Annotated in this window: 87 protein-coding genes, 1 tRNA gene and 1 pseudogene (1 of these 89 only partly in view); 42 read left to right on the forward strand and 47 right to left on the reverse strand. The window is 69.5% G+C overall.

Annotated features, from left to right (window positions below):
* The 5 genes from CK240_RS08485 to CK240_RS08505 all read right to left on the reverse strand — a co-directional run.
* Window positions 1-212 carry the start of an ABC transporter ATP-binding protein gene (locus CK240_RS08485; RefSeq protein ID WP_095639909.1) on the reverse strand. Its footprint begins 550 nt before the window's first position, so only the first 212 of its 762 coding nucleotides appear in the window; the start codon lies at window positions 210-212; the stop codon falls past the left edge of the window.
* Complete coding sequence (locus CK240_RS08490; RefSeq protein ID WP_095639910.1) at window positions 209-1,093, reverse strand: ABC transporter ATP-binding protein; 885 nt, start codon at window positions 1,091-1,093, stop codon at window positions 209-211. Before CK240_RS08490 ends, CK240_RS08485 begins: the two co-directional genes overlap by 4 nt.
* Window positions 1,090-1,998 (reverse strand): nickel transporter permease, encoded by a 909-nt coding sequence (gene nikC, locus CK240_RS08495; protein ID WP_090753937.1) that lies wholly within the window; start codon window positions 1,996-1,998, stop codon window positions 1,090-1,092. The genes CK240_RS08490 and nikC overlap by 4 nt, the downstream gene beginning before the upstream one ends.
* The gene (locus CK240_RS08500; protein WP_095640001.1) at window positions 1,995-2,987 is read right to left on the reverse strand and encodes an ABC transporter permease; all 993 of its coding nucleotides are present in this window, start codon (window positions 2,985-2,987) and stop codon (window positions 1,995-1,997) included. The genes nikC and CK240_RS08500 overlap by 4 nt, the downstream gene beginning before the upstream one ends.
* Before the next feature lie 79 nt (window positions 2,988-3,066).
* Window positions 3,067-4,665, reverse strand: coding sequence for an ABC transporter substrate-binding protein (locus tag CK240_RS08505; RefSeq protein ID WP_095639911.1), 1,599 nt, complete (start codon window positions 4,663-4,665; stop codon window positions 3,067-3,069).
* Between the two features lie 186 nt (window positions 4,666-4,851).
* On the opposite strand from CK240_RS08505, the gene CK240_RS08510 reads away from it, so the two are divergent.
* The 3 genes from CK240_RS08510 (at window position 4,852) to CK240_RS08520 (ending at window position 8,159) form a co-directional block, all read left to right on the forward strand.
* Window positions 4,852-5,622, forward strand: a complete 771-nt coding sequence (locus CK240_RS08510; protein WP_205957788.1) for a histidine phosphatase family protein — start codon at window positions 4,852-4,854, stop codon at window positions 5,620-5,622.
* On the forward strand, window positions 5,619-6,494 hold the full coding sequence (locus tag CK240_RS08515) for an NAD(P)H-hydrate dehydratase (RefSeq protein ID WP_095639912.1): 876 nt from the start codon (window positions 5,619-5,621) through the stop codon (window positions 6,492-6,494). The genes CK240_RS08510 and CK240_RS08515 overlap by 4 nt, the downstream gene beginning before the upstream one ends.
* Before the next feature lie 144 nt (window positions 6,495-6,638).
* Window positions 6,639-8,159 carry an aldehyde dehydrogenase (NADP(+)) gene (locus CK240_RS08520; protein ID WP_095639913.1) on the forward strand — a complete coding sequence of 507 codons (1,521 nt, stop codon included), beginning with the start codon at window positions 6,639-6,641 and terminating at the stop codon, window positions 8,157-8,159.
* A 45-nt stretch (window positions 8,160-8,204) separates the two neighbouring features.
* On the opposite strand, the gene CK240_RS08525 is transcribed toward CK240_RS08520, so the two are convergent.
* Window positions 8,205-8,942, reverse strand: coding sequence for a peptidoglycan-binding domain-containing protein (locus CK240_RS08525; RefSeq protein WP_095639914.1), 738 nt, complete (start codon window positions 8,940-8,942; stop codon window positions 8,205-8,207).
* A gap of 280 nt (window positions 8,943-9,222) precedes the next feature.
* Here CK240_RS08525 and CK240_RS08530 point away from each other — a divergent pair, with 280 nt between their 5' ends.
* The 7 genes from CK240_RS08530 to CK240_RS08560 all read left to right on the forward strand — a co-directional run bounded on the left by CK240_RS08530 (window position 9,223) and on the right by CK240_RS08560 (window position 15,672).
* Window positions 9,223-10,422 carry an ABC transporter substrate-binding protein gene (locus tag CK240_RS08530; RefSeq protein ID WP_095639915.1) on the forward strand — a complete coding sequence of 400 codons (1,200 nt, stop codon included), beginning with the start codon at window positions 9,223-9,225 and terminating at the stop codon, window positions 10,420-10,422.
* A 170-nt stretch (window positions 10,423-10,592) separates the two neighbouring features.
* Window positions 10,593-11,798: an ABC transporter substrate-binding protein gene (locus CK240_RS08535; RefSeq protein WP_095639916.1), complete on the forward strand. Its 1,206-nt coding sequence runs from the start codon at window positions 10,593-10,595 to the stop codon at window positions 11,796-11,798.
* Entirely contained in the window at window positions 11,795-12,568 is a 774-nt protein-coding gene (locus CK240_RS08540; protein WP_095639917.1) for an ABC transporter ATP-binding protein, read from the forward strand. The genes CK240_RS08535 and CK240_RS08540 overlap by 4 nt, the downstream gene beginning before the upstream one ends.
* A complete protein-coding gene (locus tag CK240_RS08545) occupies window positions 12,565-13,266 on the forward strand; it encodes an ABC transporter ATP-binding protein (RefSeq protein ID WP_095639918.1) in 702 nt (233 codons plus the stop codon). Before CK240_RS08540 ends, CK240_RS08545 begins: the two co-directional genes overlap by 4 nt.
* Window position 13,267: 1 nt before the next feature.
* On the forward strand, window positions 13,268-14,155 hold the full coding sequence (locus CK240_RS08550; RefSeq protein ID WP_095639919.1) for a branched-chain amino acid ABC transporter permease: 888 nt from the start codon (window positions 13,268-13,270) through the stop codon (window positions 14,153-14,155).
* 1 nt (window position 14,156) lies between these two features.
* Entirely contained in the window at window positions 14,157-15,155 is a 999-nt protein-coding gene (locus CK240_RS08555) for a branched-chain amino acid ABC transporter permease (RefSeq protein ID WP_095639920.1), read from the forward strand.
* A 193-nt stretch (window positions 15,156-15,348) separates the two neighbouring features.
* The gene (locus tag CK240_RS08560; protein ID WP_095639921.1) at window positions 15,349-15,672 is read left to right on the forward strand and encodes a hypothetical protein; all 324 of its coding nucleotides are present in this window, start codon (window positions 15,349-15,351) and stop codon (window positions 15,670-15,672) included.
* A 40-nt stretch (window positions 15,673-15,712) separates the two neighbouring features.
* Here CK240_RS08560 and CK240_RS08565 read toward each other — a convergent pair whose 3' ends face one another.
* The 8 genes from CK240_RS08565 to CK240_RS08600 all read right to left on the reverse strand — a co-directional run bounded on the left by CK240_RS08565 (window position 15,713) and on the right by CK240_RS08600 (window position 25,150).
* On the reverse strand, window positions 15,713-18,004 hold the full coding sequence (locus tag CK240_RS08565; RefSeq protein WP_095639922.1) for an FdhF/YdeP family oxidoreductase: 2,292 nt from the start codon (window positions 18,002-18,004) through the stop codon (window positions 15,713-15,715).
* Between the two features lie 86 nt (window positions 18,005-18,090).
* Window positions 18,091-18,897 (reverse strand): Crp/Fnr family transcriptional regulator, encoded by an 807-nt coding sequence (locus CK240_RS08570; RefSeq protein ID WP_167649996.1) that lies wholly within the window; start codon window positions 18,895-18,897, stop codon window positions 18,091-18,093.
* A 207-nt stretch (window positions 18,898-19,104) separates the two neighbouring features.
* Window positions 19,105-20,202, reverse strand: coding sequence for a response regulator (locus CK240_RS08575; RefSeq protein ID WP_167649997.1), 1,098 nt, complete (start codon window positions 20,200-20,202; stop codon window positions 19,105-19,107).
* The gene (locus CK240_RS08580) at window positions 20,189-21,670 is read right to left on the reverse strand and encodes a sensor histidine kinase (RefSeq protein WP_095639925.1); all 1,482 of its coding nucleotides are present in this window, start codon (window positions 21,668-21,670) and stop codon (window positions 20,189-20,191) included. The genes CK240_RS08575 and CK240_RS08580 overlap by 14 nt, the downstream gene beginning before the upstream one ends.
* An 84-nt stretch (window positions 21,671-21,754) precedes the next feature.
* The gene (locus CK240_RS08585; RefSeq protein WP_095639926.1) at window positions 21,755-22,927 is read right to left on the reverse strand and encodes a DegT/DnrJ/EryC1/StrS family aminotransferase; all 1,173 of its coding nucleotides are present in this window, start codon (window positions 22,925-22,927) and stop codon (window positions 21,755-21,757) included.
* A 3-nt stretch (window positions 22,928-22,930) separates the two neighbouring features.
* Window positions 22,931-23,614: a PIG-L deacetylase family protein gene (locus CK240_RS08590; RefSeq protein WP_095639927.1), complete on the reverse strand. Its 684-nt coding sequence runs from the start codon at window positions 23,612-23,614 to the stop codon at window positions 22,931-22,933.
* Window positions 23,601-24,518 (reverse strand): methionyl-tRNA formyltransferase, encoded by a 918-nt coding sequence (locus CK240_RS08595; protein ID WP_095639928.1) that lies wholly within the window; start codon window positions 24,516-24,518, stop codon window positions 23,601-23,603. Before CK240_RS08595 ends, CK240_RS08590 begins: the two co-directional genes overlap by 14 nt.
* The gene (locus tag CK240_RS08600) at window positions 24,515-25,150 is read right to left on the reverse strand and encodes a sugar transferase (protein WP_095639929.1); all 636 of its coding nucleotides are present in this window, start codon (window positions 25,148-25,150) and stop codon (window positions 24,515-24,517) included. Before CK240_RS08600 ends, CK240_RS08595 begins: the two co-directional genes overlap by 4 nt.
* 229 nt (window positions 25,151-25,379) lie before the next feature.
* Between CK240_RS08600 and CK240_RS18230 the strand changes: the two genes are divergently transcribed.
* The 19 genes from CK240_RS18230 (at window position 25,380) to CK240_RS08705 (ending at window position 48,722) form a co-directional block, all read left to right on the forward strand.
* Window positions 25,380-26,552 (forward strand): glycosyltransferase, encoded by a 1,173-nt coding sequence (locus CK240_RS18230; protein ID WP_167649998.1) that lies wholly within the window; start codon window positions 25,380-25,382, stop codon window positions 26,550-26,552.
* Window positions 26,549-28,414 carry a GumC family protein gene (locus CK240_RS08620; RefSeq protein ID WP_095639932.1) on the forward strand — a complete coding sequence of 622 codons (1,866 nt, stop codon included), beginning with the start codon at window positions 26,549-26,551 and terminating at the stop codon, window positions 28,412-28,414. Before CK240_RS18230 ends, CK240_RS08620 begins: the two co-directional genes overlap by 4 nt.
* Entirely contained in the window at window positions 28,401-29,801 is a 1,401-nt protein-coding gene (locus tag CK240_RS08625) for a pectate lyase family protein (RefSeq protein ID WP_135058812.1), read from the forward strand. The genes CK240_RS08620 and CK240_RS08625 overlap by 14 nt, the downstream gene beginning before the upstream one ends.
* Window positions 29,798-31,135, forward strand: coding sequence for a lipopolysaccharide biosynthesis protein (locus CK240_RS08630; protein ID WP_135058813.1), 1,338 nt, complete (start codon window positions 29,798-29,800; stop codon window positions 31,133-31,135). The genes CK240_RS08625 and CK240_RS08630 overlap by 4 nt, the downstream gene beginning before the upstream one ends.
* Window positions 31,132-32,406 carry an O-antigen ligase family protein gene (locus tag CK240_RS08635; protein WP_095639935.1) on the forward strand — a complete coding sequence of 425 codons (1,275 nt, stop codon included), beginning with the start codon at window positions 31,132-31,134 and terminating at the stop codon, window positions 32,404-32,406. Before CK240_RS08630 ends, CK240_RS08635 begins: the two co-directional genes overlap by 4 nt.
* Window positions 32,399-33,676 carry a polysaccharide biosynthesis/export family protein gene (locus CK240_RS08640; protein ID WP_095639936.1) on the forward strand — a complete coding sequence of 426 codons (1,278 nt, stop codon included), beginning with the start codon at window positions 32,399-32,401 and terminating at the stop codon, window positions 33,674-33,676. Before CK240_RS08635 ends, CK240_RS08640 begins: the two co-directional genes overlap by 8 nt.
* Window positions 33,673-34,842, forward strand: a complete 1,170-nt coding sequence (locus tag CK240_RS08645; RefSeq protein ID WP_095639937.1) for a glycosyltransferase — start codon at window positions 33,673-33,675, stop codon at window positions 34,840-34,842. Before CK240_RS08640 ends, CK240_RS08645 begins: the two co-directional genes overlap by 4 nt.
* Window positions 34,839-35,660: a sulfotransferase family protein gene (locus CK240_RS08650; protein ID WP_095639938.1), complete on the forward strand. Its 822-nt coding sequence runs from the start codon at window positions 34,839-34,841 to the stop codon at window positions 35,658-35,660. The genes CK240_RS08645 and CK240_RS08650 overlap by 4 nt, the downstream gene beginning before the upstream one ends.
* Before the next feature lie 363 nt (window positions 35,661-36,023).
* Window positions 36,024-38,009, forward strand: coding sequence for a polysaccharide biosynthesis protein (locus tag CK240_RS08655; RefSeq protein WP_167649999.1), 1,986 nt, complete (start codon window positions 36,024-36,026; stop codon window positions 38,007-38,009).
* Window positions 38,006-39,226, forward strand: coding sequence for a glycosyltransferase family 4 protein (locus tag CK240_RS08660; RefSeq protein ID WP_095639940.1), 1,221 nt, complete (start codon window positions 38,006-38,008; stop codon window positions 39,224-39,226). Before CK240_RS08655 ends, CK240_RS08660 begins: the two co-directional genes overlap by 4 nt.
* On the forward strand, window positions 39,223-39,633 hold the full coding sequence (locus CK240_RS08665; RefSeq protein ID WP_095639941.1) for a GtrA family protein: 411 nt from the start codon (window positions 39,223-39,225) through the stop codon (window positions 39,631-39,633). The genes CK240_RS08660 and CK240_RS08665 overlap by 4 nt, the downstream gene beginning before the upstream one ends.
* The gene (locus CK240_RS08670) at window positions 39,630-41,258 is read left to right on the forward strand and encodes a hypothetical protein (RefSeq protein ID WP_095639942.1); all 1,629 of its coding nucleotides are present in this window, start codon (window positions 39,630-39,632) and stop codon (window positions 41,256-41,258) included. Before CK240_RS08665 ends, CK240_RS08670 begins: the two co-directional genes overlap by 4 nt.
* A complete protein-coding gene (gene rfbF, locus CK240_RS08675; RefSeq protein ID WP_095639943.1) occupies window positions 41,255-42,064 on the forward strand; it encodes a glucose-1-phosphate cytidylyltransferase in 810 nt (269 codons plus the stop codon). The genes CK240_RS08670 and rfbF overlap by 4 nt, the downstream gene beginning before the upstream one ends.
* Window positions 42,061-43,242, forward strand: a complete 1,182-nt coding sequence (gene rfbG / locus CK240_RS08680; RefSeq protein ID WP_095639944.1) for a CDP-glucose 4,6-dehydratase — start codon at window positions 42,061-42,063, stop codon at window positions 43,240-43,242. Before rfbF ends, rfbG begins: the two co-directional genes overlap by 4 nt.
* A gap of 1 nt (window position 43,243) precedes the next feature.
* Window positions 43,244-44,446: a DegT/DnrJ/EryC1/StrS family aminotransferase gene (locus CK240_RS08685; RefSeq protein WP_095639945.1), complete on the forward strand. Its 1,203-nt coding sequence runs from the start codon at window positions 43,244-43,246 to the stop codon at window positions 44,444-44,446.
* Window positions 44,446-45,702 (forward strand): class I SAM-dependent methyltransferase, encoded by a 1,257-nt coding sequence (locus CK240_RS08690; protein ID WP_095639946.1) that lies wholly within the window; start codon window positions 44,446-44,448, stop codon window positions 45,700-45,702. The genes CK240_RS08685 and CK240_RS08690 overlap by 1 nt, the downstream gene beginning before the upstream one ends.
* A gap of 4 nt (window positions 45,703-45,706) precedes the next feature.
* Window positions 45,707-46,666 carry an NAD-dependent epimerase/dehydratase family protein gene (locus tag CK240_RS08695; protein WP_095639947.1) on the forward strand — a complete coding sequence of 320 codons (960 nt, stop codon included), beginning with the start codon at window positions 45,707-45,709 and terminating at the stop codon, window positions 46,664-46,666.
* On the forward strand, window positions 46,663-47,631 hold the full coding sequence (locus CK240_RS08700; protein WP_095639948.1) for a glycosyltransferase family 2 protein: 969 nt from the start codon (window positions 46,663-46,665) through the stop codon (window positions 47,629-47,631). The genes CK240_RS08695 and CK240_RS08700 overlap by 4 nt, the downstream gene beginning before the upstream one ends.
* Window positions 47,628-48,722, forward strand: coding sequence for a glycosyltransferase family 4 protein (locus tag CK240_RS08705; RefSeq protein WP_135058814.1), 1,095 nt, complete (start codon window positions 47,628-47,630; stop codon window positions 48,720-48,722). Before CK240_RS08700 ends, CK240_RS08705 begins: the two co-directional genes overlap by 4 nt.
* Here the strand turns inward: CK240_RS08705 and CK240_RS08710 are convergent.
* Both CK240_RS08710 and CK240_RS08715 read right to left on the reverse strand, forming a co-directional pair.
* The gene (locus tag CK240_RS08710; RefSeq protein WP_167650000.1) at window positions 48,686-49,378 is read right to left on the reverse strand and encodes an HAD family hydrolase; all 693 of its coding nucleotides are present in this window, start codon (window positions 49,376-49,378) and stop codon (window positions 48,686-48,688) included. The two genes, CK240_RS08705 and CK240_RS08710, sit on opposite strands and share 37 nt — an antisense overlap.
* A complete protein-coding gene (locus CK240_RS08715; RefSeq protein WP_167650001.1) occupies window positions 49,353-50,153 on the reverse strand; it encodes an ATP-grasp domain-containing protein in 801 nt (266 codons plus the stop codon). Before CK240_RS08715 ends, CK240_RS08710 begins: the two co-directional genes overlap by 26 nt.
* Before the next feature lie 6 nt (window positions 50,154-50,159).
* Here CK240_RS08715 and CK240_RS18660 point away from each other — a divergent pair.
* The 5 genes from CK240_RS18660 (at window position 50,160) to CK240_RS08735 (ending at window position 53,993) form a co-directional block, all read left to right on the forward strand.
* Window positions 50,160-50,236 (forward strand) — tRNA-OTHER (locus CK240_RS18660).
* 228 nt (window positions 50,237-50,464) lie between these two features.
* The gene (locus CK240_RS08720) at window positions 50,465-51,283 is read left to right on the forward strand and encodes an aldo/keto reductase (protein WP_095639952.1); all 819 of its coding nucleotides are present in this window, start codon (window positions 50,465-50,467) and stop codon (window positions 51,281-51,283) included.
* 39 nt (window positions 51,284-51,322) lie between these two features.
* Window positions 51,323-51,763, forward strand: a complete 441-nt coding sequence (aroQ, locus tag CK240_RS08725; RefSeq protein ID WP_095639953.1) for a type II 3-dehydroquinate dehydratase — start codon at window positions 51,323-51,325, stop codon at window positions 51,761-51,763.
* A gap of 165 nt (window positions 51,764-51,928) precedes the next feature.
* On the forward strand, window positions 51,929-52,870 hold the full coding sequence (locus CK240_RS18950; RefSeq protein ID WP_240517347.1) for a class I SAM-dependent methyltransferase: 942 nt from the start codon (window positions 51,929-51,931) through the stop codon (window positions 52,868-52,870).
* 559 nt (window positions 52,871-53,429) lie between these two features.
* Entirely contained in the window at window positions 53,430-53,993 is a 564-nt protein-coding gene (locus CK240_RS08735) for a DUF202 domain-containing protein (RefSeq protein ID WP_095639955.1), read from the forward strand.
* A 52-nt stretch (window positions 53,994-54,045) separates the two neighbouring features.
* Here the strand turns inward: CK240_RS08735 and CK240_RS08740 are convergent, their stop codons facing one another.
* Window positions 54,046-55,095: an NAD(P)-dependent alcohol dehydrogenase gene (locus tag CK240_RS08740; protein ID WP_095639956.1), complete on the reverse strand. Its 1,050-nt coding sequence runs from the start codon at window positions 55,093-55,095 to the stop codon at window positions 54,046-54,048.
* 366 nt (window positions 55,096-55,461) lie between these two features.
* On the opposite strand from CK240_RS08740, the gene ggt reads away from it, so the two are divergent.
* On the forward strand, window positions 55,462-57,195 hold the full coding sequence (gene ggt, locus CK240_RS08745; protein WP_095639957.1) for a gamma-glutamyltransferase: 1,734 nt from the start codon (window positions 55,462-55,464) through the stop codon (window positions 57,193-57,195).
* Between the two features lie 36 nt (window positions 57,196-57,231).
* Here the strand turns inward: ggt and CK240_RS08750 are convergent, their stop codons facing one another.
* Window positions 57,232-58,632, reverse strand: a complete 1,401-nt coding sequence (locus tag CK240_RS08750) for an FAD/NAD(P)-binding protein (protein WP_095639958.1) — start codon at window positions 58,630-58,632, stop codon at window positions 57,232-57,234.
* Window positions 58,633-59,028: 396 nt separating this feature from the next.
* Here CK240_RS08750 and msuE point away from each other — a divergent pair, with 396 nt between their 5' ends.
* From msuE to CK240_RS08775, 5 genes are all read left to right on the forward strand, one after another.
* The gene (gene msuE / locus CK240_RS08755; protein WP_095639959.1) at window positions 59,029-59,586 is read left to right on the forward strand and encodes an FMN reductase; all 558 of its coding nucleotides are present in this window, start codon (window positions 59,029-59,031) and stop codon (window positions 59,584-59,586) included.
* A 76-nt stretch (window positions 59,587-59,662) separates the two neighbouring features.
* A complete protein-coding gene (locus CK240_RS08760) occupies window positions 59,663-61,015 on the forward strand; it encodes an LLM class flavin-dependent oxidoreductase (protein ID WP_095639960.1) in 1,353 nt (450 codons plus the stop codon).
* A gap of 5 nt (window positions 61,016-61,020) precedes the next feature.
* On the forward strand, window positions 61,021-61,854 hold the full coding sequence (locus tag CK240_RS08765; RefSeq protein WP_095639961.1) for an ABC transporter permease: 834 nt from the start codon (window positions 61,021-61,023) through the stop codon (window positions 61,852-61,854).
* Between the two features lie 30 nt (window positions 61,855-61,884).
* A complete protein-coding gene (locus CK240_RS08770; protein ID WP_095639962.1) occupies window positions 61,885-62,862 on the forward strand; it encodes an ABC transporter substrate-binding protein in 978 nt (325 codons plus the stop codon).
* A complete protein-coding gene (locus CK240_RS08775; protein ID WP_095639963.1) occupies window positions 62,862-63,632 on the forward strand; it encodes an ABC transporter ATP-binding protein in 771 nt (256 codons plus the stop codon). The genes CK240_RS08770 and CK240_RS08775 overlap by 1 nt, the downstream gene beginning before the upstream one ends.
* A gap of 71 nt (window positions 63,633-63,703) precedes the next feature.
* Here the strand turns inward: CK240_RS08775 and CK240_RS08780 are convergent, their stop codons facing one another.
* From CK240_RS08780 to CK240_RS08800, 5 genes are all read right to left on the reverse strand, one after another.
* A complete protein-coding gene (locus tag CK240_RS08780) occupies window positions 63,704-64,741 on the reverse strand; it encodes an HlyD family secretion protein (RefSeq protein ID WP_095639964.1) in 1,038 nt (345 codons plus the stop codon).
* Window positions 64,738-66,372, reverse strand: coding sequence for an MFS transporter (locus CK240_RS08785; protein WP_095639965.1), 1,635 nt, complete (start codon window positions 66,370-66,372; stop codon window positions 64,738-64,740). Before CK240_RS08785 ends, CK240_RS08780 begins: the two co-directional genes overlap by 4 nt.
* Window positions 66,369-66,797 carry a MarR family winged helix-turn-helix transcriptional regulator gene (locus CK240_RS08790; protein ID WP_095640003.1) on the reverse strand — a complete coding sequence of 143 codons (429 nt, stop codon included), beginning with the start codon at window positions 66,795-66,797 and terminating at the stop codon, window positions 66,369-66,371. The genes CK240_RS08785 and CK240_RS08790 overlap by 4 nt, the downstream gene beginning before the upstream one ends.
* Window positions 66,798-66,921: 124 nt before the next feature.
* On the reverse strand, window positions 66,922-67,683 hold the full coding sequence (locus tag CK240_RS08795) for a hydroxypyruvate isomerase family protein (protein ID WP_095639966.1): 762 nt from the start codon (window positions 67,681-67,683) through the stop codon (window positions 66,922-66,924).
* Window positions 67,684-67,726: 43 nt separating this feature from the next.
* Window positions 67,727-68,584 carry an ureidoglycolate lyase gene (locus tag CK240_RS08800; RefSeq protein ID WP_095639967.1) on the reverse strand — a complete coding sequence of 286 codons (858 nt, stop codon included), beginning with the start codon at window positions 68,582-68,584 and terminating at the stop codon, window positions 67,727-67,729.
* Between the two features lie 196 nt (window positions 68,585-68,780).
* Here CK240_RS08800 and CK240_RS08805 point away from each other — a divergent pair, with 196 nt between their 5' ends.
* Entirely contained in the window at window positions 68,781-70,445 is a 1,665-nt protein-coding gene (locus CK240_RS08805; protein ID WP_095640004.1) for a long-chain fatty acid--CoA ligase, read from the forward strand.
* A gap of 52 nt (window positions 70,446-70,497) precedes the next feature.
* Here the strand turns inward: CK240_RS08805 and CK240_RS08810 are convergent, their stop codons facing one another.
* Window positions 70,498-71,940 carry an aldehyde dehydrogenase family protein gene (locus tag CK240_RS08810; protein ID WP_205957797.1) on the reverse strand — a complete coding sequence of 481 codons (1,443 nt, stop codon included), beginning with the start codon at window positions 71,938-71,940 and terminating at the stop codon, window positions 70,498-70,500.
* A gap of 203 nt (window positions 71,941-72,143) precedes the next feature.
* Between CK240_RS08810 and CK240_RS08815 the strand changes: the two genes are divergently transcribed.
* A complete protein-coding gene (locus CK240_RS08815; RefSeq protein WP_095639969.1) occupies window positions 72,144-72,803 on the forward strand; it encodes a peroxiredoxin in 660 nt (219 codons plus the stop codon).
* A 44-nt stretch (window positions 72,804-72,847) separates the two neighbouring features.
* Here the strand turns inward: CK240_RS08815 and CK240_RS08820 are convergent, their stop codons facing one another.
* The 23 genes and pseudogenes from CK240_RS08820 to CK240_RS08930 form a co-directional block, all read right to left on the reverse strand.
* On the reverse strand, window positions 72,848-73,135 hold the full coding sequence (locus CK240_RS08820; RefSeq protein WP_095639970.1) for an I78 family peptidase inhibitor: 288 nt from the start codon (window positions 73,133-73,135) through the stop codon (window positions 72,848-72,850).
* Window positions 73,136-73,267: 132 nt separating this feature from the next.
* Window positions 73,268-73,453: a 50S ribosomal protein L30 gene (gene rpmD, locus CK240_RS08825; protein ID WP_095639971.1), complete on the reverse strand. Its 186-nt coding sequence runs from the start codon at window positions 73,451-73,453 to the stop codon at window positions 73,268-73,270.
* Between the two features lie 11 nt (window positions 73,454-73,464).
* Window positions 73,465-74,070, reverse strand: coding sequence for a 30S ribosomal protein S5 (gene rpsE, locus CK240_RS08830; protein ID WP_095639972.1), 606 nt, complete (start codon window positions 74,068-74,070; stop codon window positions 73,465-73,467).
* A 116-nt stretch (window positions 74,071-74,186) separates the two neighbouring features.
* Window positions 74,187-74,546, reverse strand: coding sequence for a 50S ribosomal protein L18 (rplR, locus tag CK240_RS08835; RefSeq protein WP_095639973.1), 360 nt, complete (start codon window positions 74,544-74,546; stop codon window positions 74,187-74,189).
* A gap of 11 nt (window positions 74,547-74,557) precedes the next feature.
* Window positions 74,558-75,091, reverse strand: a complete 534-nt coding sequence (rplF, locus tag CK240_RS08840) for a 50S ribosomal protein L6 (protein WP_095639974.1) — start codon at window positions 75,089-75,091, stop codon at window positions 74,558-74,560.
* Between the two features lie 10 nt (window positions 75,092-75,101).
* Window positions 75,102-75,500: a 30S ribosomal protein S8 gene (gene rpsH / locus CK240_RS08845; protein ID WP_095639975.1), complete on the reverse strand. Its 399-nt coding sequence runs from the start codon at window positions 75,498-75,500 to the stop codon at window positions 75,102-75,104.
* Window positions 75,501-75,513: 13 nt separating this feature from the next.
* Window positions 75,514-75,819 carry a 30S ribosomal protein S14 gene (gene rpsN / locus CK240_RS08850; protein WP_095639976.1) on the reverse strand — a complete coding sequence of 102 codons (306 nt, stop codon included), beginning with the start codon at window positions 75,817-75,819 and terminating at the stop codon, window positions 75,514-75,516.
* Between the two features lie 21 nt (window positions 75,820-75,840).
* Entirely contained in the window at window positions 75,841-76,401 is a 561-nt protein-coding gene (gene rplE, locus CK240_RS08855) for a 50S ribosomal protein L5 (RefSeq protein WP_095639977.1), read from the reverse strand.
* Window positions 76,401-76,706: a 50S ribosomal protein L24 gene (gene rplX / locus CK240_RS08860; RefSeq protein WP_095639978.1), complete on the reverse strand. Its 306-nt coding sequence runs from the start codon at window positions 76,704-76,706 to the stop codon at window positions 76,401-76,403. The genes rplE and rplX overlap by 1 nt, the downstream gene beginning before the upstream one ends.
* Window positions 76,706-77,074: a 50S ribosomal protein L14 gene (rplN, locus tag CK240_RS08865; RefSeq protein ID WP_036703723.1), complete on the reverse strand. Its 369-nt coding sequence runs from the start codon at window positions 77,072-77,074 to the stop codon at window positions 76,706-76,708. The genes rplX and rplN overlap by 1 nt, the downstream gene beginning before the upstream one ends.
* A gap of 93 nt (window positions 77,075-77,167) precedes the next feature.
* The gene (gene rpsQ / locus CK240_RS08870; protein ID WP_095639979.1) at window positions 77,168-77,425 is read right to left on the reverse strand and encodes a 30S ribosomal protein S17; all 258 of its coding nucleotides are present in this window, start codon (window positions 77,423-77,425) and stop codon (window positions 77,168-77,170) included.
* An 11-nt stretch (window positions 77,426-77,436) separates the two neighbouring features.
* Window positions 77,437-77,643 (reverse strand): 50S ribosomal protein L29, encoded by a 207-nt coding sequence (gene rpmC / locus CK240_RS08875; RefSeq protein ID WP_090757267.1) that lies wholly within the window; start codon window positions 77,641-77,643, stop codon window positions 77,437-77,439.
* Window positions 77,644-77,819: 176 nt separating this feature from the next.
* On the reverse strand, window positions 77,820-78,233 hold the full coding sequence (gene rplP / locus CK240_RS08880) for a 50S ribosomal protein L16 (protein ID WP_090757266.1): 414 nt from the start codon (window positions 78,231-78,233) through the stop codon (window positions 77,820-77,822).
* Window positions 78,234-78,246: 13 nt separating this feature from the next.
* Complete coding sequence (rpsC, locus tag CK240_RS08885; RefSeq protein WP_090757265.1) at window positions 78,247-78,969, reverse strand: 30S ribosomal protein S3; 723 nt, start codon at window positions 78,967-78,969, stop codon at window positions 78,247-78,249.
* Window positions 78,970-79,070: 101 nt separating this feature from the next.
* Window positions 79,071-79,448 (reverse strand): annotated as a pseudogene (gene rplV / locus CK240_RS08890) (50S ribosomal protein L22); the annotation flags it as partial.
* A 5-nt stretch (window positions 79,449-79,453) separates the two neighbouring features.
* The gene (rpsS, locus tag CK240_RS08895; RefSeq protein ID WP_095639981.1) at window positions 79,454-79,732 is read right to left on the reverse strand and encodes a 30S ribosomal protein S19; all 279 of its coding nucleotides are present in this window, start codon (window positions 79,730-79,732) and stop codon (window positions 79,454-79,456) included.
* Between the two features lie 3 nt (window positions 79,733-79,735).
* Window positions 79,736-80,572: a 50S ribosomal protein L2 gene (rplB, locus tag CK240_RS08900; protein WP_095639982.1), complete on the reverse strand. Its 837-nt coding sequence runs from the start codon at window positions 80,570-80,572 to the stop codon at window positions 79,736-79,738.
* Between the two features lie 98 nt (window positions 80,573-80,670).
* Window positions 80,671-80,970, reverse strand: coding sequence for a 50S ribosomal protein L23 (locus CK240_RS08905; protein WP_095639983.1), 300 nt, complete (start codon window positions 80,968-80,970; stop codon window positions 80,671-80,673).
* A complete protein-coding gene (gene rplD, locus CK240_RS08910) occupies window positions 80,970-81,629 on the reverse strand; it encodes a 50S ribosomal protein L4 (protein ID WP_095639984.1) in 660 nt (219 codons plus the stop codon). The genes CK240_RS08905 and rplD overlap by 1 nt, the downstream gene beginning before the upstream one ends.
* Window positions 81,626-82,483: a 50S ribosomal protein L3 gene (gene rplC / locus CK240_RS08915; protein ID WP_095639985.1), complete on the reverse strand. Its 858-nt coding sequence runs from the start codon at window positions 82,481-82,483 to the stop codon at window positions 81,626-81,628. The genes rplD and rplC overlap by 4 nt, the downstream gene beginning before the upstream one ends.
* Before the next feature lie 11 nt (window positions 82,484-82,494).
* The gene (rpsJ, locus tag CK240_RS08920) at window positions 82,495-82,803 is read right to left on the reverse strand and encodes a 30S ribosomal protein S10 (protein ID WP_036717366.1); all 309 of its coding nucleotides are present in this window, start codon (window positions 82,801-82,803) and stop codon (window positions 82,495-82,497) included.
* Between the two features lie 234 nt (window positions 82,804-83,037).
* Complete coding sequence (yghX, locus tag CK240_RS08925; RefSeq protein WP_095639986.1) at window positions 83,038-83,934, reverse strand: YghX family hydrolase; 897 nt, start codon at window positions 83,932-83,934, stop codon at window positions 83,038-83,040.
* Window positions 83,935-84,087: 153 nt separating this feature from the next.
* The coding region (locus tag CK240_RS08930) for an EF-Tu C-terminal domain-related protein (protein ID WP_476704010.1) at window positions 84,088-84,352 on the reverse strand (265 nt) is incomplete at its 5' end.

An 84,352-nucleotide genomic window follows, 5' to 3' on the forward strand; every position in this document is an offset into this window, starting at 1 on the left:
TCGCCCGCGACCTCGATCCGGCCCGACCAGTCGGGGGAAAGGCCCGCGATGGCCCGCAGGACCGTGGACTTGCCCGACCCGGATTCGCCCACCAGCCCGAAGCTTTCGCCGCGGCTCACCCCAAGGTCCACGCCGCGCACGGCGTCCACCCGGTCGGGCGGATGGCCGAACCAGACGCGCAGGTCCGCGACCGACAGGATGGGCGCGGTCATCGCAGGCCCCCGGGCAGGGCCTCGGTCATCGAGGCATCGACCAGCGGACCGTCGCGCCAGGCCTCGGCCCGTTCCAGCACGGGCAGGCGGTCCACGGGCGCGTCCAGCCGCGGCAGGCTGTTCAGCAGGCCCTGCGTATAGGGATGGCGCGCCGAATGCAGGTCGCGGGCGGCCAGCGTTTCCACGATGCGGCCCGCATACATGATCAGCACCCGGTCGCAGAACTGCGCCACAAGATTCAGGTCGTGGCTGATGAAGATCAGCCCCATGCCCCGGTCGCGCACCAGGTCGTCCATGATCCGCAGCACCTCGGCCCGCACCGACACGTCCAGCGCCGAGGTCGGCTCGTCCGCGATCAGGATCTCGGGGCCGGCGGCCAGCATCATGGCGATCATGATGCGCTGGCCCATGCCGCCCGAGACCTCGTGCGGATAGGACTGGAAGACCCGCTCGGGATCGCGGATGCGGACGGCTTCCAGCATCTCCAGCGCCTTCAGGCGCGCGGCGGCGCGGCCCGCGCCGCTGTGCAGGCGGTAGGCCTCGACGATCTGGTCGCCCACGCGCATGACGGGATTCAGGCTGAACTTGGGGTCCTGCATGACCATGGCGATGCGGCGGCCCCTGATGCGCCGGCGCTCGCGTTCCGGCAGGTTCAGGATGTCCTGCCCGCCCAGGGTCAGCGCCTGCGCCGCCACCTGCCCCGGCGGCCGGACAAGGCCCAGGATCGCGCGGCCGGTCATGGACTTGCCCGAGCCGCTTTCGCCCACCACGCCCAGCCTTTCGCGGCCAAGGTCGAAGGACACGCCGCGCACGGCCTCGAACATCCCCTGCCGCGAGGGGAAGCTCACGCGCAGGTCGCGGACGGACAGAAGCGCGCTCATTCCCCCGCCCCCTTGGGATCCAGCACGTCGCGCAAGCCGTCGCCCAGGAAGTTGAAGGCGAGGCTGACGAGGAAGATGGCGATCCCCGGCATCGCCGCCACCCACCAGTGGTCGAGGATGTAGGTCCGCCCGTCCGAGATCATGGCCCCCCATTCCGGCGCCGGCGGCTGCGCGCCAAGGCCAAGGAAGCCAAGCCCCGCCGCCGACAGGATGATCCCCGCCATGTCCAGCGCCACCCGAACGATCAGCGAGCTGAGGCACAAGGGCCAGATGTGCAGGATCAGCAGCCGCGGCGCCGAGGCGCCCTGCATCCGCGCCGCCGCGATGAAATCGGCGTTGCGGATGGTCAGCGTCTCGGCCCGCGCAAGCCGCGCGTATGGGGGCCAGCCGGTCAGGGCCAGCGCAAGGACGGCGTTGGTCACGCTGGGGCCCAGCGCGGCCACGAAGGCCAGCGCGAGGATCAGCTTGGGGAAGGCCAGGAAGATGTCGGTGATCCGCATCAGCACCTGGTCCACCCAGCCGCCCGCGAAGCCCGCGACCGTCCCGATCAGCAGCCCGATCAGGGGCGAGATCAGCGCGACCGTGCCCACGATGAACAGCGTGATGCGCGAGCCCCAGATCAGCCGCGACAGGATGTCCCGGCCCAGCGCGTCGGTGCCCAGCCAATGCTCGGCGGATGGCGGTTGCAGCCGGTCGGCCAGGTCCTGCGCAAAGGGGCTTTGCGGCGCGATCCACGGGGCGAAGATCGCGGTCCCCACCAGCAGGACCAGGATCACCAGCCCCAGCAGGGCCAGGTGGTTCGACCGGAACACCAGCCACCCCTGGTAGAAGGCCCCCAGCCGCGCCTGCCGCCGGGTCTGGGGCGCATCCGTCAGAAGCCAGTCGCGCAGGGAAACGTCGCTCATTTCGACCTCGGGTCGAGGACGCGGTAAAGGATGTCGGACAGAAGGTTCAGCACCACGAAGCAGGTGCCGACAACGACCGTGCCGCCCAGGACCGCGTTCATGTCGCCCGCCAGCAGCGCCTTGGTGATGTAGCTGCCGATGCCGGGCCAGCTGAAGATGATCTCGGTCAGGACGGAGCCTTCCAGAAGCGAGCCGAAGCTCAGCGCGATGACGGTGATCAGGGGAATGGCGATGTTGCGGAAGGCATGGCCCCAGACGACGCGCCATTCCGGCAGGCCCTTGACCCGCGCGGTGGTGATGTATTCCGCCGACAGCTGTTCCAGCATGAAGCTGCGCGTCATGCGGCTGATGTAGGCGAGGCTGAAATAGCCCAGCAGGCTTGCGGGCAGGATGATGTGGCTGAAGGCGTCGCGGAAGGCGGGCCAGTCGCCCGCCAGCGCCGTGTCCAGCAGCATCAGGCCCGTGCGCGTCTCGACCATGCCGTCGAACAGGATGCCCTGCCGTCCCGGCCCGCCGACCCAGCCGAGGATGCCGTAGAAGACCAGCAGGCCCATCAGCCCCAGCCAGAAGATCGGCACCGAATAGCCGACTAGCGCCACCACGCGCGCCACCTGGTCGATCCAGCGCCCGCGGTTCGCGGCGGCGACCACGCCCAGCGGCACGCCGATCACGACGCCGATCAGCGTCCCGAGGCTGGCCAGTTCCAGCGTGGCGGGAAAGACGCGGCGCAAGTCCTCGGCCACCGGATGCCCGGTTGAGATCGAGCGCCCGAAGTCGCCCTGCAGCACGTCCCCGATATAGCGCAGGAACTGGATCACGAGGGGCTGGTCGAGGCCCATCGCCTGACGCGCGGCGTCGTACTGGGCCTGCGTGGCGCGCTCGCCCACGACCTTCAGCACCGGGTCGATCGGCATGACCCGCCCGATGATGAAGGTCACCAGCAGCAGCCCCAGCATCGTCAGGACCAGCGATAAAAGCACGCCGCCCACGCCGCGCAGCCGCCGCCAGGCGGGGCTGCGGGAACGGGACTGCGGCCCCGGCACTTGGGCGGTTTCCAGGCTCACCCGCTCACTCGCCCTTGGTGACCTGCTTGTAGGGCGCGCTGATCACCGAGCCGCCGGTGGACCAGTTCTGGACGTTGGCCTGCATCCCGTCCCGTGCCACGCGCTGGAACAGCGGGATGATTGGCGCCTCGGCCTGATAGCGCTTCTGCAGGTCCACATACATCTGGCGGCGCTTCTCGGTATCCTGCTCGACGGTCGCGGCGTCGACGGCGGCGTTCATGTCGGCGGGCACCGCATAGGCGTTGCGCCAGGCCAGAAGGCCGGTCAGCCCGGCCTCGTCCGAGTTGTCGGGGTTGTAGGCGAAGGTCCCCGCGTTGGTCTGGGGGTCGGCGTAATCCGGGCCCCATTCGCCCAGGAAGATCGGCACCTCGCGGGCGCGATAGGCGTCCAGCACCTGCGCGCCGGTCATCTGCTCGATCTCCAGCGTCAGGCCGACCTGGGCCATGGCGTTCTGCAGGGACTGCGCCACGTCCAGGTATTCGCGGATATCGCGCACCTTTGTCGTGACCGTGCCGCTCGTGATGCCCGCGTCGGTCAGGATCTTGCGGGCCTTTTCCACGTCATAGGTCCAGGGGTCCTCTTCCAGCGCGCCGAGGTAGCCTTCGGGCAGGAAGGCCTGGTGCGTCTTCCACTGGCCCTTGAGGAACGAGGCCTCCATCCCGGCGTAATCGACCAGGTATTTCATGGCCTCGATCACCGGGGGCTGGGACAGCAGCGGGTCCTTCTGGTTCAGCCCCATGTAGAGGATGCGGCCCTTCAGCTCCTCGCTGAACTTGATGGCAGGGTTGCCCGCCAGCGCGTCGACGTCGGTGGGCGTCAGGTTGCGCGCCACGTCGATGTCGCCCGCTTCCAGCTGCAGGCGCTGGGCGCTGGATTCCTGCACGTTGCGCACGATCACCCGCTTCATCGCGGGCGCGCCGCCCCAGTAGCCGTCGTTGGCGACAAGCTGGACGACCTCGTTCGGGCGCCAGGCGGCCAGGCTGTAGGGCCCCGAGCCCGCGCCGTTGGTGGACAGCCAGGCATTGCCCAGGTCGTCGCCCTGGGCGTTGGCCATCACCGTTTCCTTGTCGATCACGGCGGCGTTGCTGGCAGCGAGGCAGTTCAGCACGAAGGACTGCGCATAGGGCTTGTCCAGCCGCAGGGTCAGCGTCCGCCCCTCGGCCGTGATCATCTGGTCCACGTTTTCGGGCGTGAAGCCGAACTGGGTCAGGATGAAGGCCGGGGTCTTGTTCAGCTTGACCATGCGCTGCAGCGACCAGGCGGCGTCTTCGGCGCGGACGGGGTTGCCCGACTGGAAGGTCACGCCTTCGCGCATGGTCAGGGTCAGGGTCAGCCCGTCACTGCTCATCTGCCAGCTTTCGGCAAGGCTGGGCTGATAGCCCTTGGACAGGTCCAGCGCGTCGAAATCGACCAGGCGGTCATACAGGTTCTGGGTGACGTCGTTGCCCGAGAACTCGAAGCTCTGCGCGGGGTCGAGGCTGATGATGTCGTCGATCTGCGCGGCGACCACCAGCGTGTGGGCGGGGGTCTCGGCGTAAGCCGCCGGGGCAAGCGCGAGGGCGGATGCCAGCAGCAGCGCGCGGGCGGAAAACGAAAGCGTCATGGTCCTGTTCCTGTCGGTTCTGGCGCCGGTCCTCGTCGTTCGGCCGCGGGCAAGCGCATGGGAAGACTGGCCGGTTCGTCCGGCTCTGCATCGTTGGTGCGCCATCCTGCCCCGCGACGCAAGCATCACGATGGCGCAACCCGGCCCCCCCCGTCCGTGTTGTCCGTCAGACGAATGCGGGGGACGATGATGACGCCAAGATGGCCCGAGCGGCTGTGGATCGTGCGGCATGGCGAAAGCGCGGGCAACGTGGCGCGCGACTTCGCCTATCAGCAGGGCCTGCCCCGGATCGACCTGACCGGCCGGGACGTGGACGTGCCGCTGTCGCCGCTGGGCGAACAGCAGGCGCGCGCCCTGGGCCGCTGGTTCGCCTCGGGGGCCGAGGACGGGCGGCCGAACGTCGTCCTCGCCTCGCCCTATCTCCGGGCGATGGAAACGGCGCGGCTGTTCCGCGAGGCCGGGGGCTGCCCCGCCGATACCCGCATCCACCTGGACGAGCGGCTGCGGGAAAAGGAATTCGGCATCCTCGACGGCCTGACCGGCCTCGGCATCCGCGCCGAGCATCCCCAGCAGGCGGAACTGCGCGCATCACTGGGCAAGTTCTACCACCGCCCGCCGGGGGGCGAGAGCTGGTGCGACGTGATCTTCCGCCTGCGCGCGCTGATGGACACGGTCGGGCTGCATCACGGCGGCTGCCGGGTGATGATCGTGGCCCACCAGGTCGTCGTCCTTTGCCTGCGCTACCTCATCGAGGGGCTGACCGAGCAGGAGATCCTGGCCATCGACCGCGAAGGGGATGTCGCCAACTGCTCGATCACCGAATACCGCTGGGAGCCGGGCGCCGAGGGCACGGACGGCGGGCTGCAACTGATCCGCTACAACGTCACCGCGCCCATGGAGGCCGAGGCCACCCCCGTCACCCGCGAGCCCGACGCGATCGTGGGGAACCGGGGATGAGCGGCGCCCAGGTTCTGGACTCGGTCTGGCTGCGGCGCCATCCGCTGCCGGTCCACCCCGAGGACACCGACAAGAACAGCCGCGGCCGGCTGATGCTTGTCGGCGGCTCGACCCTGGTGCCGGGCGGGCTGACGCTGACCGCGACCGCGGCCTTCCGGGCAGGCGCGGGCAAGGTGCAGATCGCCCTGCCCGAGCCGCTGGCGATCCCGACCGGCATGGCCATGCCCGAGTCGGGGATCTTCGGCCTGCCCACCGGCCCGGACGGAGAAATCGCCGATTGCAGCCCCGTCGCGGACAAGCTCGCCCCCTGCGATTGCCTGGCGCTGGGCCCCGCCGTGGGGACCACCGAGGCAGGCGGCGTGATCCTCGACAGCCTGCTGCCCCATGCAGGCAGCGCGCCCGTCATCATCGACGCGGCCGCCGTCTGCGCCGGGATCGACCGCCAGGACGCCATCGCCGCCCTGCCCGGCGGCGCGATCCTGACGCCCCATGTGGGCGAGATGGCCCTGCTGACCGGCCTTCCCGCCGCCGAGATCGAGGCCGACCGCGAGGCCGTGGTGCTGGAACAGGCCCGGCGGCTGCGCGCGGTCGTGCTGATCAAGGGCGCGACCACCGTGATCGCCAGTCCCGACGGCGAGATCATCGTTTATGGCGGCGGCGGCGTGGGGCTGGCGACGGGCGGCTCGGGGGACGTGCTGACGGGCATCATCGCGGGCCTCTGCGCGCGCGGGATGCCCGCCTGGGAGGCGACCTGCTGGGGGGTCTGGCTGCACGGAGAGGCCGGGCGGCGGCTGGCCGAGCGGCTGGGGATGATGGGCTTTCTTGCGCGCGAACTGCCCGGCGAGGTGCCGAGCCTGATGCGCGGGATCTAGGCGCGGGCCGCGAGGCCCGGGCCCAAAAACCCCTTCCCCGCCCTTGCAACCGGGGCCCAAGGGGGGGATGTGTCCCTGCATGGGCCAGACGCGGCGCCCCGGCGCGCCTGCATCTGCTGGCGGCACAAGCGAAAGGATCACCGGATGTCAGGCTTCACCCCTCATGGAAAGCATCTGATCGGAGGCGAGTGGGTCGCCGGCGAGGCGACCTTCAAGTCGAGCCCCGCCCATGGCCCCGCGCATGACTTCGCGGTCGGCACGCCGGAACTCGTCGCCCGCGCCTGCGCGGCGGCGGCCGGGGCCTTCGACGCCTATGCCGCCACCACGCGCGAGGAACGCGCCCGCTTCCTCGAAGCCATCGCCGACGAGATCGAGGCCCGCGCCGAGGCGATCACGGAAATCGGCACCCAGGAATCCGGCCTGCCCGAGGCGCGGCTTGGGGGCGAGCGCGGGCGGACCACCGGCCAGTTGCGGCTGTTTGCGGACCACATCCGCAAGGGCGACTATCTCGACCGCCGCCTCGACGCGGCGCTGCCCGACCGCGCGCCGGCCCCGCGCCCCGAACTGCGGATGATCCAGATGCCCATCGGCCCGGTCGCGGTCTTCGGCGCCTCGAACTTCCCGCTGGCCTTCTCGACCGCCGGCGGCGACACCGCCGCCGCGCTGGCGGCGGGCTGCCCGGTCGTGGTCAAGGGCCATTCCGCCCATCCCGGCACCGGCGAGATCGTCGCCGAGGCGATCCTTGCCGCCATCGAGAAGACCGGGATGCCCAAGGGCGTCTTCAGCCTGATCCAGGGCGGCAACCGCAAGGTCGGCGAGGCGCTGGTGACCGATCCGCGCATCAAGGCCGTGGGCTTCACCGGCTCGCTGCAGGGGGGCCGGGCGCTGTTCGACCTTTGCGCCCAGCGTCCCGAGCCGATTCCCTTCTTCGGGGAACTGGGGTCCGTGAACCCGATGTTCGTGCTGCCTCATGCAGCCGCCGCGCGTGGCGAGGAGATCGGCAAGGGCTGGGCCGGGTCGCTGACCATGGGCGCGGGCCAGTTCTGCACCAATCCCGGCATCGCCGTTGTGATGGACGGACCCGACGCCGACCGGCTGGTCGCCGCCGCCAAGGCCGCGCTGGAACAGGTCTCCCCCCAGACCATGCTGACCGACGGCATCGCCCAGGCCTATCGGCAGGGCGTGGACCGGATGGGCAAGTCCAATGCGGTGAAGCCCGTCCTGACCACCGACAGCGCCGAGCGGAACGCCTCGCCCAACCTTTACGAGACCACCGCCGACGCCTTCCTGGGCGAGGACGACCTGGCCGAGGAGGTCTTCGGCCCTCTCGGGCTGGTGGTGCGCGCAAGCTCGCCCGCGGACATGGAGCGGATCGCCCGCGGCTTTCCCGGCCAGCTGACCGCGACGCTGCAAACCGATCCGGGCGATGCGGACCTTGCCCGTCGCCTGCTGCCGATCCTCGCGCAGAAGGCGGGCCGCGTGCTGGCCAACGGCTTCCCGACCGGGGTCGAGGTCGCGGACGCGATGGTCCATGGCGGGCCCTACCCCGCCTCGACCAACTTCGGCGCGACCAGCGTAGGCACGCTGTCCATCCGGCGCTTCCTGCGGCCGGTGTCGTTCCAGAACCTGCCCCCCTACCTGCTGTCGGGCGATCTGGCAGGCTGAAACGGACAGGGCCGCCCCTTCGGGCGGCCCTTCGCTTCCAGAAGGTCAGCGCGAGGTCAGGCGCTCGAACTGGTTGGCGGTCAGGTAGCCGGTGGCCGTCAGGTCATTGGCCTGCTGCCAGGCGGCGATCGCATTGCGGGTGCCGCGTCCGAAGCTGCCATCGACGCCCCGCGTGTCGAAGCCGCGCCGCGTCAGCCCGGCCTGCACGGCCCGGCGCTGCTCCCGGCTGAGGTTCAGCACCGCCTCGGCCTGCGCGGCGCTTCCTCCCGAGCCTGCGCCCGCGTTCGACGAGGAACCGCCTGCCGCGGGCGCGCGGCCCTGCAGGATCTCGGTCGCCTGCGCACGCGTCAGGGCCCCGGTCTGGGGATAGTTGCGGTCGCGCTGCCACAGCGAGATGGCGCGGCGGGTGCCGGGGCCGAAGTTCCCGTCAAGCCCGTTGGTGCTGTAGCCCAGCGCGTTCAGCCGGCGCTGCACGGCGACGCGCTGGTCGGCCGTCAGCGAAGCCGCGCCCGCCTGGGTGTTCGGCGTGGAAACGGTCCCGCCCAGCCGCCGCACGCGTTCGCGCGCCTGTTCGGCATAGGCGCCTTTCGGGAACTGGCGCAGATAGGACTGATAGGCCGACAGCGTGTTCGTCTGCTGCGCCTGCGAGAAGGCGGCGCGGTCCTGTTCCTGCTCCAGGTACTGGCGGGCGATCCCGCCCACGATCTCGCCCACGTCCTGCGCCTGCACGGGCGCGGACAGCAGCGTCGCGGCAAGGGCCGCCGAAATCATCCTCCTGACCATCAAAGGTCCCCTTCTTTTCCTGTGGCGCCCCGGCCGGTGCGCGGGCGCAAAGCTGGTGCCCCATGGCGGGGGCGGCTGAGGGATATAGCGCCACGCGCGCCATCCGGTTCCCGCAACCTTTGGGCTGTCTGTTTCCAAGCGTTTAAACTTGCAACGGGAATCCTGCCCCGACCGCTTGCGGGCGCTTGCCAGCGAAACGCGCTTTGGCCAGTCTGCGCGGCGGAGGAACGGGGCTGCGCGGAACGGACCGCGCATGACACCCAGACAAGGGAGAAAGAACATGGCGAGGTTTTTCGCATCGGTCGCGGTCGCGGCCCTGCTGGGCGTGCCGGCCTGGGCCGAGGTTTCGGACAACAAGGTCAGGATCGGCATCCTGAACGACCAGTCGGGCGTTTACGCCGATTTCGGCGGCATGGGCTCGGTCGAGGCGGCGAAGATGGCGGTCGAGGATTTCGGCGGCACGGTGCTGGACGCGCCCGTCGAGATCGTCTCGGCCGACCACCAGAACAAGGCCGACATCGCCAGCAACATCGCCCGCCAATGGTACGACACCGAACAGGTGGATGCGATCATGGAACTGACGACCTCGTCGGTCGCGCTGGCGGTGCAGGCGCTGAGCGCGGAAAAGAAGAAGATCGACCTCGTGACGGGGGCGGCGACCGCGGACCTGACGGGCAAGGCCTGCTCGCCCTACGGTTTCCACTGGGCCTATGACACCCACGCGCTGGCCGTGGGCACCGGCGGCGCGCTGGTCGAGGACGGAGGCGACAGCTGGTTCTTCCTGACCGCCGACTATGCCTTCGGCTATTCGCTGGAGGAAAACACCTCGGCCATCGTCAAGGAAAAGGGCGGCACGGTGCTGGGCTCGGTCCGCCATCCGCTGGCGGCGACGGACTTCTCGTCCTTCCTGCTGCAGGCGCAAAGCTCGGGCGCCAAGGTCGTGGGGCTGGCGAATGCGGGGCTGGATACCCAGAACGCCATCAAGCAGGCGGCCGAGTTCGGCATCGTGCAGGGCGGCCAGCGCATGGCCGGGCTTCTGTTCACCCTGGCCGAGGTGCACGGGCTGGGGCTGGAAACCGCCCAGGGGCTGACGCTGACCGAAAGCTTCTACTGGGACCGCACCGACGCCAGCCGCGAATTCGCCAACCGCTTCAAGGAACGCACCGGGCGGATGCCCAACATGGTGCAGGCGGGCACCTATTCGGGCGTGCTGCATTACCTCAAGGCCATCAAGGAAGCCGGCACCGACGAAACGGAAGCCGTCGCCGCCAAGATGCGCGAGCTGCCGGTCAGCGACGCCTTTGCCGAGAACGGCCGGGTCGGGCCGAACGGGCGCATGATCTCGGACGTCTACCTTATGCAGGTGAAGTCCCCCGCCGAAAGCAAGGGCGAGTGGGATTACTACGACATCAAGGCCACGATTCCGGGCGATCAGGCCTATCTGGACCCGGCGAAGTCGGGCTGTCCGCTGGTCCGATAGGAAAGGCCGGCGGGGCCGGGGCGCCCGGCTCCGCCATTTGCGCGACTCCTCCTGCTAACGTCTTGCTTCAGGCATGAACTGCGGCAATCATCCGAGGCGCGGAGAGACATAACGGGCGCAAGGAAAGCGCTGCCCCGGGCCCACAACCCGGGCAAAATCGGGAGGACTACATGAAGTTTCTTTACATCACCGCCGCCACGGCGGCGCTGCTGGCTGGCGCGGCCTCGGCGCAGGAAATCTCGGACGGCAAGATCAAGATCGGCATCCTGAACGACCAGTCGGGCGCCTATTCGGCGCTGGGCGGACTGGGCTCGGTCGAGGCCGCGAAGATGGCGGTCGAGGAGGTCGGCGGCACCATCCTGGGCATGCCGGTCGAGATCGTGTCGGCCGACCACCAGAACAAGGCGGACGTGGGCTCGTCCATCGCCCGGGAATGGCTGGACGCCGGGCAGGTGGACGCGATCATGGACCTGACCACCTCGTCGGTGGCGCTGGCCGTGCAGACGCTGGCCGGCGAACGCAACAAGGTCACCATGGTCACCGGCGGCGGCACGACGGAACTGACCGGCAAGGCCTGCACGCCCTACAGCTTCCACTGGGCCTATGACACCCATGCGCTGGCCGTGGGCACCGGCAGCGCCGTCGTGGCGGAGGGCGGCGACAGCTGGTTCTTCCTGACCGCCGACTACGCCTTCGGCTATTCGCTGGAGGAAAACACCACCAAGACCGTCGAGGCAGCCGGCGGCAAGATCCTGGGATCGGTGCGCCATCCGCTGAACAACACCGACTTCTCGGCCTTCCTGCTGCAGGCCCAGGCCTCGGGGTCCAAGGTGGTCGGCCTCGCCAGCGCCGGGACCGACACCCAGAACGCCATCAAGCAGGCGGCCGAGTTCGGGCTGACCCAGGCGGGCCAGAACCTCGCCGGGCTGCTGCTGATGATCTCGGATGTCCATGGCCTCGGGCTGCAGGCGGCCCAGGGGCTGTACCTGACCGAGACCTTCTACTGGGACCGCGACGACCAGTCGCGCGACTTCGGGAACCGCTACAAGGAACGGACCGGCGCGATGCCGACCATGGTCCAGGCGGGGACCTATTCGGCGGTGCTGTCCTATCTCAAGGCGATCGAGGCCGCGAACAGCGACGATGCCGCCGCCGTGTCCAAGCAGCTCAAGAGCATGACCATCAACGACGCCTTCGCCCGCAATGCGACCGTGGCGCCGAACGGCCGGCTCATGAACGACGTCTTCCTGATGCAGGTGAAGACCCCCGAGGAAAGCAAGGGCGAGTGGGACTATTACAACGTCCGCGCCACGATCCCCGGCGCCGAGGCCTACATGAAGCCGGCCGAGGCGGGCTGCCCGCTGGTAACCGGATGAGCGACGTCCACAACGACGAGGAGCCGCGGGTGGTGCTGTCCGCCCGCGGTCTCGGCAAGGACTTCATGGGCTTCACGGCGGTCAACAACGTGAACCTGGATGTCCACCACGCCCGCATCCACGCGCTGATCGGCCCCAACGGGGCCGGCAAGACCACCGTCTTCAACCTGCTGACCAAGTTCCTGCAGCCCACGCGCGGCCAGATCACGCTGCTGGGCACCGACATCACGAAGATGAAGCCCGATGCGGTCGCCCGCATGGGGCTGGTGCGGTCCTTCCAGATCTCGGCCGTCTTCCCGCACCTGACGGTGCTGGAAAACGTCCGCGTGGCGCTGCAGCGCCCGGCCGAGCTGCATGTGCAGTTCTGGCGCTCGCTCGGGGCGCTGGACGTGCTGAACGGACGCGCCGAGGTGCTGATCGACGAACTGGGGCTGACGCCCTGGCGCGACGTGCGCGCCGCCGACCTTTCCTATGGCCGCAAGCGGGTGCTCGAGATCGCGACGACGCTCGCACTCGACCCGCAGGTGCTGCTGCTCGATGAGCCGATGGCCGGGATGGGGCACGAGGACGTGCATACCGTGGCCGAGATCATCCGCGAGGTCGCCCGGCACCGCGCGGTGCTGATGGTGGAACACAACCTCTCGGTCGTGGCCGACATCTGCCACCACGTGACCGTGCTGCAGCGGGGCGAGATCCTGGCCGAGGGCGATTACGCCACCGTCGCCGCCGATCCGCGCGTGCGCACCGCCTACATGGGGACCGAAGCATGAGCACGCTTCTGAACGTGGCCGGGCTGAACGCCTGGTATGGCGAAAGCCACGTCCTGCATGGCGTCAACATGCAGGTGAACGAGGGCGAGACGGTCTGCATCCTGGGCCGCAACGGCATGGGCAAGACCACGACGCTGCGCTCGATCATGGGCATCGTGCGCAAGCGGACGGGCCAGATCACCTTTGCGGGACAGGACGTGCTGGCGATGCCGCTGCACCGGACCGCGCGGGCGGGCCTGGGCTTCGTCCCCGAGGAACGCGGCATCTTCGCCACCCTGTCGGTGGACGAGAACCTGATGCTGCCCCCCGTGGTGGCGCCCGGCGGCATGACGCTGGACGAGATCTACAGCCTGTTCCCCAACCTCAGGGAACGCCGCAACAGCCCCGGCACCAAGCTGTCGGGGGGCGAGCAGCAGATGCTGGCGATGGCGCGCATCCTGCGCACCGGCGCGCGCTGCCTGCTGCTGGACGAGCCGACCGAGGGGCTGGCCCCCGTCATCATCGACGCCATCGGCGCGGTGCTGCGCGAACTGAAGGCCCGCGGCATGACCGTGGTGCTGGTGGAACAGAACTTCCGCTTCGCGTCGCGCGTCGCGGACCGCTTCTATGTCATGGACCACGGCGTGATGACCCACGAATTCCCGGTGGGCGAGCTGAACGCCCGCATGGACATGCTGCACGAAACGCTGGGAGTCTGAGATGACGATGATCTTCGGAATCCCGATCCAGGCCTTCATGGGCCAGATCCTCATCGGGCTGATCAACGGCTCGTTCTACGCGCTGCTGTCGCTGGGGCTGGCCGTGATCTTCGGCCTTCTGCGCGTCATCAACTTCGCCCATGGCGCGCAATACATGCTGGGGGCCTTCGTGGCCCTGCTGGCGCTGAACTGGCTGGGCATCAACTACTGGTTCGCGCTGATCCTGGCGCCGCTGGTGGTGGGCGCCTTCGGGGCGCTGGTCGAACGCACCATGCTGTCGCGGCTGTATCAGCTGGACCACCTTTACGGCCTGCTGTTCACCTTCGGGCTGGCGCTGACGCTGGAAGGCACGATGCGCTGGTATTTCGGCGCCTCGGGCCAGCCCTACGCGGCCCCGGCGGCGCTGACGGGGGCGGTCAACCTGGGCTTCATGGTGCTGCCGATCTACCGCGGCTGGGTGATCCTCGCCTCGCTGATCGTCTGCCTTGCGGTCTGGGCGCTGATCGAGAAGACGCGGCTGGGCGCAACCCTGCGCGCGGCGACCGAGAACCCGACCCTGGTGCAGAGCTTCGGGATCAACGTGCCGATGCTTCTGACGCTGACCTACGCGCTGGGGGCCGGGCTTGCCGCCATCGCGGGCGTGCTGGCGGCGCCGATCTACCAGGTCTCGCCCCTGATGGGCTCGAACATCATCATCGTGGTCTTCGCGGTGGTCGTGGTCGGCGGCATGGGCTCGATCATGGGCGCCATCGTCACGGGCTACCTGCTGGGCGTGGCCGAAGGGCTGACCAAGGTCTTCTACCCCGAGGCCTCCAACATCGTGATCTTCGTCATCATGGCGATCGTGCTGATCCTGCGCCCCGCAGGCCTGTTCGGAAAGGAAGCCTGAGATGGCCAGGACATCCGAAATCCCGACCTCCGAGCCGGGCTCGGTCCCGACCATGGGCCGGGGCGTGCAGCTTCTGCTGCTGGCCCTCGGCGCGGTGGTGCTGATCGGGGCGCCCTTCGTGGTCTATCCCGTCTTCGCGATGACCATGCTGTGCTTTGCGCTGTTCGCGGCGGCCTTCAACCTGCTTCTGGGCTACACGGGCCTGCTGTCCTTCGGCCATGCGGCCTTCTTCGGGGGCGCGGCCTATTTCACGGCCCATGCCGCCAAGGTCTGGGGCTGGAACCCCGAGTTCGCGCTGGCGCTGGGCATCCTGGGCGCGACGGGGCTGGGGCTGGTGATCGGGGCCATCGCCATCCGCAGGCAGGGCATCTACTTTGCCATGATCACCCTCGCGCTGGCGCAGATGTTCTATTTCTTCTGCCTGCAGGTGCCCTTCACCCATGGCGAGGACGGCATCCAGGCCGTTCCCCGCGGACTGCTGTTCGGGTTCATCGACCTCAACGACACGATGACCATGTACTTCTTCGTGCTGGCGGTCTTCGTGCTGGGGCTGCTGCTGATCTGGCGCTTCGTGAACTCGCCCTTCGGCATGATCCTCAAGGCCATCCGGGAAAACGAGAACCGCGCCGTCTCGCTGGGCTATGCGACTGCGCAGTACAAGCTGGGAGCCTTCGTGATGTCGGCGGCGCTGGCGGGCATGGCCGGCGGGCTGAAGGCGCTGGTGATGCAGTTCGCCACCCTGACGGACGTGGACTGGCACATGTCGGGCCAGGTGGTGCTGATGACGCTGATCGGCGGCATCGGGACGCTGCTGGGCCCGGTGCTGGGCGCGGGCATCGTGATCGCGCTGCAGAACCTGCTGGCGACCTCGGCCTTCCCGGTCACGATCATCACCGGCCTGGTCTTCATGGTCTGCGTCATGCTGTTCCGCCGCGGGCTGATCGGGGAACTGGCCCATTCCCGCCTGGGCCGCGCCCTGGGGCTGCGCCCGCCGGGCTGAGGCGCTGCCGACCAAAGAAACCAAGGCCGCCGCGATCCCTTCGCGGCGGCCGCTTCATTTTCGGGCGCGGGCGGGGACCGTTTGCCGGGGCAGAGTCGTTGACTGACACGTGATCGCGCCCGAGCGCGCGGGACTTCATCGGGCTCTCCGGCAGACGGCCGGGCGGCACGGCATCAGGCAACAGCAGCATCGGATGGCTCTCGTGAACGACAATGGCGAACAGCGGGGCGGAAACCCCAGCTTGCTCAAGAAGGACATCGACCAGGGGCTGACGGGGGACAAGGTCAGCTATCCCGACCCCGCGGCCTCGCCCCTGGGCACGGATGACGAGGCGGCGGGCACCCCCAACACGCCCCAGCAGGTGGCCATGGCCCGCAGCATCGAGCGCGAGCAAGGCGCTCAGGCAGGCCAGCGGGCCCCGGACTTCGGCAACGACAAGCGCGGACCGGGCCGGGCCTCCATCGTGATCATCGCGGGGATCGTGGCGGTAGGCCTTCTGCTGCTGGTGGCGATGTGACGACCCGCGCGCCGGGAAAGGTTCCCGGCGCGCCCGGACCTCACTGCATGGCCTCAAGCCGGACGGGCACGCCCTTGTAGGCCGGGGTCTTCGACATCCGGTCGTGCAGGCCCACGGGGATGACCGGGTTCACCTCGGGGTAATAGGCCGCGACGCAGTGGTCTGGCAGGTCATAGGCCGTGACCGTCAGCCCCGCGACGCCGCGCGGGTGCCCGTCCTCCTCGGCGCAGACAAGCCGCACCTTCTGCCCTTCGGCCAGTCCGGCCCGCGCGATCTCGGCCGGGTTCATCAGCACGATCATGCGGTCGCCCGACAGCCCCCGCAGCCGGTCTGAAAAGCCGTAGATCGTGGTGTTGAACTGGTCGTTCGAGCGCAGCGTGACCAGCGTGTATTCCCCCGGCCCCAGCGGCCGGCTCAGCCCCGAGTTGGACTCGGGCACCGAGAACTCGGCCTTGCCGCTTTCGGTTTCCCACCGGCGCTCGCGCGCGGCATTGCCCTTGTAGAAGCCGCCCGGCTCGTGCATCCGCCGCTCGTAGCCCAAGAATTTGTCGGGCCACAGCGCCTCGATGCAGGCGCGGACGCGGGAATAGTCGGCCACCCAGTCGTTCCAGGGAACCTGGGGATTGGGCTCCAGCGTGGCCCTGGCGATCCCCGCCACGATCGCGGGCTCGGACAGCAGCATCCGCGCGGCGGGTTCGTTCCGGCCCAGCGAGGCGTAGATGTGGGACAGCGAATCCTCGATGGACACCACCTGCGGGCCGGACACCTGCTCGTCCTCCTCGGACCGCACCAGACAGGGCAGCAGCCAGGTCTGCCGCCCCGGCAGCAGGTGCGAGCGGTTCAGCTTGGTCGCCACGTTGACGATCAGGTCGAGGCCTTCCCATGCCGGCATGACCCGGCCCGAATCCGGGATCGAGATGGCGAAGTTGCCGCCCATCTGCAGGAATCCCCTGACCGAGCCGTCGAGAATGCCCTGTGCCGCCTCGACGGTGGTGTGGCCCGTCTCGCGCGGGGGCGAGAAGCCGAACATCCGGCCCATTTCGTCCAGGGGCACAAGCTCGGGCTTTTCCGAGATGCCGACCGTGCGCTGACCCTGCACGTTGGAATGTCCCCGAACGGGCGAGATCCCCGCGCCCAGCCGCCCGATGTTGCCGCGCAGCAGCATCAGGTTGACCAGCATCCCCAGCGTCTCGCCGCCCCGGACATGCTGGGTCAGGCCCATGCCATACATGGCGATCACGCGCTTGGACCGGGCATAGGCCGTGCCGACCTCGCGCAGGTGGTCGCGCGACAGGCCCGACAGCGCCTCGATCTCGTCCCAGCCCGTCGCATCCGCATGGGCCTTCAGCGCCTCGAAGCCGGTGGTATGCTCGGTCAGGAAGCGGTGGTCGAGGATGCCGCCTTCGGCCGTTTCCAGTTCCAGCACCCGCTTGATCAGGCCGAGGATCGCGGCCATGTCGCCGCCCGGCCGCACCTGCAGGTAAAGCTGTGAGATCTCGGTCGAGCCGCCCAGCATCTGGGTGATCTGCTGGGGATTGCGGAAGCGCAGCAGCCCCGCCTCGCGCACGGGATTGAAGGTGATGATCCGGCAGCCGCGCTGGCGGGCCTGCTGCAGCGTGTGCAGGAAGCGCGGGCTGTTCGAGCCGGTGTTCTGGCCGAAGAACAGCATCAGGTCGCAATGGTCGAAGTCTTCCAGCACGCAGGTGCCGACGGGCGATCCGATGAACTTCTTCAGTGCCACGCTGGTCGTCTCGTGGCACATGTTCGAGGAATCGGGCAGGTTGTTGTGCCCGTACATCCGCGCGAGAAGCTGCCACATGAACGAGGTTTCAAGGCTCGCGCGGCCCGAGGTGTAGAAGACGACCGACTTCGGGTCCAGGCGGCGCAGGGCGGCGCCGATGCCCGCAAAGGCCTCGTCCCAGGTGGTTTCCACATAGCGACGCGTCTCGGGATCGAAGCGCAAGGGATGGGTCAGGCGGCCCAGCGACTCGAGTTCGTGGTCGGACAGCTTGCGCAGGTCCTCGACCGTGCGGCTGGCGAAGACATCGGGGTCGCAGGTGCGCCGGTCCAGGTCCCAGATCGTGGCCTTGGCGCCGTTCTCGCAGAACTCGGCCAAGTGCGGCTTGGCGGGCTTGGCCCAGGCGCAGGAGGTGCACATGTGGCCGTTGGGCTTGTTCTGGCGCCGCAGCGTGTCCAGCACGGCGGCGGTCGGCGGCTGGCCCACGATGACCTTGCTGATGCCTTCCAGCGATCCCCAGCCACCGGCGGGACCGCCGTAATGGGGCGTGTCGGGATCCTGCTGCGTTTCGGGATCGGTTCGCTTCTGGCTCATGGCGGCCCCCCGGCTACGCAGGCGCGGGCTGTGCCTGCCGGAAGGAAGGCCCGGGCGATCCCCGGGGTTCCAGAAGATGCCAATTATCAGAGCCGCCTGACCCGCCGGGCCGCCGCCTGCCGGGCCCAGCCCTGCGGGACGGGCGCGGCCTCGCCCCGCGCGATTTCCGCCAGCCGCTCGCTGATCTCGGGCGGCAGATAAAGGTAGTCCCAGTCGAACTGCGCCTGCCGGAACAGTCCCGCCAGGTCCATGACCTCGACCCGGCCGTCCAGGAACAGGCAGACCTGTTCCTGGCGCAGTTCGCCCAGCATGCGGTTGGCATGGACCGGGGTCATGCCGCAGGCCTCGGCCAGATCGGTCTGACTGATGGGCAGGGGGCAGCCGTTCAGCCCGCAAAGGCCGCGCGCATATTGCCGGACCAGGGCTTCGGCAAACAGGCTGGCGATCCGCGCCCGGCCCGTCAGCCTTCCGTTGCGAAAGGTCCAGTAGCGTTCGATGGCGGCGTCCAGCAGCGTGACCTGCCACAGCTTGTCGTAAAGGTCGGGCGCATCCTGCCGCAGGTCCGAGATGGCCGCATGCGGCAAGGCGCAGACCCTGGCAGGAGCCAAGGCCACGATCTCGTGGTCGCTGTGGCCCAGCCGCCAGGTCGGCAGGTCGATGAAGTCGCCCGGGATCAGCAGCCCCAGCAGTTGCCGCCGCCCCTGGTGGTCGGCGCGATAGCGGCCCGCGAACCCTTCAAGCAGATACGAGCAGGCGGTCACGGGCACCCCGGCCTGCACCAGCTTGTGCCGGGGCCGGACCGTCGCGGCAGCCCCCTGCAGGGATGTGACCAGATCCGCCTCGGAGCGTGTGAACAGTTGCGGGTAGGCGCGATGAAGGTCGAGTCCCTGCAATCCCCTCTCCTGCCCGGCAGCGTTTCCTGGTGGCGGCATGCTTCAGGAAAGAGGTGAAAATTCCCCCAACTGCCCTCGACTCACCCCTCACTCCCAACGACAGGAAAGGAAATCGGTTCAGCCGGGAAGGCGCGCGTGCCGCAGCGTCACATGGTGGCCGGGCACCGCCACATCGCGGCAGGCCTGGAAAGCGCGGTGCCGCGCGCGTCAGGCCCCCCGGCGGGATGCCGGGATCGCCTGAGCCTTCGGGCTGGCGCAATGGGGGCATTCGGCCAGCGGAACACTTCGCAGAAGCAGCATCAGGTCGGCCTGGCGCGAGGTCAGGGTCTTCTGGAAGATGTTGCGAAGATGGAAGTTCACGGTCGTCAGATTGATCGACAACTCGTCCGCGATGTCCTTCAGCCGCAGCCCCCTGGCCAGAAGCTCGGCCACCGCGGCCTCGCTGGCCGTCAGCCCGGCCGCCTGGGCGATAAGCCGGGCGCCCAGCCGCCGTGCCTCCTCGAAGCCGAGGATCAGCGCCATCATCATGGGATCGCCGGGTCTGAGCGGCAGCGAGCCGAGATCCGACAGGACGACCAGCCTCCAGTTGTCCTGCGGAAGATCCTGGCTGATCACGGCGGCCGAGTGGTGGCAGCCGCCCTGGCGCAGGCTGTCGTAGGCCGCGCCGATGGACTGCATGTAGTCGGCCTCGCCGATGGCATGGCGCAGCCAGTTGCGGGCCGGGGGCGCAAGGCCCTGCGACAGGCGCCGCGCGGCGCGGTTCGAAAAGCAGATGCGCCCGCGCATGTCCAGCAGCACCAGCCCGAAGTCCAGCTGGTTGACCGCCCGCACCAGCCCGGCCACGGCATCATCCTGGTGGGGGTGTCCGTGCACCGAGGCAATCCGCGCCGCCAGCCGAAGCTGGGCGTCGATGGCGGCCACCAGCAGGTCGTAATCCACCGGCTTGACCAGGTAGTCGTCCGCCCCCGCGCGCTTTCCCGCCAGGATGTCCGAGCGGTCCGCAAATCCCGTCAGAAGGATGAAGGGCACGTCGTTCAGGTCCGGCCGCGTCTGGCGCACCCGGCGCAGGAAGGTCATGCCGTCGATGCCCGGCAGGGTGATGTCCGACAGGATCAGGTCGGCGCGAACGCTGTCCAGCCGGATCAGGGCCGCCTCGGCGCTGGTCTCGGCCAGGACCTCGTATCCTGCCTCGGTCAGCACCGCCGCAAGGTCGTCCAGCAGATCGCCCTCGTCCTCGCAGACAAGGATGATGGCGCGCTCCTCCTCGTCCGGTTCCTGGGCGGGGGGACGCTCAGGCGTCGCCACGGCGCACCTCTGCCCGGCGGCCGGGCGTCGCGGAGGGGCCGGGGGCGACGCGCGCGGCCATGGTCCCCGCACCCGCCGCCGGAAGCATCAGGTCGAAGCGCGAGCCGCTTTGCCCGTCGCTGGTGACACGGATCGTCCCGCCCTGGATCTCGGCCAGCCTGCGGGCCAGCCACAGCCCCACGCCGCTGCCCGGCTGGCCCGTCGCGCGCGCGCCCCGCCAGAAGCGCTGAAAGATCGCCTCCTGATCGGCCAGGGGAATCCCCGCGCCGTGGTCGATGACCGAGATGACGGCCATTCCCCGGACCTCGGCCGCGCAAAGTTCGACCGGGTTGCCGGCGGGCGAGTACTTCAGCGCATTCTCGACAAGATTGGCCAGCGCGTGAAAGGCAAGGACGGGATCGCAGAGGATGCGCATCCCCGCCGGACCCTCGGGCAGGACAAGGCGCTGGCGCCCGTCCCCCATTCCCTCATGCGCCATGATCATGCCGACCAGATCCTGCAGCGGGACCGGACGGGGGTGAAGCAGGGGCGTCCCGCCCTCGACCGCGCCGGCCAGCATGGCCTGGTCCATGAACCGCAGCACCTGGCTGACCTGCCGCCTGATCCGCAGCAGGGCCGCGCCGTCCTGCGGCCGCTGGGCAAGGTCGGGACGCGACAGCATCCGCTGCGCGGCGCTGTCGATCACCGTCAGCGGCGCGCGCATCTGATGCGCGATCACGGCGGCGATGTTGCGCAGATAGGCGGCAGAATCGCAGGCGCGCTGAAGATCCAGCTGAAGCTTGCGGTCGTCCTGGACGCGCCGCAGCGTCCACAGCAGGCACGAGACCAGCCATGCCAGCCCCAGAAGCCCCGCCAGCACGGCCGCCGCCCCCAGCACGAGGATGCCGTAAAGCCGCGCCGCCCTTTCGGCCTGCTGGGCCTGGTGGGCGCCCTGGACACGCGCCCCGGCCCGGCTCAGCGTCCGTTCCAGCTCGGTAAGCCTGGCGGCCAGACCGGCGAGGTCGCCCGGGCTGTAGGCAACAACCGCCGGATCGCGGTCGCGCAGCTGGATCAGGGCGTTGGCGATTTCGTCGTCCAGGACGGCCGCCGCCGCAGGACGGTCGCGCAGCACGGGTTCGAGCTGGTCCAGGCGGCGCAGCAGCAGGTGGTAAAGCCGGATGAACTCCTGTCTGGCGGCGGGGTCCCCCGCATGATGCTCGGCGGCCTCGTTCAGCCGCAGGGCCTCGACCGCCGCCTGGGCGTAAAGCCGGGGCATGTCGGCCGTCGGGTCCTGCAGCGGGCGCGCCTCCATCCGCCACAATTGCACCGAGGCGAAGACCGTCACCGCCAGCGCCGCCGCGATCAGCAGAAGCGGCAGCACAAGGCCGGGGTAGGACGCCAGCGCCTGGACGGGCAGATGGCCCCGGACCTCTGCCGGCTCGTCATCCGGCGCCGCAGCCGATGTCCCGTCGATCACCTTGCTTGCCATCGGCAGATTCCCTGCTGAAACCGGGACGGGCCGGATGCCATCATGCACCTGCGCCCCGGATTGACCAAGACCCGATGCGGCCGATCAGGCGGCCGCATCGGCGCAGACTTCGGCCAGGGCCGAGGAAACCGCATCCAGCTCGCCCTCGCTCCAGGTCGGGTCGACGAGCAGGCACAGGCTCGTCTCGCCCAGGGACTGCGCCACGGGCAGGGCCTCGGGCGGATGCAGGCCGGGCGCGGCGAAGATCGCCTCGCGGTAGATTTCCGAGCAGCTGCCCGTCAGGATCGGCTGGCCGCGCGCCGCCATGGCGGCCAGGATGCGGTCGCGGCTCCAGCCGGGGGCCAGCCGCTCGGGGCGGAGAAAGGCGTAGAAGCGGTACCAGGCATGGGTCACGTCCTCGGGCGGCAGGGGGATGCGCAGCAGGTCGCTGTCCGCCAGCGCCGCCGCCAGCCGCAGCGCGTTGCGCGCGCGGGCGGCCTGCCATTCTGGCAGACGCTTCAGCTGGACGCGGCCCAGCGCGGCCGAAGGGCCGGTCATCCGCAGGTTGGTGCCCGGCCCCGCCGCGTGCAGCCAGCGGAATCCGGGCGGCGGGTCCTTCTGGAACACCAGGGCGCGGTCCTTGCCGTGGTCCTTGAAGCTCCAGATCCGGTCGAACAGGGCGTCGTCGTCGGTGACGATCATGCCGCCCTCGCCGCCCGTGGTCATGATCTTGTCCTGGCAGAAGCTGTAGGAGCCGAGCGTTCCGAAGCCCCCCACGGGCCTGCCGCCGATGGCCGCGCCATGGGCCTGGGCGCAGTCCTCGATCACCCAAAGCCCGTGCCGCGCGGCCAGGTCCATGATGCCCGCCATGTCGCAGGGCCAGCCGGCGAGATGGACGGGGATGATGCCGCGCGTGCGGGGCGTGATCAGGGGCGCGATGGTCTCGGGCGTGATGTTCTGGCTGTCCGCGTCCACGTCGGCGAAGACGGGCACGCCGCCCCCCAGCAGCACGCAGGCGGCCGAGGCGACGAAGCTGCGCGGCGTCACGATCACCTCGTCGCCGGGTTGCAGGTCCAGCGCCCGCAGGGCCGCGTCCAGCGTCACCGTGCCGTTCGCCATGGCGATGGCGTGGGCGGTGCCGACGTGATCCGCGAACTCGCGTTCGAAGGCCGCGACGTCGGGGCCGGTCCAGGCGTTGACGCGGCCCGAGCGCAGCACCGCCGCCACGGCCTCGACCTGTTCCTCGTCATACTCGGGCCAGAAACGGGTTCGGTGCATGGCTCACTCCACCAGGCGGATTGCGACAAAGGCCTCGGCCGCGGCGCGGTGGACGGTCGCGCCGCGCAGGGTCGCCAGCGCCCTCAGCGCGGCGACCGAGCGTTCGTGGGGCGGCGCGCGCTGCTGGCTGGCGAACAGGGCGAAGGCGTCGAGCTTGCGGTCGAGCGTGGCCGAGATGTCCACGAACAGGTTCGGCAGGAAGGCCGGGGACAGGTAGGGCGCGTTCCAGTTGGTTTCCGACAGCGTCTCGTAGGCGAGGACCCGGCGGGGATAATGCTGCTGGTGGGGCCGGGCCGCGACCAGCGCCGACAGGAAGCAGAGCTGGTGGTCCAGGTGGATGTCGCCCGGATGGGGGGCGAAGACCGTCACCGGATCGACCGCCCGCACCAGCCCGCCGATGGCGGCGTTCAGGTCGGCATGGGCCATTTCCCCCAACTCGGCCGCAGGGCAGTCGAGGAAATGCGTCTGCGTGATCCCCAGGGCATGATGCGCGGCATCGGCCTCGGCCCGCACGGTGCGGGCCTGCTCCGGCGAAAAGCGGGGCGCGCGGCCGGTGGTGACGATGGCCACGTGGACCTCGGCCCCCGCCTCGGCCAGCCGGGCCATCGTGCCGCCGACGCCCAGCACCTCGTCATCCGGGTGGGGGGCCAGGACCAGCACCGGACCCCCGCCGTCAAGCAGCCCCATCGCGCGCGCCCCCCAGCATCTCGTGCCGCCGCGGCGCCGGGCCGCTCCATTCCGTCAGGTCGAGGCAGCGACCGTCGCCGCACATCACCGTCAGGGCGTTTCCGTCCATGTCCTGCACCTGCCCGGGCAGGCCGATGAAATACCCCTCGCGCGGGTGCAGCCGCGCGGCGGTCACGGCGATGGGACCGCCCGCGCCTGCGGTCAGCGCGCCGGGATAGGGCGGGCCCACGGCGCGGACCAGCCGCTCGATCTCGGCCGCCGGGCGTCGCCAGTCGATGATCCCGTCCTCGGGGCGGCGGCGGGCGCAGACCGTGGCCCGGGCGTGATCCTGCGGCGTGGCAGGACGCTCGCCCCGGGCAAGGCGGTCCATCAGCGGCGGCAGCAGCGCCAGCATGGCACCCACGCTGCGGTCGTAAAGCGCGCGCGCGGTCGTGCGGTCGGGGTCGATAGGAAAGACCGCCTGCGCGGCGACGGGGCCGCTGTCGGTGCCCTCGTCGATCCAGAAGAGCGTGGCGCCCCCCTGACGCTGGCCGGTCAGGATGTGCCAGGGAATCACGGCGCGGCCCCGCATCCGGGGCAGGGCCGCGGGATGGAAGCCCAGCACGCCCAGCCGGGGGATCGCCAGGAACTCGGGGCCGACCAGCTGCGACCAGCCGATGACCAGGATCACGTCGGGCGAAAGGGCACGAATCGCGGCCTGTGTCTCGGGGGCCGAGGTGCGGGTGCTGCGGTGCACCGGCACCCCGTGGCGCGCGGCCAGGGGCCCGAGATCGGCGAAATCCGAATGGTTGCCGGCCCGTTCCAATGGCAGCGTCACCACCAGCGCGGGGGCGTGGCCCGCTTCGCACAGGGCCGCCAGCGCCTGCGCCGAGCCCTCGACCGCGCCCACGAAGACCGAGATCACGACATGGCCCCCGCCATCTCCATCTCGGGGGGCGCCGCAGGCTGCTGGTCGCGCAGCCAGTCCTGGGCGGCCCGCAGCCGCCCTTCATGCCGCCGCTCGCCACGCAGGGCGACGCCCAGCGTGTCCCAAAGGATGCGCAGGTCCAGCCCGAGGCTGCGATGGGCGACATACCACAGGTCCAGCGCCAGCTTCTCGGCGTCGCTCAGCCGGGTGTTGCCGCTGACCTGCGCCCAGCCGGTCAGCCCCGGCCGCACCGAACTGCGAATCACCCCCGGCGCCCCGAAGCCGCGCAGGGTCGATTCGAGCAGCGGGCGCGGCCCGACCAGCGCCATGTCCCCCGCGATGATTCGGTCCAGCTGCGGCAGCTCGTCCAGCCGCAGGCGCCGGACGATGCCGCTGACAGGGGTCTGCCGCTGCGCATCGGGCAGAAGCTGGCCGTCGGGACCCCGGGCCTCGGACATGGTGCGGAACTTGGGAACAAGGATTGCGCGCCCGCCCTGCCCCACGCGCGGCTGGCGAAACATCAGCGGCCGGCCCAGATGGGCCAGCAGCAGCCCGGCCGTCAGCAGCCGGAACGGCAGGGTCAGCACCAGCAGCGCCCAGACCATGAGCAGTTCTTGCCATCTCGCCATTGCGAAACGCCGTCATCCAATTCAATTGCCAGAATTGCCCGAAAGCCGGGAATTCAACTCAGGATTTAATCCCGGATCGAGCGGCTTCCTTTGGACTCGGGGATTGAACATCCGTCGAAATCATCATGGATCAGGGATGGGCATAATTTCAAGAATTGTATTTGGCAGAGAACGACAACGGCGTAATGTGCAGGCACGACTCTGTTGTAGGCCGCACGAGGAACTGCCGATGTCCGAAACCCGGGTCATGCATGTCATCACGGGAACGGCACTTGGCGGGGCCGAAATGATGCTGCTGCGCTATCTGCGCGCGATGGGGGACGCCCGGGCAGGGCATGTGGTCGTGTCGATGATGCCCCTCGGGGCGTTGGCGGCCGAGATCGCGGCGCTGGGGGTGCCTGTGCGGACCATGGGCGTTGCGGGCGCCGCGGGACTGCCGGCGGGCGTGATGCGGCTGGTGCGCCTGATCCGCGCACATGACCCCCAGGTGCTGCATTGCTGGATGTACCATGGCTGCCTTGCCGGCACGCTGGCGGTGCTGGCGGCGCGGCGCGGGGACATCGGGCTTCTGTGGGGGATGCACCATTCGCTGGCCGACCCGCGACGGGAAAAGCGGATGACCCGTGCGGTCTTCGCGGCGCTCAGGCGCCTGGCGGGGCGGGCGGACGTGATCACCTACTGCTCGAGGGTGGCGCGCGACCAGCACCGGAGGCAGGGGCTGTCGGACGCGCGCGACCGGCTGATCCCCAATGCCATCGACTGCGACGAGTTCAGGCCCGACCCGCAGGCGCGGGCGCGGCTGTCCGCGCTGGCCGGAATCCCGCCGGGGCGGCTGATCGTCGGCAGCGTCGGGCGCAACCACCCGATGAAGGACCACGCCGCCTTTGCGCGCTGCATCGCCGCGCTGGTCCGCATGGGCCACGATGTCCATGGCGTCGTCATCGGCGGGGGCCAGCCCGGCGGCCCGGCCGAAAGGCAGGCGGCGGCCGACGGCATCGCCGACCGGCTGTCCGCCATCGGCCCGCGCCAGGACATCCCGGCGCTGGTCCCGGGCTTCGATCTCTACCTCCTGTCCTCGGCCTGGGGCGAATCGATGCCGCTGGCGGTGGCCGAGGCGCTGGCCTCGGGCGTGCCGGCGGTGGTGACGGACGTGGGCGACAGCCAGTGGTTGGTGGGCGAGGCGGGCGCTGTCTGCCCGCCGTGTGACAGTGAGGCGATGGCGCAGGCGGCGTCCCGCATCCTGTCGCTGCCCGCGGCCCGGCGGGCCGGACTGGGCAGCTGCGGGCGCGAGCGCATGATCGCCCTGATGTCCATGCCCCATTACGTCGAACTGCACGAAACCGCCTACCGCGACGCCCTGGTCCGTCGCGCGGCACCGAGCCAGCAAGGGGCCGTTGCATGAACGCACCAATGCGCGAAGGCCCGGTCCCAGGCCACTTCGCCTCGCCGGGCGGCGGCTACCGGGCCGAGGACATCCTGAACCTCGTCCGCCGCAACATCTGGCTGATCCTGGCCATCTGCGCGACAACGCTTGCGGTGACGGCGGGCTACCTGTCGGTCCAGCCCGACATCTACCGCGCCCAGGCCGCGATGGAGCTGACGAACTCGGAGGTCCGGCTGAGCCAGATCGACGCGCAGTTCGAAAGCTACGAGCTGAACAGCGCCCGCATCGCCACGGTGATGGACGTCCTGCGCTCGCGCAACTTCGCCCAGACGGTCGCCACCAACCTGGACCTGTTCGACAACCAGACCTTCCTGCCGCGCCCCCAGGACCAGCCCAAGCCCGACAAGGACACCTGGAAGCGGATGGTGGTGGACTACCTGCTGGCCTCCTACAGCGTGCATCGCGCGGGCGAGAGCCTTGTCATCACCATCCAGACCGAGGCGCAGGACCCCCAGACGGCGGCCCGCCTGGCCAACGGCATCGTGCGCAACTTCGTCGAAACCTCGGTCCGCGATCAGACCAAGGTCATCGACAACTCGGTCGCCTACCTGCGCGGCCAGGTCAACGCCCTGGGCGAGGAGCTGTCCCAGAAGGAGGTCGAGCTGGCCGAGCTGATCCGGACCAGCGCGCTGGACGACGCCGACCTTCCGGTGCAGCTGCGCCGCGAGCTGAACCACCTGACCTCGGTGCTGGCGAACCTGGAAGGCGACGGGCAGGGCAACAGCACCGAAGCCGGGCAGATCCGCGCCCAGATCGCCACACTGGAATCCCGACTGGACGAGCGGACCCGCAACGAACTGGCGAAGAACCGGCTGGAACGCTACATCGACCTGCTTTCGACCCGCTACCAGACGGCGATCGAGCGGCTGAACGAGATCGAGCCGCGCAAGGACATCCTGCAGGCCGACGCGCGCCAGATCTCCAAGGCCGAGATCCCGGTGGCGCCCGCGGCGCCGAACCGCGGCGCGACCCTGGCGGTCGTGCTGGCGGCCTCGCTGGTGCTGGGCTTCCTGCTGGCGCTGCTGCGGGGCGCGCTGAACCGGACGGTCGAGGACGGGGCGCAGGCGACCCAGATCAGCGGCCGGCCCAACCTGGCGACGATCCCCCATGTCCGGCGCCGGGGCGTGCTGGCGCGCCGCCACGACCCGGTGAGCCTGCTGCGCCGCTTCCCGCGCTCGGGCTTCTCGGAATCGCTGCGCTCGTTCTTCACGATCTGGTCCAGCCAGCGGCGCGAATCCGACGCGCCCAAGCTGGTCATGGTGACCTCGGCCTCTCAGCACGAGGGCAAGTCCACCATCTCGTCCGCCTTCGCGGCCTCGGCCGCGCTGGACGGGCTGCGCGTGCTGCTGCTGGACTTCGACAGCCAGCACGCGGGCGCGTCCGACATCCTGCATGTCCAGGCCGAGGGCCTGCCGGTGGCCGCGCTGGCGGACGGCTCAGCGTCCTGGCGCGACGCGGTCCGGCCCGTGCCCGACTTCGAGCGGCTGGATGTCCTGAGCTTTCCGGCCGGCACAAGCTGGACCAGCCGGCTGATCTCGACCTTCGCGGCCCGCGTCGTGCCCGACCTGCGCGAGGAATACGACTTGGTCGTGCTGGACACGCCGCCGGCACTCTCCAGCGCGGACGCCGTCCGCTTCGGCACCATCGCGGACGAGGCGCTGGTCGTCGTCCGCGCGGGCCAGACCACCGAGGGCGCGCTGCAGGCCACCATCCAGAAGCTCGAGCGCGCGGGCATCGTTGTCGGCGGCACCCTGGTCAACGACGTCGAGACGCGCCTTTACCGCCAGCACAGCAACGGCGCAGGCCATGAATACGCGTGAGCGGCGCAAGCCGTGGTTGCGCCGGCCCCTGGCCCTTGCCTGCGCGGCGGCGCTTGCGCTCATGCCCGCGCTGGCGGCGGCCCGGCCGGCCTTTCCCGGTGCGGTCGGCTTTGGCGCGGAAGCGGGCGGCTGGCGCGGCGGGCGGCTGATCGCCGTCACCTCACTGGCCGACAAGGGCGCGGGCACCCTGCGCGCCTGCGCCGAGGCCACGGGCCCCCGCGTCTGCATCTTCCGGGTGGCGGGCACGATCACGCTGAGCAGGCCGATCATGCTGCGCTCGAACGTCTATGTGGCGGGCCAGACCGCGCCGGGCGGCGGCATCCAGTTGCGGCTGGGGCGCTCGGACCATGGGCCGCTGGTCGTCAAGGACGCCGAGGACGTGGTGATCCGCTTTCTCAAGCTGCGCCCCGGCACCGGGGGCATGGTCAGCGCCAACATCGATGCCCTGACGGTGGAAAACGCCCGCCGGGTTTATGCGGGCAACCTGTCGATGGCCTTCGCCAGCGATGAGACCTTCAACATCCATGTGTCGGGCGCGACCGCCAGCGACATCACCCTGGCCGACAGCATCCTGGCCTACAGCCTGGACCGCGCCAACCATCCGGACGGGGCCCATTCCAAGGGGGCGCTGATCTGCTCGGACGAAGGACGGAACCCCCAGTGCGGGCGCATCAGCCTGATCCGCAACCTCTTCGCCCATCACCGGGACCGCAACCCCGACGTCAAGGCGACGGCGGCCGGGCCGGTCGAGATCGCCAACAACATCTTCTACGACCCCATCAGCCAGTTCGGCGAATTCTACGACCTGCTGGGCGAGGCGCGGATCGCCTACGTCGGCAACCTGGCGCTGACGGGCCAGTCCAGCACGCCGCGGGCGGGCACGGCGGTCGAGGTGATCGCCAAGATCGGCGGCAACCCCATCTCGGTCTGGGAAGAGGGCAACCTTGCCTTCCGCCAGAAGGACTGCGGCCCCCGGCACGCGATCCCGATCCTCGACGGGCCTGCGCTGGTGCATCGCGCGCCCCTGCCCCCGCCGATGACGGTGACGCCCGTGGCGGCGAACACGCTGGAACGCGTCCTGCCCGCGCGTCTGGGCGACGTGCTGCCCGGTGGCGGCCACCGCGACGCGCTGGACCGGCGGGTCCTGAACGACCTCGCGCGCTGCGAGGGGCGCGTCATCGACCAGCCCGATCAGGCGGGAGGCTGGCCCCCCATCGCCCCGGCCCCGCCGCCACCCGACCAGGACGGCGACCTCCTGCCCGACGACTTCGAGCGCAGTCACCCCGGCCTGCGCCCCGACCGCGCCGACAACCCCTGGGCCGACCCGGACGGCGACGGGATTCCGGCGGTCGAGGCCTGGCTTGCCGGCCTTGCGGGCGACCGATGAGCGCGGGGGCGGGCACCTCACCCCGGGCCGGGATGCGCCGCCGGCTGCTGCGCAACCTGGCCTGGGTCGGCTCGTCCCAGGCGGTGATCGCGGGACTGGGACTGGTGTCGCTGGCGCTGACGGCGCGCGCCCTGGGCCCGGCGGGTCTGGGCATGCTGGCGGTGATCGAGGCCTATTCCCGCAGCATCGCCCGCCTTCTGCATCCCGAGCCTTGGCAGGTGGTGATCAAGCACGGCGCCGAGGCGCTGGAAGCGGGCGACAACGAGCGGTTCGAGCGGCTGGTCTGGCTGTCCCTGATGACGGACCTCGTGCTGGGGCTTGCGGCGGCGGTGGCGGGGGTGGCGCTGGCGGGACTGGCCACGCGCTGGATGGGCGCGGTCGGCGACCAGACGGCGCTGCTGGCGCTGGGCGCGACCGCCGGGTTGCTGGCCGCGCGCCCGACCGCCATGGGCGTGCTGCGGCTTTACGACCGCTTCGACCTCCTGGCCCGGATCGACATGGGCATCGCCCTGCTGAGGCTGGCGCTGGTCGCGGCGGTCTGGGCGGCAGGAGGCGGGCTTTCCGCCTTTGTGCTGGTGTTCGTCGCCTGGACGGTCGCGGACGGGCTGCTGCCGATGCTCTTCGCCCTGCCGCAGATGCGCCGGCGCGGGCACCGCCTGCGTCCAGCCTCGCCCCGCCGGATCGCGGCCGAGAACCCGGGGCTGCTGCGGCTTTTCGTCAACAGCAACGTCAATGTCACCCTGCGCCAGTTGCGCCAGCGCTTCGACATCGTGCTGCTGGCGGGCGTGCTGCCGCCGGCGGCGCTCGGCCATTACCAGATCGCCCGCCGGATCGGAGAAGCGGCGCTGCGGCTGGGCCGTCCCTTGGGACAGGTGACCTTCCCGGAATTCGCCCGTCTGGCCGCGCGCAACGACCGTTTGCGGCTACGCCGGCTGCTGGTCTGGTCCTCGCTGGGCCTCAGCGCGGCGCTGCTGGTGATCCTGGCGCCCGTGGCGATGCAGATGGACCGGCTGCTGCCGCTGGCCTTCGGCCCCGCCTTCGCGGGCGCGGCGGCCAGCGTCAGCATCATGGCGGCGGCAATGGCGCTGTACATGGCGGGGCTGACCACCGGCCCCGCGCTGATGGCGCTGGGGCATGACCGGGCCATGACCGTGATCACCGGGGCCACGACCGCCCTGTTCTTCGCCGCGCTGATCCCGGCTGCCCGGGTCTGGGGGGCCGAGGGCGCGGCGGCGATGCAGTTGGTGGGCAACGCCCTGTGGCTGGCCGCATGTCTTGTCGTGGCCCTGGGGGCGGTGCGCCCGCAGCCGATACAAAGACAGGCCGCGACATGACCGCCACGGGCGCCCGCGCGGTTCCCTGGGGCGCGCTGCCGCACGGGCAGGCCACGGCCCCTGCCCGTTCCCCCGGCTTCCACCTGGCGGTTCTGGCCGTGTTCCTGTCGCCGATGAACTATCTGCGCACGGACATCATCTACTTCACGGCCTCGGACGTCGCGGTGGTCATGGCGCTGGCCGTCATGCTGTGGCAGGGCGCGCTGCCCCGGCGCCCCTTCGGCGGCGCCACGGGCCTGTGGCTCGCCGGGTTCCTGATGCTCGGAACGGGGCTGATGCTGGGCTCGATCGCCCATGCGGCGGGCGTGGACCTGGGCAAGGTGATGGCCCAGTACGCCTTTTCGCTGCTGCTCGTGCCGCTGGTCGTGGCCGGGCGCAGCCTGGCCGAGACCGTGGTGCTGGCGCGGGCGCTGGTCCTGTCGATCGTCGTGGTCATGCTGTTCGGCATGTGGATGATCCATGTCGTCCCCGACCCGCCCTTGTCCTTCGTGTCCCACAACAACCGCATGCGGTCGCTGGTCGAGCGGGAAAACGAATGCGCGGCCATGGGGGCGGTCGGGCTCGTGTTCCTGCTGGGGCTGTGGCAGGCCGGCCTCGCCCGGCTGTGGGAGCTGCTGGTCGCCCTGCCGATCCTGGCCTACGGGATCATGCTCACCGGATCGAACACCGGGCTGATGTGCGCGGCGCTGGGGGTGGGCATGACCATGGTCTTCGCGCCGTCGGGCCGGCTGATGGTCTTCGTCCTGGCCGCGGCGGCAGCGATCTTGGCCCTGGGCACCGCCTTTCCGGCGCTGGTGCCGGATGTCTTCCGCACCCGCGTGCTGGAAGGGATCACGGCGGGCGATCCCAACTTGTCGGGCACCTTCACCGACCGCCTGCTGCTGATCCAGGAAGCCTTCCGCCTGGCCGACGACCGCCTGCTGATCGGCATGGGGGCGGAGCAGTTCCGCAACATCAGCGTCTTCGACGCGCCGGTCCACAACACCTATCTGCTGCTTCTGAACGAAGGCGGGCTTCTGTCGCTTTGCGGGCTGGTGGTGCTGATGCTGGCGGGGCTGCCCGCGCCGCTGTCGCACCTGACGGACCGCCGCCACCGCGGGGTCGCGGCGACGACGCTGACCATCCTGCTGATCTTCGCCCTGATGCTGAACACGTTTCCCCATTTCTATGCACGGTTCTGGAACGTCCCCCTGATCCTTGCCCTGTCGCTGTCCTGTGCCCTGCCACAACACCACAGGACCCGCCCGACCCGGAGTGCAGCCCATGCGTAATCTCCTTCTTTCCGCCCTGCTGGTCGCCCTGGGGGCCACTTCCGCCCTGGCCGAGCCCTATCGCCTGCACGCGCAGGACCAGCTGCTGGTTCGCGTCGTCGACTGGGATCCCGATGCCAACGGCCTGGCCGAATGGGCGGGCGTCTCGGGCGAATACCTGGTGGCGTCGGACGGGACGCTGCAATTCCCGCTGGCGGGCACCGTCACGGCCGAGGGGCAGACCCTGACCAGCCTGCAGGAACAGTTGGCCGCGGCCCTGGGGCGCAACGCCGGCCTCGACCGCCCGCCCCATGTCACGGTCGAACTGGTCGAAAGCCTGCCCGTCTATGTGCTGGGCGCCGCCCAGACCCAGGGCGCGGTCGCCTATCGCCCGGGCCTGACCGCCCGGCAGGCGCTGGCGCTGGCCGGAGGGGTCTACCGGAACCTGGCCACCGCCGACCCCATGCAGATGGCCCGGATCGCGGGCGAGGCCCGCCTGGCTGCCGAGGAGCTGCGCCAGCACGAGGCCGAGCGCGCCGCGATCGAGGCCGAACTGGCGGAACTGGAAGGCCCCGACACGCCTCCCGGCGGCCAGCTCCCCGCAGACGCCGACCTGCGCAGCCGGCTGCAGGTTGCCGACCGGGTAGCGCGCAATGCCCAGGCGGCCAGCCTCGACAGCCTGCAGCAGCTTCTGCGCGACAAGGCCGACAAGCTGCGCCAGCAGATCGTCCTGCGCGACCAGCAGCTGGCCGACAACCGCCGCGATCTGGAGGGCATTGCCGAGCTGAAGGAAAAGGGGCTGGCCGTGAACGCCCGCGTCACCGCCCTGACCACGGCCATCAACGACATCGAGGCCAAGCGCCTGGACCTCGAGGCGACCCTGCTGATGGCCGAGCAGCAGCTGAACGAGGCCGAGCGCGCCCGCGCCGCCATCATCGACGACGCCCGCAGCGACAACCTGCAGAAGCTGGCCGAGCTCGAGGACGACATGGCCGCAGCGGCGATCCGCCTGGGTACGGCCGACCGGCTGCTGACCCAGGCCATGCTGGCGGGCGAGCTGGCGCCCGAACCGGACGCGGCCGAGCAGCCGGGCTTTGTCGTCACCCGCGCCACCGATGGCACGCCTGAGCGGATCGAAGCCGCGCCGGACATGGCCCTGGAACCCGGCGACGTGCTGGAAATCACCCTGCCCGGCGCTTCTGCTGCGTCCCCCCGGCCGGTCGCGGCGGCACCCCAGCCTGCGCCCCTGGGGCAGGTCGCGGCGGCGGACCCGGGCCTGGCGGCGAGATGACGGCACCGGTGCGCGTGTTGTTCCCCTTTGCCGGGGGGGACCTGGTCGGCGGCAGCCACCAGTCGGCGCTGCGCCTGGCCGCGGGGCTGGACCGCAGCCGCTATGAGCCGGTCGTGCTGGTGCATGGCGAGGGCGGCCGGGTCGCGCGCTTCGCGGCCCAGAACGGGCTGGCGCCGATCCGTCTCGACCGGCCCCCGATCATCGCGCCGCGCTACAGCCGCAGGCCGGGGGACGCCTCGGCCCCGGGTTATCTGCTGACAAGCCTTCCGCGCCTTGCGCACCTGCTGCGGCGCTGGAACATCGCCATTGTCCACACCAACGACGGGCGGATGCATCTGACCTGGGCGCTGCCCGCGCGCCTGGCGGGGTGCCGGCTGATCTGGCATCACCGGGGCGATCCCGAGGCCCTGGGCGTGAACCGCGTGGCGCCGCTTCTGGCGCACCGGGTGGTGTCGGTCTCCGACTTCTCGCGCCCCGTACGGCCGGTGCGGCCGCTGGGCGACCGGCTGCGCGTGATCCGCAGCCCCTTCGACAAGCCTGCCGCCCAACCCGACCGCGCCGCCTGCGCCGAGGCCCTGCGCGCCCGTATCGGCGCGGCGCCCGGCGCGGTCGTGCTGGGCTATTTCGGCGCGCTGAACGGGCGCAAGCGGTCGGACCATTTCGTCCGCGCCGTTGCCGAAATCCGCCGCGCCCTGCCCGGCGAGGACATCCACGGCGCCATCTTCGGCCGCCCCGAACGCGACTGCGATCCGGTCGAGCGCGAGTTGCAGGCGCTGGCCGGGTCGCTGGGGATCGCCGACCGCATCCACCTGATGGGCCATGTCTCGCCGGTGGAACCGTCGCTGGCGGGCGTCTTTGCCCTGCTGGTGACAGCGCGGGGCGAGCCCTTCGGCCGCACCCTGATCGAGGCGATGCACCTGGGCACCCCGGTGATCGCCACCCGCCACGGCGGCAACCCCGAGGCGATCGAGGACGGGCGGAACGGGTTCCTGGTCGATCCCGACGATCCCGCCGCCTTTGCCGCTCCGGTCCGCCGCCTGCTGACCGAACCCGGGCTTGACGACCGCATCGCGGCCGCCGCGCGCACGGACCTCGACCGCTACAGCACGGCCGAGCACCTGCGCCGCGTGCAGGCGCTTTACGACGAGGTTCTGGAACAGGCATGACGCGCAAGCCCGACTTCATCATCGCAGGGGCCGCGAAGTCCGCGACGACCTGGCTTCAGCAGTCGCTGCAGGCCTCGCCCGACATCTGGATGCCCGACCCCGAACTGCATTTCTTTTCCCGCAGCTACGGGTCGGGCTTTCCGTCCTATCTGCGCCACTTCGCGGATGCGCCCCCGGGCGCACTGCTGGGCGAGAAGTCGAACTCCTACCTGACCATGCCCGAGGCTGCCGGCCGCATCCACCGCCACCTGCCCGGCGTCCGGCTGGTCTTCCAGTTGCGCGACCCGGTGGCGCGCGCCTATTCCGATTATTGCATGCTGTTCCGGCGCGGCGAGGTGGACGGCGACGTGGCGCGCCACCTCGGCCCCGACCGCGCCGCGCAGGGCCGCTTCCTGGCAGACGGCTGCTATGCCGACCATCTGGAACGCTTTATCGCGCTTTTCGGGGACGAGCCGATCCTAGTCCTGTTGTACGAGGATGTCCGCCGCGACCCGCGACGCCAGCTGCGCCTGCTGGCGGACCATGTCGGCCATTCGGGCGCCTTGGCCCCGCCCCTGGCCGAGCGCGTGAAAGACGCCCGCGCCGCAGCCGTCCCGCGTCCCTTGCGGCGGCTGGTGGCCCCCTTGCGGCCGGTTCTGGACCCGATCCGTGGCACCGCCCCCCTGCGTGCCCTGAGGGGACTGGTGGCCCGTCCCTATCGTTATCCCCCGCTGGACCCTTTCCTGCGGGATGAAATCGCCGATTTCTACAAACCCCAGATTGCCCGACTGGCCGTTTTGACAGGCATCGATCCCGAGGTGTGGAGCAGCCGCGGCTGAATTCCGCACCCGTTCAGGGCTTCGTCTGGCGCCTTCCCGAACGAACGCATTCATCTTGCCGACCTTTTTCCACGAATCAGTTTGCCGGACGAATTAGGCTAACGATTTGGGGACAAGAGAGTGCGGCTGCCGGAATTATACTTCCGGTTGTTATTTTGCCGGGTCCGAAGGTCATTTCCAACCCGCCTGCCGCCGCCCGGAATAGGCTGGGGAATGTCTTTCCGTTAATATTCATTAACATGCATTAACTACTTCCGGTCCCCCTCCATTCACATGGGGCGGGTGCGCGGCTGCCGGCGCAAGACTGCTGGCAGGGGTCGCTTCCGAACGATCCCGCTTCATCCGGGCAGGACTCGACACACCATGCACGCAGACGTCGGAGACACGGGAGAGGGTTTGAACGCGGCCATTCGCGCCCAGGCCGCCAGCCTGAAGGCGCAGCTGCATGCCAACCACAAGCTGGTCCTTGCCGATGCAGTGGGGGTCGTGCTGGCCTGCGGAACGGCCCTTCTGCTGTCGGCGGGCCCCCATTTCGGCATGACCGAACTGGCTGCCCTGCCCCGGCTGGTGGCGCTGGTGCTGCTGGTGGGAATGCCCGTCTTCACCTGCTTCGGCTTCTACCGGCGGCACGCGCGCTCGTCCTCGCTGCCGGATCTGCCGATCCTTGTGCCGGGAACGGCCACCGCGCTGCTGGTCGCCCTGTGGATCGAGCACGCCACCGACCTTGTTCCCGAGGCGCCGCTGACGACCTGGCCGATCCTGCTTCTGGCGCTGATGCCGCTGCTGGGTGGCGCGCGGCTGGTTGCCCGCCACCGCGAGATCCTGCGCCTGGGGTCGCGCGACACGGCCGACGCCCCGCGCGAGCCGGTGCTGCTGGTGGGCACGGACGCCTCGGCCGACCTGTTCCTGCGGGCAATCCGCCAGGGGCCGGCGCGCTACGACGTCATCGGGATCATCGACAGCTCCAGCACCAGCGCCAGCCTTCTGTTCCACAGCGTGCCGATCCTGGGGGCGGTGCGCGATCCGGGGCCGGTGCTGGCGCGGCTGGCGGCCGCCAACCGCCTGCCCCGGCAGATCTTCCTGACCGGGCCGGTCACGCATTTCGACCGCGACGGCATGGCGGTGCTGCTGAAATGGGCGGAAGGCCGGGGCATCCGCGTGCGCTCGCTGCCCGACCTGACCGACCCCGACCAGCGCCGCATCCCGCCGGGCGGCGCCCTGCGCGACATCGACCCCGAGGACGTCCTGACCCGCCCGCAGGCGCGGGTCGAGCGCCAGCTTCTCGCGCTGACCTACCAGGGGCGGCGGGTGCTGGTGACGGGCGCGGGCGGGTCCATCGGCAGCGAGATGGTGCGCCAGATCGCCTCGCTGCGTCCGGCCGAGATCGTGCTGATCGAGAATTGCGAGTTCAACGCCTACCAGGTCGACCGCTCGCTGGCCCGCCACTTTCCCGACGTCCCGCGCCACCTGCATATCTGCTGCGTGCGCGACCGGGAAAAGCTTCTGGCCCTGTTTCGCCAGCACCGGCCCGAGCTGGTCTTCAACGCCGCCGCCCTGAAGCACGTCCCCTTGGTCGAGCAGAACCCGGCCGAAGGCGTGCTGACCAATGTCATCGGCGCCCGCAACGTCTCGGACGCCGCCCGCGACGTGGGGGCCTTGGCGATGGTCCAGGTCTCGACCGACAAGGCCGTCAACACCACCAACGTCATGGGCGCCACCAAGCGCGTGGCCGAGTTCTATGCCCAGGCGCAGGATCTCATCACCCGCGAGATCGGCTGCGAGACGCGCTTCTTCGCGGTCCGCTTCGGCAACGTGCTGGGCTCGTCGGGCTCGCTGGTGCCGTTGTTCCAGGAACAGATCGCGCGCGGCGGTCCGCTGACCGTGACGGACCCGCGGATGGAGCGGTATTTCATGACCATCCGCGAGGCGGTGGAGCTGACGCTGGTCGCGGCCGCCCAGGGGTTGCGCAATCCGAACGAAAGCGGGCGCATCTTCGTTCTCGACATGGGCAAGCCCATCCGCATCGTGGACCTCGCCGAGCGCATGATCCGCATGGCAGGGAAAGAGCCCGGCCGCGACATCCGCATCGAGTTCGTGGGCATCCGCCCCGGCGAGAAGCTGTTCGAGGAACTGTTCGACCGCAACGAGGTCGTCCGCCCCGCGGGCTTCGCGGGCGTCAACTGCGCCGTGCCGACGCCCGTTCCGATCTCGCGGCTGCGGGCCGCGATGGGCAAGCTGGAACAAGCCGCGCGCGCCGGGGACGAGACCACGCTGCGCAGGCTGCTGGCCGAGCTGGTGCCCGGCTACCGCGCGGGCGGCGCCGAGGAACCGCAGGACAAGGTCGCATGAACCGGATGGTTTCCCCGCCCGGCGGCCACTCGCAGGCAGGCGCGGCGCCGCGCCGGGTCATGGTCATCGGCTCGCTGGGCTGGTCGCTGGTCAACTTCCGGCTGGACCTGATGCGGCGGATGCGGGCTAACGGCCACCATGTGACCGCCGTCACCCCCGACCTGGACGGCGAGATCCGCCAAAGGCTGGAATCCCTGGGCATCCGCACCGCCACGGTGCCGATGCAGCGCACCGGGATCAACCCGCTGGCCGACATGGCGACGATGGAGGCCCTGCGCCGGCTGATGCGGCGCGAGCGGCCGGATGTCGTGATCCCCTACACCATGAAGCCCATCGTCTATGGCGCCATGGCCGCGCGCCTGGCGGGGGTTCCGGCCTGCTATCCCCTGTTCACCGGGCTGGGCTATGCCTTCTCGGACCCGCGCCCGCGCGGCAAGCGGCGCATCGTGCGCGACATCTCGGTCGCGCTGCACCGGCTGGCGACGGGGCGCGTGGACCTCGCCTTCTGCTACAACGACGCGGACCGCGACGACATCCGCCGCCACCGGATGATCCCGCCCGACGCGCGGTTGGTGGGGGTCCCCGGCTCGGGCGTCGATACCGCGCGCTTCGCGCCCGCGCCCCTTCCGCCGGGGCCGCCGGTCTTCCTGTTCGTGGGCCGGATGCTGCGCAGCAAGGGGGTCGAGGACGCCCTCGCCGCCGCCCGCCTGCTGCGGGCGCAGGGGCTGCCCGTCCGGCTGGAACTGCTGGGCCCGACCGACAGCAACCCCGACGCGATCGCGCCCGAGCTGCTGGCGCGCTGGCAGGCCTCGGGCGAGGCGGTGGTGCTGGGCGAAACGCGCGACGTGGTCCCGCACCTGCACCGCGCCCATGTGGTCGTGCTGCCGACCCGCCTGCGCGAGGGCGTGCCGCGCACCATCCTCGAAGCCATGGCCTGCGGCCGCCCCGTCATCACCACCGACGCGCCCGGCTGCCGCGAGACGGTGGCCGACGGGCGCTCGGGTCTCGTGGTGCCGGCGGGCGACGTGCCCGCGCTGGCCCGCGCGATGGGGGCCTTCGTCGAGGACCCCTCGCTGGTCCGGCGCATGGGGGCCGAGGCGCGCCGTCAGGTCTGCGAGCACCATGACGTGGACCTGGTCAACCGCATCATCCTGACCGCGACCGGGCTTGAGGCCGAAGGCGACAGCCGGGCGCTGGAACGGGAGGCTGCGGCATGACCTCGGCGGCCCTGCCCCTTCGCCCCGAGGCGCGCACGGCCTTTCTGCGCTTCCTCGCCGTGGGCGTGCTGAACACCGCCTTCGGGTATGGCGTCTACGCGGCGGGCGTGCTGGCCGGGCTGCCCGCGCAGGCGGCGCTGGCGCTGCAGTTCCTGCTGGGCGCCTTGTGGAACTACCGCCTGCACGCCCGGCTGGTCTTTGCCGTGCGGGGCTGGGGCCGCCTGCCCGCCTATGTCGGCGCTTATCTGCTGATCTGGGCGCTGAACGCGCTGGCGTTGCGCGGGCTGCTGGCGGCGGGCATGGGGCCGCTGGCCGCGCAGGCGCTGGTCCTGCCCGCGACGGTTATTCTGTCCTGGGGGCTGATCGGCCGCGTCATGGGCTTTCACGCAGCAGGGGGCCGGTCATGAGCGTCACCGACCTGCCCGCCCCCCGCAGCCTGTCCCGCCAGGCGCTGCTGGCCATGCTGGCGGTCGGGGGCCTGCTTCTGCTGGGCGCGGCGCTTTACGGGCGCATCATGGGCTTTGACCTGCGCCGCGACGAATGGATGTTCGTCCCGCCCGCCGCCACCCTGGGGGACTGGGCGCTGTATTCCGGGCAGTTCTACAACCACGTGCCCTACTCGGCTTGGGCCTTCCGGGCGGTCCACCTCGCGTTGCCGGGGCTGGATCTGCTGACGTCGGCGCGGCTGACGGTCTTTCTGGCCTGGCTGCTGCTGCTGGGCGGGGCCTTCTGGGCGGGCTGGCGGATCGCAGGCTCGGCACGCGTGGGCCTGTTCGCGGCGGCGATCCCCCTGGGCAGCGAGACGCTTCTGTCGCAGGCCGGCATGGCCGCCACGAACAACCTGCTGCCGCTGCCCTTCATCCTGCTGGGGCTGGCGCTGTTCTCGGCGGCGCACCTGAGCGGGCGCTCGCCCTTCGGCCTCTACTTCGCGGCCGGGCTGTCGCTGTCGGTGGCGGCCGGGATGAAGGCCAGCGCCATCGCCTTCGTCCCCGCGGTCGTGGCGGCCTGCTTCCTGCTGCCGCGCGGCCTTCCCCTGGCCCGGCGTGCGCGGCTGACCGCGCTGCCGGTCGCGCTGGGCGGGCTTGCCGGGGCGCTGCCGCTGTTCTGGCTGGCGCTGACCGAGCCCACCTTCTTCGACCATGTGCTGCGCTATCATTCGGGCCCGCACGTCGCCTTCTGGCAGGCCAATGCCGCCCTTGAGCCGGGGCTGGCCATGGGGCTGCCGGGCAAGGTCCAACTGGCGCAGGGCGCCTGGCTGGCCGGTGGCGCGATCCTGGGACTGTTCGTCGCCGCAATGGCCTGGACGATGCGCCCGCGGCAACCCGCGCGCGGGACGGATGGTGCGCGGGCCGCGCAGGCGGCGGCGGTGGCCGGCGCGGCGATGCTGACCGCGGCGGCGCTGGCCTTTGTCCCGACCCCGGCCTTTCCGCAGTATTTCGTCCAGCCGCTGGCGGGGCTTCCGGTGCTGGCGGCGCTGGCGATCCGCGCCCTGCCGCCGGCGCCCCGGTCCGTCCTGCTGCGCGCCCTGCCCGCCGCCGTCGTCCTGATGGGGGCGGTCGCGCTGCCGCGCCTGGCCACGGGGCTGGCCGACCTGCGCCACCCCGACCGCCTGACGCCCGCGCGCCTGAGCCACGGGGCCGAGGCGCTGGCCCGCCTGGCCGCCCCGGACGGGATCGCCGCCGGGCCGGTCGCCACGCTGTCGCCCCTTTATCCCCTGCAGGCCGGCCTGCCGATCTATCCCGAATTCGCGTCCGGCCCCTTTGCCTGGCGCGTGGCGGGCCACATCGCCCCCGGCCTGCGCGCATCCTACGTCATGGCAGGCCCCGAGGACCTGGCGCGGCTGTTCGATGCCCGGCCTCCGGCGGCCATCCTCACGGGCTTCGATCCCGCGCTGGAAACCCCGCTGGAAGACTATGCCCGTGCCCATGGCTACCAGCCCAGGGCCATCCCCGAAATCAACGACCGATACGGGACCGGAACGCTCTGGCTTCCCGCCGGCGCAATCCCGGACAATCCAGGAGGCACTCCATGAAGACGATCCTGCTCGCGGGCGGCCTCGGCTCTCGCCTTGCCGAGGAAACCGTGGCCATCCCGAAGCCCATGGTCGAGGTCGGCGGCCGCCCCATCATCGCCCGCGTGATGGATATCTACTGCCAGTTCGGCCACACCGACTTCATCGTGGCCGCCGGCTACAAGGCGATGATGCTCAAGCAGTTCTTCGCCAACTACCACCTGATCGCCAATGACATCAGCGTTTCGGTGGACACGGGCGAGGTGCGGCTGTCCCCCATCAGCAAGGGCGGCTGGAACGTCTCGGTCGTGGACACGGGCGCGCATACCATGACCAGCGGGCGCATCGCGCGCCTGCGCGACTGGGTCGGGGACGAGACCTTCATGGTCACCTACTCGGACGGGCTGGGCAACGTGGACATCGGCGCCCTGCTGGATTTCCACCGCAGCCACGGCAAGCTGGCGACCGTCACCGCCGTCCAGCCCCCTGCCCGCTTCGGCGCGATCGAGCTTGCGGGCGACCGGGTGCAGGCCTTCACCGAAAAGGTCCGCCGCCACGACACCTGGATCAACGGCGGCTTCTTCGTCTTCGAGCCCGCCGTCTTCGACTATCTCGTGGACGAGATGGAGCCGCTGGAGCAGACGCCCCTGGCCCAGCTGACGCAGGACGGCGAGCTGATGGCCTATCGCCATTTTGGCTTCTGGCACCCGATGGACACGGTGCGCGACCGCAACACGCTGAACGAGCTCTGCATGGAGGACACGCCGCCCTGGCTGTGCTTCGACGAAAAGACCCGGCGGCGCGAACACCTGGCGCTGGCGATATGAACGACCTCCGTCACCATACCGGCCCCGGTCCCGCCGCCGATCCCTTCGGCGGGGCCTTCACGGGCCGCCGGGTGCTGCTGACCGGGCAGACCGGCTTCAAGGGCGGCTGGCTGGCGATGTGGCTGGACCGGCTGGGGGCCGAGACGCGGGCGGTCGCGCTGCCGCCCGACACCCAGCCGGCGCTGTATCACCTAGCGCGGATCGACACGCTCTGCGACAGCCGCTTCGCCGACATCAACACGCCCCGCGACCTTGCCCGCGCGGTCGCGGGCTTCCGGCCCGACCTCATCATCCACATGGCGGCCCAGGCGATCGTGCGCGACGGCTACGACCGCCCGGCCGAAACCTTCGCCACCAATGTGGTGGGCACGGCCAACGTGCTGGAAATCGCCCGCGCCGCCCGCGACGGGCTGAGCGGCGTGATCGTCGTCACCTCGGACAAGTGCTACGACAACCGCGAATGGGACTGGGGCTACCGCGAGACCGACCGGCTGGGCGGGCGCGACCCCTATTCCGCGTCCAAGGCCTGCACGGAACTGGTGGCCGAGGCCTACCGCCAGTCCTTTTTCGCCGAACCCGCGGGGCCGCAGCTGGCCACCGTGCGCGCGGGCAATGTCATCGGCGGCGGCGACTGGTCGTCCTTCCGGCTGATCCCCGACATCGTGCGCGCGACGCTGGAAGGGCGCGAGACGGTGATCCGCAACCCCGCCAGCCTGCGGCCCTGGCAGCATGTGCTGGAACCGCTGGCGGGCTACCTGTCCATCGGCGCGGCCATGCTGGACGGGCGCGGGACCGAGGTCGCGGGGGCCTGGAACTTCGGCCCCGACAATGACGCGGCGGTCCCGGTCGGCACCCTTTGCGCGATGCTGGCCGAGGCCTGGGGCGAGGGCGGCCCCCGCTTCCGGGTCGAGCCGCCGCCGAACGCGCCGCACGAGGCCGGCATCCTGCGGCTCGACAGCACCAAGGCGCGGCAGCGCCTGGGCTGGCAACCCCGGCTGTCGCTGCGCGAGGCGCTGGCGATGACGGCCGCCTGGTACCGCGCCCAGGCCGCGGGCGCCGACATGCTGCGCCTGTCCCTGACCCAGATCGCCGAATACGCGGCCCGCCTGCGTCCGGCCGTCCTTCCCTTTTCAGTTTCCGCCCCGCAAGCCAGCCAGTTTTCCGTTTCACGAGGGTGATATGCGCGTCAATTACGGCCAGACCGTCCATGGAGAGGAAGAAATCGCCGCCGTCACGGCGGTGCTGCGCAGCTCGACCCAGATGGGCAAGCATGTGCGCGAGATGCAGGAGCGGGTGGCCGCCCTTTTCGCCAAGCGGCACGGGATCATGGTGAACTCGGGCTCGTCCGCGAACTTCCTCGCGGTCGCGCTGCTGGACCTGCCCGCGGGGTCCGAGGTCATCACGCCCGCGCTGACCTTCGCCACCACCGTGGCGCCCCTTCTCCAGCACGGGCTGGTGCCGGCCTTCGTGGACGCGGCCGAGGGCACCTACAACATCGACGCGGACCGGATCGAGGCGATGATCGGCCCCGACACCCGCGCGATCATGGTGCCCTCGCTGATCGGCAACCTGCCCGACTGGCCCCGCATCCGCCGGATCGCCGACGCCCACGGGCTGAAGGTGATCGAGGACAGCGCCGACACCCTGGGCGCCACCATCGGCGGGACCAGCACCGGGACGTGGTCGGACATCTCGACCACCAGCTTCTACGGCAGCCATGTCATCAACTGCGCGGGCAACGGCGGGATGCTGTGCGTCAACGACGAGGCGCTGGCCCGGCGCGCGCTGCTGCTGCGGTCCTGGGGGCGGACCTCGTCGCTGTTCGTGGAAAGCGAGACGATCGAGAACCGCTTCAACGTGGACCTGGACGGCATCCCCTATGACGCCAAGTTCCTGTTCGAGGAACTGGGCTACAACATGGAGCCGTCCGAGATGGGCGCGGCCTTCGGGCTGGTCCAGCTTGGCCGCCTTCAGGCCAACATCGCCGCGCGCGAGGCGAACTTCACCCGCCATCTCGACTTCTTCTCGGCCTACGGGGACTGGTTCATCCTGCCCCGGCAGCTGCCCGAGTCCGTCACCGGCTGGCTGGCCTTCCCGCTGACCGTCCGGCCCGAGGCCCCCTTCACCCGGCGCGACCTGCAGATCTGGATGGAGCGCCGCGACATCCAGACCCGGCCCGTCTTCACCGGCAACATCCTGCGCCAGCCCGCCATGCGCAACCAGCCCCGGCGCGAGGCCCCCGGCGGCTATCCGGTTGCCGACGCGGTGATGCGCGGCGGCATCCTGATGGCCTGCCACCACGGGCTGACGGACGACCAGATCGACTACATGCACGCCTCTTTCCAGGACTTCGCCGATCACGCCAGCAGAAAGGCCGGATGATGAAGGACCAAGCCCGCCGCCCCGACCAGCTCGACCGCTGCCGCGCTTGTGCCTCGGACAACCTCATGCTGTTCCTGCCGATGGGCGACCATCCGCCGGCCAACATGTTCGTCCGCCCCGAGGACCGCGACGCGCCGCAGCCGGCCTTTCCGCTGAACACGCAGGCCTGCCTGGATTGCGGCATGATCCAGGTGGCCGACCAGATCCCGGACGGCTTCTTCACGCATTACCTTTACGTCCCCTCGGGGGCGCGGACCATGCACGGCCATTTCGAGGGCCTGGCCGGCGTCCTGACCGACATCGCCCAGGGCGGCCTGATCGTGGACGTGGGCTGCAACGACGGCCTGATGCTGTCCTTCGCCAACCGCATGGGCGCGCGCACGCTGGGGATCGACCCGGCGGCGAACCTTGTCGCCAATGCCGCCGCGAACGGGGTCGAGGTGCATGTCGCCTATTTCGGCCCCGAAACCGCGGCCGAGGTCCGCGCCCTGCGCGGTCCGGCGCAGGTGATTTCCACCACCAACACGCTGAACCACATCGGCGACCTGCACGGCTTCATGGAGGGCGTGCGCACGCTTCTTTCCGATGACGGCTGGTTCGTGGTCGAGGTCCCCTGGGGCCGCGACATCCTGCTGACCAACCAGTTCGACAACGTGTATCACGAGCACATGTCCGAGATGAGCCTGATGTCGCTGGTGCGGCTGGCCGAGGCGACGGGCATGGCGGTGGTGGACGTGACGCGCCTTCCGGTCCACGGCGGCTCGATGCGGGTCTTCATGCGCAAGGCCGGGGCCGCCCAGGCCCCCTCCGCCGAGGTCACCGCCATGCTGGAGGCCGAGCGCGAGGCCGGAATGCAGAGCGCCGAGGCCTTCGTCAAGTTCGCGCAACGGGTCGAGGACATCCGCGACCGGCTGGTCTGGATGCTGGCCGATCTCAAGGCCGCGGGCGCATCCATCGCGGGCTACGGGGCGGCGGCCAAGGGCAACACCCTGCTGAACTATTTCGGCGTCGGCCCCGAGACGCTGGACTATCTGGTGGACCGCAACCCGCTGAAGCAGGGCACGCTGTCGCCGGGCGTCCTGATCCCGATCCACGGTCCCGAGATCATCGCCGAAACGAAGCCCGACTACCTTCTGGTGCTGGCCTGGAACTTCTTCGACGAGATCCGGGACCAGTTGCACGACTACGAGGCGGCGGGCGGCCGGTTCATCGTGCCGCTTCCCTACCCCCGGATCGTCGGCGGCGCCGAAGGGTAAGGCCATGGCACGGGTGCTGATCACGGGGGGGACGGGCTTCATCGGCTCGCATCTCGTGCGCGACTGCGTGGCGCGAGGAGAGGAGGTCACCGTGCTGGCCCGCCCCGGCAGCGACCCCTGGCGGCTGGCGGATGTCGCGGACCGCATCAGCCTGGTCCGCGCCCATCCGCTGGACGCCCCCGCAGTCGCCGCGGTGGTGGCCCGCGCCGGTCCCCGGCGGGTCTTCCACCTGGCCGCCCGCACGCGGACCCCCGCGCGGGACGACCTGTCGGACCTGGAAGACGCGACCGCCGCCAATGTCGCGCCGCTGCGGGTCCTTCTGGACGCCCTGCGGCAGCTGGACGACCCGCCCGCGATCGTCCGCACCGGATCGCTGGCGGAACTGGGCGAAACGGACCGGGTGCTCGACCCCGACGCGGCCGAGCGCCCGAGGGATGGCTACGGGCTGTCCGCGCTGATGGGCACCCATGTCCTGCGCCTGGCGCGCGCGCGCCTGGGCCTGCCCGCCGTCACGGCGCGGCTGTGCCTGACCTATGGCGGCGACCAGTCCCCGGATTTCCTGGTCCCCGGCCTGATCCGCAAGGCCCTGTCCGGCCTTCCGGCCAGGGTGCTGCGGCCGCAGGCGCAGCGCGACCTGATCCATGTCCGCGACTGCGTGGCGGCCTTGCGGCTTGTGGCCGACCATGCCGCCGCCCTGCCGCCCATCGTCACCGTGGCGACCGGGCGCCCCCTGCTCGCGGGCCATCTCGCCGACGCCGTCGCGGCGCTGGTGGCGCGGCCCGATGCCCTCCTTCCCCCGCCCCCGGCCGTCCCCGCCACGGCCGCGCATGTGGTGTCCAGCCGCCCTTCGCCCGAAATCACCGCCCTTGGCTGGCAGCCGCACGTCGGGCTGGCCGAGGGCCTGCGCGAAACGATCACCTGGGAGCGGGCGCGCATCATGTCCCCGCAGGAGTGCCTCGCATGACCCTGATCTCGATCCTGATCCCCTGCCTCAACGAGGAAGAGAACATCCGCAGGTGCCATGCGCGCGTCGCGGCGGTGCTGGACGGCCTCGAGGATGTCGAGGCCGAGATCATCTTCACCGACAACCATTCCACCGACCTGACCTTTGCCATCCTGCGCGAGATCGCCGAGGAGGACCCGCGCGTCCGCGTGTTCCGCTTTTCGCGCAACGTGGGCTACCAGGCCTCGGTGATGTTCGCCTACAAGGCGGCGCGGGGCGACTGCGCGATCCAGCTGGACAGCGACCTGCAGGACCCGCCCGAGCTGATCCCGACCATGCTGGACCTTTGGCGCCAGGGAAATCAGGTCGTCTACGGGATCCGCCGCAGCCTGCCCGACGGCCCGGTAGTGGCCGCGCTCAGGCGGGGGTTCTACTGGTTCATCGACCGCGTCAGCGCCGACGACCTGCCGCGCAACGCGGGCGAGTTCCGCCTGACCGACCGGGTGATCCTGGACCAGATCCGCCGCTCCGAGGACCGCTCGCCCTACATGCGCGGCATGATCAGCGCCATGGGCTTCCGGCAGGTGGGCTTCGACTACGACCGCGCGGCGCGGGCGGCGGGACAGTCCAAGTTCCCCTTCCGCGCCATGCTGGGGCTGGCGGTGGACGGGCTGGTCAACCATTCGCTGCTGCCGCTGCGGCTGGCCTCGACCGTGTCGCTGCTGGCGGGGCTGTTCACCTTCCTGGTGCTGCTGGGCTATCTGGTGGGCAAGCTGCTGTTCGGGCAGGAATGGCCGCCGGGCTTCGCCACGCTGGTGGTGCTGCTTCTGATGTCGATGACGCTGAACGCGATGTTCCTGGGGATCCTCGGCGAATACATCGGCCGCATCTTCCTGCAGACCAAGAACATCAACGCCCCGATCGTCGAGGCCGCGCTGAACGCCCCCGGCCCCGTCACCCCCCTGCGCATGGAGGCCGCCGAGTGAGGCTGTTGATGATACAAGGCGGCTTCGGCACGGGCGGAGCCGAGAAGATCATGGCCGCGATCGGGGCGCATCGCCACGCGCAAGGGGACGAGGTTCACGTGGCGGGCATGTTCATGCCGCCTGCGGGCCCGTTCTTCCACTATCCGCCCGACGTCCGCCTGCATCTCCTGGCCGACGGCGCGCGGCCCGACAAGCTGCTGCACCTGCGGCGGCTGGCCGCGATCCGGGGGCTGATCCGCCGGGTGCAACCGGACGTGACCCTGTCCTTCCTGACCAAGGTGAACTGCCTGACGATGCTGGCCGCGCGGGGGACGAGCATCCCGGTCGTCATCTCGGAACGCAACAACCCGCTGATGCAGTCGCCCGGCTTCTGGAACCGCGCCCAGCAGGTCCTCGCCCATGGCGCGGCCGGGATCGTGATGCAGACCAGGGGCCAGCATGACGACCTGTCCCCGGCGCTGCAGGAACGCGCGGTGGTGATCCCCAACTTCTGCGACGCGGTTCCCTTTCGCCGCGCCTCGCCCGGCCCCGACTGCCATTTCGTCGCCGCAGGGCGGCTGGACCGGCAAAAGGGCTTCGACCTGCTGATCCGGGCCTTTGCCCGGGTGCCCCATCTCGGCGCACGCCTGACCATCTTCGGAGAGGGACCCGAGCGCGCGCCGCTGGAGAACCTGGTCCGGGCCTCGGGCCTGGAGGGCCGCGTCTCGCTGCCCGGCATCGTCCGTGGGCCGCAGGAATGGCTGGGGGCGGGGCATGTGCTGGTGGTCAGCTCGCGATTCGAGGGGTTTTCCAACGTCGTGGCCGAGGCGACCTGCTCGGGCCTGCCGGTGGTATCCTTCGACTGTCCCTACGGCCCTTCCGAGATGATCGTCGAAGGCCGGAACGGTTTTCTGGTCCCGCCCGGCGACGTGGCGGCGCTGGCGGGCGCAATGACGCGGCTTGCCGCCGATCCCGCCTTGCGCAACCGCCTGGGCCAGGCGGCCCATATCGCCGCCGCCCGGTTCGAGCAGGGCCGGATCATGGCGCAATGGGACGCCGTGCTGGGCGCCGCGCTTCAGCCGCGCAGGGCGGCGATGGCCTGGTCCAGCTGATCGAGGCTTCCGATCACTGCCCCTGCCGCGTGGTCGGGGGTGGGCGGGCTGCCTTCGTGCACGCGGCCGGGCCGCAGGATCTGGACCGTGATCCAGCCCATCCGGTTCGGCGCAAGGAAGTCCTTGGCCGCGTTGTCCGCGACATAGACGCAGGTCCGCCCGCCCGAGGCGGCGGCGACAAGCTCATAGGCGCGCGGATGCGGCTTGCCGTAGCCCGCCCCCCATTGCCCCGTCGGAAGGACAAGGTCGAAATGCGCCTGCAGGCCCAGCGCCGCGATCTTGTTGCGCTGCGTCTGCTCGACCCCGTCCGAGATGAGGGCAAAGCCGCGATGCCCACCCAGATAGCGCACCGCGTCCGGGCACAGCCCGATCCGGGGCATGTGGCTGCGATACAGTTCGATCAGGTCGGGCACGAGTTCCGGGTCCAGCCCAAGTTCCTGCGCCGCGCGATCGAAGATGGCGCGCCGCTCGCCTTGCGCGAAGAGCTCGCGGCAGGCACCCGCGAACCGGGCACCGAGGCCCGGCGGGACCGCGCCCCGCGCTTCCAGCCAGTCGCCGGCCGCGCGGTATCCGCTGAAGGCGAAGTCGCGTTCCAGATACAGCGTGTCGTCCAGGTCGAAGACGATCCGCTCAGCCAAGGAAGACGGCATCGTCATAGCGCAGCATCGTGACGCCCTCGCGCCAGCCGTCATGGGCGCGGCAGGGGCGGCCGTCGATCTCGTCCAGCAGCCAGTCGGCAAATCGCGCGCCCGCGTGATGGGCCAGCGGATAGCCGCCGCCAAAGCGGGCGTTGACCTCGAAGACGCGCGGCCCGTGGCGGGGATCGTCGATCACCTGGAAGCACAGGACGCCCCGCGCGCCGGGCAGGGCGGCGGCCACCTTGCGGGCGATGGCGGCCAGGTCGGCCCGCCGCTCGGTCCGGCCCTTTTCCACCTCGCCCGCGCGGGTCTGAAGCCGCAGGTGCGGGATGGCGCAGCGCAGCTCGCCCGCCTGGTCCAGGAAGATGTTGACCGTGTATTCCGGCCCCGACAGCCGGGTCTGGAAGATCATCGGCTCGGGGAAGCTCTCGGGCAGGTCGCCGGGCGAGGCATAAACCGCAAGACCCCGGCTGGCGCTGCCGCCCGCGGGCTTGGCGAAGACAGGCCAGCCAAGGCTTCGGGGGTCGGCGCGCAACTCGGCCTCGGTCCGCGTCTCGGGGACAGGCACGCCCGCCGCGCCCAGGACCTGCATCGTCAGGTGCTTGTCGCGCACGACGGCGATGGTTGCGGGGTCCGAGACATGGACCCGCGCGCCCAGGGCGGCAAACCGTCCGGCAGCCTCGGCATAGGCGGAAAGCTCGGTGTCGATGGTGGGCACGACCAGCCGGATGCCGTTTTCCCGCACGATGGCCTCGACCGCCTCGGCAAAGCCCGGCGCGTCGCAGCGCGGCACCGCATGGGCGGCGTCGGCCAGCCGGCAGGCCGCCGAAAGATCGGGGTTCAGGTCGCAGGCATGGACGACTCCCGCCCCCGCCTCGCGGAAGGCCGCAAGCAGCGCCGCCCGCCGGCCGGCCGAGGAAATCAGCACCGGCGGCTTGTGATCCTGGTCCATGCTCGTCCATCCGACCGGGGTTTGCCCAAGCTGTAGCAGGGCTTCGGTTTTCCGCCAATGGGACCGTTGGGGCAGGCCCGCGCGGCCGCCGCTTTGACAAGCCGCCGGGCAGGCCCTTAGGTTGCAGGCCCAAGGGAAACGGGGGACCAGGGATGCTGAAGACGATCCGGGGCGAGGCCGTCCCCGCGCTGGGGCTGGGGACATACCAGCTGACCGGACCCGAGGGCGAGGCCGCGATCCGCAGCGCGATCGCCATGGGCTATCGCCATCTGGACACCGCCATCCGCTATGGCAACGAAATCGAGGTCGGCCGCGCGATCCGCGACAGCGGCGTGCCGCGCGACGAGCTGTTCGTGACCACCAAGATCTGGCCCAGCGACCTGCGCCCGGACGACGTCCATGCCCGCATGGCCGAAAGCCTGGACCGGCTGGGGCTGGACCGGGTGGACTTGCTGCTGGTCCACTGGCCCGCCCGCGACATCCCCCTGGGCGAGACCCTGGCCGCCTTTGCCGCCGAAAGGGCCGCCGGCCGCACCCGGCTGATCGGGGTCGCCAACTTCACCCTGCCGCTGCTGGACGAGGCACTGGACGTCCACAAGGCGGACCTGTTCTGCAACCAGGTGGAATACCACCCCTTCCTGTCGCAGGCCCGCCTGCTTGAGCGCATGGCCCGGGCCGACATGCTGCTGGTGGCCTATCTGCCGATCGCGCGGGGCGCGGTGGCCGACGTGCCTTTGCTGCAGCAGATCGCGGCGCGCCACGGCAAGACACCCGCGCAGGTCACGCTGCGCTGGCTGGTCCAGCAGGACCGCGTGGCGGCGATCCCCCGTTCATCCAGGCCCGCGCGGCAGGCCGAGAACCTCGACATCTTCGACTTCGCGCTGTCCGGGGACGAGATGGCCGCGATCCACGGCCTCGCCGAGGGGCGGCGCTACTGCGACTATGACTTCGCGCCCGACTGGGACGACTGAGCGCGGCTTCGACCCCTCCGCCGCGCATGAAAGGACGACATGCCCCGCCTGATCTTCATCCTGAACGGTCCCAACCTGAACCTGCTGGGCAAGCGCCAGCCCGAGATCTACGGGCACGAGACGCTGGCCGACGTGGAACGCGACTGCGCGACGCTGGCCGCCGAGCTGGGCGTGGACATCCGCTTCCTGCAATCCAACCACGAGGGCCAGCTGATCGACTGGATCCACGAGGCGCGGGACGCCGCCGCAGGCATCGTCATCAACCCGGCCGCCTTCACCCATACCTCCGTCGCCCTCCTTGACGCGCTCAAGACCTTCGACGGGCCGGTGATCGAGGTCCACATCTCGAACGTCCACCAGCGCGAAGGCTTCCGCCACCATTCCTATGTCAGCCTGCGCGCCGACGGGGTGATCGCGGGCTGCGGGACGGAAGGATACCGCCTCGGACTGCGGCGCGTCGCGTCGCTGACGGCGGACTGAAGGCGGCGCCGCTTTCCCGCGGACTGCGCGGCAATCGTGCCGGCGGCGGGCGCTGTCCTGTTGCCGGACGGGGTGCCTGCGTGTAGCATTCGTCAAAGTGTCTGGAGGACGAAGATGATCGTCGGTTCCGAGGACAGTCTTTCCCTTCTTCGCTGCCCGCGGACGATGGCTCCCCTCGCGCGGGTCGCGCCCGACCGCCTGACCTGCGCCGACGGTCACAGCTACGCGGTCGTGAACGGCAAGCCGGTCCTGATCGACTTCGCCGACTCGGTGCTGGCCGAAGAGGAGATCGCGCGCTCGTCGGGCGGCAGCCAGATTGCCCGCCACGATTACGGCGGGCTCAAGCGCGGGGTGAAGCGGGTCCTGTCGCCGACCCGGAAGGAAACCGTGCAGAACGTGCGCCGGCTGATCGCCGATCTCGAGGCGACGGGGCGCCCGACCCGCCTGCTGGTCGTTGGCGGCGGCAGCATCGGCCAGGGGATGGAGCCGCTTTACGACCATCCCGACATCGCCGTGCTCAGCTTCGACATCTATGATTCGCCTCATGTCCAGTTCATCGCCGACGGCCATCACCTGCCGCTGCCGGACGGGATGTTCGATGCCGTGGTCGTCCAGGCCGTGCTGGAACATGTGCTTCAGCCCGCGCAGGTCGTGTCCGAGATCTGGCGGGTCCTGAAGGACGACGGCCTGGTTTATGCCGAAACGCCCTTCATGCAGCAGGTGCACGAAGGCCCCTATGATTTCACGCGCTTCACCGAAAGCGGGCACCGTTACCTGTTCCGCAACTTCGCCCATGTGGCGTCGGGCTCCTGCGGGGGGCCGGGCATCCAGTTCATGTGGTCGGTGGATCATCTCGCCCGCGGGATCTTCCGCTCGAATGCGGCCGGGAAGCTTGCCAAGCTCGCCTTCTTCTGGACGCAGTACCTCGACCGGCTCATTCCCCCGGCCTATGCGCAGGACGGCGCAAGCGGCGTCTTCTTCTATGGCCGCAAGGCGCCCCGGCCCATGACCCCGCGCGAGATCATCCCCTATTACCGGGGGGCGCAGAAGCCCCGACCCGCACGGTCCGGCGCCGAGGCCGTCCCGGACGCATCCGGCGCCCACTGACCTGATCCCTCCCGTCCCGGAACAGTGCCAGGCGGCTGCCGGGGCGGCATTCGGTTACGTCCCGTTCCAGAGATCCTCGCAGCCGGACGGGCGATCCGCGCCCTGGCACGGCAGACGGCCGGTTGCAGTCATGAAAGGACCCGCGCAGCAGGGCTGCGCGGGTGGTCTTGCTGCCGCGTCACCAAACAAGAAACAGGCAAGCACATGAAACAGGTGACATATTCAAGACGATCGTCTTGATCGCCATCAACCATTCTACGCCCTGCGTCGCAATCTGTCCAAAAAGATATGGAGCCGTTCTTCTTAAACTATCATGGGCTGTTTCCCACTTTTTCCTGCCCAGGCAGGCTTTTCAACATCATCGGGATCGTCATCCGAGACCCGCCGGCCGGCCCCGTGCGCCGGATCGCAATTCCCTGAAACATAGCTTCCCGGCCAGGTTGCGAGAGGGCCCTCCTGCGCATCCACGCCCCCTCTGCAGGACCATGCGATTCTCCGGCGACAGGCCGCCCGAGGGGGTTATAGACTGGTCCGCGATTGAGCCTGCCCCGAGGAGAACATGGACGAGCGCAAGGTCGAGAACGCGGCCGAGGCCGTGAGCCGGACGGCCCGGCAGACGCAGGATGCCGCGGAAAGCGCCGCAAGCGCGGCCGAGGACACCAGCGCTGCCGCGCAGCAGACGACCCAGGCGGCATCGAGGACCTCGGAGGCCGCACAAACCTCGGCCAAGGCAGCGCAGGTGACGGCCAAGGCCGCCGTCGTCACAAAGGACAGCGCCGAGCGGCGCACCGAGCTTGCGGGCGACCGCACCGTCTTCGCCGCCGAGCGGACCTATGCGGCCTGGGTGCGCACCGGCCTTGTCGGCCTTGCCAGCGGCATCGGCGCGCGCGCCCTGCTGGAAGGGCTGATTCCCGGCTGGATGATCATGGGCCAGGCCTCGGTCCTGATTCTCTTCTCGATCTTCTGCTTCATCGCCGGGGTGTGGCGGCAGATCTTCCGGACCGAGCTGCTGGCGCCCGACATCCGCAAGCTGCCGGGCTGGGTGCTGATCTCGATCAACCTGTTCCTGGCGCTCGTGGCGGCGGCAGCCCTTGTGGGGATATGGGTGCACGGGGAGGCCTGACGGCCTTCCCGGCAGGTTGCGAAGGGGCGGCGTTCCCGCCGCCCGTCCCGTGTCAGGCCCCCATCGTGGCGATGTCCATGACGAAGCGGTATTTCACGTCGCCCGCCAGCATCCGCTCGTAGGCGGCTTCGATCTCGTCGGCGCGGATCATCTCGATGTCGGCGGTGATGCCGTGCTCGGCGCAGAAATCCAGCATCTCCTGCGTTTCGGGGATGCCGCCGATCATCGAGCCCGCGAGGCTGCGGCGCTTCATGATCAGGTTGAACACGTTGGGCGAAGGATGGGGCGTCGCGGGCGCGCCGACCAGCGCCATGGTGCCGTCGCGCTTGAGCAGCACGAGGAAGGCGTCCAGATCATGCGGCGCGGCCACGGTGTTCACGATCAGGTCGAAGCTCTGCGCGTGGGCGGCCATCTCCTCGGCGCTGCGCGACACGACCACCTCGTGGGCGCCCAACGCCTTGGCGTCCGCGATCTTGTCGGGCGAGGTGGTGAAGGCCACCACATGCGCGCCCAGCGCATGGGCAAGCTTGACCCCCATGTGGCCCAGCCCGCCGATGCCGACGATGCCCACCTTCTTGCCCGGTCCCGTCCCCCAGTGGCGCAGCGGCGACCAGGTGGTGATGCCCGCGCAGAGCAGCGGCGCAACGGCGGCCAGCTGATCCTCGGGGTGGGTGATCTTCAGGACATAACGTTCGTGCACGACGATGGCTTGCGAATAGCCGCCCAGCGTGTGGCCGGGCGCGTCGGGCGTGGGCGAGTTGTAGGTGCCGACCATGCCGTCGCAGTAGTTCTCCAGCCCTTCCCCGCAGTCGGGGCAATGCTGGCAGCTGTCCACGATGCAGCCCACGCCGACGAGGTCGCCGACCTTGTGGGCGGTCACATGGCCGCCCACGGCGGCGACGCGGCCCACGATCTCGTGGCCGGGCACGCAGGGATAGATCGTGCCCGCCCATTCGCTGCGGACCTGGTGCAGGTCCGAATGGCAGATGCCGCAAAAGACGATCTCGATCTGCACGTCATGGGGGCCCGGCTGGCGCCGGGTGATCGCCATTTCCTCCAGCGGGCGGTCCGCGGCGGAGGCTCCATAGGCAAGGATGGTCATCCGGAGGTCCTTTCGGTGGGATGATGAAGGCGCGGCCCCGGCCAGGGCGCGGGCGCGCGCGGAAGCGGAGGCCCCCTATGCCTCAGAACGGCGGCCAGGGGAATGCACCGGGAACAGGAAGGGCAGGAACGGCCCCCCTTGCAAGCGGGCCGGCAGGCCCCGCCGGAAGGGCGTCTGGACCCGGTCGGCGCGACGGCCATGCCCCTGCGCGAGGCGCGAGAGGCTTCCCGCAGGGCCGGGGCGCGGCGGAACGGCCCGGTCCTCTGCCGGGCGAATCGCAAGCTCTGGACGCAGCCGCCGAATGGCCGCATCCTCGATCCGGCGCATTCCGTTCCAGCAGTTTCCAGACGCAGGCAAGGGTTCATCATGCATCAACCGATACTGACGAGGCTGTCCTTCGTGGTGGCGCTGTGGGCCGGGGCAGCCCCGGCCTTCGCCGCCTCGCCTGCCCCGGTGGAAGGGCAGAACGGCATGGTCGTGACCGCCCAGCACCTCGCGTCGCAGGTGGGCGTCGACGTGCTGAAGGCGGGCGGCAACGCCGTCGATGCGGCCGTGGCGGTGGGCTACGCGCTGGCGGTGGTCTATCCGACGGCGGGCAACCTCGGCGGGGGCGGCTTCATGACGATCCGCATGGCCGACGGCACCACGACCTTTCTGGATTTCCGCGAGCGCGCGCCGCTGGCGGCCACCAAGGACATGTATCTCGGCCCCGACGGCAACCCGATCCCCGGCGCCAGCACCGAGACCTACCTTGCGGTCGGCACGCCGGGCTCGGTCGCGGGCTTCGAGATGGCGCGCGAAAAATACGGCACAAGGCCGCGCGAGGAACTGCTGGCCCCCGCGATCCGGCTGGCCTCCGAGGGTTTCGTGCTGGAACAGGGCGACATCGCCTCTCTGGCCGAGGGCAACGAGCGGCTGGCCCAGGACCCGGCAGCGGCCGGGATCTTCCTGAAGGACGGCAAGCCCTATGCCATGGGCGACCGGCTGGTGCAGGCGGACCTGGCGAAGTCGCTGACGCAGATTTCCGAAGGCGGGGCCGACGCCTTCTACAAGGGCGGGATCGCGGACCTGATCGTCAAGGCCAGCCAGGCCAATGGCGGCATCCTCGCCCGCGAGGATTTCGAGCAGTACAAGGTCCGCGAGATGGCGCCGGTGACCTGCAGCTATCGCGGCTACGAGATCGCCTCCTCGCCGCCGCCGTCCTCGGGCGGGCTGATCATCTGCGAGATCCTGAACGTGCTGGAAGGCTATCCGATTTCCTATCTGGGCTACGGCTCGGCGGAAACCACGCGGCTGATGGTCGAGGCGATGCGCCACGCCTATGTGGACCGCAACACCGCGCTGGGCGATCCCGACTTCGTGCAGAACCCGGTCGAGAAGCTGACCAGCAAGGCCTATGCCGACGAGATCCGGTCGCGCATCGACGCCTATCGCGCGGGCGTCAGCGCGGACCTCAAGGTCAATGTCTCGCCCGAGTCGCCGGAAACGACGCATTACTCCATCATCGACAAGGACGGGAACGCCGTCGCCGTCACCTATACGCTGAACGGCTCGTTCGGGACGGCCAAGGTCGCGGAAGGGACCGGCATCCTTCTGAACAACGAGATGGACGACTTCACGGTCAAGCCGGGCGTGCCGAACCTTTACGGGCTGGTGCAGGGCGAGGCCAACGCCATCGCGCCCCGCAAGTCGCCCCTGTCCTCGATGAGCCCGACCATCCTGTCCAAGGATGGCAAGCCCTTCATGGTGATCGGCAGCCCCGGCGGATCGCGCATCATCACCATCACGCTGCAGGCGATCATGAACGTGGTCGATCACGGCATGGACCTGCAGGAGGCGATCGATGCGCCCCGCATCCATCACCAGTGGCTGCCCGACCGGGTCTTCATGGAACCCCGCGCGCTGTCGCCCGACACCCTGCGCCTGCTGACCGGCATGGGCTACAACGTCGGCATCGACCCCGACTGGACCATCTGGGGCGAGGCGGCGGGCATCCTCGTGGGCGGCAAGAACCTGGCCCAGATCGAGGACGGCGACGGGACCGGCTATTACGGCGCCATCGACAGCCGCGCGAGTGCCGGGGCCGCCATCGGCTATTGAGGGCAGGACCGGGGGCCGCCCCGCTGGCGGCCTCTCTCAGCCCGCCTCGCGCGCGCGGCACCCCTCGCCCATGCTGACCGCCAGCGCCGCGACCTGTTCGCGGATGTCCGGGATGGCGGTGATTTCCCAGAAGGCCGCGCGCGAGACGGGACCGATGGCGAACAGCCCCTCGATCCGCTCGCCCACGGCGTCCCGGACGGTGCAGTCCGGCGCCACGTCCAGCCCGATCTGCAGCGGATCGAGCCGCGCCTGCCCCCGGGCCATCATGGCGCGGACAACGGGCGAGCCATGCTGGCGCAGGTCGCGGCGGATGCCCCGGCAGTCGATGACGCGCGCGGCGGGAAACTCGACCCGGCCACCCTCGCCGTGCAGGCGCAGTTCGGCGATCACGCCGTCCCTGCCGGGGCGCGCCGACAGGAACGCACCCCGCATCACCCGAAGCTGGCCGCGCGCCATGGCCTTGCCGATCCGGTCGGCCGAGGCCGGGGGCACGCGGTGGCGGTGGACGTCCCACCAGGCCACGGCATGGCGCAGGAAGCGCGCACGCTGCTCGGTGGACAGGCCGGTCCACAGCCGGCGCACATGGGGACGGATCGCGTCGATGGCGTCGCGCCAGCTGCCGCCCTGCGCCTCGGCCTGCCGCGCAAGCTGGCGGGCCCAGCGGAACAGGGCGCTGACCGGGGCGCCCAGCGGCACATCGGCGACCGACAGGATCAGGGGCACGGCCGGGCCATGTTCGCGCGGCAGCAATCCGCGCCGCGACAGGGCCACGATCTCGCCCCGGTGGCCCTGCGCCAGCAGCGACAGCGCCTGGTCGATCATGGACAGCCCCGTGCCGATGATCAGCACGCGCCCGTCCGGGTCCGTTTCGGGGATCGCGTCCCATGCGCCGGTCAGCAGCCCCGAAGGGTCGCTGTCCGGGCGGCTGTGCCCGGTCGCAAGGATCACCTGATCGGCCAGAAGGCTCGTTCCGCTGTCAAGCTCCAGCACGAAGCCCGCGCCCTTGCGGCGCAGGCCGGTACAGGTCTGGCGGATGCAGGACAGCCGCCCCCTGCCCGGTCCCGTCTGCCAGGCACGCAGCAGATCCGACAGATAGGCGCCATAGGTGGGGCGCCCGACGAAGCACAGTTCGTCCGAGGGCAGGCCCGGCCGGGCTGCCAGCCAGCGGCGGAAATGATCGGAATCGCGGGCGAAGGCGCTCATGTTGCTGACGCGGGTGTTCAGCAGATGGCCGGGGTCCTGCGTGGAATAGGCGATGCCGCAGCCCAGCATGTTGCGCCCTTCCAGGATCGTGACGCGGAACCCGGCATCCCTGCGGTCCAGAAGGTGGATCGTCATCAGCACGCCGCTGGCGCCCCCGCCCACGATCACGACATGGCGCGCCCCGGCATGCGGCGGCTCGGGGGGACGGGTGGCGTTGTGCGTCAAGAACGTCATGAGGCCTCTCCTTCGCGGACAACGGTGACAGGGGGGCTTGGCAGGGGGCGGGGGCCGACCTGGTCGGGCCGTCCGTCCGGCACGCTGCGGGGCGTGATCGATCTGGCGGGCATCAGGCTCTCCTGCCGAATACATCCGTATATATCTATCTGTCTAATCGAGATTTGGATTCCAAATTTCTGCCGAACAGGAGAAAGACTTTTCCCCTCTGGCTCTCGCAGCAAGACAACCGCCCGATTTCTGCCGTCGCGGACGGTGGCGACAGAGAAAGCCATTCCCCGACACGCCCCTGTTGCGACAGGCGGCTTCTGCGTCCCGCCCGATCTTTGGAATGGCTCCATGCGGGTTCTGCATCCACAATCATCTACAAGACGAGTCGTTATTCAGGAGAGCGAAATGCCCCCTCGCATCGTTGGCTTCTCGGGCAGCTTCAGCAGCCCCTCCCGGACACGGGCGCTGGTCGATCTGGCCGTGTCGCGTTCCGCCCGGCGCTTCGGCTGCGCGGCGGCAAGCTACGAGATCGCGGACCTCCAGCCGTCGCTGGGGCAGGCGCAAAGCGCCGATCAGCTGGACCCCCTGCCCCGTGCCATCTTGGGCGCGATCCTGTCGGCGGATGCGCTGGTCGTGGGAACGCCCGTCTACAAGGGCAGCTTCACCGGCCTCTTCAAGCACCTGATCGACCTGATCGACCCGGTGGCGCTGGCGGGCAAGCCCGTGCTGCTGACGGCGACCGGCGGCGGCGACCGCCACGCGCTGGTGATCGAGCACCAGTTGCGCCCGCTCTTCGGCTTCTTCGAGGCCGCGAGCCTGCCGACCGGCGTCTATGCCGGCGGGGCCGACTTCCGCGACGGCCAGCCCGCCTCGGACGCGCTGCTGGCCCGCCTCGACCGGGCGGTCGAGCAGTTCGCGCCCTGGCTGTCACAGGACCAGGCGGCGGCCATCTCGGCCGCCTGATCCCTTCACCCGACCGGCCCGCATGAACCCGCCTTTCCGGCGGGGTGGCCCTTCTCACCCCGAAAGGACCCTGGACATGACCCGCAAGATCCGCCTTGGCGCTTTCCTTCCCGGCAGCGGCCAGCACATCGCCGCCTGGCGCCACCCCGACCAGCCCGCTGACGGCGCCACCAGCCTCGCCTTCCACGCCGACCTGGCGCGCGAGGCGGAACGCGGCCTTTTCGACGCCTATTTCCTGGCCGACGGCCTTGCCGTGGCCTTCGGCGGGGGCACCGAGGGCGGCAACGCCAAGGTCGCGGGTTTCGAGCCGGTGACCCTGTTTGCCGCGCTGGCGCCCCTGACCCGGAACCTCGGCTTCATCGCCACCGCCTCGACCACCTACGAAGAGCCCTACAACACCGCGCGCAAGTTCGCCTCGCTGGACCTGATCTCGGGCGGACGCGCGGGCTGGAACGTGGTGACGACGGCGACCGAGGCCGCCGCGCAGAACTTCAACCTCGACCGTCAGCTGCCGCATGGCGACCGCTACAAGCGTGCGGTCGAGCATGTCGAGGTCGTCAGGAAGCTGTGGGACAGCTTCGAGGACGACGTCTTCATCCGCGACAAGGACACGGGCGTCTTCTACGACACCTCCCGCGTCCATTACACCGACCACGCGGGCGAGCATTTCAAGGTTCGCGGCCCGCTGAACGTCAGCCGCAGCCCGCAGGGGCATCCGGTGATCGTGCAGGCGGGGCAGTCCGAGGACGGGCGCGGCCTTGCCGCCGCCACTGCCGAGGTGATCTTCACCGCCCATCAGCGGCTGGACACCGCCCAGGAGTTCTATCGCGACATCAAGGCCCGCGCCCGCGGCTTGGGACGCGATCCGGGCCACATCCTGATCATGCCCGGCGTCTCGCCCTTCGTCGGCCGGACCGAGGCCGAGGCGCGCGAGAAATACGACCGCCTGACCGGCCTGATCCTGGAGGAAGACGGCATCGCCCTGATCAAGGGCCTGACCGGCGGCTCGCTGGACCTGACGGGCCATGACCTCGACGGGCCGCTGCCGGAACTGGCGCATACCGAGGGCAACCAGTCCCGGCAGGCGCTGATCCGCCAGATCGCGGACGAGAACAACTTCACCATCCGCCAGCTTTACCAGTGGGTCGCTTCGGCGCGGGGCCATTTCACCGTGGTGGGCACGCCCGTCCAGATCGCGGACACCCTGCAGGAATGGTTCGAAAACGAGGGCGCGGACGGCTTCAACATCCTGCCGCCCTGGCTGCCGACGGGGCTGACCGACTTCGTGGACCTGGTGATCCCGGAACTTCAGCGGCGCGGGCTGTTCCGCACCGAATACGAGGGCCGGACCCTGCGCGAGAACCTCGGCCTGCCCTATCCCGTCAACCGCCACGCCGTCGCCCGCGCGGCCGTGCACGCAGCGGAGTAAGTGCCATGGTGCTGCAACTCCTCGACCCTCCGTTCCAGGCCGCCACCTCCCCAGCCGCCGCGATCCGGCGCCGGACGGGGGTCGGGGCCCGGGGCTTCGCCGCGCGCTGGGGGCTGCTCATCGGCTTCGTGATGCTGTGGCAGGTGTCCTCGACGCGGGGCTGGGTGAACCCGGCCGTCTTCCCGCCCCTCGACACCATCGCGGCGGCGCTGTGGAAGGGCCTCGCCTCGGGCGCGCTGCTGGACGACATCGCCATCAGCCTGCGGCGCTCGGGGATCGCCTTCGGGGCGGCGGTGGCGCTTGGCATCCCGCTGGGACTGTTCATGGGCCAGATCAGGGCGGTGGAACGGGCGCTCGACCCGGTCCTGCAACTGTTCCGGCAGACCTCGGCCCTGGCGCTTTACCCGGTGTTCATCCTGCTGCTGGGCCTGGGCGAGGCGTCCAAGGTTTTCGTGATCTTCTGGGCCACGCTGTTTCCCATCCTGCTGGCGACGATCGGCGGCGTGAAGCAGGTGGACCGCAAGCTGATCGAGATGGCGCGCACCTTCGGCGCCAGCCGCCTGACGGTCTTCCGCCGCGTGGTGCTGCCCGCCTCGGTGCCCGCCATCTTCGTGGGCCTTCGGCTGTCGGCCACCACGGCGCTGCTGCTGCTGATCGCGGCCGAGATGATCGGCGCGAACAAGGGCGTCGGCTTCCAGGTGATGAATGCCCAGTACAACTTCCAGATCCCGCTGATGTTCGCGGCCATCTTCCTGCTCGCCGGTCTCGGCCTGGCCGCGAACATCGTCCTTGTCCTGCTGCAGCGGCGGCTCTGCCGCTGGGCCGACATGACGCGCTGACCCTTCCCCCTTTTCACCAGGACCACGACCATGACCCTCTCGCTTCGCAAGCTCGCCCTGACCACCGCGCTCGGCCTTGCCTTTGCCGGCGCCGCGCAGGCCGATGTGACGATTCGCTATCTCGCCAGCCACGGCGGGCTGAGCGCCCACGAACTGGCCGGGGAACTCGGCTACTTCGACGGCACCGGGATCACCCTGGAAAACGTGGGCTACGCCAGCGGCGGACCCGAATCGCTGATCGCCCTGGCCGGCGGCAGCGTGGAACTGGGCAGCGCCGCCACGGCGGCCGTCCTGAACTCGATCGCCGGCGGCAACGACTTCGTGGCCGCCTTCCCATCGAACGGGATCAACGACGAGGTGCAGTCGATCTTCTACGTGCTGGAGGACAGCCCCATACGCGGCATCGGGGATCTGGCCGGCAAGACCATCGCCGTGAACACGCTGGGCGCGCATCTCGACTATACCGTGCGCGAGGCGCTGCACGGCAAGGGGCTGCCGCAGGACGCGGCGAACCTGGTGACCGTTCCGGGGCCGCAGCTGGAACAGGTGCTGCGCTCGGGGCAGGTGGACGTCTCGGCCTTCGGCTACTGGCAGACGACCTTCGAGGGCCTTGCCCGTGAACATGGCGGCCTGCGCGCGATCTTCGACGACACCGACGTGCTGGGCGAGATCGCGGGCGGCTTCATCGTCCTGCGCCGCGACTGGGTGGACGCCCATCCCGCCGAGGCCCGCGCCTTTGTCGAGGGCTCGGCCCGGGCGCTCGACTACGCCCGCGACAACCCCGAGGAAACCCGCGCCATCTTCGCCCGCGTGCTCGAGGAACGCGGCGAGAACCCCGATGTCGCCAGGTTCTTCAAGGGCTACGGCGTGCGCAAGGGCGGCCGGGCCACGGAGCGCGACCTGCAGTTCTGGATCGAGGTGCTGGAACGCGAAGGCCGGTTGGAACCCGGCAAGCTGAAGGCCGCGGACATCCTGTTCGCGCCGGCACAGACCGTGGCGGCCAAGTGATGGGCGCGCACCAGACCTTTCCGCGCGGGGCCGTCAGGATCCACGGGCTGTCCAAGTCCTTCACGCTGAACGGCGCGGCGCTGCCGGTCCTTCGCGACATGAACCTGTACATCCGGCCGGGCGAAAGCCTGGCCGTCGTGGGCCCTTCGGGCTGCGGCAAGACCACGCTCCTGCGGGTGCTTGCGGGGCTCGAGGCGCCGGACGGGGGACAGGTCAGGATCGACGGTCGTCCGGTGCAGGGCGTGGGCACCGAACGCGCGGTCATCTTCCAGGAACCGCGCCTGCTGCCCTGGCTGACGGTTCTGGGCAACGTGGCCTTCGGGTTCGAGGTGCGCGGCGTGCCGAAGGCCGAGGCCGAGGCGCAGGCCCGCCAGAACATCCGCCTCGTGGGCCTGGGAGAGTTCGAGGACGCCTTCCCCGCCCAGCTTTCGGGCGGCATGGCCCAGCGCGTCGGCATCGCCCGCGCCCTTGCCGTGCAGCCCGAGATCCTGCTGCTGGACGAGCCCCTGGGCGCGCTGGACGCCATGACGCGGATCACCATGCAAGACGAACTGGCCCGCATCTGGCGCGAGCAGCAGGTGACGATGATCCTTGTCACCCACGACCTCGAGGAGGCGATCTTCCTGGCCGACCGGGTGCTCGTCATGCCGCGCGAGAAGGGAACGCCCCCGCGGCTGATCGACATCGACCTGCCCCGGCCCCGCGACCGCAGCGAAGCCCGCTTTGTCGCCATGCGCCGCAGGCTGATGGCCGAGTTCGGGCTGCACTGACCCGCGGCCGGGCGATGGAACGTCCCGGTCCCCGCCTTTCGTGGCGGGGGCCGGTCCTTGCGCGGCGATGGTCAGGCCGAGCCCGTGTCCACCCGGACGATGACCGACAGGCCGGGGGCGAGATACTCGCCCTTCTCCTGCCCCGGATCGATCGAGATGCGGACCGGCAGGCGCTGCACGATCTTGGTGAAGTTGCCGGTGGCGTTCGACCCGGCCAGCAGGCTGAACTCGGAGGCCGTGGCCGGAGAGAAGGATTCGACCCGGCCGGTGAAATGCCGGTCCTGCAGGGCATCGACCGTGATGTCCACGGCCTGCCCCAGCTTCATGCCGTTGACCCCGGTTTCGGGAAAGTTGGCGACGATCCAGATGTCCTGACCGACCAGCGGCGCCAGCGCGGTCCCGGCGGTCACGTACTGCCCCAGCCGCGCCGAGACCTGCCCCAGCCGGCCGTCCTCGGGCGCGTGGATCTGGGTATTGGCAAGGTCGATCCGGGCCAGTTCGACCGCCGCCTCGGCGCTGGCGATGTCGGCCTGTCGCGCGCTGACCTGGGCGCGGGCGCTCTCGATGGCCTGGACCTGGACCTCCAGCTGCGCCTCGGCCTGCTGGACGGCGGCGGTCGCCTGCTGGCGGGCCAGCGCCGCCTGCTCGCGCGCGGTTTCGGTGGACACCCCCCGGGAGGACAGCTCCTCGGCGCGGGTGAGATCGGATTCGGCCGTGGCCAGCCCCGCGCGGGCCGAGGCCAGCGCCGCCTCGTCCGCGCGCCGCACCGCCTCGGCCGAGCGGACGTTCTGCTCGGCCACCGCGAAGGCCGCATGGGCGGCCTCCAGCCCGGCCTCGGCCTGGGCGAGCTTCTGGCGGAAGATGCGGTCGTCGATACGCGCGATCAGGTCGCCCTGCTTCACCTGCTGGAAGTCCTGCACGTCCACCTCGCTGAGATAGCCCGACAGCTGCGGCGCGATCGAGGTGACGCGGCCGCGGACATAGGCGTTCTCGGTCGTGGGCTGAGAGGGGGCGAAGGGCGGCAGGTGCCAGGCGAACAGGATCAGCAGCACGCCGGCGATCCCGATGAGCGCGATCACGAAGGTCGGAAGAAGATGGGTCTTGTTCATGCGGGGGAACCGGGGTCAGAGGCGGAGGGGGGCGACAGGCGCGCAGCCAGCCGGTCGCGCGCCACGTGCAGAAGCAGCACGGCAAGCGCCGCCAGGGATGCAAGGAAGATCAGGAAGTACAGGTCGTTGTAGGCCATGACATAGGCCTGCGCGGCGGCGTCCTGCGCGATCTGCGCAACGGCTTGGGCGCGGCGCGCGGCCATGTCGGGCAGCTGCGGGGCAAGGGCGGCCATGCGCTGCGCGATCTCGGCCGCGATGGGGGCCGAGGTGGCGCGGATCTGCTCGGTCAGGGTCTGCAGGTGGAAGGCCTGCCGCCAGTTGACCAGCGTGTTGAAGATGCCGCCGCCGATCACGCCCCCGATGCTCTGGGTCGACAGGAACACGATCAGGAAGGACAGAAGGTAGTTCGGCCCCTTCTTCAGCGCCGCCATCAGCCCGACCATCATGGCGGGCGGCATGAACAGCATCCCCGCAAAGCCGATCATCGCCTGGCTGACCAGCATCTGCTCGGGGCGGGTGTCCAGCGTGGAATGGGAATCCATCCACGCCCCCGCCGCGATCAGCACCAGCGCGACGAAGTGGAACTGCGGCTCGCGTCCCGGCTTGATCCAGGCGATGCAGGCGAGCGCGCCCAGCAGGCTGGCCGCGCAGATCACCCCGAACAGCACCGTCATCTGTCCGGGCGCGACGCCCAGAACCTGGAACATGCGCGGCGCGCCCGTGCTTTGTTCCGACAGAAGCAGCCGGAACAGCAGCAGCGTGCCCGTCAGGTGCAGCATGGCCGGGCTCATCAGCCAGCGGATGTCCAGCAGGGGCGAGGCGCGGTGCGTTTCGATCAGCAGCGCCGCCGTGACCGCCGCGACCGAGGCCGCCATGAGCCCGCCGATCCAGGGCGTCGCGGTCCACCAGTGGATCGGCCCCATGATGGCGCCCACGGTGATGCCGCCGAAGCCGAAGGCGATCAGCCCGAAGCTGAGCAGGTCCATCGGCCGGATGACCTTCTCATGCGGAACCGGCGTCAGCCGCAGCCGGTAGACCAGCACCAGCGAGACCAGCGCCATGCCCAGCACCAGAAGGTGGATGCGCATCAGCCCGCCGTCCCCGATCAGCGCGGGCGAGATCACGCGCGCCAGCGACGGCCCCATCATCAGCAGGCACAGGGCCATCGGCAGGCCCAGCCGCATCTTCCATTCCCGCGACAGGGGCTCGAGGAAATACAGGAAGGCCAGAGTGGACAGGGGCGCCGAGGTCACGCCCGCCAGGAACTGCATCACCACCGCCGAGCGCAGGTCCTCGATCCAGACCGAGCCGAAGGCCACCGTGACATAGCAGATGATCCCGACCTCGGCGAAGCGGCGCAGGCCGAACTGGGTGCGGATCTTGGTCAGCATCAGCGGCAGCGACGAACGCGGGACCAGGTAGGCCGCCATCAGCCAGCTGGCATCCGTGGCCGAGATCCCGAGGTCACCCGCGAACTGCTGCACGTTGGCCGAGACGAAGCCCTGACCCAGCCCCTGCGACATCGCCAGCATCGCCCCCGCAAGGACATAGGCCAGCGCCCGGCCCAGCGGCATGGCCGGTGGCGCGGGCGGTGCGGCAGGCGCCGGTGCCTGGGCGTCGGGCGTGCTCATTTCTGGTTCATCCGCGCGGCGTTGTCGGCCAGCTGCTTCAGCGCGTCGTGAAGCCCGGCCTGCTCCTCGGGGGTGAAGCCTTCGACCAGCTTCTCGTGGATGCTGTCCATGTAGCCCGTGACGGGCAGCACCCTGGCCTGCGGGGTCAGGAACAGCGCCCTTTTGCGCGCATCGCCGGGCAGGCCCCGGCGCTCGACAAGGCCCTCGGCCTCGAGCAGGTCCAGCTGGCGCTTGAGGCTGGGCGCCTCGACCCCCATCGCCTGGGCAAGCTCGGCCTGGGTGGCACCCTCGTGCCGCATCAGCGCCGAAAGAACCCTTGCCCGCGAGAAGGACAGCCCCAGTTCGCGCACGTGGTGGTCGTAGTTGCTCCGCAGCTCCTTGAGCAGGCGGAACAGGGTCGCGGCGATGGGGCTCTGGTCAGGCATGGCGGGCTCGGGGTGGTTCACATGATAGTTAGCGTGCTTGGTAAGTTTTTCAAGCCCGGACAGCGGGTCCCCGGGGCTTCGCGCCGGCTCGTTCTGCGGCCCGACAATGCCCGTCCCGGCGCGGTCAGATGCCGCGCAGCGCCCCCATCCAGCCCAGGCTGTCCTCGGTCCGTCCGGGCGGCCTGTATTCCGCGCCGATCGGCCGGTCCCAGCCGATGCCGGCCAGCACGCCCATGACATGGCGGTAATCCAGCTCGCCGTGGTCGGGCGGCCCCCGGTCGGGGACGGCGGCGATCTGGACATGGCCGATCACGGGGGCCAGCGCTTGCAGCCGCCGCGTCAGATCCCCTTCCATGATCTGCAGGTGATAGCAGTCGAACATCAGCCGCAGGTTCGGGTGCCCGGCGTCGGCGATGATCCGCGCGGCCTGGTCCGAGTGCCGCAGGAAATAGCCGGGCGCGTCATGGTGGTTCAGCGGCTCGATCAGGACCGTGGCCCCCTGCGCAGCCGCGCGGGCGCAGGCATGGTCGAGATTGGCCCGGAAGGCCGCCTCGGCTTCCGGCCCCTGCGCAAGGCCCGCCATGACATGAACCGCGCCGCAGCCGATGGCGGCGGCATAGTCCAGCGCGCGGTCGATCGCGTCCCTCGCCTCGGCCTCGCGCCCCGGCAGGGCGGAAAGGCCGTTCTCGCCCGGCCGCCCGCGCAGGGTGTTGAGGCCCAGCATCTCCAGCCCCGTGTCGCGCAGGGCGGCCGACACCTCGGCGGGCGGGGTGTCGTAGGGCCAGTGGCACTCGACCGCGTCGAAGCCCGCCGCCTGCGCCGCCCGGATCGCCTCGGCCAGGGGGCGGTCCGCCCAAAGGAAGCCGAGGTTCGCGGAAAAGCGCATCACCCCTGCCCCGCCCCTGCGCGGCCCGGCCCCGCTGCCCGCCTCATCCCTGCGAGACGACCTTCTGGGTCTGCTCGCCCAGACCCGCGATCCCCAGGCGCATGACCTCGCCGCCCTTCAGGAAGACCTTGGGGTTCTGGCCCATGCCGACGCCGGGGGGCGTGCCGGTGGTGATGACGTCGCCCGGCAGCAGCGTCATCAGTTGCGAGCAATAGGCGACAAGCTCCGCCACGCCGAAGACCATCGTTTTGGTCGTGCCGTCCTGGTAGCGCTTGCCGTCCACCTCGAGCCAGATCGAGAGGTCCTGCGGGTCGGGGATCTCGTCCGCCGTCACCATCCAAGGGCCGATCGGGCCGAAGGTGTCGAAGCCCTTGCCCTTGTCCCAGGTCGCGCCGCGTTCCAGTTGCCATTCGCGCTCGCTGACGTCGTTGACGACGCAATAGCCCGCGACATGGTCCAGCGCCTGACCGGCGCTCACGCCCGAGGCGGGCTTGCCGATGACGATGCCCAGTTCGACTTCCCAGTCGGTCTTGGTCGAGCCTTTGGGGATGCGCACCTCGTCGTCGGGACCGACGATGCAGCTGGTCCACTTGTTGAAGACGATGGGCTCCGAAGGCACGGGCATGTTCGATTCCGCCGCATGGTCGGCATAGTTCAGGCCGATGGCGACGAACTTGCGGACATTGCCGACGCAGGGGCCCAGGCGCAGGTCGCGCTGGGGCGTGCCCTCGACCAGCGGCAGGTCGGCGGGGTCCAGCGCGGCCAGGCGGGCCAGCCCTTCGGGCGTCAGCACCTCGTCCGCGATATCGGCGACATGGGCCGACAGGTCGCGCACGCGTCCCTGGTCGTCCAGCATCCCCGGCTTTTCCGATCCGGCAGGACCATATCGCAGCAGTTTCATGGGCACTCCCCCTCTGGCCAAGTCGCAGGGACGATAGGCGAGCCGGCAGGATGCTGCAATCTGGCATACCAGATCCTGCGGCTTTTCCGCGGAAGCCGGGGTGCCGCCGCGTTCTTGCGCGGCCGGGACGGCATCCTCTTGCAGGCCTGTGAACGCGGACGCAGTCTCTGGCGATCACTGAGGGGGGAACACCATGCTGCTTGGCCGGATGATGCACCAGCCGCTGTCGGTCGGCTCGCTGATCGACCATGCCGCGCGCTACCATGCCGACACCGAGATCGTTTCGGCGCTGACCGAGGGCGGGTTCGAGCGGACGACCTGGGGCGAGGTCGGCGCGAACGCCCGCCGGATCGGGTCGGCCCTGCGCGCGCGGGGGCTGGAACCCGGCGACCGGGTGGGCACGCTGGCCTGGAACAACCGCCGCCACCTGGAACTCTACTTCGGCGTGCCCGGCGCGGGGATGGTCTGCCACACGCTGAACCCGCGCCTTTCGCCCGAGCAGCTGGCCTATATCATCAACCACGCCTCGGACCGGATGCTGTTCGTCGAACGCACGTTCGTGCCGCTGATCGCGCCCCTGCGTGACCAGCTTTCCAGCCTGCGCGGCATCGTGGTCCTGGGTCCGCGCGACGAGGCGCTGGCCGCCGAACTGCCGGGCCTTCTGTTCCACGACGAGCTGCTGGCCGAGGGCGACCCCTCGGCGCCCTGGCCCGCCGTCGAGGAAACCTCGCCCTCCTCGCTCTGCTACACCTCGGGGACGACGGGGAACCCCAAGGGCGTGCTTTATTCCCACCGCTCGACGCTGCTGCACGCGATGTCGGTGAACAACCGCGACGGACTGGGGATCGGGGCGGCGGATTCGGTCATGCCGGTGGTGCCGATGTTCCACGTCAACGCCTGGGGCATCCCCTATGCCGCGGCCGCCGTCGGTGCGCGGCTGGTCATGCCGGGGCCGAGGCTGGACGGGCAGAGCCTCGCGCGGCTGATCATCGACGAGCGGGTGACGATGGCCGCGGGCGTGCCCACGATCTGGCTGGGGCTTCTGGACGCGCTGGAAGCCTCGGGCGAGCGGCCCGAGAGCTTCAAGCGCAGCATCGTCGGCGGCTCGGCCCTGCCGCCCTCGATGCGCGCCGTCTTCCGCGACCGCTATGGCGTGGAACTGATCCACGCCTGGGGCATGACGGAAACGAGTCCCCTGGGCACCCTGAACGCGCCCAAGGCCAGGCACCTTGCCCTGCCCTTCGAGCAGCAGGACGAGATCGGCACCGGACAGGGTCGCCCGCCCTACGGGGTGGAATTGCGGATCGTGGATGCCGAAGGTCATGTCCTGCCCACCGACGGCGAGACCGAGGGCGAGTTGCAGATCCGCGGCCACTGGGTGCTGGACAGCTATTTCGGGCAGGAGAAGCCGGCCACGACCTGGGACGGCTGGTTCGACACGGGCGATATCGCGACGCTGGACCCCGACGGCTACATGGTGATCCGCGACCGCTCCAAGGACATCATCAAGTCGGGGGGCGAGTGGATCTCGACCGTCGATCTGGAGAATATCGCCATCAGCCACCCCAAGGTCGCCAACGCCGCCGCCATCGCCGCGCGCCATCCCAGATGGGACGAGCGCCCGGTGATCTGCGCGCAGAAGCGCCCGCAGAGCGACCTGACCGAGGACGAGCTGCTGGAATGGTACGAGGGAAAGGTGCCGCGCTGGCAGCGGCCCGACCGGGTGATCTTCGTGGAAACCCTGCCGCTGGGGCCGACCGGAAAGGTGGTCAAGGCCAGGTTGCGGGAAGTCCACGGCAACGTCCTTTGGGACGATGCGATGGCCGAGATGCAGGCCGCACGCGATCCCCAGGAAGACTGAGGGGCAGGCATGAAGAAGGGCGCCCGAGGGCGCCCTTTCCTTTTGTCGCGGCTCAGGCGTCCTTGTCCCAGCCCGAGATCTGCTTGGAGTCCATGAACTCCTCGAGGCCCCAGACCCCGCCCTCGCGCGCCCGGCCCGACGCCTTGACGCCGCCGAAGGCCGAGCCCCGGCCCCGGCTCACGCCGTTCATCTCGATCATCCCGGCCTTGAGCTGCCGCGCCAGGCGGTTGCGCCGCGCGCCGTCCTGCGTCTGGACGTAGTTGGTCAGGCCGTAGATCGTGTCGTTGGCAAGTTCGACGGCCTCTTCCTCGGTATCGAAGGGGGTGATCGACAGCACGGGGCCGAAGATCTCCTGCCGGAAGATGGTCATGTCGGGGGACACGTCGGCGAAGACGGTCGGGCGCACGAAATAGCCGCGGTTCACGCCCTCGGGCAGGCCGGGGCCGCCGGCGACCAGGCGCGCGCCCTCGTCGATGCCGGTCTGGATCAGGCCCTGGATCTTGTCCCACTGCTGCTTGCTGACCACGGGGCCGATGTGCTTGCCCGGCTCATGCGCGCTGCCGACGGTGGTTTCCTCGGCCACGCGCTTCGCCGTCTCGATCGCCTGCTCGTAGAAGGAACGCTCGACCAGCATCCGGGTCGGCGCGTTGCAGGACTGGCCCGAGTTGTAGAAGACGTGCCGCGTCCCGCGCGTGACCGCCTTGTCGTCGGCATCGGCGAAGACGACGTTCGCACCCTTGCCGCCCAGTTCCAGCGCCACCTTCTTCAGCGTATCGGCCGCGGCCTTGGTGATCGCGATCCCCGCCCTGGTCGAGCCGGTGAAGGACACCATGTCCACGTCGGGATGGGTCGAAAGCTGCGTGCCCACGCCCGCGCCGTCGCCGTTCACCAGGTTGAAGACGCCCGGGGGCAGTCCGGCCTCGTGCACCATCTCGGCAAAGACCATGGACGAGATCGGCGCGATCTCGGAGGGCTTCAGCACCACGCTGTTGCCCGCGAGGATCGCCGGGATCACCTTCAGCGTGACCTGGTTCATCGGCCAGTTCCATGGGGTGATCAGGGCAACCACGCCGACCGGCTCCCACGCGACCATGCTGGTGGGGGCGTGATCCCCGAGCGGACGGATGAACTCGAAGTCGCGGAAGCTGTTGATGAAGGTCTCGATGTGGAACGAGCCCGAATCCGCCTGGTCGTTCCGCGACATGTCGGTGGGCGCGCCCATCTCGCAGGTCATGGCATGGGCCACGTCGTCGTTGCGGCGCTTGTAGACGTCCAGCAGGCGCTCGGCGAAGGCCAGCCGCTCGGCGGGGGGCGTCGCGGCCCAGCCGGGCTGCGCGGCCTTGGCCGCCGCCACCGCGCGGTCGGTGTCGGCCTGGCCGCCCACCGAGATGACGGCGAAAGGCTCCTCGGTGGTGGGGTCGATCACCTCGAGGTCGCGTGCCGCGGCGGGGTCCACCCAGGCGCCGTCGATGTAGAATTTCCGCTTGTCCGCCAGTTCGGCCATGTCGCATCCCCCTTGTCGGCTTGTTGTCGGCCAGCAGCGTTGCACCGGGCCACCGCCGGCGCAAGGTCGGCGGGGCTGACGATCTGACCGAAGCCGCCGACGTTCCGCCGGAAGGCACCCCGCCGCGCCATGGCTGGCTTTTCGCGCCGCAGGGATTATCTGTCTGAAAACGTGCCGCCCTGAAGGAGCATCCCATGGCCCTGCGCATCAACGACACCGCGCCCGACTTCACCGCCCGGACCACCGAGGGCGAGATCCGCTTCCACGAGTGGATGGGGGACAGCTACGCGATCATCTTCAGCCATCCCCGCGACTTCACCCCCGTCTGCACGACCGAGTTCAGCGTCGTGGCCCAGCTGGTGCCCGAATTCGAGAAGCGCAACACCAAGGTGCTGGGCGTCTCGGTGGACAGCCTGGATGACCATGGCAAATGGAAGCGCGACATCGAGGCGGTGGCGGGCGTTCCCGCGAACTTCGCCATGGCCGACGACACCTCGCTGACCATCGCCCGGGCTTACGACATGTTCCCGGCCGACGTGTCCCTTCCCACCGAGAACCGCACCCCGGCGCATACGGCGACCGTGCGCAGCGTCTTCATCATCGGGCCGGACAAGAAGGTCCGGCTGACGATGACCTACCCGATGTCGGTGGGCCGCAATTTCGCGGAAATCCTGCGGGCGCTGGACGCGGTGCAGGCGACGGACGGCGTGCCGATCTCGACCCCCGCCAACTGGAATCCCGGCGAGGACGTGATCGTGGCCCTTTCGCTGAACGACCAGCAGGCCGAGGAACGCTTCGGCAAGGTCACAAGGACCCTGCCCTATCTGCGCTATGTCGCGCAGCCCCAGCGCTGAAAAGGAAACGCCCCGGTCCTTGCCGGGGCGTTTTCCGTTGGGGATCAGCCGCAGGTCACGCTGACCAGGCGGCCGCTGCGGTCATATTCGAAGTTCAGCCGCGTGGGGTTCAGATCCCGGGTGACCGGATCGCCCGTGCGGTAATGCCGGTATTCGGTGCCGGCCGCCACGGTGATCGCGGGGGACTGCTGACCCACGTACTGCTGATACTGGTCCGCGATGCACTGCGTTGACGCTGACGGGACGACAATCGTGGTGCTGGGCGGCGGAGCCATGACGCAACCCGCAAGGGCGGCGCTTCCAGGGATGGCGAGGGCAAGGAACAGGCGCATGGCAGACTCCTTTGTCTCGGGCTGCAACGCGGATGCCCGGCCACCCGGTTCCGGTCTTGCGGCCCCGGGCGCGCAGACGTGATGCAGCCGCCCGGCCAATGAAAAAGGCCGGGGCGAACCCCGGCCTTTTCCTCAGTTCTTTTCCTCGACGATCCGCACCAGGTGCGGGATCGAGCTCACCATGCCGCGGATCGCAGGGGTGTCCTGCAGCTCGCGGGTGCGGTGCATCTTGTTCAGCCCCAGGCCCTTCAGCGTCGCGCGCTGTTCCTTGGGGCGGCGGATCGGAGAGCCGATCTGCTTGACGACGATGGTTGCCATGTCGCGTCTCCTCAGGCTTCGGCCAGAGCGGCCGAGTCGACCTCGGCGCCACCGGCGTTGGCGGGTTTGGCGTCCTGCGACGGCAGGATCTCGGCCACCTTCTTGCCACGGCGGTTCGCCACCGAGCGGGGCGAAGCCTCGGCCTTCAGGCCGTCGATGGTCGCGCGGATCATGTTGTAGGGGTTCTGCGACCCCAGCGACTTGGCCACGACGTCCTGCACGCCCAGCATCTCGAAGACGGCGCGCATAGGGCCGCCGGCGATGATGCCGGTCCCCGGGACGGCCGTCCGCATTACGACGCGGCCCGCACCGTGGCGGCCCTCGATGTCGTGGTGCAGGGTGCGACCGTCGCGCAGCGGCACGCGGACCAGGCTGCGCTTGGCCTGCTCGGTCGCCTTGCGGATGGCTTCCGGCACTTCCTTGGCCTTGCCCTTGCCGAAGCCGACGCGGCCCCGCTGGTCGCCGACGACGACCAGAGCGGCGAAGCCGAAGCGCTTGCCGCCCTTGACGGTCTTCGACACGCGGTTGATCGCGACCAGACGGTCGGCGAATTCCGGGGTTTCCTCGCGCTCGCGACGATCGTCGCGGCGGTCCCGGCGCTGTTCACGTTCTGCCATCAGGCATCCCTTTTGCAATGGCGCAGGCTCAGGCGCCGATTGAGTCCGATCCAGGTGGGCGGCCATGAGACCGCCCCCGGATCATCGGGGTGGCGCTTGCCGCCACCCGCAGTCGCTTAGAACTTCAGGCCGCCTTCGCGGGCCGCGTCGGCAAGCGCCTTGATCTTGCCGTGGAACAGGAAGCCGCCGCGGTCGAACACGACCTCTTCGACACCCTTGGCCTTCGCGCGTTCCGCGATCGCCGCGCCGATCTTGGCGGCGGCCTCGACGTTGTTCTTGCCGACAACGCCCAGATCCTTTTCCAGGGTCGAGGCGGAAGCCAGCGTCACGCCCTGCGCGTCGTCGATCAGCTGGACGCTGATGTTCTTCGACGAGCGGTGGACGGACAGGCGCGGACGGCCGTTGGCCATCTCGCGCAGTTTGTTCCGGACGCGCAGGCGGCGCTTCTGGAACAGCTCTCGTTTGTTCAGTGCCATGTCCGCGATCCTTACTTCTTCTTGCCTTCCTTGCGGAAGACGACCTCACCCTTGTAGCGGATGCCCTTGCCCTTGTAGGGCTCGGGTTTCTTCCACTCGCGGATGTTGGCGGCGACCTGGCCGACGGCCTGCTGGTCGATGCCCTCGACCACGATTTCCGTCTGCTTGGGCGCGTTCACGGTCACGCCTTCCGGAGCCTCGAAGTTGACGTCGTGGCTGTAGCCCAGAGCCAGCTTCAGGGTCTTGCCCTGCATCGTGGCCCGGTAGCCGACGCCCTGGATCTCAAGCTCGCGCTTGAAGCCCGTGGTGACGCCGGTGACGAGGTTCGCCACCATCGACCGCGACATGCCCCACTGCTGGCGCGCGCGCTTGGACAGGCCCCGCGGGGTCACCGTCACCTTGCCGTCTTCGACCTTCAGCGTCACGTCGTCGGTCGCGGTGAAGGAACGGGTCCCTTTCGGGCCCTTCACCTCGATCGTCTGGCCGCTGACATTCGCCGTCACGCCCGAGGGCAGTTCGACCGGCTTCTTACCAATCCGAGACATCCCGCCCTCCTTAGAACACGGTGCAGAGGACTTCGCCGCCGACGTTGGCGTTGCGAGCCGCTGCATCCGTCATGACGCCCTTGGGCGTCGACACGATCGAGACGCCGAGGCCGTTGCGGACCTGCGGCAGCGCCTTGGCGCCGGCGTAGACGCGGCGGCCGGGCTTGGACACGCGAGCGAGCTCGCGGATCACGGGGGCGCCCTCGAAGTACTTGAGGCTGATTTCAAGCTCGGCGTGACCGGCTTCGGTCGTCACCTGCTCGTAGCCGCGGATGTAGCCCTCGGCCTTCAGCACGTCCAGGACCCAGGCGCGCAGCTTGCTGGCCGGGGTACGGACGGTGGATTTTCCGCGCATCTGAGCGTTGCGGATGCGGGTCAGCATATCGCCGAGCGGATCGTTCATCGACATCTTCCCTGCTCCCTTACCAGCTCGACTTCACCAGACCGGGGATCTGGCCGAACGAGCCCAGCTCGCGCAGCATGATCCGCGACAGCTTCAGCTTGCGGTAGTAGGCCCGCGGACGGCCGGTCAGCTCGCAGCGGTTCTTCAGCCGGGTGGCCGACGAGTTGCGCGGCAGCTCGGCCAGCTTCAGCGTGGCCTTGAAGCGCTCTTCCATCGGCTTCGACTGGTCATTGATGGTCTCGTTCAGAGCAGCGCGCTTGGAGGCGTACTTGGCCACCATCCGCTCGCGCTTCTTCTGACGTTCGATCATGGATTTCTTTGCCATATCGTTCTTCCTTCGCGCGGATCAGCTGTTGAACGGCATGTTGAAGTGCTTCAACAGCGCCTTCGCCTCGGCATCGGTGCGCGCGGTGGTGGTGATGATGATGTCCATCCCCAGCACTTCGTCGACCTTGTCGAAGTTGATCTCGGGGAACACGATGTGCTCCTTGAGACCCATGGCGTAGTTGCCGCGGCCGTCGAACGACGTGCCCTTGACGCCGCGGAAGTCGCGGACGCGGGGCAGCGCGATGTTGATCAGGCGGTCCAGGAATTCATACATGCGGTCGCCGCGCAGGGTGACCTTGCAGCCCAGGGGCATTTCCTCACGCACGCGGAAGCCGGCGATCGACTTCTTCGCATGGGTGATGACGGCCTTCTGGCCGGCGATCTGGGACAGTTCCTCGGCGGCCTGCTTGACCTTCTTGGTGTCCTTGACCGCCTCGCCCACGCCCATGTTCAGGACGATCTTGTCCAGGCGGGGGATCTGCATGTCGTTCTTGTAGCCGAACTCTTCCTTGAGCGCGGCGCGGACGCGGCTGGCATATTCCGCCTTGAGCCGCGGGGTGTAGGTCGATTGATCCAGCATCAGATCACGTCTCCCGTGGTCTTGGCGAAACGGACCTTCTTGTCGCCTTCCATGCGGAAGCCGACGCGGGTCGGTTTGCCGTTGGCGTCCATCAGCGCGAGGTTCGACAGGTCGATCGGCATGTTCTTGGGAACGCGGCCGCCTTGGCTGGTCTGCGACTGGCGGGTGTGACGCAGGGCGATGTTCACGCCGTCCACGACCGCCTTGTTGTCCTTGGGAAGAACCTGCGTGATCTCGCCGGTCTTGCCCTTGTCCTTGCCGGTCAGGACGACGACGCGGTCACCCTTCTTGAGCTTGGCGGCCATTACAGCACCTCCGGCGCAAGCGAGATGATCTTCATGAAGTTCTTGGCGCGCAGTTCGCGCACGACCGGCCCGAAGATACGGGTGCCGACCGGCTCGCCCTGGTTGTTCAGGATGACGGCGGCGTTCTGGTCGAAACGGATGGACGTCCCGTCCTCGCGCTTCACTTCCTTGGCGGTGCGCACGACAACGGCCTTGCGGACGTCGCCCTTCTTCACGCGGCCGCGCGGAATGGCTTCCTTGACGGAGACGACGATGATGTCGCCGACCGACGCATAGCGCCGGTGCGATCCGCCCAGAACCTTGATGCACTGCACCCGGCGCGCGCCGGAGTTGTCAGCGACATCCAGATTGGTCTGCATCTGGATCATGGTTTGCTCCCGACCTTTGGGGACCGGTTGCAGTCCCGGCCCCAGGGTTTCGCTAAATCACAAGCGGGCCGCATGGCCCGCCGCGGGTTCGGTTCAGGCCTCGGCGGCCTGGGTCACGGCGTCGTCCGTCAGGACGGTCCAGCGCTTGGTCTTGGACATGGGCGCGGATTCGATGATGCGGACCGAGTCGCCGACCTTGAACTGGTTCAGCGCGTCATGCGCGCGGTACTTCTTGGACGAGCGCACGATCTTGTGCAGCACGGGGTGCTTGAAGCGGCGCTCGACCAGGACGGTGATCGTCTGCTCGTTCTTGTCGCTGGTGACGCGGCCTTGCAGGATGCGTTTGGGCATGAAACCGCTCCTCAGTTCGACGCGGCCGCCTGGGCGGCCTTCTGGTTCATGACGGTCAGCACGCGGGCGACGTCCTTGCGGACCGAACGCATCCGGGCGGTCGATTCGATCTGGCCGGTGGCCTGCTGGAAGCGGAGGTTGAAGGCCTCCTTCTTCAGCGCGACCAGCTGCTCGCGCAGCTGCTCGGGGGTCTTGTCTCTCAGTTCCTGCGCTTTCATGGCGCCCTTCCTTTCAACATCACCGGAGGGCCCCAGCCATGCTGGGCCACCCTGATTCCCGGTGGAGTTCGAGATGAAGGCCTGCGCATACGCGGATTCGCCGCGTGAAGCAAGGAAAAACGAAGAAAGCCCCGCCATTGCGGCGGGGCTTCCGAAGGCGGGGTTTCCCCTGCCGATTACCAGTCTTCGCGGTGCACGATGCGGGTCAGGACCGGCAGCTTCTGCGCGCCCAGGCGCAGCGCCTCGCGGGCGATCTCGTCATCGACGCCGTCGATCTCGAACATGATCCGGCCGGGGTGGACGCGGGCGGCCCAGAAATCGACCGAGCCCTTGCCCTTACCCATACGCACTTCGGTCGGCTTCGACGACACCGGCACGTCCGGGAAGATGCGGATCCAGACGCGGCCCTGACGCTTCATGTGACGGGTGATCGCGCGGCGGGCCGCCTCGATCTGGCGCGCGGTGACGCGCTCGGGTTCCGTCGCCTTCAGCGCGTAGGAGCCGAAGTTCAGGTTGAACCCGCCCTTGGCCTCGCCGTGGATGCGGCCCTTGTGCTGTTTGCGGAACTTCGTCCGTTTCGGTTGCAGCATTGTTCCCTACTCCTCAGCGCGCGTCGCGGTCGCGATCGCGGCGCGGACCGCGCGGACCCGGACCTTCCTGCGCCTCGGTGGCGCGGCGGTCGTGGGCCTGCGGATCATGCTCCATGATCTCGCCCTTGAAGATCCAGACCTTGACCCCGATGATCCCGTAGGGGGTCGAGGCTTCGGACAGCGCATAGTCGATGTCGGCGCGCAGCGTGTGCAGCGGCACGCGGCCTTCGCGATACCACTCGGTCCGCGCGATCTCGGCGCCGCCCAGGCGGCCCGCGACGTTGACGCGGATGCCCAGGGCACCCATGCGCATGGCGTTCTGCACCGCGCGCTTCATGGCGCGGCGGAACGACACCCGGCGCTCGAGCTGCTGGGCGATCGACTCGGCCACCAGCTGGGCGTCCAGCTCGGGCTTGCGGACCTCGACGATGTTGAGGTGCAGTTCCGAGTCGGTGAAGTTCGCCAGCTTCTTGCGCAGCGTCTCGATGTCGGCGCCCTTGCGGCCGATGATGACGCCCGGGCGGGCGGCATGGATCGTCACGCGGCACTTCTTGTGGGGACGCTCGATGATGACGCGGCTGACGCCGGCCTGCTTGGCTTCCTCGTGGATGAACTCGCGGATCTTGACATCCTCGAGCAGCAGGTTGCCGTAGTCCTTGCTGTCGGCGAACCAGCGGCTGTCCCAGGTGCGGTTGACCTGCAGGCGCATCCCGATGGGGTTGACCTTCTGACCCATTACGCGAGCTCCTCGGCAGCGGCTTCAGGGGTGGTGGTGGCTTCGGCCTGGCGGTTCGAGGCCGTGCGCTTCTGCGACTTGGCGGCCTTCTTGGCAGCCTCGGCGGCGGCGTCGATCTCGCGCACCGTGATGGTGATCTCCGAGAACGGCTTCATGATCTTGCCGAACCGGCCACGGGCGCGCGGACGGCCGCGCTTCATCACCATGTTCTTGCCGACCCAGGCCTCGGCGACGACCAGCTGGTCGACGTCCAGGTTGTGGTTGTTCTCGGCGTTGGCGATGGCCGACTGCAGGCACTTCTTCACGTCGCCCGCGATGCGGCGCTTCGAGAAGGTGAGATCGGCCAGCGCCTTTTCCACCTTCTTGCCCCGGATCATGGCGGCGACGAGGTTCAGCTTCTGCGGCGAGGTGCGAAGCATCTTGGTCTTCGCCATCGCCTCGTTGTCCGCCACGCGGCGCGGATTCTGTTCCTTACCCATGACGGTTACTTCCTTTTCGCTTTCTTGTCGGCCGCGTGACCATAGTAGGTCCGGGTCGGCGAATATTCACCGAACTTCTGGCCGATCATCTCCTCGGTGACGTTCACGGGGATGTGCTTCTGCCCGTTGTAGACGCCGAAGGTCAGACCGACGAACTGCGGCAGGATGGTCGAACGGCGCGACCAGATCTTGATGACGTCCGACTTGCCGGATTCGCGGGCCTTCTCGGCCTTGCGAAGAACATAGGCATCGACGAACGGGCCTTTCCAAACAGAACGTGCCATGGATCAGCGACCCTTCTTCGCGTGACGCGACCGCAGGATGTACTTGTCGGTCGACTTGTTGGAACGAGTGCGCTTGCCCTTGGTGGGCTTGCCCCACGGGGTCACCGGGTGGCGGCCACCCGAGGTCCGGCCCTCACCACCACCATGCGGGTGGTCGATGGGGTTCATGGCGACGCCGCGGACGGTCGGGCGGATGCCCATGTGCCGCTTGCGGCCGGCCTTGCCGAGGTTCTGGTTCGAGTGGTCGGGGTTCGACACGGCGCCGATGGTCGCCATGCATTCCTGACGCACCAGACGCAGTTCGCCCGAGGACAGGCGGATCTGCGCATAGCCGCCGTCGCGGCCCACGAACTGCGCGTAGGTGCCGGCCGAACGGGCCAGCTGGCCGCCCTTGCCGGGCTTCAGCTCGACGTTGTGGACGATCGTGCCGATCGGCATGCCCGAGAAGGGCATCGCGTTGCCGGGCTTGATGTCGGCCTTGCGCGACGCGACGACCTTGTCGCCGACCGCCAGGCGCTGCGGGGCGAGGATATAGGCCTGCTCGCTGTCTTCATAGCGGATCAGCGCGATGAAGGCGGTGCGGTTGGGGTCGTATTCGATGCGCTCGACCGTGGCGGGCACGTCGAACTTGGTGCGGCGGAAATCGACCACACGGTACAACCGCTTGGCGCCACCACCCTTGTGCCACATCGTGACGCGTCCGGTGTTGTTCCGGCCGCCCGTCTTGGTCAGACCTTCGGTGAGGGTCTTGACGGGGCGTCCTTTCCAAAGCTCCGAACGGTCGATCAGTACCAGCCCGCGCTGGCCAGGCGTCGTCGGTTTGTACGACTTAAGTGCCATGGTTTCTGTCTTCCGTTTGCCTTGGACCAAAGGTCCGTTTCATTCGAAAAGCACCGCGGCCCCCGAGAATCCCGGGGGCCGCAGATTCGTTACCCTTATCAGAGGCCGGTGTTCACGTCGATGCTGTTGCCAGCCTCGAGCATGACATAGGCCTTCTTGACGTCCGAGCGGACGCCGGGGCGGCCGCGGAAGCGCTTGGTCTTGCCCTTGGTCAGGACGGTGTTGACCGCCTTGACCTTGACGTTGAACAGCGCCTCGACGGCGTCCTTGATCTGCGGCTTGCTGGCCGACTTGGCCACCTCGAAGGTGACGGCGTTGGCAAGCTCGCCCGCCAGCGTCGCCTTTTCGGTGATGATCGGCTTGACGATGACGTCGTAGTGTTCGGGTTTCGCAGCCATCACACGGTCGCTCCTTGATCGGCAGCGGCGGTCTGCGCGCCGTTCAGCCGGGCCTGCAGCGCCTCGACGCCCGCGCGCGTGATCACCAGGGTGTCGCGCTTGAGGATGTCGTAGACGTTGGCGCCCATCGAGGGCAGGACATCCACGCCTTCCAGGTTGCGGGCGGCGCGGGCGAAGTTCTCGTTCACCTGGGCACCGTCGATGACCAGGACGCGCTTCCAGCCCTGCTCCTTGACGGCCTTGGCCAGGACCGAAGTCTTGGCGTCGGTCATGTCCAGGTTCTCGAGCACGACCAGCTTCCCGCGCGAGGCTTTCGCCGACAGCGCGTGGCGCAGGCCAAGGGCGCGCACCTTCTTGGGCAGGTCAAAGGCGTGGCTGCGCGGGGTCGGACCCTTGTAGACGCCACCCTTGCGGAAGATTGGCGCCTTGCGCGAGCCGTGGCGAGCGCCGCCCGTGCCCTTCTGGCGATAGATCTTCTTGGTCGAGTAGCTGACGTCCGACTTGCCGAGCGTGGCGTGGGTGCCCGCCTGCGCCTTCGCCCGCTGCCAGCGGACGACGCGGTGCAGGATGTCCGCGCGCGGCTCCAGCCCGAAGATGTCGTCGGGCAGCTCGATGTCCCCGGCCTTGCCCGAGGAAAGCGAAATCACGTCGAGTTTCATTTGCTCTCGTCTCCTTCGGGGGCAGCGGCGTCGCCTCCGGCCGCGATGGAGGCCTGAGCTTCGGCCAGAGCGGCCTCCTGGGCGGCGGCTTCGGCTTCGGCGGCGGCGAGACGCGCGGCTTCTTCCTCGGCGGCAGCCTGGGCGGCGGCTTCCTCGGCCAGACGCTTGGCTTCACGCTCGGCCGACCGCAGCGCGGCCGGGTAGATCGTGTTCTCGGCCGTCGGCTTCTTCACGGCGTCCTTGATCGTGACCCAGCCGCCCTTGGAACCGGGGACCGAGCCCTTGACCATGATCAGGCCGCGGTCGGCGTCGGTGCGCACGACCTGCAGGTTCTGGGTGGTGACGCGCACGGCACCGAGGTGGCCGGCCATCTTCTTGCCCTTGAACACCTTGCCGGGGTCCTGGCACTGGCCGGTCGAGCCGTGCGAGCGGTGGCTGATCGACACGCCGTGCGAGGCGCGCAGACCGCCGAAGTTGTGCCGCTTCATGGCACCAGCGAAGCCCTTACCGATCGAGGTGCCGGCGATGTCCACGAACTGACCCGCGAAGTAGTGGGCGGCGATGATCTCCTCGCCCACGGGGATCAGGTTGTCCTCGGACACCCGGAATTCGACGATCTTGCGCTTGGGCGCGACATTGGCCTTGGCGAAGTGGCCGCGCATGGGGGCGGTCACGTTCTTCGGCTTCGCGTCGCCCGCGCCCAGCTGGAGCGCGGTGTAGCCGTCCTGACCGGCGGTGCGCTGCGCGACCACCTGCAGGTTGTCCAGCTGCAGCACGGTGACGGGAACCTGACGGCCGTCTTCCAGGAACAGCCGGGTCATGCCCAGTTTCTTGGCGATAACACCAGTCCGCATGTTGATCCCCCTCAGACCTTGATCTCGACGTCCACGCCGGCGGCGAGGTCGAGCTTCATCAGGGCGTCAACGGTCTGGGGCGTCGGGTCGACGATGTCCAGCAGCCGCTTGTGCGTGCGGATTTCCCACTGGTCGCGCGACTTCTTGTCGATGTGCGGACCGCGCAGGACGGTGAATTTCTCGATCTTGTTCGGCAGCGGGATCGGGCCGCGCACCTGCGCGCCGGTCCGCTTGGCGGTGTTCACGATCTCGGCGGTGCTGGCGTCCAGCACGCGATAATCGAACGCCTTGAGCCGGATACGGATGGTCTGGCTTTGCATCAAAGCATCCCTCAATCGGGGATTTCAGTCGAGAGGCTGACGTCGCACCACGCGGCGCCAGCATCGGACCTTGGAAAACTGGAAGGCCGCCCCCGTTATGGGCGGCCTTGTCAGGCGCAACCGATTCGCCCGCAGTGCTGCGGAACCGGCGACGATGGCGCTCAATGCACGATTACGCCCCGCGCGTCAAGCGCCTGCCGGGCCCCTGGCGTCCGTGCGCCTGCATCCCCCGCGTCAGCGCAGCTTTTCTGCAAAGAAGGCCATCGTGCGCTCCCAGGCCAGCGCCGCCGCCTCGGGATCGTACCGCGGAGTCGTGTCGTTGTGGAAGCCGTGGTTCACGCCTTCGTAGAAGAAGGCCTGGTAGTCCTTGCCGTTGGCCTTCAGCGCCGCCTCGTAGGCGGGCCAGCCCTCGTTGATGCGCGTGTCCATCCCTGCGTAATGCAGCATCAGGGGGGCGCGGATCGCGGGTACGTCCTCGGCTTTCGGCTGGCGGCCGTAGAAGGGAACCGAGGCGCGCAGGTCGGGATAGGCCACGGCCAGAGCGTTGCAGACGCCTCCGCCATAGCAGAAGCCCACGCAACCCACCGCGCCGGTGCTGTCGGGATGGTCGCGCAGGAACTCGTAGGCGGCGAAGAAATCCTCCATCAGCTTTTCGGGGGGCAGGCTCGCCTGCATCTCTCGCCCCTGCTCGTCGCTGCCGGGATAGCCCCCGAGGCTGGTCAGCCCGTCCGGCCCGAAGGCAAGATAGCCCGCCTTGCCCACACGGCGGACGACATCCTCGATATAGGGGTTGAGGCCGCGGTTCTCGTGGATGACCAGAACAGCGGGCAGCTTGCCGGCGGCCTCGGCCGGACGCACCATCAGCCCTTCGATGCGGCCGGTGCCTTCGGGGCTGTCATAGGCGGCACGCTCGGCCCGGATCGCGGGATCCTCGGGGGCGACCTGCTGGGCCAGGGCATAGTTCGGCTGCAGGGCCTCGAGGATCGCGGTCGCCGTCACGCCGGCGGCGGCATATTGTCCGGCCTGCTTCAGGAAGTCCCGCTTGGTGATCTTGCCATGCACATAGCCGTCGAAGATCTCCAGGATGCGCGGATCGAAGTCGGATGCGCGCTTGCGTCCGTCGTGAGTCATGTCGGCTTTCCCCTTCCCTGACCACCTGACAATGCCGGCGTTCGGATGCGGCATCGGTCCAGAGAGAGGATGGCACGCTTTCATGCAAAAAGCCCGCCCCTTTGGGGGGCGGGCGTGTCGCGATATCGGGTGGGAGCTTTCGCTCCCGTCCGATCACTCGATGATCTTGGAGACGACGCCGGCGCCGACGGTGCGGCCGCCTTCGCGGATGGCGAAGCGCAGCTTTTCTTCCATCGCGATTGGCGCGATCAGCTCGACCTCGAACTTCAGGTTGTCGCCCGGCATCACCATCTCGGTGCCCTCGGGCAGCTTGACGGTCCCGGTCACGTCCGTGGTGCGGAAGTAGAACTGCGGGCGGTAGTTCGCGAAGAACGGCGTGTGGCGGCCGCCTTCCTCCTTGGTCAGGATGTAGGCCTCG

It is taken from the genome of Paracoccus salipaludis (genome assembly GCF_002287065.1).
Lineage (GTDB): Bacteria > Pseudomonadota > Alphaproteobacteria > Rhodobacterales > Rhodobacteraceae > Paracoccus > Paracoccus salipaludis.

Excerpts from the sequence above, each read along its gene's own strand:
- CK240_RS18230 (WP_167649998.1), top strand. The coding sequence starts at position 25,380 with ATGTCCGAAACCCGGGTCATGCATGTCATCACGGGAACGGCACTTGGC.
- CK240_RS08710 (WP_167650000.1), bottom strand. The coding sequence starts at position 49,378 with ATGACGATGCCGTCTTCCTTGGCTGAGCGGATCGTCTTCGACCTGGAC.
- rpsE (WP_095639972.1), bottom strand. The coding sequence starts at position 74,070 with ATGGCAGAACGTGAACAGCGCCGGGACCGCCGCGACGATCGTCGCGAG.
- CK240_RS08565 (WP_095639922.1), bottom strand. The coding sequence starts at position 18,004 with ATGAGCCAGAAGCGAACCGATCCCGAAACGCAGCAGGATCCCGACACG.
- CK240_RS08585 (WP_095639926.1), bottom strand. The coding sequence starts at position 22,927 with ATGCACCGAACCCGTTTCTGGCCCGAGTATGACGAGGAACAGGTCGAG.
- CK240_RS08775 (WP_095639963.1), top strand. The coding sequence starts at position 62,862 with ATGGGCGCGCACCAGACCTTTCCGCGCGGGGCCGTCAGGATCCACGGG.
- CK240_RS08665 (WP_095639941.1), top strand. The coding sequence starts at position 39,223 with ATGACCTCGGCGGCCCTGCCCCTTCGCCCCGAGGCGCGCACGGCCTTT.
- rplP (WP_090757266.1), bottom strand. The coding sequence starts at position 78,233 with ATGCTGCAACCGAAACGGACGAAGTTCCGCAAACAGCACAAGGGCCGC.
- CK240_RS08750 (WP_095639958.1), bottom strand. The coding sequence starts at position 58,632 with ATGACGTTCTTGACGCACAACGCCACCCGTCCCCCCGAGCCGCCGCAT.
- CK240_RS08650 (WP_095639938.1), top strand. The coding sequence starts at position 34,839 with ATGACGCGCAAGCCCGACTTCATCATCGCAGGGGCCGCGAAGTCCGCG.
- CK240_RS08550 (WP_095639919.1), top strand. The coding sequence starts at position 13,268 with ATGACGATGATCTTCGGAATCCCGATCCAGGCCTTCATGGGCCAGATC.
- CK240_RS08530 (WP_095639915.1), top strand. The coding sequence starts at position 9,223 with ATGGCGAGGTTTTTCGCATCGGTCGCGGTCGCGGCCCTGCTGGGCGTG.
- CK240_RS08685 (WP_095639945.1), top strand. The coding sequence starts at position 43,244 with ATGCGCGTCAATTACGGCCAGACCGTCCATGGAGAGGAAGAAATCGCC.
- rpsQ (WP_095639979.1), bottom strand. The coding sequence starts at position 77,425 with ATGCCCAAACGCATCCTGCAAGGCCGCGTCACCAGCGACAAGAACGAG.
- CK240_RS08535 (WP_095639916.1), top strand. The coding sequence starts at position 10,593 with ATGAAGTTTCTTTACATCACCGCCGCCACGGCGGCGCTGCTGGCTGGC.
- rfbG (WP_095639944.1), top strand. The coding sequence starts at position 42,061 with ATGAACGACCTCCGTCACCATACCGGCCCCGGTCCCGCCGCCGATCCC.
- CK240_RS08700 (WP_095639948.1), top strand. The coding sequence starts at position 46,663 with ATGACCCTGATCTCGATCCTGATCCCCTGCCTCAACGAGGAAGAGAAC.
- CK240_RS08690 (WP_095639946.1), top strand. The coding sequence starts at position 44,446 with ATGAAGGACCAAGCCCGCCGCCCCGACCAGCTCGACCGCTGCCGCGCT.
- CK240_RS08600 (WP_095639929.1), bottom strand. The coding sequence starts at position 25,150 with ATGGCGAGATGGCAAGAACTGCTCATGGTCTGGGCGCTGCTGGTGCTG.
- rplF (WP_095639974.1), bottom strand. The coding sequence starts at position 75,091 with ATGTCTCGGATTGGTAAGAAGCCGGTCGAACTGCCCTCGGGCGTGACG.
- nikC (WP_090753937.1), bottom strand. The coding sequence starts at position 1,998 with ATGAGCGACGTTTCCCTGCGCGACTGGCTTCTGACGGATGCGCCCCAG.
- CK240_RS08765 (WP_095639961.1), top strand. The coding sequence starts at position 61,021 with ATGGTGCTGCAACTCCTCGACCCTCCGTTCCAGGCCGCCACCTCCCCA.
- CK240_RS08670 (WP_095639942.1), top strand. The coding sequence starts at position 39,630 with ATGAGCGTCACCGACCTGCCCGCCCCCCGCAGCCTGTCCCGCCAGGCG.
- rplR (WP_095639973.1), bottom strand. The coding sequence starts at position 74,546 with ATGGCACTGAACAAACGAGAGCTGTTCCAGAAGCGCCGCCTGCGCGTC.
- rplD (WP_095639984.1), bottom strand. The coding sequence starts at position 81,629 with ATGAAACTCGACGTGATTTCGCTTTCCTCGGGCAAGGCCGGGGACATC.
- CK240_RS08820 (WP_095639970.1), bottom strand. The coding sequence starts at position 73,135 with ATGCGCCTGTTCCTTGCCCTCGCCATCCCTGGAAGCGCCGCCCTTGCG.
- CK240_RS08815 (WP_095639969.1), top strand. The coding sequence starts at position 72,144 with ATGGCCCTGCGCATCAACGACACCGCGCCCGACTTCACCGCCCGGACC.
- CK240_RS08640 (WP_095639936.1), top strand. The coding sequence starts at position 32,399 with ATGCGTAATCTCCTTCTTTCCGCCCTGCTGGTCGCCCTGGGGGCCACT.
- CK240_RS08720 (WP_095639952.1), top strand. The coding sequence starts at position 50,465 with ATGCTGAAGACGATCCGGGGCGAGGCCGTCCCCGCGCTGGGGCTGGGG.
- ggt (WP_095639957.1), top strand. The coding sequence starts at position 55,462 with ATGCATCAACCGATACTGACGAGGCTGTCCTTCGTGGTGGCGCTGTGG.
- rpsH (WP_095639975.1), bottom strand. The coding sequence starts at position 75,500 with ATGTCGATGAACGATCCGCTCGGCGATATGCTGACCCGCATCCGCAAC.
- CK240_RS08625 (WP_135058812.1), top strand. The coding sequence starts at position 28,401 with ATGAATACGCGTGAGCGGCGCAAGCCGTGGTTGCGCCGGCCCCTGGCC.
- CK240_RS08555 (WP_095639920.1), top strand. The coding sequence starts at position 14,157 with ATGGCCAGGACATCCGAAATCCCGACCTCCGAGCCGGGCTCGGTCCCG.
- CK240_RS08505 (WP_095639911.1), bottom strand. The coding sequence starts at position 4,665 with ATGACGCTTTCGTTTTCCGCCCGCGCGCTGCTGCTGGCATCCGCCCTC.
- rpmD (WP_095639971.1), bottom strand. The coding sequence starts at position 73,453 with ATGGCAACCATCGTCGTCAAGCAGATCGGCTCTCCGATCCGCCGCCCC.
- CK240_RS08540 (WP_095639917.1), top strand. The coding sequence starts at position 11,795 with ATGAGCGACGTCCACAACGACGAGGAGCCGCGGGTGGTGCTGTCCGCC.
- rplE (WP_095639977.1), bottom strand. The coding sequence starts at position 76,401 with ATGCTGGATCAATCGACCTACACCCCGCGGCTCAAGGCGGAATATGCC.
- rplN (WP_036703723.1), bottom strand. The coding sequence starts at position 77,074 with ATGATCCAGATGCAGACCAATCTGGATGTCGCTGACAACTCCGGCGCG.
- rpmC (WP_090757267.1), bottom strand. The coding sequence starts at position 77,643 with ATGAAAGCGCAGGAACTGAGAGACAAGACCCCCGAGCAGCTGCGCGAG.
- rplC (WP_095639985.1), bottom strand. The coding sequence starts at position 82,483 with ATGCGGACTGGTGTTATCGCCAAGAAACTGGGCATGACCCGGCTGTTC.
- CK240_RS08790 (WP_095640003.1), bottom strand. The coding sequence starts at position 66,797 with ATGCCTGACCAGAGCCCCATCGCCGCGACCCTGTTCCGCCTGCTCAAG.
- CK240_RS08655 (WP_167649999.1), top strand. The coding sequence starts at position 36,024 with ATGCACGCAGACGTCGGAGACACGGGAGAGGGTTTGAACGCGGCCATT.
- aroQ (WP_095639953.1), top strand. The coding sequence starts at position 51,323 with ATGCCCCGCCTGATCTTCATCCTGAACGGTCCCAACCTGAACCTGCTG.
- rpsC (WP_090757265.1), bottom strand. The coding sequence starts at position 78,969 with ATGGGTCAGAAGGTCAACCCCATCGGGATGCGCCTGCAGGTCAACCGC.
- rfbF (WP_095639943.1), top strand. The coding sequence starts at position 41,255 with ATGAAGACGATCCTGCTCGCGGGCGGCCTCGGCTCTCGCCTTGCCGAG.
- CK240_RS08635 (WP_095639935.1), top strand. The coding sequence starts at position 31,132 with ATGACCGCCACGGGCGCCCGCGCGGTTCCCTGGGGCGCGCTGCCGCAC.
- CK240_RS08630 (WP_135058813.1), top strand. The coding sequence starts at position 29,798 with ATGAGCGCGGGGGCGGGCACCTCACCCCGGGCCGGGATGCGCCGCCGG.
- CK240_RS08695 (WP_095639947.1), top strand. The coding sequence starts at position 45,707 with ATGGCACGGGTGCTGATCACGGGGGGGACGGGCTTCATCGGCTCGCAT.
- CK240_RS08520 (WP_095639913.1), top strand. The coding sequence starts at position 6,639 with ATGTCAGGCTTCACCCCTCATGGAAAGCATCTGATCGGAGGCGAGTGG.
- CK240_RS08735 (WP_095639955.1), top strand. The coding sequence starts at position 53,430 with ATGGACGAGCGCAAGGTCGAGAACGCGGCCGAGGCCGTGAGCCGGACG.
- CK240_RS08770 (WP_095639962.1), top strand. The coding sequence starts at position 61,885 with ATGACCCTCTCGCTTCGCAAGCTCGCCCTGACCACCGCGCTCGGCCTT.
- CK240_RS08545 (WP_095639918.1), top strand. The coding sequence starts at position 12,565 with ATGAGCACGCTTCTGAACGTGGCCGGGCTGAACGCCTGGTATGGCGAA.
- CK240_RS08645 (WP_095639937.1), top strand. The coding sequence starts at position 33,673 with ATGACGGCACCGGTGCGCGTGTTGTTCCCCTTTGCCGGGGGGGACCTG.
- CK240_RS08800 (WP_095639967.1), bottom strand. The coding sequence starts at position 68,584 with ATGAAACTGCTGCGATATGGTCCTGCCGGATCGGAAAAGCCGGGGATG.
- rpsJ (WP_036717366.1), bottom strand. The coding sequence starts at position 82,803 with ATGCAAAGCCAGACCATCCGTATCCGGCTCAAGGCGTTCGATTATCGC.
- CK240_RS08660 (WP_095639940.1), top strand. The coding sequence starts at position 38,006 with ATGAACCGGATGGTTTCCCCGCCCGGCGGCCACTCGCAGGCAGGCGCG.
- CK240_RS08510 (WP_205957788.1), top strand. The coding sequence starts at position 4,852 with ATGATGACGCCAAGATGGCCCGAGCGGCTGTGGATCGTGCGGCATGGC.
- CK240_RS08785 (WP_095639965.1), bottom strand. The coding sequence starts at position 66,372 with ATGAGCACGCCCGACGCCCAGGCACCGGCGCCTGCCGCACCGCCCGCG.
- CK240_RS08760 (WP_095639960.1), top strand. The coding sequence starts at position 59,663 with ATGACCCGCAAGATCCGCCTTGGCGCTTTCCTTCCCGGCAGCGGCCAG.
- rpsN (WP_095639976.1), bottom strand. The coding sequence starts at position 75,819 with ATGGCAAAGAAATCCATGATCGAACGTCAGAAGAAGCGCGAGCGGATG.
- CK240_RS08905 (WP_095639983.1), bottom strand. The coding sequence starts at position 80,970 with ATGGCTGCGAAACCCGAACACTACGACGTCATCGTCAAGCCGATCATC.
- CK240_RS08490 (WP_095639910.1), bottom strand. The coding sequence starts at position 1,093 with ATGAGCGCGCTTCTGTCCGTCCGCGACCTGCGCGTGAGCTTCCCCTCG.
- rplX (WP_095639978.1), bottom strand. The coding sequence starts at position 76,706 with ATGGCCGCCAAGCTCAAGAAGGGTGACCGCGTCGTCGTCCTGACCGGC.
- msuE (WP_095639959.1), top strand. The coding sequence starts at position 59,029 with ATGCCCCCTCGCATCGTTGGCTTCTCGGGCAGCTTCAGCAGCCCCTCC.
- CK240_RS08580 (WP_095639925.1), bottom strand. The coding sequence starts at position 21,670 with ATGGCAAGCAAGGTGATCGACGGGACATCGGCTGCGGCGCCGGATGAC.
- CK240_RS08525 (WP_095639914.1), bottom strand. The coding sequence starts at position 8,942 with ATGGTCAGGAGGATGATTTCGGCGGCCCTTGCCGCGACGCTGCTGTCC.
- CK240_RS08560 (WP_095639921.1), top strand. The coding sequence starts at position 15,349 with ATGGCTCTCGTGAACGACAATGGCGAACAGCGGGGCGGAAACCCCAGC.
- CK240_RS08740 (WP_095639956.1), bottom strand. The coding sequence starts at position 55,095 with ATGACCATCCTTGCCTATGGAGCCTCCGCCGCGGACCGCCCGCTGGAG.
- CK240_RS08515 (WP_095639912.1), top strand. The coding sequence starts at position 5,619 with ATGAGCGGCGCCCAGGTTCTGGACTCGGTCTGGCTGCGGCGCCATCCG.
- CK240_RS18950 (WP_240517347.1), top strand. The coding sequence starts at position 51,929 with ATGGCTCCCCTCGCGCGGGTCGCGCCCGACCGCCTGACCTGCGCCGAC.
- CK240_RS08590 (WP_095639927.1), bottom strand. The coding sequence starts at position 23,614 with ATGGGGCTGCTTGACGGCGGGGGTCCGGTGCTGGTCCTGGCCCCCCAC.
- rpsS (WP_095639981.1), bottom strand. The coding sequence starts at position 79,732 with ATGGCACGTTCTGTTTGGAAAGGCCCGTTCGTCGATGCCTATGTTCTT.
- CK240_RS08795 (WP_095639966.1), bottom strand. The coding sequence starts at position 67,683 with ATGCGCTTTTCCGCGAACCTCGGCTTCCTTTGGGCGGACCGCCCCCTG.
- rplB (WP_095639982.1), bottom strand. The coding sequence starts at position 80,572 with ATGGCACTTAAGTCGTACAAACCGACGACGCCTGGCCAGCGCGGGCTG.
- yghX (WP_095639986.1), bottom strand. The coding sequence starts at position 83,934 with ATGACTCACGACGGACGCAAGCGCGCATCCGACTTCGATCCGCGCATC.
- CK240_RS08620 (WP_095639932.1), top strand. The coding sequence starts at position 26,549 with ATGAACGCACCAATGCGCGAAGGCCCGGTCCCAGGCCACTTCGCCTCG.
- CK240_RS08780 (WP_095639964.1), bottom strand. The coding sequence starts at position 64,741 with ATGAACAAGACCCATCTTCTTCCGACCTTCGTGATCGCGCTCATCGGG.